Consider the following 113712-nt stretch of genomic DNA (forward strand, 5'->3'; position numbering starts at 1 on the left):
CGTGCAGATCGCCGACGACCCCGGCCGGGGGCGGCCCGGGAGCGGGCGGATGCCGTACCCGGAGATCCTCGCGCGGCTGGCGGAGGCCGGCTACCGGGGGCACGTCGGCCTGGAGTACCGGCACGAGGGGCCGGGAGCGTTCGCTTGGAGGCAGGGATGACGATCGCGTTCGTCGGCTTGGGGATCATGGGCAGCCCGATGGCCGCCAACCTGGTCGCCGCCGGGCACGCCGTGACCGGCTACGACGTCAGCGCGGAGCGGGTGGACGAGCTGGTCGCGCGGGGCGGCAAGGGCGCCTCCAGCGTGGCCGAGGCGGTGACCGGCGCGGCCGTGGTGATCACCATGCTGCCCGACTCGCCGCAGGTCGAACAGGTGGCGCCGGACATCGTCGAGCACGCCTCGCCCGGCCTGCTCTACCTCGACATGAGCACGATCCGGCCCGAGACCTCCCGCTGGGTCGCCGGGCTGGCGGCGGCCAGGGGCGTGCGGGCGCTGGACGCGCCGGTCAGCGGCGGCGAGCGCGGCGCGATCGACGGCACCCTGTCGATCATGGTGGGCGGCGCCGCAGAGGACGTGGAGGCGGCCCGGCCGGTGCTCGGCGCGCTCGGCACCACGATCGTGCACGTCGGCCCGGCCGGCGCGGGCCAGACCGTCAAGGCGGCCAACCAGCTCGTCGTCGGGGGGATCTACGGGCTGGTCGCCGAGGCGATCGTGCTGCTGGAGGCGTCCGGCGTCGACCCCGTCGCCGGGCTGGACGTGCTCGCCGGCGGCCTGGCCGGCTCGCGCGTCCTCGACCTCAAGCGGCACACGATGATCAGGCGGCAGTTCGCCCCGGGCTTCCGCATCGACCTGCACCACAAGGACATGGGCATCGCGGTCGCCGCGGCCCGCGAGGCCGGGGTCAGCCTGCCGCTCACCGGCCAGGTCGCCCAGCTCGTCGCGGCGGCCAGGGCGCAGGGCCACGGCTCGCTCGACCACTCCGCGCTGCTCAAAGTGATCGAAAGGCTCAATTCATGACACGAGTCCCCTGCATGGAGGCCGTGGTCGCGGTGCTGGAGTCGGAGGGCGTCGACACGGTCTTCGGCATCCCGGGCGCGGCCATCCTGCCGCTGTACGCGGCGCTCCAGCACAGCTCGATCCGGCACATCACGGTCCGCCACGAGGAGGGCGGCACGCACGCCGCCGACGGCTGGGCGCGCGTCACCGGGAACGTCGGCGTCTGCATCGGCACCTCCGGCCCCGCCGGCACCAACATGATCACCGGCCTCTACACCGCGATGGCCGACTCGATCCCGATGATCTGCGTCACCGGGCAGGCGGCCACCGCCAAGCTGCACCAGGAGGCGTTCCAGGCGGTCGACATCGTGGAGGTCGCCCGGCCCGTCACCAAATGGGCGGTGCAGCTCAAGGAGCCCGCCCAGGCGCCGTGGGTGTTCCGGGAGGCGTTCCGCATCGCCCGTTCCGGGCGGCCCGGGCCGGTGCTCATCGACCTGCCGATCGACGTGCAGCGCGGCACCTGCCTGTACGACAGGACGGTGGACGCGCCGCTGCCCGTCGAGGTGCCGCGGCCCTTACCCCGGGCGGTGCGCCGGGCGGTCGACCTCATCGGCGAGGCCAGGAGGCCGCTCATCCTGGCGGGCGGCGGCGTGATCATCGCCGACGCGGCGGAGGAGCTGCTGGCGCTGGCCGAGCACCTCCAGGTGCCGGTCCAGGTCACGCTCATGGGCAAGGGCGCCTTCCCGGAGGACCACCCGCTGTTCGCCGGGATGGCCGGCATCCAGACGCAGACCCGGTGGGGCAACGCGGCGTTCCTGGAGAGCGACCTCGTGCTGGCGGTCGGCGCGCGGTTCGGCGACCGGCACACCGGCGACCTGGACGTCTACCGGGGCCGGCGCACGTTCATCCACGTGGACATCGAGCCCACCCAGCTCGGCCGGGTCTTCGAGCCCGACCTCGGCATCGTGAGCCACGCCAGGCTGGCGCTGTCCGCGCTCCTCGACGAGGCGCGCGGCCGGGGCGAGGCGCGCGAGCCGGGCGCCTGGCCGCGCCGGGTCGGCGAGCTGCGCGCCACGATGGCCCGCCGCGACGACTTCGACGACGTGCCGATCAAGCCGCCCAGGGTGTTCAGGGAGCTCAACGAGTTCTACGGCCGCGACACCACGTTCGTCACCGCGATCGGGCTCTACCAGATCTGGTCCGGCCAGTTCCAGACGACCTACCTGCCGCGCCGCTACCTGGTCTGCGGCCAGGCCGGGCCGCTGGGCTGGGAGGTGCCGGCCGCGATGGGCGTCAAGTGCGCCCACCCCGAACGGCAGGTCGTGGTGGTGGTCGGCGACTACTCCTTCCAGTTCCTCATGGAGGAGGTCGCGGTCGCCGCCCAGTACCGCATCCCGTTCGTCATCGTGATGATCAACAACGAGTACCTGGGCCTCATCAGGCAGGCGGAGATCCCGTACGAGATGAACTTCGCCGTGGACCTGCACTACGGCGAGGGCGGGATCGACCACGTGAAGGCCATGGAGGCGTTCGGCTGCCCGGCGCGCCGGGTGGAGGAGCCGGGCGACATCCGCGACGCGCTGGCCTGGGCGAGCGCCGAGGCCGCCCGCGAACGGCTCCCGGTGCTGGTGGAGGTGATGGTCGAGCGCGAGGCCAACGCCGCCATGGGGCCGTCGCTGAAGGAGATCAAGGAGTTCGAGCCGCTGCCCGAGCTCATCGCCGTCGACTGGTCCGACTGAGGAGGCGCCATGCTGCTCAAACCGGGTACGGCCTGGCAGGACACCTACGCACGCGGTCACGCGGTGGCGCCCGAGGCGTTCCACGAGGACCGGGTGCTCAACCACTGGGGCGGGTTCTGGCAGCGTGACGGGCGGCCCGCGCCCGTCTTCTCGCCGCTGGACGGCACCGCCATCGCCGGGCCGCCCCGGCTGGACCGGGCGGGCGCGGGCCGGGCCGTGGCGGGCGCCGTCGACGAGCACCGGCAGTGGCGGCACCTGCCGCTCGCCGAGCGCAAGGTCCGGGTGGCGGCGGCCGTGGCGGCCATGGCCGAGCACCGCGACCTGCTGGCCCTGATGCTCGTGTGGGAGATCGGCAAGCCGTGGAAGACCGCCCGCGCCGACGTGGACCGGTGCCTGGACGGGGTGCGCTGGTATCTGGAGGAGATCGACCGCATGGTCGCCGGGCGGGCGCCGCTGCCCGGCCCGGTGAGCAACATCGCGAGCTGGAACTACCCGATGAGCGTGCTCATGCACGCGATGCTCGTGCAGGCGCTGGCCGGCAACGCGGTGATCGCCAAGACGCCCACCGACGGCGGGCTGTGCTGCCTCACGCTCGCCTGCGCGCTGGCCGTGCGGGAGGGGCTGCCCTTCACGCTGGTCAGCGGGGGAGGGGCGGAGCTGTCACCGGTGCTGGTGGCCGGGCGCTCGCTCGGCTGCGTGTCGTTCGTCGGCGGGCGCGACGCGGGCGCCAGCGTGGCGACCTCGCTGGCCGACCTGGAGCGGCGGCACGTGCTGGAGCAGGAGGGGCTCAACTGCTGGGGCGTGTGGGAGTTCTCCGGCTGGGACGCGCTCACCCGGCAGATCCGGGCCTCGTTCGACTACGGCAAGCAGCGGTGCACCGCCTATCCGAGGTTCGTGGTGCAGCGGTCGCTGTTCCCCGAGTTCCTGCGGGCGTACCTGGCGGCGGTCGGGTCGCTGCGGTTCGGGCATCCGCTGGCCGTGGCCGAGCCCGGCGATCCGCTGCCGGAGCTGGACTTCGGGCCGCTGATCAACGCCTCGAAGGCCAAGGAGCTGGCCGACCAGGTGGACGAGGCGGTGGCGCGGGGCGGGGTGCCGGTGCACCGGGCGTCGCTGGCTGACGGACATTTCCTGCCGGGGCAGGATATTTCGGCGTATTTCGCGCCCGTGGCGTTGCTCAGCCCACCCCGCTCCTCGCCCCTCTTCCACGCCGAGCCGTTCGGCCCCGTCGACACGATCGTGCTGGTGGACACCGAGGCCGAGCTGCTGGCCGCGATGAACGCCAGCAACGGGGCCCTGGTCGCCACCCTGTCCTGCGACGAGGAGGATACGTACGGCAGGCTCGCCCGCGACGTGCGGGCCTTCAAAGTGGGCCACAACCGGCCACGCTCCCGGGGCGATCGGGAGGAGCTGTTCGGCGGGCTCGGCGCCTCCTGGCGCGGCGCGTTCGTCGGCGGCGAGCTGCTCGTCCGGGCCGCCACCCAGGGCCCCGAGGGCGAGCGCCTGCCCGGCAACTTCCCGCACTACACGCTGCTGCCGTGAGGCCGTGACACCGGCGACCGGCTAGAACGCCCCGAACCTGGTCGCCGCCAGCAGCACCAGGAACGTCAGCATCGCCACCCGCAGCAGCTTCCCGCCCACCCCCAGGGACGGCCACGACAGGTAGGCCAGCCAGCCGATGAAGACGAGGACGGGCAGCACCGCCACGCCCCCCAGCCAGTTGGTGACCGCGAACCCGGCCAGCAGCAGGACCACCATCACCGCGGGTGCCACCCACCGGGGCACCTGCGTGAACAGGAACGCCATCGGCGTGGCGCTGCGCTCCTCCACCGACTTGCGCAGGCCCGTCGCCCCCGGCGTGAAGAACTGCTCGCCGGGCGGCAGCGGGCGCTTGGCCCCGGGACGCGGCTGGGCGAGCGGGTGTCTGCGGCGGTCGTCGTCTGTGCCCACGGTCCCGAGCCTAGCGCCGCGCGAATCGGCCCGGAGGCTCCGCGCCGTCTGACATCCTGGGGGCGTGCTCGCCGTGATCCGCTACACCGTTCCAGAGTCCCAGTCCCAAGACTTCGCCAAGCAGGGCCAAGCCATCCTCGACCTGCTCGCCGAACAGCCCGGCTACGTCCGGGGCCGGCTGGCGCGGTCCGTCGACGAGCCCAACCTGTGGGCCGTGATCAGCGAATGGGAGGGCGCCGGGTTCTACCGCCGGGCGCTGTCCGCCGCCCGGATGGCGATGTATCCCCTCATGACGCTCATGGTCAACGAACCCAGTGCCTTCGAGGACGTCTACCTCCTCGAAGGCGCGTAACGTCACTCGCGCACGGGGCCGCGGCCCCGTCCCCTAAGCTGGGACCTCACTGAGAGTCCACTGAGAATTCCCTCGCCGACCTCCAGCCGGAAAGAGAACCGACCAACATGGCACGACGCACCGACGTCATGGACACCATCGTCAGCCTCGCCAAGCGCCGCGGGCTCGTCTACCCGTCGAGCGAGATCTACGGCGGACTGCGCGCGTCATGGGACTACGGTCCGCTGGGCGTCGAGCTGAAGAACAACGTCAAGCGGCAGTGGTGGCTGTCGATGGTCCAGGCCCGCGAGGACGTCGTCGGCCTCGACTCCTGCGTCATCCTGGCCCCCGAGGTGTGGCAGGCCAGCGGTCACGTCGAGACCTTCACCGACCCGCTGACCGAGTGCCAGTCCTGCCACAAGCGCTTCCGCGCCGACCACCTGCTCGAGGCGTACGAGGAGAAGAACGGCAAGGAGCCCGCCGGGGGCCTGGCCGACATCACCTGCCCCAACTGCGGCAACAAGGGCTCCTTCACCGCGCCCCGGCAGTTCAGCGGCCTGCTCAAGACCTTCCTCGGCCCGGTCGAGGACGAGTCCGGCCTGGCCTACCTGCGGCCCGAGACCGCCCAGGGCATCTTCATCAACTACCAGAACGTGCAGCAGTCGGCCCGCCGCAAGATCCCGTTCGGCATCGGCCAGATCGGCAAGTCGTTCCGCAACGAGATCACGCCGGGCAACTTCATCTTCCGCACGCGCGAGTTCGAGCAGATGGAGATGGAGTTCTTCGTCAAGCCCGGCACCGACGAGGAATGGCACCAGTACTGGATCGACGAGCGCTTCCGCTGGTACTCCGACCTGGGCATCAACAAGGACAACCTCCGGCTCTACGAGCACCCCAAGGAGAAGCTGTCCCACTACTCCAAGCGGACCGTGGACGTCGAGTACCGCTTCAACTTCACCGGCTCGGAGTGGGGTGAGCTGGAGGGCATCGCCAACCGCACCGACTTCGACCTGACCGCCCACTCAAAGGCTTCGGGCGTCGACCTCAGCTTCTTCGAGCAGGACACCGGCGAGCGTTACGTCCCGTACGTGATCGAGCCGGCCGCCGGCGTCGACCGGGCCACGCTGACGTTCCTGCTCGACGCCTACACCGAGGACGAGGCGCCCAACGCCAAGGGCGTGATGGAGAAGCGCACGGTCATGCGCCTGGACCACCGCCTGGCCCCGGTCAAGGCCGCGGTGCTGCCGCTGTCGCGCAACGCCGACCTGTCGCCGAAGGCGCGTGACCTGGCCGCCCAGCTCCGCCGCCGGTGGAACGTCGAGTTCGACGACGCGGGGGCGATCGGCCGCCGCTACCGCCGCCAGGACGAGATCGGCACGCCGTTCTGCATCACGATCGACTTCGACACCCTGGACGACCAGGCGGTCACCGTGCGCGAGCGCGACTCCATGAGCCAGGAGCGCATCGCCCTCGACCAGGTCGACTCCTACCTGCGCCAGCACCTCAACGACTGACGCACCGCTCGTTCACCGAAAGGGCCGCACTCCGGTGCGGCCCTTTCGCGTTCCGTTCGCGCCGATCCTCGCATACCTGGACGTAACACCACATCTCCCGCTTGTAGCATTCATGGACTGCCCCTGTCCCGATCTGCTCCGGAGGTCACCGTTGACCGCTCACGCTGATGCCAGCAGGCAACGCATCCACGACCTGCTCACCACTGAGGAAGAGCGGGTGCTGCAGCGCTGGACAGCCCTGGCCAAGACGTCCGGCGAGGAGCTGCGGGACATCTACCAGGCGCTGCGCCTCGCCATCGGCGAGGGCCGTGACGACCTGACCGACGTCCGCGGCCTGCTCGCCGAACTGTCGCGCGAGCGCGCCCGGCAGGGCCACACCCCCTCCGACACCGCGCGCGCGGTCTACAGCCTCAAGGAAGCCGTCTACGAGGCCGTCGAGAGCGACGGCTCCGCCGACGCCCTGCGCGGCTTCATCTGGTTCTCGCGGCTGATCGACGACCTCGGCCTCTACACGTTCGAGGTGTACGCCACCGCCCGCGAGACGATCATCCTGGACCAGGCGGAACAGCTCCTGGAGCTGTCGACGCCTGTCGTCAAGCTGTGGGAGGGCATCGTCGCGGTGCCCCTGATCGGCACCCTGGACTCGGCCAGGACCCAGGTCGTGATGGAGAAGCTGCTGCAGACGCTGGTCGAGACCGGCTCCGAGCACGCCGTGATCGACATCACCGGCGTCCCCGCCGTCGACACCCAGGTCGCCCAGCACCTGCTCAAGACCGTCTTCGCCGCCCGCCTGATGGGCGCCGAATGCGTCATCTCCGGCATCCGCCCCCAGATCGCGCACACCATCGTCACGCTCGGCATCGAGTTCGGCGACATCGTCACCAAGGCCTCGCTCGCCGACGCCCTCGCCTACGCGCTCAGCCGCAGCGGCACCGAGATCAGCACCCCCCGCCGCACCCGCATCGCGGTGCGGACCGAGGAGGTCTGATGGAGCGCGTCCCCATTCTCAAGCTGGGCGACATCCTCATCATCTCCATCCAGGTGGACCTGGAGGACCAGAGCGTGCTGGCCCTCCAGGAGGACCTGGCCGACAGGGTGGTCTCCACCGGGGCGCGCGGCGTCATCATCGACATCACCGCCGTGGAGATCGTCGACTCGTTCATCGGCCGCATGCTGGCCACGATCGCCGCCATGTCGCGGATGCTCGACGCCGAGACCGTGGTCGTCGGCATGCGCCCGGCGGTGGCCATCACGCTGGTCGAGCTAGGACTGTCCCTGGGCGGCGTGCGCACCGCCCTCGACCTGGAGAAGGGCGTCGCGTTGCTGGAGCACACCCGGAGCACGTCACGATGACCGGAGGCGGTCACGAGCTGCCGATCACGAGCAACGCCGACGTCGTGGCCGTGCGCCAGCGGGTCCGGACCCTGGCCGTGGACGTCGGGCTCTCCCTCGTCGATCAGACGAAGATCGTCACAGCGGCCAGCGAGCTCGCCCGCAACGCGCTCGTGTACGCCGGGGGAGGCCGGGCCAGTGTCGAGATCGTCGACAACGGCCTGCGCCGGGGCCTCCGCCTGTCCTTCGTCGACGAGGGCCCCGGCATCCCGGACGTGGAGCAGGCGCTCACCGACGGCTGGACCACCGGCAGCGGCCTGGGCCTGGGCCTGGGCGGCTCCCGGCGGCTGGTCGACGAGTTCGAGCTGACATCGGCCCCCGGCAAGGGGACGACGGTGACCGTGACGAAGTGGGCCAGATAGGTGGCTGGATCAGTGGACGGCATCAGGCGGTTCGGCGACGACACCTGGATACGCGCCGAGGACCCCAGCGCGGTCGGCGCGGTGCGCCGGCTCGCCACCGGGCTCGCCCTGGCCGCCGGGTTCGGCGACGAGCGCACCGGCCAGATCGCGGTGGCGGCCACCGAGGCCGTCTCCAACCTGGTCAAGCACGCCGAACAGGGGATGGCGCTGGTCCGGCTCTGCCCGGGCGCCCCGGACGTCGTCGAGCTGATCACGCTGGACCGGGGGCCGGGCATGCCCGACGTGGCACGCGCCCTGCGTGACGGCTACTCCACGTCCGGCACGCTCGGCATCGGCCTGGGCGCGATCGCCCGCATCGCCTCCCGCTACGACGTCCACTCATTGCCGGGCAAGGGCACCGTGCTCGCCGTCCAGTTCGGCAAGGCGGAGCTGGACGCCCTCCCGCCGGCCAGCGGCCTGGTGCGGCCCATCGGCGAGGAGAGCGTGTCGGGCGACTCGTACGCGATCGTCACCGACGGGCCGGTGACGACCGTGCTGGTGTGCGACGGGCTGGGGCACGGCCCGGCCGCCGCGCAGGCCTCCCGCGAGGCGGTGGCGCTGTTCCTGCGCTCGCCCGGCGACGAGCCGCGCGAGATCCTCGCCCGCGTCCACCGCGGCCTGAACTCCACCCGTGGCGGCGCGGTCGCGGTGGCGCGTGTCATGTCCACCGCCGTCAGCTACGCCGGGCTCGGCAACGTCTCCGGCTGGATCTCCCGCGCCGACGGCCGCCAGGGCATGATCTCCGTGCCGGGCATCGCCGGTCATCAGGGCGGGACGCTGCGCCAGTACGAGTACGAGCTGGGCGAGCACGCCAGCGTGGTGCTGCACTCCGACGGGCTGACCGAGCGCTGGTCCGCCGGCGCGGTCCCCGGCCTGTTCACCTGCTCCCCGGCCGTGATCGCGGCCGGGCTGCTGCGCGAGGCGGGCAGCCGCCGCGACGACGCCTGCGTGGTGATCGTGAGGCCGCGGCCATGAGCGGGACCGAGGTGGCGCGGCTCCGGCTGACCGGCGACCAGGACGTCTTCTCGCTGCGCCGCCTCGGCCGCGCGGTGGCGCAGCTGTCCGGACTGGAGACGCAGGACCAGGTCCGCGTGGCGACCGCGCTCAGCGAGGTCGGCCGGGAGATGGCCGGCACCGGCGCCCTGGTCGTGTTCTCGCTGGAGAGCGACCGGCTGCTCATCACCGTCGAGCGCGCCCCCGACGCGCTGTGCTCATCGGAGGGCCTGGCGCTCGCCCGGCGCCTGGTGGACGAGGTCACCGCCACGCCCGGCGGGCCGGTCACGATCGTCAAGCGGCTGCCCTCGCGCCGCCCGGGCCCGCCCGCCGAGCGCATCCGCGACAGCCTGGCCGGCCTGACCCCGGTCAGCGCGCTGGAGGAGCTGCGGGCGCAGAACGAGGAGCTGGCCACGGCGCTGGAGGACGTGCGGCGGCTCAACACCGAGCTGCAGGAGACCAACACCGGCGTGCTGGCCCTTTACAACCAGCTCTCCAGCGAGCTGGAGGAGACCAACCGCGGCGTCGTCGCCCTCTACGCCGAGCTCGACGAGAAGTCCACGCAGCTCCGCGAGGCGTCGGAGGCCAGGAACCGGTTCTGGACCACGCTCAGCCACGAGCTGCGCACCCCGCTCAACTCGGTCATCGGCCTGGTCCGGCTGCTCGTCGGCCCCGGCGGCGAGCCGCTCACCGAGGAGCAGGCGCACCAGATCCGGCTCATCGGCGGCTCGGCCGAGACGCTGCTGGCGCTGGTGGGCGAGCTGCTCGACATGGCCAAGGCCGAATCGGGGCGGCTGCAGCCCGAGTTCGGCCTGTGCGACCTGGCCAGGCTCGTGGAGCAGCTCCGGGTCACGATGCAGCCGACCGGGGAGGTGGAGCTGCGCACCTCGGTCGCCCCCGAGGCGGCCGAGATCTACACCGACGCGGTCATGCTCACCCGGGTGCTGCGCAACCTGCTGTCGAACGCGCTGAAGTTCACCCGGAGCGGCGAGGTGCGGCTGCGGGCGGAGCTCGACGAGGCCGCCGACGAGGTGGTCGTCACCGTGGCCGACACCGGGATCGGCATCTCGCAGGAGGACCTGGAGCGCGTCTTCGAGGAGTTCTACCAGGTGCCGGGCCCCCTCCAGGCCACGGCCAGGGGCACCGGCATCGGGCTGCCGTACGCGCGCAGGTTGGTGGAGGCGCTGGACGGGAGCCTGGAGCTGGCGAGCGCGGCGGGCGAGGGGACGACGGTCACCGTCCGGCTGCCGCGCCACCACCTGGTGCCCGAGGTCGAGCGGCTGCTGATCGCCGACGACGACGAGGCGTTCCGCGCCCTGGCCCGCAGGATGCTGCACGGCTTCGCCGTCCACGTGGACGAGGCCGGCGACGGCGTCGAGGCGCTGAGCGTGATGAAGGAGCGGCGGCCCGGCGTCGTCGTGCTGGACATGCTGATGCCGCGCCTCGACGGAAACGCGCTGCTCCAGCGCATGGCGGAGGACGACGAACTGAGGGAGGTGCCGGTGGTGGTCGTGACCGTGGCGCCGGGCAGGGCCGTGGCGGGTCATCCGGTGCTGTCCAAGGACCGGCTGCGCCGCGAGGACCTGCTGCGCGCGGTGCGCGAGGCCACGGGGACGAGCCGTGGCTGAGCCGCCCGCGACGGTCCTCGTGGTGGACGACACGCCCACCAAGCGATACATCCTGTCGAGCTGGCTGCGCCGGGCCGGCCATCAGGTCGTCGAGGCCGGCACCGGGGAGGAGGCCCTGGAGGTGCTCGCCCGGGGCGGCGTCGACCTGGTGGTGCTGGACGTGCGGCTGCCCGGCCTCGACGGCTACGCGGTGTGCGAGCGCATCAAGGCCGACCCGGCGACCGCCTCGATCCCGGTCATCCAGGTGTCGGCCCACGCCGTCTCGGTGACCGACCGGGCCGAGGGGCTGGAGCGGGGCGCGGACGCGTACCTGTCGGAGCCCATCGAGCCGGACGAGTTCACCGCGACCGTCGTGGCCACGCTGCGCTACTCGCGGGCGCGGCGGCAGGCCGAGGTGATGGCCTGGCGCCTGGCCAGGCTGGCCGAGACGACGCTGCGCATCAACCGGGCCGACTCCTTCGAGCGGCTGCTGTCGGTGGCGGTGGCGGGCACCGCCGAGATCATGGGCCGCTTCTCCGGCGCGCTGGCGCTGCCCGCCGACGGGCGGCTGCGCCGCTACCGGGCACGCCCCGGCGAGGCGGCGGCCGGCAAGGGCGTCGCCCCAAGCCTGCTGGAGCGCCTGACCGCGATCGCGCTCGGCCCGGCGACGGGCGCCGAGGTGATCACCCTGCCGCCCGAGCGGTGGCGCGAGCTCGTGCCGGACTCCGAGATCGACATGCCGGTCACCGGGGTACTCTGCCGGACCAGGAAGGGCCGGCCGCCGATCTTCCTCGGCGTCGAGGCCGGCCCGGAGCTGGACGCCGACGAGGTCAACCTGCTGCGCCAGCTCGCCCAGGAGCTGGCCCTGGCCGTCGACGCGCGGCGCGCCTACACCGAGGAGCACGCGACCTCGATCATGCTGCAGCGCAGCCTGCTGCCCCCGTACGTCCCGGACGTGGCCGGGGTGACGCTGGGCCTGCGCTACGAGCCCGCCGGCGGCGGGCTCGAGGTGGGCGGCGACTTCTACGAGGTGCTGAGCCTGGGCGAGCGGATGCTCGTGGCGGTCGGCGACGTGATGGGCCACTCGCTGCACGCCGCGACCGTCATGGCCGAGCTGCGTCACGCGCTGCGCGCCTCCGTCATGGACGAGGTGAACCTGTCGGCGTCGATGGACCTGCTCAACAAGGTGCTGCGCCACTACCACCCGGGCATGACGGCGACCGTCTGCCTGATGCTGCTGACCCCGGCGACGGGCGAGATCGCGCTGGCCAACGCCGGGCACATCCCGCCGCTGATGGCCGGGCCCGACGCCCGCTACCACGACATGGGCAACCTCATGCTGGGCGTGGCCGACGAGGAGTACAAGGTCGACCACCTCGTGCTGCCGCCCGGCGGGACGGTCATGCTGTTCACCGACGGGCTGGTGGAGGACCGGCACACGCTGCTGGACGACTGCCTGGAGCGGGCCAGGGCGCTGGCCGAGACCGTCGGGGACGACCTGGAGGCGTTCTGCGACGGGATGCTGGCGGCCTTCGGGACGCGGGAGGACGACGTCGCGCTCGTGGTGCTGCGGCGCGACGCCTGACCACCCCACCGAAAAATCGTATAAAGGCCGCAGTTACCTACGTTTTCGCGCCCGCTTGATGACATGGCCCTGAACCCGATGAAAGGGACAGGGGATCCATGCCACGCATCACACGTATCGCCGCCCTTCTCCTGGCCGGCGGCGCGCTGCTCCTGACGGGCGGCGCCGCGTACGCCGGGCCGGAGCCGTCCGCACTGGAGCTCCGCCTCGTCGTGGACGACTGCCCCGAGGTCAGGCCATGACCGACGCCGAACTGCTGGAACGGGCGCTGTTCGAGGTCAAGAGGGTGATCGTCGGCCAGGACCACATGGTCGAGCGGCTGCTGGTCGCGGTCCTGGCCAGGGGGCACTGCCTGCTCGAAGGGGTGCCCGGCATCGCCAAGACGCTGGCGGGCCACACCCTGGCCACCGTGGTGGGCGGCACCTTCGCCCGCATCCAGTTCACGCCCGACCTGGTGCCGTCCGACATCGTCGGCACCCGCATCTACCGGCCGTCGACCGAGACGTTCGACATCGAGCTCGGCCCGGTCATGGCCAACCTGCTGCTCGCCGACGAGATCAACCGGGCGCCCGCCAAGGTCCAGTCGGCGCTCCTGGAGATCATGGCCGAGCGGCAGGTGAGCATCGGCGGCGTCACCCACCAGGTGCCGACGCCGTTCCTGGTGCTGGCCACGCAGAACCCGATCGAGTCCGAGGGCGTCTACCACCTGCCAGAGGCACAGCGTGACCGCTTCCTGCTCAAGGTGGACGTCGGCTACCCCAGCGAGTCGGAGGAGCTGGCGATCGCCTACCGGATGAGCGTCGACCCGCCCGTGCCCCAGCGCGTGCTCGACCCCGACCGGCTCACCGAGCTGCAACGCCGCGCCGACCAGGTGTTCGTCCACCACGCCGTCGCCGAGTACGCCGTCCGCCTCGTCCACGCCACCCGCGCCCCCGACCGCTACGGGCTGCCCGGCCTGGGCCGCCACCTCGCCTTCGGGGCCGGCCCGCGCGCCACGCTCGGCCTGCTGGCCGCCGGACGGGCGCTCGCGCTCATGCGCGGCCGCTCGTACGTGCTGCCCGACGACATCCGCGACCTCGCGCCCGACGTGATGGCGCACCGGCTGGTGCTGTCGTTCGACGCGCTGGCCGACGACGTGCCGCCGAGGTCGATCGTGGACCAGGTCCTGTCGGCGGTGCCGCTCCCGGTCATCGCCCCGCAGCAGGACGTGGCCGCATGACCGCCCACCTGGCGGCCGAGCCCGCGCTGCGCAGGCTGGAGCTGGTCATCACCAGGCGGCTGGACGGGCTGCTCCAGGGCGAGCACCTGGGCCTGTTCCCCGGGCCGGGCAGCGAGCTCGCCGAGGCCCGGCCGTACCGGCCCGGCGACGACGTGCGGCGGATGGACTGGAACGTCACCGCGCGCACCGCCGAGCCGCACGTGCGCGAGCAGGTCGCCGACCGCGAGCTGGAGGTGTGGACGCTGCTCGACGCCACGGCCAGCATGGACTTCGGCACCGCCACGATGGAGAAACGCGACCTCGCGCTGGCCGCCGTGGCGGCGATCGGCTTCCTCACCCAGCGGACCGGCAACCGGATGGGCGCCCACCTGCTGCACGGCGACGGCGTCCGCGTCCTGCCCGCCAGGACCGGGCGGGCCCACCTGATGGCGGTGCTGCGGGCCGTGTCCGCGCTGCCCCGCACCCCGCCGGGCGCCGCCCCGCCGCCGCTCGGCGCGGCGATCGGGCGATTCGGGAAGGCGGTGCGGCGGCGTGGCCTCGTCGTGGTGGTGTCGGACTTCCTGGACGAGCCGGCGGCCTGGGAGCCGGCGCTGCGCCGCCTCGCCGTCCGCCACCAGGCGCTCGCGGTGGAGGTGCTCGATCCGCGCGAGCTGACGCTCCCGGACGTCGGCGTCCTCACGCTCGTCGACCCCGAGACCGGGCGGCGGCGCGAGGTCTCCACGGCGGGCGCCCGGCTGCGGCTGCGCTACGCCGAGGCCGCCGCCGCCCAGCGCGCCGCCATCGCGGCCGCCCTGCGCCGCGCCGGCGCCGCCCACCTGCGGCTGCGCACCGACGGCGACTGGCTCCGCGACCTCGCCCGCCACATCCTCACCCACCGCCGCCTCGCCCACGCCCCCACCGCCGCCACCGCCTCCACCGCCGCCGCCTCCACCGCGCCCGCCGCCCCCACTGCGCCCGCCGCCCCCGGTGTCGCCGGGGCGTGGTCGTCGGGGGGTGGGGGCCGGTGACGCTGCTCTCGCCGATGTGGCTGCTGCTCCTGGCGCCCGTCGCCCTGCTCGCGGTCGCGTACGTGGTGACGCAGGCGAGGCGCAGCGCGTACGCCGTCCGGTTCACCAACCTGGACCTGCTCGACAAGGTGGCCCCGCGCGGGCCCGGATGGCGGCGGCACGTGCCGGCCGTGCTGCTGCTCGGCGTGTTCGCGCTGCTGGTCGTCGGGTTCGCCAGGCCGACGGCCGAGGTCCGGGTGCCCAGGGAACGCGCGACGATCATGGTGGCGTTCGACGTGTCCGCGTCCATGGAGGCCACCGACGTGTCGCCGGACCGGTTCACCGCCGCCCGGCAGGCGGCCCGGCAGTTCGTGGACGGGCTGCCGGAGCGGTTCAATCTGGGCCTGGTCGCGTTCTCGTCGGACGCGTCCGTGGCGGTCCCGCCCACCACCGACAGGCAGGCGGTGCTGACCGCGCTCGACCGGCTGTCCACGTCCGCCGGCACCGCCATCGGCGAGGCCGTCCTGTCGTCGCTGGAGGCGATCGCCGCCCTCGACAGCCAGGAGGAGGCGCCGCCCGCGCACATCGTGCTGCTGTCGGACGGCTCCAGCACCACCGGCAGGACGGTCGCCGAGGCCGCGCGGGAGGCGGCCGCGCGCGGCGTGCCCGTCACCACCATCGCCTACGGCACCCAGGGCGGCGTCATCGAGCTGCAGGGCCGCCAGGTGCCGGTCCCGGTGGACGGCCCCGCCCTGCGGGAGCTGGCCGAGACCGCCGGGGGCGGCTTCTACGAGGCGGCCAGCGGCGACGAGCTCCAGGCGGTCTACGAGGACATCGGCACGTCGGTCGGCTACCGGACCGAACGGCAGGAGATCTGGCAGTGGTTCGTGGCGGCGGCCCTGGTCCTGGGGCTGCTGGCCGCCGGGGCCTCGATGCTCTGGTTCGCGAGGCTGCCGTGATCGGGCTCGGCCGGCCCAGCGGGCCGGAGTTCGTCACCCCGCCCCTGACCCGCCCGGCCCCGGCGGTCACGCCGGGCGCGCGGGCGATGGCCGGGCCGGCCGCGCCGCCTCGGGGCGGTCGTCTGCTGCTCGCCGCCGTGCTCGTCGCGGCGGTCACCGGCGGCGCGGTCGGTCTGGCCGGCGCGGCGGTGTTCGCCGGGAGCGAGCCGCCCGCCGCGGCCGCGCTGCCCAGGGCCGCCCCGGCCCCGGCGGGCAGCCTGGCCGGGATGAGCGCCACCGCCGCCCGCGTGCTCCCCAGCGTCGTCTCGATCGAGCTGCGGCGCGGAGGCGGCTCCGGGTTCGTGGTGGACGGCCGGGGCCACGTCCTCACCAACGCGCACGTCGTACGCGGTGAGAGCGAGGTGATTGTGGTGCTCGGCGACGGCCGCAGGCTGGCGGCCCGGGTGCTCGGCGCCGCCGACGACGAGGACCTGGCCGTGCTGCGCGTCGACGGCGCCGCCGGGCTGCCGCCCGCGACGCTCGGCCGCTCCGCCGCCCTGGCCGTCGGCGAGCAGGTGCTCGCCATCGGCTCGCCGCTCGGCCTGTCCGGCACGGTCACCGCCGGCATCGTCAGTGCCCTGGACCGCGAGGTCAGGCTGGGCGGCTCGGCCCGCACCGCCGTGCAGACGGACGCCTCCATCAACCCCGGCAACTCCGGCGGCCCGCTCGTCAACGCCCGGGGCGAGGTCGTCGGCGTGAACACGGCCATCGCGGCGGACCGGGGCGGCGGCAACATCGGCATCGGCTTCGCCATCCCGATCGACCGCGCCGCGCCCATCGCGGAACGCATCATCCGAAATTAGGGTCCAGGCATGCGATTGCTGGTGGTCGAGGACGAGGAGGACCTGGTCGACGCGCTGCGCGTGGGCCTGGTCCGGGCCGGATACGCCGTGGACGTCGCCTTCGACGCCCCGGCGGCGCAGGAGAAGCTCCAGGTGAACGGCTACGACCTGGTGCTGCTCGACCTCAACCTGCCCGGCGGCGACGGCTTCCAGCTGTGCCGGGCGGCGCGGGCGGCGGGCAACGACGTGCGCATCATCATGGTCACCGCCCGCGACCGGCTGGACGACCGCGTGCGCGGGCTCGACGAGGGCGCCGACGACTACCTGGTCAAGCCGTTCGCCTTCCCCGAACTGCTGGCCAGGGTCCGGGCGCTGCTCCGCAGGGACACCGGCGGCACCTCCGTCCTCGAAGTCGGGCTGCTGCGGATCGACACGGCGAGGATGGAGGTGTCGCTGGGCGGCCGGGCGCTGGCGCTCACCCCCAAGGAGTACGGGGTGCTGCACTACCTGATGACGCGGCCCGGCCACGTCGTCTCCAGCGAGGAACTGCTCGAACACGTCTGGGACGAGCACGCCGACCCGTTCACCAACACCGTACGGGTGACCGTCGGCAACCTGCGCCGCAAGCTCCAGTCGGACGGGCTCATCGAGACGGTGATCAGCCGGGGGTACCGGCTCAGGGAGCCCACATGATCCACACCATCCGGTTCCGGCTCACCGTGCTCTACTCCGGGCTGCTGTTCCTGCTGGCGGCGCTGGTGCTCGGCGGCATCTACCTCGCCGTCTCGCGCACGACCGAGCAGCGGGGGTACGCGACCGAGGTCGCCAAGGCGTTCCGCGACGGCGAGTACATCGGCAAGCGGGAAGTGGTCCTCATGGAGGAGGTGGAGAACGCGATCAACGTGCGGACGATGGACACGCTGCGCGACTACTCCCTCTACACGCTCGGCGCGCTGTTCCTGGCCAGTCTCGGCATCGGCTGGATGCTGTCGGGGCGGGTGCTGCGGCCGGTCCGGTCCATCACCCGGACGACCGAGGAGATCCAGGCGACCGACCTGACCCGGCGGATCACGCTCGGCGGCCCGAACGACGAGCTGAAGGACCTCGCCGACACCATCGACACCATGCTCGACCGGCTGGAGGAGGCGTTCCGGGCGCAGCGGCAGCTCATCGACGACGCCTCCCACGAGCTGCGCAGCCCGTTGACGATCATCCGGGCGAACGTGGACGCCGTCCTGCTGTCGCCGGAGGCCAGCGACGAGGAGCGGGCCCGCGCGGTCGCCGTCGTGGACCGGGCGACGACCCGGATGACGCGGCTGGTGGAGGACCTGCTGGCCAGCGCCAGGCGGCAGGGTACCGCCTTCGCCGACACCGACCTGGACCTGGCGCGGGTGGCGGGGGAGGCGTGCGAGGAGTACGCGGCGCTGGCCTCGGCCCGCTCGCTCACCATCACCCGCGAGCTGACGCCGGGGCTGGAGATGACCGGCGACCAGGACGCGCTGCGGCGCGCGGTGGCCAACCTGCTGTCCAACGCGGTGCGCCTCTCCCCGCCGGGCGGCCGGGTCCGCGTCGCCGCCGGCCGCTGGGGCGCCCCGTGGACGGCCGCCGAAACCCTTTCCACCTCCGCTGGGACTCCGGCCCCGGCGCGGCTGCGGGCCGCCGCCCGCCGCACGCCGGGTCCGGACCCGGCGGCTCACGACTCCGCGGGCGGTCCGCCGGTGGCCCGGGGACGGGAGGCCGGCTCCGGGAGGGAGTGGCAGGGGAGGGAGCGGCGGGGCGCCGGGAGGGAGCGGAGAGGCTCCGGGGCGGACGGCGGGTGGCTGTGGGTGGCGGTGCGCGACGACGGGCCCGGGCTGGAGGCGGCCGATCAGGCCCGGGTGTTCGACCGGTTCTGGCGCGGCGAGGCGAGCCGCAGGGACCGCCACACCGGCCTGGGCCTGGCGATCGTCCGGCAGATCGTGGAGTCGCACGGCGGCAGGGTGGCGGTGTTCTCGCAGGTGGGCCGGGGGTCGACGTTCGTGCTGTGGCTGCCGGCGCGGGACGGCGCGCCGGGCCCGGCGCCGGAGGCGGATCCGCTCATTTGAGCACCCGCCCGACCAGCTCGCCCTTGCGCGGCACGGCGATGCAGTAGGCGGTGCGGTGGCGCGGCCACTCGTGCTCCAGCGGGAGCACGGCGGTGGCCTCCACGAGGTGCCGCTTGTCCGGGAGGACCCGCATCTTGTCGGCGCACCAGGCCCTGGACTTGCGCATCGCCTCGGTCTCGCCCGGCCACGGGCCTTCGGGGAGCACGTACATGGAGGAGAACTCGGCGGCGTGCGGCAGCCCGCACGGCACGAGCGTCGCCGTCAGGTCGCCGTAGATCTCGGCGATGCAGTCGCCGGGACGCAGCACGGTCATGTGGAAGAGCTCCCCGGACTGGGGGGTCGTGGCTGCGCAGGCGACCGCTCCCGCCAGGCAGACGGCGGCCGTCAGTCGGCGTGTCGTGGAAAGCACGGGGCCGAGGATCCCAGCCGCCGGTCACCGTGGGATCGCGGGGACGGGGCTGAACAGTCACGCTGCTCCAGTCAGGCCGGGTTGTAAAGGGCGTGGTTCCGCGCCCCCGATTCCGCCCGGGCACGCGGAAACCTCTTCGGAATTGGTTTGAACCATTGGTATAAACCAATTGTCGAAGCTTGCCGAATATTGAGTGGATTAAACCTCTGTTTCGGTGTTGACCAGGCAAAACAGTGGTTTATCCTAAGGGTGCAGTTTCATCATCTATTTCGCCGGTAGAGTCCCGGGCAGAAGCGTTGATTGGAGCTGTGGTGGCCAAGTACGTTTACGACTTCACCGAGGGCAACAGGAATCTCAAAGATCTCCTCGGCGGCAAGGGAGCCAACCTCGCCGAGATGACCAACCTGGGGCTGCCCGTCCCTCCGGGGTTCACGATCACCTCGGAGGCGTGCCGCCACTACCTCGCCGAGGGCGCCCTGCCCGACGGCCTGGAGGACGAGGTCGCCGCGCACCTGAGCGCGCTGGAGGCCGGTATGGGCCGCAAGCTCGGCCAGGCCGACGACCCGCTGCTGGTCAGCGTCCGCTCCGGGGCCAAGTTCTCGATGCCCGGCATGATGGAGACGGTGCTCAACATCGGGCTCAACGACGAGTCCGTGCACGGCCTGGCCAAGCAGTCGGGCGGCAACGAGCGCTTCGCCTGGGACTCCTACCGGCGGCTCATCCAGATGTTCGGCAAGACCGTGCTCGGCATCGACGGCGAGCTGTTCGAGGACGCCCTCGACGCGCTCAAGGGCGACCGCCAGGACACCGACCTGAACGCGGGCGAGCTCCAGGGCCTGGTGGAGACGTACAAGGGCATCGTGCGCGAGCGGACCGGCCGCGACTTCCCGGCCGACCCGCGCGAGCAGATGCGGCTGGCCGTCATGGCCGTCTTCGACTCCTGGAACGCGCCGCGCGCCATCCTCTACCGCCGCCAGGAGCGCATCCCGGCCGACCTCGGCACCGCCGTCAACATCGTGGCGATGGTGTTCGGCAACTGCGGCGACGACTCCGGCACGGGCGTCGCGTTCACCCGCGACCCGGGCACCGGCAGGCAGGGTATCTACGGCGACTACCTGCAGAACGCCCAGGGCGAGGACGTGGTCGCCGGCATCCGCAACACGATCCCGCTCCAGGACCTCGAACGCCTCGACAAGCGCTCGTACGACGAGCTGCTGGCGATCATGGAGAAGCTGGAGAACCACTACCGGGACCTGTGCGACATCGAGTTCACGATCGAGCGCGGCAAGCTGTGGATGCTGCAGACCCGGGTCGGCAAGCGCACCGCCGCCGCCGCGTTCTGCATCGCCACCCAGCTCGTCGACCAGGGCCTCATCACGATGGACGAGGCCGTCACGCGCGTCACCGGCGACCAGCTCGCCCAGCTCATGTTCCCGCGCTTCGACGGCGGCGCCGAGAAGAAGAAGATCGCCAAAGGCATGAACGCCTCGCCGGGCGCGGCCGTCGGCCAGGCCGTCTTCTCCTCCGCACGCGCCGTCGAGCTGGCCGCCCGGGGCGAGGACGTCATCCTGGTCCGCCGCGAGACCAACCCCGACGACCTGTCCGGCATGATCGCCGCCCGCGGCGTCCTGACCAGCCGCGGCGGCAAGACCTCCCACGCCGCCGTGGTGGCCCGCGGCATGGGCAAGACCTGCGTGTGCGGCGCGGAGGAGCTGGAGGTGTCCGTGGACGAGCGCCGCTTCACCGCCCCCGGCGGCGTCGTGGTGTCCGAGGGCGACGTGATCTCCATCGACGGCACCAGCGGCGAGGTCTACCTGGGCGAGGTGCCCGTCGTCGACTCGGCCGTGGTGGAGTACTTCGAGGGCTCGGCGGGCAGCGGGGACCGGTCCGACGACGACCTCGTCCGCGCCGTCGACCGGATCATGCGGCACGCCGACTCCGTGCGCCGCCTCGGCGTGCGGGCCAACGCCGACACCCCGGACGACTCGGCCCGCGCCCGCCGCTTCGGCGCCGAGGGCGTCGGGCTGTGCCGCACCGAGCACATGTTCCTGGGCGAGCGCAGGCAGCTCGTGGAGGACCTGGTGCTGGCCTCCGGCGACGAGGAGCGCAAGGCCGCGCTCGACGCGCTGGAGCCGCTCCAGAAGGCCGACTTCGCGGAGATCTTCCGGGCGATGGACGGCCTGCCGGTGACGATCCGGCTCATCGACCCGCCGCTGCACGAGTTCCTGCCCGACATGGTGGCGCTGTCGGTCAAGGACGCCACGGGCCAGGCCACGGACAAGGACCGCGCCCTGCTGGCCGCCGTCAAGAGGCTGCACGAGCAGAACCCGATGCTCGGCCTGCGCGGCGTACGGCTCGGCCTGGTCATCCCCGGGCTGTTCGCCATGCAGGTCCGGGCGATCGCCCAGGCGGCCCGCGAGGTGCCGGGGGCCAGGCCGGAGATCATGATCCCGCTGGTCGCCGCCGTACAGGAGCTGGAGGCCGTCCGTGAGGAGGCCGCCGCGATCCTCGCGGAGGCGGGCGTGGAGGCCCTGATCGGCACCATGGTCGAGACCCCGAGGGCCGCGCTCACCGCCGGGCAGGTGGCCGAGGCCGCCGAGTTCTTCTCCTTCGGCACCAACGACCTCACCCAGATGGCCTGGGGGTTCTCTCGCGACGACGTGGAGGCCGCGTTCTTCTCCCGCTACCTGGAGCTGGGCATCTTCGGCGTGTCGCCGTTCGAGACGCTCGACCGCGACGGCGTCGGCAGGCTGGTGGCGCTGGCGGTGCAGGAGGGGCGGGCGGCCCGGCCCGGGCTCAAGGTCGGCATCTGCGGCGAGCACGGGGGAGACCCGGACTCGGTGCACTTCTGCCACGACACCGGGCTCGACTACGTCTCCTGCTCGCCGTTCCGCATCCCGGTGGCCCGCCTGGAGGCGGGCCGCGCGGCGCTGAGCGGCAGCGACTCCGACTCGCGCTAGCGGGCTCTCATACCGCTGCCACGGGCGCCGGCTGCTCGGCGCCCGGCGGCACGTAGTCGTGGGGGACGCCCTGGTCGCCCAGCCAGGCGCGCAGCCCGGCGACGGCGGCCGGGCTGGCGGCGACCTGGGCCGCGTACTCGGCCAGCGCCGCCTCCTCGCCGTCGTCGTAGAGCAGCCGGGCGGGGCCCGCCCACGACAGCGACCAGCGGGCCTGGCCGTGCTGGATGAGCACCGCCTCCAGGGCCAGCCGCAGCACGGTGGCCAGCACCGGCCCCTCGGACTCCCAGCCGGAGGCGCGCAGCCGCTCCTCCAGCTCGGCCTGGCGGCCCCGGGCGATCGCCTCGAACGCCGCGTCCAGGTAGGGCCGGTTCGCGCCCATGACCTGCCCGCCGGCCGTCGCCAGGTCGTGCAGCGCGCCCGCGTTGCGGACCGCGTACATGCCCTCGGCGACGAGCTCGTCCCACGACGCCGGCCGCAGCTCCGCCAGCGCCTTCGGCGTCCACATCGACTCCTCGACGGCGTGCGCGGCCACGTTGGCGTCGCGCAGCAGCGTCAGCGCCGAACGCGGGTCCGGCACGTGCTCGGGCTCCGGCAGCAGCTCGATCGCCGCCAGCCGCTCGGCCAGGCTCGGATGGGAGTCGTACGGGGACGTCTCCTGAGGCTGCTCGCCCAGCCGCGCCAGCTCGGCCTGCCTGGCCGGATCGTTCAGCAGCGAGTAGAAGCCGCCGAACACCGCCGCGGGCCGGCACCCGCCCGCCCCCGTCAGCGCCAGGTAGCCCTCGGTGTAGAGGTCCCACGCGATCGCCGTGTGGTGGATCTTGCGCAGCGCCTGCGCCATCGCCTGCCGGCCGCCGATCGCGACCGCGTGCTGGTCGGCCTCCAGCTCCTGCCGGCGCGAGACCGCCTGGGAGATGCGCAGGTAGAGCTTGGCGTAGGCGGCGAACACCTTCTGGATGATCGGATGGCGGCCCAGGTGCCCCACGGTCGCGATGAGCGAGACGCGCCCCCGGTAGACCGGCGCGCCCAGCCGGGTGTGGGAGCCGCTGTAGTGGCCCAGCTCGTGCCCGAGCACCGCGCGCATCTCGTCGACCGTCAGCGTCTGCAGCAGCGGTAGCCCGACGTACATGCGCCGCCGCGTCGCCACCAGGCCGAGGAAGCGGGTGTCCTCCGCCACGGCCGCGTTCACCTCCGGCACCAGGCGGATCTCGTCGGGCGGCGCGGTGCGCACCCGCCGCGCCAGGTCCTCGACCGTCTGCCACAGCACCGGCTCGTGCTCGCGCGACACCGCCACGCCCGGCTCCTCACCGCCCGGCCGCCGGCTCACCATGACCAGCGCCTGCACGAGCGCGGCGGCGGCGAGCGTCAGCACGATCGCCGCGCGCAGCCCGTTGGCGTGGAAGTCGACGACGAGCAGCACGTCGAACACCAGCGCCGCCGTCACGACCGAGCCCACCAGCACGTAGAAGCCGGCGAGCAGGGTGAAGGCCAGCACGGCCCGGAACGCAGTCGTCATGAGGGGAGGGCTCCCGGGGAAGGGGGTTCTCGCGAGGCTTGACACTAGCGGAGTCCGGAATCTGGATAAAATCACTGCACTTATGGCCGCCTACGACACCCACGATCAGGCCCGATGGGTCCCGGAGCCGCCCGGCAACCCCGAGCGCAGCCCGTTCGAGCGCGACCGCGCCCGCATCCTGCACAGCTCCGCGCTCCGCAGGCTGGCCGCCAAGACCCAGGTCGTCGGGCCGGGCGAGACGCTCGGCGTCGGCCAGCACGTCCCGCGCACCCGGCTGACCCACTCGCTGGAGTGCGGCCAGGTCGGCAGGGAGATGGGCGCCACCCTCGGCGTCGACCCCGACCTGGTCGAGACCGCCTGCCTCGCGCACGACCTGGGCCACCCGCCGTTCGGCCACAACGGCGAGGTCGCGCTCAACGCCCTGGCCGAGGGCTGCGGCGGGTTCGAGGGCAACGCGCAGAGCCTGCGCCTGCTCACCCGCCTGGAGCCCAAGGTGATCGCCGCCGACGGCACCAGCGCCGGGCTCAACCTGACCAGGGCCGCCCTCGACGCCTCCGTCAAATACCCGTGGACCCGCGACCGGTCGGCCAAGTTCGGCGTCTACGACGACGACCTGCCCGTCTTCCGCTGGATCAGGGAAGGCGCCCCCGAGGGCCGCGTCAGCTTCGAGGCCCAGATCATGGACTGGGCCGACGACGTCGCCTACTCGGTGCACGACCTGGAGGACGCCCTGCACTCCGGCCACGTCACGCCCGAGGCGCTCCGCTCGCCCGCCGAGCGCAGGCAGGTGTGCGAGATCACCCGCACCTGGTACGCGCCCGGCGCCGACCTGGGCGAGCTGGAGGAGGTCTTCGCCGCCCTGGTGGCCGAGCCGCTGTGGCCGCGCCGCTTCGCGGCCACGTTCGCCGACCTGGCCGGGCTCAAGGCCCTCACCAGCGGCCTCATCGGCCGCTTCTGCCGCGCCGCGCAGAGCGCCACCATCGGCGCGTACGGGCCCCGCCACCGGGCCGACCTGCTCGTGCCGGAGACCACCCGGCTGGAGTGCGCCCTGCTCAAGGGCATCACCGCCCACTACGTGATGACCACCGACGACCACCACGCCACCCAGGCCAGGCAGCGCGACCTGATCACCGAGCTGGCCTCGCTGATCACGCTCGGCGCCCCCGGCACGCTGGAGCCCGCCTTCCGGCCCGCCTTCCTGGCGGCGCCCGACGACAAGGCCCGCGTCAGGGTCGTCATCGACCAGATCGCCTCGCTCACCGACACCTCCGCCGTCGGCTGGCACCGGCGGCTCAGCCGCTGACCCGCGTCACTGCATCGTGGCCGGGTTGCCCGTCGGGTTGAGCGTGAACGGGTCGTCGTCCGGCTTGGGCGACTTCGTGGTCTTCGGCGCCTTCTTCGACGTGCACAGGACCGTGCAGCGCGGCGACTCGCCCAGCCTGGCGCGCATCGCCAGCGTCTCCTGCCGGGGCGACAGCGTGCGGTTGCCCGACAGCCAGGCGTCCAGGTAGTCCCACGGCTCGACCATGCCCCGGCGCACCCACCACAGCGACGGCCCGGTCTTCCAGGAGATCGCGAAGTAGAGGTTCGGCCCGGTGGTGCGGGCGTTGCCCGAGTTGCCCACCGTGCCCAGCACCTGGCCGCCGGAGACGCGGACGCCCGGCCTGATCCCGTCGGCGACGCTGTCGAGATGGCCGCCCAGGTAGCGGACGCCGTCGTCGCCGATGATCGTGACGAAGCGGCCCTCCCGGTGCGCGCCCGCGTCGGTGGACGGCAGCCAGCGGTTGCGCGTGTTGACCTCGTCCACGACGCCGCCGACCGGCGCCACGAACGCGCACCCCTCGGCCGCCCAGATCGTCGTCTTGGGCAGCACCAGGAGCCTGCGCTGGTAGCTCACCCGGCAGCCCCTGACCGGGAACGTGTAGGTGTACTTCGACAGCTTGGGCGGCGGCACCCGTACCGGGTCGTCGCCCTCGGGGGCGCGCACCGACGCCTGCCGCTCGGGCGTCGGCGGCGGGATCGTCGTGGTCACGGCCGCCGAGCCGCCCGTGCCCGGCGAGCTCGGCGCGCCGGACGTGCCGGGTGAGGCCGGCGTCCGCGCGCTGACCCCGGCGACGCCGGTCGCCGGGCTGCACGCGGCGACCGCGAGCAGGGCAGCCGTCGCCGCCACCCACCGTGTGCTCCGCATGATCTCCACCCGCGTCACCGTATCCGACCCCAGCCTTTACCTTTGTAGCCGACGGGGGGCGTTCCCATAACAGCTTTTCCGCTATCGGATGCTGTCCCGTGTGACCGATGCTGTCCCCTCCCGGAGGAGGAGGGTGTGAACGCCCGCTGTGGGGTCGCCCGTCGGTGAGAGTCTGTCGGGGGAGCCGAATAGACTCACCGCGTGGCTGGCCGGATCCGTGATGTCGACATCGCGCTCGTACGCGAGCGCTCCCCCATCGCCGACGTGATCGGCGAGCACATCCAGTTGCGCAACGCCGGCGGGGGCAATCTCAAGGGCCTGTGCCCCTTCCACGACGAGAAGAGCCCGTCGTTCAACGTCACCCCCGAGCGCGGCATGTTCTTCTGCTTCGGCTGCTCCGAGGGCGGCGACGTGATCACGTTCGTCGAGAAGATCGAGCACCTGTCGTTCGGCGAGGCCGTCGAGCGGCTGGCGCAGCGCGCCGGCATCCAGTTGCAGTACGAGCAGGGCGGCTACGTGCCGCGGCGCGACCACGGGGAGCGGGCGCGGCTGATCGAGGCGCACAAGGTCGCCGCCGAGTTCTACGCCGACAAGCTGTTCGGCCCCGACGCGGCCGCGGGGCGGCGGTTCCTGTCCGAGCGGGGCTTCGAGCGGGCCGACGCCGAGCTGTTCGGCGTGGGCTACGCGCCCAACGAGTGGGAGGCGCTGGCCCGCCACCTGATGGCGCGCGGCTTCAGCGCCGACGAGATCGTCAAGGGCGGCCTGGCCAAGCAGGGCAGGCGCGGCCCGATCGACCGGTTCCGGGGGCGGCTGATCTGGCCGATCCGCGACGCCACCGGCGACGTGATCGGGTTCGGCGCGCGCAAGCTGATCGACGCCGACGACGGCCCCAAATACCTCAACACCCCCGATTCGCCGCTCTACAAGAAGAGCCAGGTGCTCTACGGTCTCGACCTGGCCAAGCGCGAGATCTCCAAGCGCGCCCAGGCGGTCATCGTCGAGGGCTACACCGACGTGATGGCCTGCCACCTGGCCGGGGTGCCGACGGCGGTGGCGACCTGCGGCACCTCGTTCGGCGAGGAGCACATCAAGATCCTGCGCCGGTTCCTGCTCGACCAGGCCGAGTTCCGCGGCGAGGTGGTGTTCACCTTCGACGGCGACGCGGCGGGCCAGAAGGCGGCGCTGCGCGCGTTCGCCGACGACCAGAAGTTCGTCACCCAGACGTACGTGGCGGTCCAGTCCGACGGGCTCGACCCGTGCGACCTGCGGATCAAGCAGGGCGACGCGGCGGTGCGCGACCTGATCGCCGGGCGCGAGCCGCTGTTCCAGTTCGCCATCCGCAGCACGATCTCCCGCTACGACCTGCGCAGCAACGAGGGCAAGATCGCGGCGCTCGACGCGGCGGCGCCCATCGTGGCCGGGATCAAGGACGCCGGGCTGCGCAAGCGCTACGCGATCGACCTCGACCGGTGGCTCGGCTTCATGGACGAGCGGTTCGTCATCCAGCGCATCGCCGAAGCCGCCCAGACGCAGCAGGGCCGCCCCCAGCGCGCCCCCAGGCCCGCGCCCGTCGACCCGCACGTGCGGGTGGAGGCCGAGCTGCTCAAGCTGGCGGTGCAGCGGCCCGCGCTGCTGGGGCCGCGTTTCGACGCGCTCGACCAGCAGGCGTTCACCGCCCCCGACCACCTGGCGCTGCACCAGGTCATCGTGGCGGCGGGCGGGCTGGCCGCGGCCGGGCCGGGCGGGCGCGCCTGGGTCGACCGGCTGGTGGAGCACGCCCACGCCGAGGGCGCCCGCGCGCTGGTCACCCGGTTCGCGGTGGAGGCGATCCAGGCCGACTCCCACGCCGAGGAGCGCTACGCCGCCGCCATGCTGGCCGCCATCGAGGCCACCGCGGTCGACCGCGCCATCGCCCAGGTGAAGTCGCGCATCCAGCGGCTCAATCCGGTCGACGAGCAGCAGGAGTACAACCGGCTGTTCGGCGAGCTGGTCGCCTTGGAGCAGCAGCGCCGCGTCCTGCGTGATCGCGCCGCCGGAAGTTGAAAGATCCTTTTACCACGATAAATCCGGGTGGTTGAGTGGGAATCGCCCGGAGGCGTCCGGGCAGGCAGACCACGGTGCCCGGCCTGGGGGGACACCGGGCACGCAATCCGTAACGCGTAATTGACTTTACTTTCCTGATCAAACTCCGGCTAAACATTGAAGGGATCTCAATTCCGTAAGGGTGACGGCCTTACCTTCAGTGCCAAAAATGGGTCTGCCATTTTATGGAACCAATACTGCAGACTGTCTCCCGTGGGTGCATCGGTGCTGTCAAGTGGACCGCCATCCGTAGACCAGGTGGCGGACCTCGTCGCGAAGGGAAGGGAGCGCGGAAGCGTAACCGTCGATGACGTCGCAGCCGCGCTCGACCGATCCGAGCTCCCGTCCGACGCGCTGGAACGCGTCGTGCGGATGCTCGCCGAGAACGGTGTGGAGGTCCTCGAGCCCCAGGGCGACGAGGAGACCACCCGCGCCGATGAGGAAGACGTAGGCAAGCGCGCGCCGACCAGCGATCTGGTCCGCATCTACCTGCGGGAGATCGGCCGCGTGCCCCTGCTGACGGCCGAAGAGGAGGTGGAGCTCGCCAAGTCGATCGAAGCCGGCCTGTTCGCCGAGGACAAGCTCGGCAACGGGGTCTCGCGTCTGGCCTTCCCGGAATTCAGGGAGCTCGTCTGGCAGGGCACCCGGGCCAAGCAGCGCCTCATCGAGGCGAACCTGCGGCTCGTGGTGTCGATAGCGAAAAGGTATGTCGGGCGCGGCATGCTCTTCCTGGACCTCATCCAGGAGGGCAATCTCGGCCTGATCCGCGCCGTGGAGAAGTTCGACTACACCAAGGGCTACAAGTTCTCCACCTACGCCACCTGGTGGATCCGCCAGGCGATCACCCGGGCGATCGCCGACCAGGCGCGGACCATCCGCATTCCCGTGCACATGGTGGAGACCATCAACAAGCTCGTCAGGGTGCAGCGCCAGCTCCACCAGGACCTCGGCCGCGAGCCGGTGCCCGAGGAGATCGCCGCGGAGATGGACCTGCCGGTCGACCGGGTCGTGGAGATCCAGCGGATCGCCCAGGAGCCGGTGTCGCTGCAGTCTCCCATCGGTGAGGAGGACTCCGACCTCGGCGACTTCATCGAGGACGCCGACGCGGTGGTGCCGATGGAGGCCGCGGCCTTCATCATGCTGCAGGACCAGCTCGACGACATCCTGGCGACGCTGTCCGACCGCGAGCAGCGCATCATCCAGCTCCGCTTCGGCCTGGCCGACGGGCATCCCCGCACGCTGGAGGAGGTGGGCAGGGAGTTCGGCGTCACGCGGGAGCGCATCCGGCAGATCGAGTCGAAGACCCTCGCCAAGCTCCGCCACCCGACCAGGGCGCAGATGCTGCGCGACTACCTCGACTGACAGGTGAGGCCGCTCGGGCCGGCGCCCCGCGGGGCGCCGGCCCGAGGCATGTCAGCAGCTGTTGGCGCCGTCGAAGGTCCGGATGCCGCGCGGCACCTGGGACGAGATCGTCTGGCCGGGGTCGACGGTGTAGCAGGAGCCGTCGGTGCCACGCGCCCAGACGATCTTCAGGCGCAGCCGCCTGTCGCAGTCGTTGCGCGCGTAGCCGGTCTTGGTGACGCGGCCGGTGGTCTCCCAGACGGCCACGCACTCGGGCGCGTTGCCCGCGGGCGCGGCCAGGGCCGGCGCGGCCGCGAGGACGGCCGGGGCCAGGGAGCCGCAGACGAGCGCGGCGGCGGTGAGGGAGGTTCGGGTGAACAGGTGCATGAAGCGGTGTTCCTTTCCGGGGACGACTCTCCGCTACAGATTGCCCACTCGCGGTGACCGATCTCGCGGAGACGCCCGGCTGGAGCACCAACGTTCTACGAGCACCCCTCGAACTGCGGCACGGCGACCCGGTCGACGACCAGCCCGGTGCCCCCGAACCACTTCTCCAGCAGCCGCGCGGCGGTCCCGTCCTGGTACATGTCGATGATCGCCCGGTTGACCTCCTCGCACCCGGCCACGTCGCCCTTGCGCAGCCCGACCCCGGTGCGCTGCTCGTTGAACTGGGTGCCGACCAGGCGCAGCCCGCCGCCGCCCTGCTTGGCCAGGCCCGCGAGGATGACGTCGTTGGTGGTGATGGCGTCGACCTGGCGGCCCTTCAGCGCCGTCATGCAGGCCGCGTAGTCCTTGAACGGCAGCACCCGTGCCGCCACGTTGCGCTCCTCCACCACGCGCCGCGCCGCGTTGGAGCCCGTCACCTCGCAGATGCGCCGGCCCCGCAGGTCGCGCACGTTGCGGATGCCGTTCTCGTCCGGCCGCACCAGGATGTCCTGGTAGGAGATGTGGTACGGGCCCGCGAACAGCACGGTGTCCTTGCGGTCCTGGCTGATCGTGAACGTGGCCACGACCAGGTCGGCCTTGCCGTCGACCAGCACGTCGTCCCGGTCGTCGGCCAGCACGCCGATGAGCTCGGCCTCCTTGCCGAGCTTCCCGGCGATGTAGCGGGCCACCTCGACGTCGAACCCCTCGAACGAGCCGTCGGCCTTGCGGAAGCCCACCAGCGGCAGGTCGGGGCGCACGCCGATGACCAGCCGGTCCTTGTCCAGGACGCTCTCCGCGCCGTCACCGGCCAGGCCGCACGAGGCGGCGAGCGTCGCGATCACGGCCAGCACCGCGGGCAGCAGCCGCTTCATCGGTACTCCTTCAGACGTGGCCACACCCCGGCGACGAGCAGCACGCCGATGCCGCCGATCGCGAACGGGAGCAGCCGCCACAGGTTGTCCAGCGCGGACTGGCCCGCGCCGACCGCCCGCTCGAAGACCGCCTGGTGCCGGGCCGCGAGCGTCACCAGCTCCTTGTCGTAGGCGTCGAACGCGTCGCGCACCGAGCCGAGGCGGGAGGCGACGGCCGCGCCCGGCCGGTCTTTGCTCGCCATCGCGCGCAGGGTCGCGTCGGCCCGCTGGAACCTGGCCCAGGCGTCGAGCGCGTCCCGGCCCCGGTCGCCGCCGAGCTGGCGGCCCAGCATGCCCCGGTAGTCCTCGTCGCGCCCGGCGACGGCCGCGTGGTAGCCGCCCAGGTTGCCCGCTTCGAGATAGAGCAGCCGCTGCGCCTTGTCCAGGTAGGTGTGCTCGTAGGTGTCGGCCCGCTCCTCGTCGAGCAGGAACCGGCTCTGGTCGCCCTGCATGCTGTTGCCGATCGCGCGGGCCTTGGCGAGCGTGACGATCGAGTCGAAGCCCTCCTCCTTGGCCGTGCGCAGGTGGTCGGCGTCCTGCTGGAGCGCCGACGCCCCGGCCACCGTCGCCGCCAGCGTCACCACGGTGGCGGCCAGCAGCGCCGGGCCGAGGATCCGGCGGAACCGCCGCGCCAGGAAGACCTGGAGCCACGCCAGGCAGCCGATGGCCAGCAGCCCGGCCGCCACCACCGCCACCCGCAGGAGCGGCAGCGTCACCGCCGTCTCGTCGTAGGTGCGCCGCACGATCGTGCCGCTCTCCAGCGTCAGGTTGTACGCCTGCGGGAGCAGCACCTGGCGCATCAGGTCCGTGGCCTCCCGGTAGACGGCCACCACCCCGGCGGGCGGCGGGCCGGCGGCGTGCCCGGACTGCTCGTCGAGCAGCAGCGCCCGCGCGGCCAGCCGCTCGTAGCGGGCCAGCCCGTCGAGCACCGACTCGATCGTGCGCCGTTCGGCGGGGTCGTCCCCGGCCAGCTCGAACGCCTTCAGCAGCGCCTGGTTCGCCATCGTGCGCTGCTGCTCGTACCGCTTGATGGCGGCCTGGCGGCGGGCGTCGTCGCCGCTGCCCATCACGAGCACGTCGGCGATCTGCGCGTCCATGTCGCTCAGCCCGAAGTAGAGCCCGGCGGTGGCGACGACCTGGGGACCGGCGTCGCGGCCGATCACCCGCAGGCCCTCGCCGGCGGTCGCGCCGCCGGCCGCGATCGCGGCGAACAGCAGCGCCAGCGCCGCGGCCGCGACGCCGGTCAGGAGCCTGATCCGGCCGGGCACGCCGCGCCGCGCGGGCGCGGGCGCGGCCTGCCGGGCGGGCGTGGCGGGCGCGACCGGCGGCGGCGCGGGCGGGGCGGGGGGCGCGGTGGGCGTCATCGTCAAGGCGTGCCCTCCCTGATCGTGATGACCGTCCACGCGCCGAGGTGGATGCGGTCGCCCAGGCCCACGGGTACGGGCACGTTCACGGTGACGGGCTTGCCGTTGACGTAGGTGCCGTTGGCGGAGCCGGGGTCGACGAGCGTCCAGGAGCCGTCCGGCTGGGCGAGCAGCACCGCGTGCAGGTGCGACACGCCCGGGTCGGACGGCGGGCCGGTCAGGTCGATCTCCGGCCGGATGCCGCGGGCCTTGCTCTCGCGGCCGATGCGCACCTGCTCACCGGCCATCCGGAAGGACCGTTCCGGGCAGTACGGCGGGAACGCGATGGAACCGGCGTCCGGGCCGCCCTGGGCGATCACCTGCTCGTAGTAGGCCCGGTCGGCCGCCGTGACGGCCTCCCAGCGGGTCCCGCCGCCGGTCACCGGCCCGCGCGCGGGGGCGGCGCCGCCGGCGAAGGAGTGGCCGCACAGCTCGCAGAACTGCCCGGCGCGCGGCGTCTGGCAGACCGGGCAGGGCTCGGCGGGCACGGCCCCACCGGCACCACCGGAAGAAGCGGCGGGGGAGGCGGACGGGGAGGCGGCCTCGGACGGGCGCCGGCCGGCGGCGGGGGTGGTGCCCGCGGCCTGGATCTGCAGGCCGCAGGTGTCGCAGTAGTCGTCGCTGTCCGACCGGTGGCCCTGCGGGCAGGTCACCATCAGCTGCCCTCCTCGCTCTTGCGCAGCCTGCTGGTGCGGACCGACACGGTGTCGAGCTCGATCTCGTCCGCCTTGTCCACGTTCCGGCGCAGCCTGGCCGTACCGCTGCCGGGGTCGACCTCGACCAGCCTGTTGAGCAGGCGGGCGGTGTCCTCGCGGCCGGACTCGGTGGCGAGCTTCATCGCCCGGCCCAGCCGGGCCGTGGCCCCGTCGACGTCGCCCGCGGCGCGGGCGCTGAGCCCGTCCTGGATGAGGTCGTTGAGCTCCGCCTGGCCGGTGTAGTGGGCGACCCGGTTGTTGATCCGCGTCGACAGCGCCAGGTCGTCGGTCCACTGGGCGAGCACGTTGCCCCGGGCGTACTCCTCCTGGGTGTCGGGGCGCACCAGCTTCACCCAGCCGGCCCGGATCTCCTGGCCCGGCTGTCCAGGCGGCACCTCGATGCAGACGTGGTACTCGCGCTCCTCGGCGCCCCACGCCCCGATCGGGTAGTCGCCGGTCAGCGGATTGACGTCGACCCGCTTGGCCGTCAGGTCGAACAGCTCGGGGACGACCTGCTTGACGAAGACGAGCCGGGCCCCCTGCGGCGCCCACAGGCGCAACGCCAGGTCGGGCACCGTCTTGCTCATCGAGGTCTGGATGATGCGGCGGAAGAAGTCCTCCAGCTCGTGCTGGTTCCTGACGAACTCCACGGTGCCGAGCAGCGCCTCGGCGACCTTGCGCAGCTCGCCGGTCTTCCAGTCGGTGCCGATGCCCAGGCAGTCGCAGGTGAACCTGCCGCTCCACGCCTTCAGCACCGACTCGAACACCGAGTCGCGCTCGTTGTTCTGGCCGTCGGTCATCAGGATGGCGTGCCGCACCGCGTTCGGGTGGGCCGACAGCAGGTTCCCGGCCAGCTTGAGCCATTCGCCGATCGCGGTGCCGCCGCTGGCGCTCAGCTTGCCGATCGCCCGGATCGCCTCCGCCCGGGTGGCCTGGTCGGCCTGGACGAGCCGGCCGCCGCCCGGGTACACGACCTTGGCGGTGCCGGTGCCCGAGATCACCGCGAAGTACGCGCCCTCGCGCAACGTCTCCACGGCGGTGGCGGCGGCCTGCCTGGCGTCACGGATCTTGCTGCCGCTCATCGAGCCCGACGTGTCCACAATGATCACTTCGGCGGCCTCGGTGGCCGACACGTCCGCCGGGGCGCCGCCCGACGACGTCACGGTGAGCACCGCGTGCACCTCGCGGCCGTCGGTCGGCAGGTACTTGTTCTGGTCGACATGGAGCGTGAAAGTGGGCTGGTCACCCATGCGTGCCTCCTAGGGGGATCAGGCAGATGGTCACGTTGTCCTGGCCGCCGGAGTCGAGCGCGTGGCGCAGCATCCGGCGGGCCCTGGCCAGCGGGGTCCCGGCGGCGGGGAAGTCGTAGCCGTTCAGGTAGCGCCACAGGCCGTCGCTGCACACGAGCAGCAGGCCGGGGCCGGGCGGGGTGAAGACGCGGGTCCTGGGCGTCACGTCGGGGTAGTCGGCGCCGAGCCAGGCGGTGATCTCGCCGCCGCGGGCGACGTCGTCCTCGGTCAGCATGACGCCGTCGGGCAGCCAGTAGGCGCGCGAGTCGCCCGCCCAGCAGATGCTCACCCGGTCGGGCCTGGCGACCGCCGCCACGTACGTGCAGGCGGGGGCGTCGTCGGGGGAGGTGGCGAGCTGGCCGACCGCCCGGCCGGCCAGCGCGAACGCCTCCTCGTGGGTCAGCCCCCTGGTCAGGGCGTCGGCGGCGGCCTCGCAGGCGGCGGCCGACGCCTCGTCGGCCCGCGGCGAGCTGCCGACGCCGTCGCAGACGACCGCGACCACCGCGGGCGTTCCGCCGTCGTGCGGCTCCGCCGGCACCGGGACGGTCCGCGCCGAGTCCGGTACGGGGACCGGCCCGCTCATGACGGCCAGGGCGAAGGCGTCCTCGTTGCGGGAGCGGCGCAGGCCGCGGTCGGTGATCCCGGCGGTGCCGCCGGGCAGTTCGAGCTCGGCGTGGTCGCGCCCGCTGGGCTGGCGCAGGCCGCAGCGCTCGCAGTAGCCCTCGGCGTCCACGGCCGCCGCGCCGCAGGACGTACAGGCGGGGGAGGTCAGCGGGTGGCCGCAGGTCTCGCAGAACGCGTCGCCGGCGACCACGGGCGCCTCGCAGAGCGGGCAGCTCATACCCACGTCCGGGGGCGTACGGCGTTGGCCAGGTCCACGAGGGCGTGCCGTTCCTGGCGGGAGGCGGCCCCGCCGGCCAGGCCGCGGTAGATCGCCTCCAGCCGCCGCCGGACGTCCCGTTCGGTGAGGGGCGCGCCCGCCAGTCGCAGGGCGGGGTCGGGCGTGCCGGTGCCGAGCCACGTCAGGGCGGCGCGCAGGACCTCGGCCGCCAGGAGGTCGCGGCGGCGTGGATCCAGGCCGGGCAGCCGGTCCAGGCGGGCGGCGGCGCCGGCCAGGGCACGCGCCTCGTCCGGGCCGGACGAGGCGGTCCTGGCGGCGGCGGCGACCAGCGCGAGCTGGGCCGGCACGTGGTGGCTGGAGGTGGCGGGCACCTCGTCGAGCACGTCCACCCGCGCCGTCCTGGCCAGCCCGAACGCGGCGCCGACATAGGAGTGGTCGGTGCGCCACACGCTCTCGTACCAGCGGGTCGCCTCGGGGCGGCCGGACAGCTCCAGCGCGTAGGCCAGCCCCAGCCGGGGCGCGATCTCGCCGGGCATCAGCGACACGCACGCGTCGAACATCGCCACCGCTCTCGGCAGGTCGCCGGTGCTGAGCCCCGCCACCGCCCGGTACCAGGTGACGCGCCAGTCGCCGGGCAGGTCGCCGGCCAGCTCGTCCAGCACGGCGAACGCCTGCGGCGAGCCGCTCTCGGCGTGCAGCCTGGCCAGCGTGAGCCGCGTCTCGGGCGTCGGCGCCATCGCCGACACCTGGGCCAGCAGCTCGTCCGGCAGCCGCCCGGCCAGGCCCGCGAGCGCGCCCGCCGCCGGGTCGGCCGGGTCCAGCAGCGGCACCGGCAGCGCCGCCGCGACCTCCTCCGGGTCCAGCGGGTCGAACACCCGCCCGCCGGACTCCGCCGGGCCCGCCCCCACCGCCTGCCGCTCCGGCCCGAACAGCGTGGACGAAGCCGGGTACGGCACGCCCTCTTCGACGGCGCTGATCTCCCGCAGCACGCCGACGAGCTGCTCCTCCATCTCCTCGGCGCTCTGGAACCGGTCCGCCGGGTCCGGCGCCGTGGCCCGGCGCAGCAGCCTGGTGAACGACTCGTGCCCGCAGTCGTCGGGCAGCGGCATCGCCACGCCGTTCTTGGCCGGGCTGAACCCGGGCACGGCCAGCACCGCCAGCGTCCGGGCCACCGTGTAGAGGTCGGAGGAGACCGACGACGGCTGCGTCCCCAGCTCGGGCGCGTGGTAGCCGACCGTCACCCACGAGGTGCCCGCCGGCGACCCCAGCCGCTGTACGGCGCCGAGGTCGATGAGCTTGAGCCGCTTGCCGACGCGGATCACGTTGGCCGGCTTGAGGTCGCAGTAGACCAGGCCCTGCTCGTGCAGGTAGGCGAACGCGCGCAGGATCTCCCGGCCGTAGATCAGCGTCTCGCGCAGCGGCAGCGACCCCTGCCGGCGCAGGTCCAGCAGCGACTGGCCGCCGACGTACTCCATGATGATGTAGCCGAGGCCGCCGGAGCGCTGGAAGTTGAAGACGTTGACGATGTTCGGGTGGTCGACCATCGTGAGGAACTTCTTCTCGGCCTCGGCCGACTCCAGCGCCTCGGCGTCGGCGGTGTTGAGCAGGCCCTTGAGCACCACCCACAGGCCGTCCAGGTTCTCGTCGGCGGCCAGGTAGATCCAGCCGAGCCCGCCGTGCGCCAGGCAGCCCAGCACCCGGTACTGCCCCGCCACCAGGTCGCCCTTGGCCAGCTTGGGGGTGAAGGAGAACCGGGTGCCGCAGTTGGGGCAGAAGCCGTCGGCCACGCCCGGCCTGCCGTCGCGCGTGCGGCCGACGGGCTGGCCGCAGTCGGGGTTGGCGCAGAAGCGGTTCTTCTCGGGCACCATCGGGTCGGCCATGACGGCGCTGGCCGGGTCGCGGTAGGGCGCCGAGGGCAGGTCGGCGATCCCGGCCACCACGCCCGCCCGCGACCTTCCGCTGCTCGCCGGCGAGGTCACGGCGCCGCTCATCGGGCCGCTCATCGGCCCGCTCATGGGGCTGCTGACGGCTCCCGGCGGGCCGGTCAGGGGCTGGGACAGGGCGGCCGGCGCGGCGGAGCCCGTGGCGGGCGACGCCGGGAACACGACAGGCCCCGCCGCCGTGGCGACCGCCGCCGGGTGACCGCACAGGTCGCAGTACCCGTCGTCGATCGTGCCCGTGCACCCGGGCTGAGCGCAGGACGTCATCGGCCACCTCCGTGGATCGCACGCTTGTACAGCTCGACGGCCTGGGCCGCCTCGGTCAGGTCACAGGGCGCGGTCCACAGCAGCAGCCGCGCCCGTTCGTACAGCCGCATGGCCTCGGGGTCCTCCACCGTGCCCTGCCGCGCCGCCTTCGCCTGGCTGGCGCCGAGCAGCCCGCGCAGCTCGTCCCGCCGGCCGATCAGCCCGGCCAGCGCCGCCGCCGTGGCCCTGGCCTGCGCGGCGGCCTGCCGGACGCGCTCCTCCAGCCCGGTCAGCCGCTCGGCCCGCTCCACCCAGGCGCCCGCCGACACGTCCAGCGCGTTCAGCTCGGCCACCAGCTCCGGCACCCGGGTGCGCGGCTGCGCCTGCGGCGGCAGCGCGATCTTCACCACCACCCGGCCGTGCGCCAGCCGGGCCTCGCTCTCGGCGGCGCGTACGTCGTCCAGGGCGGCCACGAGGTTCTCCCGGCGCGTCGCGTACTCGTCCTTGACGGCCACCGCCCGCTCCAGGCCGGCGCGGGTCTCGGCCAGCCGGCGGAGGAGGGGGTCCAGCTCCCGCTTGACCGGCCCGGCGTCCAGCGGGTCCGCCAGCACGGCGGCGCGCAGCCGGGAGAGGCCGGACTCGGCGGAGGTCAGGTCGGCGGGTTCGCCCAGGCGGCCGTGCAGCTCGCGCACGTCGCGCAGCGTGCGGTCGGCCTCGTCCAGTCGGGGCAGCAGCGCGGTCCACGCCGAGTCGATCTCGGTCAGCGCGTCCGTGGCGGTCCGGAACGCGGCGTCCATCCGCATGACGGTCTCGTCCAGCGTCAGCCGCTCGTCCGCCTGGGGTAACAGCGAGCGCTGCTCGACGGGCCTGGCCGGGGCCTTCAGCACCACCGACGGCCCCGACAGCAGCTCCGTCAGCCGTTCGAGCTGGTCGCCGCCCAGCCGGGAGCGCTCGGCCCGGACCTGTTCGGCGGTCCGCAGCACGGCCCGGTAGGCGTCGTTCAGCGACCACAGCGTGCCCAGCGCGTCCAGGGCCGCCGACCAGCGCGCCTGCGTGGCGCCGCGTAAGGAGGCTCCCTTGAGGAGCTGGTAGGTGGTGTGCGACTCCAGGTCGAGCAGGTCACCCGAGATGCGGTCGCGTTCGGCGGCCCGGGTTCGCAGCGCGTGCTCGGCGCCTTCCCTGCTCATCGGTGGTCCCAGGCTCATCACGCTCCCGTGGCAGCAGGTCCCCGCCGTCTACCGGCACAACGGGGGGCTCTGACCGGTTGGTTCCAGAAGTAAGGGTGGTCCCTGACTTGTCCCTGATTGAACCCCCTGACGCCTGCAATTCGCTTAAATGATCTCGTACCGTCATGGACATGGGACGAATTCTTCTGGTCATTCTGGCGGTCATCGCCGCACTCTTCCTCGTCGGCCCCCTGCTCGGCTTCGCGTTCGGGGTGCTCAAGTGGGTTCTCATCATCGGCGGTGTGGCCGTCGGCGTGATGCTCGCCTCGAAGTGGTTCAGCCGGGCGTAGCTTCGGCGGGCCTTCCGGCGCATAGTGGGTTGATGGAGGCGCGGCCGGCGGTCGACGACGCCGCCCTCGGGCGCGAGGCACTGTCCGTGCTCGAGGCGAACTGGACGGGCAGCGCCACCGTGCCCGCGCCCGGCCTCTACCCGCACCAATGGAGCTGGGACTCCGCGTTCGTGGTGATCGGCCTGGCCCGCCACCACCCCGGACGGGCCCGCGCCGAGCTCCTCAGCCTGTTACAGGGCCAGTGGTCGACGGGCATGCTGCCGCACATCGTCTTCCACACGCCCGAGGCGTACTTCCCCGGCCCGGCGGTGTGGCGCTCCCACGACCACGAGGCCGCGCCCCGCGTGCTCACCTCCGGGCTCACCGCGCCGCCGCTGCACGGGCTCGCCCTGCAGTGGCTCTACCGGCACACCGGCGACGCCGCGCTCGTCCGGCTGGCCTTCCCGGCGCTCGCCGCCCAGCACGCCTACCTCGCCGAGGCGCGCGACCTGGGCGGCGCCGGCCTGGCCGCGATCGTCCACCCGTGGGAGTCGGGCATGGACGACAGCCCGGCCTGGGACGAGCCGCTGGCCGCGCTCCCCGAGATCCGCTACGGCTACCGCAACCTCGACCTGGACGAGCGGCACCCCGACAGCGACCACGACCGCTACGTGTGGCTGGCGCTGCGCTACCGCGACAGCGGCTACCGGCCCGAATACCTGCGCGACGAGCACCCGTTCGCCATCGAGGACCCGATGTTCAACGGCATCTGGCTCGCCTCCTGCCACGCCATGACCGAGCTCGCGCGGGTGGCCGGCGCCGACCCCGCCCCGCACGCCGAACGCGCCGACCGCATCAGGCACGCGCTGCTCGAGCGCCTGTGGGACGGCTGCTTCTACGCCCGCGACCTGCGGGCCGACCGGCTGATCCGGGTTTGCACCGTCGGCGCGTTCGGGCCGCTGCTCGACCCCGGCCTGCCCGGCGAACAGCTCCGCGCCTGCGTCGAGATCCTCGAATCGGCCCGCTTCATGGGCGCCACCGGCTACCCGGTGCCGAGCTGCGAGATCCGCGCCGCCCAGTTCGACCGCACCCGCTACTGGCGGGGGCCGTCCTGGGTGAACACCAACTGGCTGCTGCGCCACGCCGCCGGCGTGCACGCGCTCGACGCGCTCGGCCGCCAGCTCACCAACGGCACGCTGCGCCTGGTCCGCCAGGCCGGCTTCCGCGAGTGCTTCGACCCGTTCGACGGCAGCGGGCGCGGCTGCCGCGACTTCTCCTGGAGCGCGGCGCTCACCCTCGACCTGCTGGCCGACGCCCTGGCCGATACCTTGGAAGGATGAAAGTCTTCCGCCGCCTGCCCGCCGACGCCCGCCGGTCCCTGGAGACCGAGCCGGGGGAGCGGGTGCTCACGTTCGCGCCGTCCGGCGACGGCTACCTGGTGGCCACCACGCTGGCGCTCCACCTGCCCGGCGGGGGACGGATCCCGTACGAGGACGTCGACCGGGCCTCATGGGACGAGAACGGCCTCAACCTGATCACCACCGGCGGCGAGCGTCACCGGGTGGGCACCACCGAGCCCGGGCTGCTGCCCGAGACCGTGCGCGAGCGCGTCAACGCCACCATCGTGGTCAACAAGCACGTCGACCTGCCCGGCCGGGGCGGCGTCCGGCTGGTGGCCAGACGCAGGCCGGGCGGGGAGGTGACGGGCTGGACACTCGTGTTCGACGACGGCCTCGACCCCGGCGACCCCGGGCTGCGCGCCCAGGCGGAGCAGGCCCTCGAAGGACTGCGGCGCAGCATGGGCGTGTGACCCGGACGATCCGGCCGCCACACGCCCACGCGGCGGCTAGTAGGGCATGCCGGTCTGTCCGGCTCCGGTCTTCGTCTGGTCGACCGTCTCGTCCGGCCAGCCGGTGCCCCGATCGCCGTCATGGTCATGCTTGTGCATGAACGGCATCTGGCGGTTGCTGATCTTCTCCTTGGCCATCCCGCCGACCTTCGACATCTGCGCGTTGAACACCCCCGCGGCCTCCTGCACCCGGGGGCTGTCGGCCACACGCTGGGCCGTGCGCTTGATCTGCTCGTAACGCTCGCGCCCCGCCCGGCTGCCCAGCACGTAGCCCAGCGCCAGACCGGCGACGAATGACATTCGATATCGCATGTTTCGCACCTCCGCTCCCACCGCCCTACCCCGATGACGATGCGACACGCACTCCCGGAGTGCGCTAATCTATTCCTGCGCACGACGGAGGGGCCAAGCCCCACCGGCAGGCGCACAAGCACGATCCCGCGTAGCTCAACGGCAGAGCAGCCGGCTGTTAACCGGCAGGTTATAGGTTCGAGTCCTATCGCGGGAGCTTGCCCACCTCAGGCCCCCTTCCGACACCGGAAGGGGGCCTGAGTCGTTCCCGGGACCTCCCGCCTGTCGCCGATCCGGTGAGAGGCCGGCGCGGCGGGAGGGAAACCGCCGCCACGTCCCGGATCAGGTGCTGAGCAGGGGTCGACAGCAGGGCGGCGAGCCGGTCCAATGGTTCATGCCGAGAAGGACGGCGGGCCGGGTGCCCGCGCGAGAGGTGCTCGCCGCCGCTACGGCGGCGCGGGCCAGACGGGCCGCGCACCGGCCGGAACCCCCGGGCACATCAGCGGGCACGACGGCGGACACGCCGATGGACAGGATGGTGGACCTGCCGGGGGCGGGCGGGGGCGCCGGGGGCCGGGGGTGGGGGAGGCTCTGGGGGCCGCTTCGGCTGCTGGGCGGGACCGTGGCGACGCTGGGCTGCCTCTACCTGGCGCTCCTGCTCGCCAGCCTGCCCGACACGGAGGTCCCGTGGTGGATCATCGCCATGCCGCTGGCCGTAGCCGCGACGCTGACGATGGCGGGAGTGCTGGGGCCGCTGGCCCGGCGCCTGGCCGGTGAGCGCCGTCCCTTCACGGCGCGGGAACGGGCGGCGCTGACCGTACGCGAACGCATCGACCTGGTCGACAACCACCGGGCCATGCTCATCCAGTCCGTGACGGGGCTCCTGCTCCTGGGCGGGCTGGTCTTCACCGCCCAAGGGGTGATCTACACCGCCCGGACGGTGGAGGTGGCGCAGCAGGGCCAGATCACCGACCGCTACACCAAGGCCGTCGAGCAGCTCGGCTCTGCCACGCTGCAGGTGCGCCTGGGCGGCGTCTACGCTCTGGAACGCCTCGCGGAGGACTCCGGGCGTGACGCCGAGAGCGTCCACGACGTCCTGGCCGCGTTCGTCCGCGACCGCGCGCCCGGGGCGGGCTCCGCGGACACGGCCGACAAGCCCGCGACCGATGTGCAGGCGGTGCTGACCGTCCTGGCGCGCCGCCCCACGCCGAACGAAACGGTCTTCAGGGACGGGGACGGGCGCGAGTACCTGGACGAGAGCGACGCCCAGGTCATCGACCTGAGCGGCACCCGGCTGCGCGGCGCGGAACTCGGCCTCGTCTCCGGCTACCTCAGCGCGAACCTCCTCCGGGCGAACCTCGCCGGGGCCGACCTGACCGGCGCGAACCTGACCGGAGCCCTCCTGAGAGGCGCCGACCTGAGCGGAGCTACTTTGACCGGCGCCGATCTGCGCGGTGCGGACCTGCGCGGGGTCGCGGGGATCACCGAGGCGCAGGTGCGGGCCGCCGCGAGGACCGACCGGGAGACCCGGTTCGGCGCTTGCCTGCCGGAGTTCACCTGCTGGTACCGGATCAGGTGACGCGGGGTGCAGGTAGCCCGGTGTAGTCGGCAGGTTACGCGGTTTCGTGTTTTGCCGGACACGGGAGGGATCGGCGGGTAAGGATGGGACCGTCGCGCCGGGGTCCGCCTCGGGGCGGCTGCCGCGGACAAGCCCGGGACGGTGGCGTGGAGAGGACGCCGCCGGCAGGAGGCGCCGCCGACCCGGAATCGGCGGGGCGCTCCGTGAACGGAAATGTGCTGGTTACTGCGTGCGTACCTGGATCAAGTCCCTGCGCCCCACCGAGCCCCGTACCGACGCCCGGGAAGCCGAGCGGTTCATCAGGCTCTTCCATGCCGAGAACCCGGGCGGCGGCCTGAACGCCCGGTTACGTGACGTCGCCCGGGAGATCGCCCGCCGGGGCACCTATACCCACACCGGTGAGGAGCTGCGGTTCGGCGCCCGGGTGGCCTGGCGCAACAGCAATCGTTGCATCGGCCGCCTCTACTGGAAGTCGCTGAGGGTGCGTGACCGGCGGCACGTCACCGGGGCCGAGGGGGTGGCCGTGGAGTGCGTGGCGCACCTGCGCGAGGCCACCGGCGACGGCCGGATCAGGCCGACGATCACGGTGTTCCCGCCCGACGCGCCCGGCCGTCCCGCGCCGAGGGTGCTGAACGAGCAGCTTGTCCGCTACGCGGGATACCGGCGGCCGGACGGCTCGGTCGCCGGGGACCCGCGCTACGTGGCGTTCACGGCGCTGGCCCGCGAGCTGGGGTGGCGGGGCGGCGGAGGCAGGTTCGACGTGCTGCCGCTGGTCGTCGACCCCGGCACGGGCGGCAGGCCGCTGCTGGCGAACCTGCCGGGGGACGCGGTGCTGGAGGTGCCGATCACGCATCCGGAGTTCGCCTGGTTCGCCGAGCTGGGGCTGCGCTGGCACGCGGTCCCGGCGATCTCCAATCTGTGCCTGGAGATCGGCGGCGTCTGCTACCCGTGCGCGCCGTTCAACGGCTGGTACATGGGCGCGGAGATCGGGGCGCGCAACCTGGCCGACGCCGACCGCTACGACCAGCTCCCGGCGGTCGCCGCCCGGCTCGGCCTGGACACCTCCACCGAGCGCTCGCTCTGGCGTGACCACGCGCTGGTGGAGCTGAACGTGGCGGTGCTGCACTCGTTCGCGGCGGCGGGGGTGACGATGACCGACCACCACACGGAGTCGAGCCGCTTCCTGACCCACCTGGCGCGCGAGGAGAAGGCCGGGCGCACCTGCCCCGCCGACTGGTCGTGGATCGTGCCGCCCATCTCCGGCGGCGTCACCCCGGTCTTCCACCGCTACTACGACAACCCGGCGCTCACGCCGAACTTCGTGCCCCGGCACTGAGCCGCCTTGCACCCCCGGCCTAGAACATGCTTCTGTTAAGCATGGCCGAACTCGTGCTCTCCGCCCTCGACCGGGGCGTGCTCACCCTCACCTTCAACCGTCCCGACCGGCTCAACGCCTGGACCGGCGACCTGGGCCGCCGCTACTTCGACCTGCTGGAGCAGGCGGAGAAGGACCCGGACGTGCGGGCGATCGTGGTGACCGGGGCGGGCCGGGGGTTCTGCTCGGGCGCCGACTTCCAGACGCTGGCGTCCATCCAGACCGGCAGCTACGACGAGGAGCCCGACCCCCGGCCCGTCACCTTCCCCACGACCGTCGCCAAGCCGGTCGTCGCGGCAGTCAACGGCGCCTGTGCCGGGCTCGGCATGGTCCACGCCCTGGTCTGCGACCTGGTCTTCACCGCCGAGGACGCCAAGTGGACCACCGCCTTCTCGCGGCGCGGCCTCATCGCCGAGTACGGGCTGTCGTGGGTGCTGCCCCGCGTCATGGGCCAGCAGCGGGCGATGGACGTGCTCCTGTCCGGCCGCACCTTCACCGGGCGGGAGGCGTACGAGCTGGGCCTGGCCAACCGCGCGCTGCCGGGCGGCGAGCTGCTGGAGCACGCCCAGCGGTACGCGGCCGACCTGGCCGCGAACGTGTCGCCCGCCTCGATGGCGGTGATCAAGCGGCAGGTGTGGGGCGACTGGACGGCGTCGCTGGAGGAGGCGACGCGGGCGGCAGCCCGGGAGATGGCCGCCTCGTTCGGGCGGCCCGACTTCGCCGAGGGCGTGGCGAGCTTCCTGGAGCGCCGCCCGCCGAACTTCCCTCCGCTGTGAGCGGGCCGCTCGGTCAGGAGGCGCGGTGGGCGCCCCGGGCTGGGGTGGCCGGCAGGAAGCGGGGCGCGGCCCAGGAGCGCTCGGCGTAGGCGGCCGAGACCGACGCCTTGACGCTGTCGAGGCGGTCCTCGGCGACCAGCGCGATCGCCGAGCCGCCGAAGCCGCCGCCGGTCATGCGGGCGCCCCGGGCGCCGCCTCGGATCGCGGCCTCCACGGCCACGTCCAGCTCCGGCGAGGACACCTCGTACTGGTCGCGCAGCGACAGGTGTGAGGCGTTGAGCAGCGCGCCGATCTCGGCGGGCTTGCCCGCGCGCAGCATCCCGACCAGCGCCTCCACCCGGTGGTTCTCGGTCACCACGTGCATGACGCGCTTGCGCTCGTCGCCCTGGAGCAGCTCCAGCGCCCCGGCCAGGTCGTCCACGTCGCGCAGCGCCTCGACGCCCAGCTTGCGGGCCGCGGACTCGCACTCGGCGCGCCGCTTGGCGTACTCGCCGCCCGCGTGCTCGTGGTGCACGCCGGTGTCGATGATCAGCGTGCTCAGCCCCTCGGCCGCCAGGTCGAGCGGGATGCCCCGGGAGCCGAGCGAGCGGCAGTCGAGGAACAGCGCCTGGCCTTCCTTGCACAGCGCGGAGGCGGCCTGGTCCATGATGCCGCAGGGCATGCCGACGAAGTCGTTCTCGGCGCGCTGGGAGAGCAGCGCGATCTCCATGGGCGTCAGGCCGAGGCCGTGCAGGTCGTCGAGCGCGGAGGCGACCGACACCTCCAGGGCGGCGCTGGAGCTCAGCCCGGCGCCCTGGGGCACGTCGCCGTCGACCGCGATGTCGGCGCCGGGCACCCGGTCGCCCAGCATGGCCAGGACGCCGACGACGTAGCGGGTCCAGCCGCGCGACTCCTCGTGGGCGGCGATCGTGACGGGCTCGGGGGAGCCGGACTGCAGCGAGAGCAGGCGGATCGTGCGGTCCGCGCGCGGCGTGACGGCGGCGGTGACGCCCCACGGCACCGCGAACGGCAGCACGAAGCCGTCGTTGTAGTCGGTGTGCTCGCCGATCAGGTTGACGCGGCCGGGCGCGTGCCAGACCGTCTCGGGGTCCGAGCCGTACGCGGCACGGAAAGCTTCAACAACCCGCATAATCCAACACTCCTCAACATTGGCCCGACCGTAGACTAGCGCCACGGGCACCACGGGGCGAAGGAGAGGCATGCAGGAGCTTCCGGCACCCGGTCCCGTGCGCGTCTTCCTCAAGCGCGACGACAACAAGGCGCGCAAACTCCGCCACAACCTCGGCCACGCCCGCGTGCTCACCTTCGGCGGCGCCTACTCCGGCCACATCCGGGCGGTCGCGGCGGCCGGGCGTCGCCACGGGTTCGAGACGATCGGCGTGATCCGCGGCGAGGAGCACCTGCCGCTCAACCCGTCGCTCGCCTACGCCGTCTCCTGCGGGATGCGGCTCGACTACCTCGACCGCGCCGCCTACCGGCGCAAGCACACGCCCGAGATCGAGGCGATGCTGCGGGAGCGGTGGGGCGAGGTGACGATCCTGCCCGAGGGAGGCAGCAACGCCGCCGCCGTCCGCGGCTGCGCCGAGCTCCCCGCGGAGATCACCGAGCCGTACGACGTGATCTGCTGCCCGGTGGGCACCGGCGGCACGCTGGCGGGCATCGCGGCCGGGCTGCCGGAGGGCCGCCGGGCGCTCGGGTTCGCGGTGCTCAAGGGGGCCGGGTTCCTGGCGGGCGAGGTGGCCAGGCTGCAACGCGAGGCGTACGGGCGCGTCCGGCCCAACTGGTCGGTCAACCTCGACTACCACTTCGGCGGCTACGCCCGCACCACCCCCGAGCTCGACCGGTTCGCCGCCGAGCACCGGGTCGAGAGGGTGTACGTCGCCAAGATGCTCTACGGCGTGCTCGACCTCGTACGGCGCGGCCACTTCGCGGCGGGCACCCGGATCGTCGCCGTCGTCACCGGCGAGCCGTGGCCGCCTCAGCCCTCCACGCCCGTCGCCGTGTGCGCCGCGCCGACCGGCTTGGACTCGGGCGAGCCGCGCTGGCGCAGGTAGATGGAGAGCACCACCATCGACAGCACGGCCAGCAGCTCCGACTGCCAGTTCTGCAGGCTGCGGTCCCAGAAGTCGGGCGAGGTCACGTAGCCGCCCCAGGTGACGGGATCGCGCAGGGCGCCGAGCCGCTCGGCGTTGTACGAGGCCAGCCCCGCCACCGACTGGGCCAGCCACGACAGCACGAAGATCGTCCCCATCGTGAGTCCCAGCGAGTTGCTGAACAGCCACAGCCGCAGCCCCTTGGCCCGCGCCCAGGCCGGCGAGTCGGCGTCCGCGTAGCGGCCGATCTGCTGCTCCTCGTCCGACTCGGCGCCCTCCTTGCCGGGCTCCTTCGACTCGGGCGACCCGCGCTGCACCATCCAGATGGTGAACAGGATGAACAGCAGGAACTGCAGGTACTCCGACTGCCAGTTCTCCGCCACGTTGACCGCGAAGGCCGAGGACGTGACGTAGTCCAGGTAGCCCACCGGCTGGCCGCCCTCGACGAGCTGCTGCTCGTTGTAGTCGAGCATGCCCGCGAGCCCCTGCCCGGCCAGGCACAGCAGGAACAGCGTCATGAACGCGATCGACAGTGCGTTGTCCCTGATGCGTCTCATAGGTGCGAAAGCCCCATCCCGAAGAAGAAGATCAGCCCCGACACGATGATGATCAGGGTCAGCGTGAACATCACCCGCATCAGTTCTCCACCTCGCAGTCGTAGGGGAGATCGGGCACCGGCTCGCAGCCGGCCGCCTTGACCCGCCACCCGTCGGTGTAGCGCTGCAGGAAGAGCGTGTCGCCCGCGAGCCGGACCAGCGCGGTGTCACCCCAGACGGTCACCTCGGTCACCCCGCCGGGATCGCCCAGGTTCAGCTCGCGCAGCGCCTCCGGGCAGCTCTGGCCGCGATCGGGCAGGTTCTCGGCCGTCTTCCTGGCCAGCATCGCGCAGGCCGTCTCCGCCTGCTGGGCGGCGAGCGCGGCGCGGAACCGCTCGGCCGCGCGGGCCGGCCCGGCCGTGTCGATGGCGCAGCCGGTGACCAGCGCCAGCGCCAGCACCCCGGGAACGATTCTCATGAGCCACTGCTACCCCGGCGATGATCGGGCATGCTTGGGCGATGCAGAGGACCGGCACTCCCGCGACGTGGGACGAGCGGCCAGGAAGGCGCCCCTGGCGGCCTCGCCCCTCATGGCCGTCGCCGGCGTGGTCAACCACCTGCGCTGGAGGCGCCAAGGGCGCCTGACCCGGGGCCGTCAGGTGACGGCGGCCAGCGCGTCCAGCAGGTGGCGGACGGCGGGGGCCGCCGGGCCGGGGGCGACGGCCAGCGAGGTGGTCAGCGTGAGCCCGGCGAGCGGGCGGATGACCACCCGGGGGATCTCCGGCAGGGTGCTGACCTCGTAGAAGACCGTCCATGACGGGGAGCCCGCGCCGATGCCTGCGAGCGTCTCCTGGAACGTCGTGAACGGCGGCCCGGGAGGAGGCGCGACCCCCGCCTCGCGGCAGGCGTCGGTGACCAGGTCGTGGAAGGGCGGGTTGTCCTCGCGCGGCGCGAGCCGGAGCGGGAGGTCCGCGAGGTCCTCCAGCCGGAGCTCCGCCGCGCCCGCCCTCCGGTGCCCGGCGGGCAGCGCCACGTAGAGCGGGTCCGTCCAGATCGGGAGCAGCTCCAGGCCGGGCGCGTCGCCGAGCGCGCGGACCAGGGCCGCATCGAGCTCGCCCGACCGCACGGCCGCCAGCCGGGCGGGCAGCGGCAGGCGGCGCGGGCGGACCTGGAGACGCGGCGCGCGGGCGGCCAGCTCGTTCAGCGTCCGGAAGATCCGGTCGCCGGGCCCCTGCACGATCCCCAGCCGCAGGACGCCGTCGGCGCCCGCGCGGATGTCGGCGGCCACCTGCCGGGTGCGCTCCGCGGCGGCCAGCACGGCCCGCGCCTCGGGCAGCAGCCGCTCGCCCGCGCCGGTCAGCCGCACGTGCCGGGTCGACCGGTCGAACAGCGGCACGCCCAGCTCGCGTTCGAGGCGGCGGATCTGCTGGCTCACCGCCGACTGCACGATGCTCAGCCGCTCGGCCGCGCGGCCGAACCCGCCCTCCTCGGCGACCGCTGCGAAGTACGCGAGCTGCCGCAGCTCCACCGGCGCCCCTCGATTCATCTCGATCGGTGATGACTGCGGGTCATAACCGCTTCTGGTTCACGGCTTGTTCCCGGGGTCGAATGAACGCCGAACCTGAAGGGAAACGGATATGACCACATCGCAGGCTCATGTCGTGCACGCCGGGGCGGCGGAGGTCGTCGGCCTCCCCGGGGGCGGGGCGTTCACGTTGCTCATCGACGCGAGCGCCACCGGGGGCGCGCTCGGCGCCAACCGGCTCACGCTGGCGCCGGGCCGCGACGGCGCCAGGCCGCATCACCACGCGCTCTCCACCGAGTTGTTCTACGTCCTGGACGGGGTGCTGGAGTTCCTGCTCGGCGAGGAGGCGGTGACCGTCGCGGCAGGCGGGCTGGTCGTCGTGCCGCCGGGGCTGGTCCACGCGTTCGGCGCGGCCCCGGGGACGGGCGCCGAGCTGCTGTCCGTCCTGACGCCGGGCGTCGAGCGGTTCGGGTACTTCCGGCAGCTCGCCAGGATCCAGCACGGCTCGGCGTCCTTCGGCAGCCTGCTGCCGGAGCAGGAGCGCTACGACGTGCACTTCGCGGACGCCGCCGCCTGGACGTCGCCGCGGAGCTCCCGATGACCGCCGCGCCCGTCACCGCGACCGGGACGGCGGCCATCGGGCCGGTCTCGGCGGCCGTGCGGCTCGGCGGCCTGTTCGGCCCGGCGATCTTCGGCGTCACGGCCGCCGCCGTGGCCCTGCCCGAGGTCGCCGCCGAGCTGCGCGCCGGGCCCGCCCAGGTCGCCTGGGTGCTGACCGCGCACGCGCTGGCGCTCGGCGTCGGCACCGCCGTGTCCGGGCGGCTGGCCGACTCTCGGGGAGCGCGCCTCACGCTGCTGATCGCCTCGCTGACGCTCGCCGCCGGCGCGCTCGTGTGCGTCCTGGCGCCGTCCCTCGGCGTCCTGGTCGCCGGGCGGCTGCTGCTGGCCGCCGGATCCGGCGGCGCGTCGGCGGTCGCCGTCGCGCTGCTCGCGGGCGTGGCCCCCGGGGAGCGCCCGCGCGTGCTCGCCGGGTACGGCGTCGTCCTGGCGCTCTTCGCCTCCGGCGCGACGCTGCTCGGCGGGCTGGTGACGACCGGGCTGAGCTGGCGCGCCGCCCTCGTGCTGCCGGTGCTGTCGGTCCTGGCCGTGCCGTTCTGCCTGCGCCTGGCCGTGCGCCCCGGCTCGCGTCGCCCGCTCGACGTCACCGGGGCCGCCGCGCTGACCGTGACCGTGAGCACGCTGATCGTGCTCATCCAGGCCAGGACGCTCAAGCTCGGCCTCCCCGTGATCCTGGCGCTCGCCGTGGTGCTCGTGCTCGCCGCCGCCGCGCTGGCCTGGTGGACCGCCCGGCGGCCGGACGGCTTCGTGCCGCGCCAGGTGATCGGCGACGGGGCCTACCGGATCGCCGCCGCGATCGGCGCCGGCGTCTTCGGCGCCCTGTTCGCCGCCATGTACGTGATCCCGCAGTTCCTGGCCGCCACGTACGGGTGGAGCGTCCTCACGGTCGGCGTGGCGCTGCTGCCCGGCGCCGTGGTCGGCGCGGTGCTGTCACGCCGCGCCGGACGCCTCGGCGCGCGCGGGGCCCGCCTGCTGCTGGGCGGCGCCGCGCTGGCGGCGGCGGTCGCCCTGGCCGTCACCGCGACAGGCTGGGGAGGCCCGTGGCCCGCCGTGACCGCGGCCTCGATGAGCCTCGCCGCGTTCGCCGTCACCCAGGTCGTGATCACCGGTGAGATGTCGGCGCGGCTGCCGCTCCCGCTGCGCGGGGCCGGGATGGGGCTGCTCAACCTGACGTTCTTCGTCGGCGGCGGCGTGGGCTCCGCCGTCGCCGGGGCGCTGTCGGACGCGATGCCGCTGCACCGCACGCTGGTGGTCGTCGCCCTCTTCCCGCTCGCCGCCGCCGTGGTCGCCGTGACCCGCGCGCCTAACCGAGCTGGTCCAGCACCGGCCCCACCACGTCGTTGAGCGTGCGGGCCAGCACCGACACGGCCCGCACGGCGCTCTCCTCGACCCTGTCGTGCGGGCCCTCGGGCTCGGGCGGCAGCCCGTCGAGCGGCACCGGCACCTCGATCAGCAGGCTCGCCCGCAGGAACGGGTGCCGGGCCAGGTCACGCTGGGTCGGCTCGACGTACTGGCCGAACGTCTCCTGCCAGCCCAGCCAGCCCCGGTCGCGCCACCACGCCCGCGTCCGCGTCAGCTCGGCCGGCAGCGGCGACACGACCCTGATCCGCGCGTTCAGCGTGCCGTCCCAGGTGTTGCGCACACAGGTCGCGTCGAGCACGCGGCGGTCCCAGCGCACGTAGCCCGGGGACAGCGATGGCGGAGTGGCCAGCCGCCAGGCCGCGCAGGCGAACCGCACCGGCGCGATGTCGCCCCAGTCGAACGCCTCCAGGCTCTTGCGCACGTGCGCCGCGTAGCGCCCGTCGCGCTCCCTGTCGAACTCCTGGTCGATCCAGAACGCCTTGGCCATGCCCTCCACCGTACGACCCGCTCAGTGTGCCGAATGCCCTGTGACGCGAGTGACACGTGTGTAGTTTTTTCACTTTATAGGTGACTAAGGAGTGACTACATGACGTCAGAACGGCTCGTGCCCGCCATGAGGAGCTGGGAAGCGGGGGACCTCGACCAGGCGGCCGTGCTGTTCCGGGAGATCGCCGCGACCGGCGACCCCGAGGCGTCACACCTGCTGGCCTCCCTGCTGGAGGAGGCCGGTGACCTCGACGGCGCCGAAGCCGCGCACCGGTCGGTGATCCAGTCGGGCGACCCGGTGTTCGGCCAGCGCTCGGCCATGGCCATGGGCCTCATGCTGGTCGCCGCCCGCGAATGGCCGGCCGCGCACCGCGTGCTGGGCATCGCCGCCGACGGCGCCGACTTCGAGGTCGCCGCGCTCGCCGAGACGGCGCTCGTCCTGGTCTGCACCGAACTGGGCGACCTCGCCGGCGCCGAAGCCGCCCTGGAACGGGCCCGCCGCTGCGACAGCCCCGCCGTCGTCGAACTCGCCGGCCGCCTCGAACTGCCCGACTTCACCCCGGCCGGCACCGCCACCCCCGCCGAACTGTACGAGGCCGCCGAGGACGAGGACGACTACCGGCGCCTCCTCACCTGCGGCGACCCCGAGACCGTGTCACGGGCCGCGTTCCGCCTCTACCAGCACTACGCCGACGAAGAGGACTTCGAGGCCGCCCGCGAAGTGTGCGAGCACGCCATCGCCGCCGGGTCCGCCGCCCACCTCGCCACCGCGTACAAGCTGCTCGGCGCCGTGCTCGTGGACCTCGGCGAGTACGCCGAGTCCGTCGCCGCCTACGCCAGGGCCGCCGAGGACCCCCGGCCCGGCATCCGCCTGCCCGCCCTCCTCGAACAGGCCAAGGTCATCGCCCAGCTCGGCGACGAGGACGCCACCAAGGCGATCTTCCACCGCGTGATCGCCAGCGGCCAGCGCGAGTACGCCGTCGAGGCCCACGCCTGCCTGGCCCAGATGCACACCGAGGCCGGCGAGGTCACCGAGGCGCTGACCCACCTGCGCACCGTGCTCGACGCCGGCGAGTCCCGCTGGTCGTCCGTCGGCGTCACCCTCCTGTCGATGCTGCTGGACGCCCACCCCGGCGCGTACGAGGAGCTCATGGAGCTGGTGCGCGCCGCCGCCGGGCACCCCGACCCCGACACCGCGTACAAGGCCGGGCTGCTGCTCGACCTCGACGCCCGCCGTCAGCCCCTCCCCGACCCCGCCGAGGAACAGGCCCTCCAGGACGCCGACGCCGGCCTCGCCCGGCTGCAGGCCGGCGACCTGCCCGAAGCCCGGCGGCTCCTCCGCCGCGCCGCCGACGCCGGCGGGCCCGAACAGCCGGTACGCGCCATGGTCATGCTCGCCGAGCTGGAACTCGGCGAAGGCGACCGCGAGCAGGCCGACGAACTGCTGTCGTACGTGGCCGAAGGCGAACACGTCATGCAGGGCTTCAGCGCCACCTTCCTGCTGCACCTGCTGCGCGCCTCCGGCGACCGCCTGCACCCCGTCCTGGAGGCGATCGTCGACCACCAGCGGCTCGGCCGCGAGGAGGGCCTGCTCCGCTACCGCGCCGCCGCCCGCCACCCCGACCCCGCCGTCGCCGCCATCGGCGCCGCCGTCCTCGCCCAGGTGCTCGCCTCCATCGGGTACGACCTGTCGGAGGCGGCCGGGCTCTTCCGCGAGGCCGCGGGCAGCGGCGACCCGTTCGCGCTCTCCTACACGGCGGCCGTCTTCAAGGAGATCCTCCTCGCCCACGACCAGCACGACGAGGCCGCCGGCCTGCTGCGCCGCGCCCGCGCCGACGGCCACCCCGCGCTCGCCCCCTGGGTCGCGTACGCGCTCGGCGGGCTCGCCGGGGACGACCTGGCCGAGGCGCGGGCCGCGTTCACCGAGGCCCTGGAGACCCGCCACGCCGGGCTGCGCCGCGAAGCCGCCACCCGGCTGGCCCAGGTGCTCGAACGCCAGGGCGACCTCCTGGCCGCCTGCCGCCTCTACGAGCGCGTCCCCGGGGCTCGCAACGCCGCACTCCTCGGGCTCACCCGGCTCCGCCTCGACGACCTCGACGGCGCCCGCGCCGCCTTCGACCAGCTCCCGGACCCCTCTGCCGACGCCTCCGAGGCCGCGGACGCCGGCGAGCTGGGGCGGTTCGGCCGGAGCCTGCTGGAGCGGGACTTCGCCGCCGCCGAACGGGCGATGACCGCGCTGCCCTCCGAGGGCGGCCTCTGGATGGCCACCCTGCTGGCCATGCAGGCCGCCCACGCCTGGCAGCGGACCGGCGACCCCGCCGCCGCCGGGGCCGCCCTCACGCTGGTGCTGACGGCCGGGCAGGAGGAGAGCCGCCAGGAGGCCGCCCTGTACCTCGCCGCCCTGTGCGACGACGCCGGTGACACGCGGGGCGCGATCGCCGCCTGGGAGCTCGCCGCCACCGGCGACGACCCCGCCCTCGCCGCCACAGCCCTCCGCGCCGCCGGCCACGCCCTGCTGACCCACCCCACCCTCACCGCTGCCACCCCCACTGGGGGGACACCAGAGGAGGAGACGACCACCCACTCCGGGGAGGCGGCCCCCTTTGGCGGGCCGGTGGCCACTGGGGGGACGCGCGGCGAGGGGGCGGCAACCCCCGCCCGGGAGGAGGCTGCGCCCTTCGGCGGTTCGGTGGCCTCCGACGCGCCCACCGGAGGGACGGCCCAAGGGCCACTGGCCTCCGGCCTTCCCGCCGTGGGGACGCCCGCGGAGGTGGCGGCCCCTTCCGGGGAGCCGGTGGCCCCCGCTGCACCCGCTGGGGGGACGGCCCAAGGGCCACTGGCCTCTGGTCTTCCCGCCGTGGGGACGGCCGGGGAGGTGGCGGCCGTCCCCTCCGGAGAGGCGGGTCCCTTCGGTGAAAGACAGGGGTGGGAGGAGGCGGTCAGGGCGTTTGAGCGGGCGTTGGAGGTGGAGCCGGGGGATCGGCGGGCCGTGCTGGGGCTGGGGGAGGCGCTGGTGGCGGCGGGGCGGACGGAGCGGGTCGGGGAGGTGCTGGCGGAGGCGTTCGGGAGCGGGGCGCCGCTGCATCTGGCCGCCTTCCTGCGGGCGTACGGGCGCCGGGACGAGGCGGTCGCCGTAGCCGGCGAGCTGGCGGTCCGGGAGCCGGGGGAGGCGCCGGTGGCCGAGGGGGCGAGGTTGCTGGGGGAGATGCTGGCCGAGGCGGGGGAGACGGCGGGGGCGCGGGAGGCGTTCGGGCGGGCGGTCGCGGCGGATCCTGAGGGGGCGGGGGCGACGCTGGTGTGCGCCGGGGTCAGCCTGGAGCGGGCGGGCGATGCCGAGGGGGCGCGGATGGCGTTCGAGGGGGCGGCGCGGGACGCCGACCCGTGGGCGGCGCGCGCGGGGCGGGCCCGGCTGGGCACGGCGAGCGCGGAGGAGCTGCCGTGGGGGCTGCTGGCGCTGGGGGACGAGGAGGGCGCGCTGGCCGCGCTGACCGGGACGGCCGGCAGCCGGGAGGCGGCGGAGCTGACGCTGGCGCTGCACCGGGAGGACGTCGCCACCGTGCGGCGGCTGCTGACCGCGCGCCCGTCGCAGGAGGCGTTCGCCGGGACGCTGCGGGCGGCGGCCGAGCGGGGGGAGGCGGCCGAGGAGCTGTACCGGCTGGTCGTCGAGCTGGCGGAGCCGGCCGTGGCGGCGGAGGCCAGGGTGGGGCTGGGCCGGCTGCTGTCGGACGACGGCCGGCACTGCCGGGCCGAGCTGTGCCTGCTGCCCGCGACGCGGGAGGCGGCCACGGCGGGGGCGGCGTGGCGCGCGGTCGGGACCGCCCGGCGGCGGCGCGGGGATCTGACGGGCGCGGTGGAAGCCGTGCGTGAGGCGATGCCGGACGCGGCCGTACAGCTCGCGGAGCTGCTGGAGGAGCTGGGGGACGCGGACGGCGCGCGGGCGGCGCTGGGCGAGGGCGCCGCGGCGGGTGACCTGGAGAGCCTGCGCCACCTGCTGGTGCACCTGCTGGAGCAGGGCGAGTACGACGCGATCCCGGCGCAGGCGGAGCGCGCCGTGGCGACGGGTGATCCGCAGACCGTGGCGATGGGCCACTGGGTGTGGGGTGACGCCTGCCGGTCCACGGGTGACCTGGTGGGGGCGGTGAAGCTGTACCGGCTGGCGATGGAGGCGGGGGACCCGGACGTGGTGCCGGGCGTGCGCGGCGACCTGGCGCGGGCGCTGCGGGCGCGGGGTGACGGCGGCGCGGCGGCTGAGCAGGCGTGGCTGGCCATCGAGACCGGCGACCCGGAGACCGCGGCGCGGGCGGGCGTCAACCTGGGCTGCTGGCTGCACGAGGACGGCGACCCGCTGGGCGCGGCCGACGCCTTCGCCGCCGCGCTCCAGGCGAGCGAGCAGCCGGGCGAGCCGCAGGGGGCGGCGGGGACCGCGCTCGGGAACCTCGCCGTGCTCGCGCGGCAGGCCGCCGGGCGGGGCGAGCACCAGCTCGCCGCGCAGGTGCTGTCGCGGATGGGACGGCACGCGGGCGAGACGGCGCGCGAGCTCGGGGCGGCGTGCGACGATCCGGCGGCCGTGCGGGGCTACTTCGAGCTGGCCGGGCACGGCCCGGTGACGGAGCTGGAGATCGCCGGGCGGCTGGCGGAGCTGGGGCGGACGGCGGAGGCGCGGGCCGTGTACGAGCGGCTGGGCGGTGACGAGGACCCGGACGTGCGGTTCGTGGCGGGCGGCAGGCTGCTGGAGCTGCTGGAGGAGCAGGGCGACGAGGACGCCTTCTACAGCCTGGCCGAGCGGCAGGCGGGTGACGCCGAGAGCCCGGCGCGGGCGATGTTCGGCAGCCTGCTCGGCATGCTGCAGGAGCGCCAGGGCGACACGGAGGCGTCGCTGCGGACGTTGCGGGCGGCGGCGGAGTCGGGCGCGCCGCCCGCGCTGACGGCGCTCGCGCAGGCGCTGGCCGGCGACGGTCAGGTGGCGGAGGCCAGGCGGGTGTACGAGCGCGTCGTCGCCGGGGAGGACGCGGAGCTGGCCGTGCGGGCGATGGTGGCGATCGGCCACACCTATCACGACGACGACCCGGGCCTGGCCCGGGAGTGGTACGTCCGGGCGGTCGAGTCGGGGGCGGGGCACGCGAGCGCGCTGGGCGCGATGTACCTGGGCGCGCTGGCCAAGCGGGAGCGCGACTTCCCCGAGGCGCTCGGCTGGTACCAGCGGGTGATCGACGCGGGCGACCCGGAGTCGGGCATGGCTGCGGCGCATCTGGGCGAGCTGTGTTACTGGCTGGGCGATCTCGACGGCGCGCTGCGCTACTACGAGCTGACGCTGGGCCTGACGGACCGGCCGGAGCTGGTCGCGGAGGCGGCCTGCCGGGCGGGCGAGATCCGCTACCGGCACGGTGACCTGGCCGCCGCGGGGGTGCTGCTGGCCCGGGCGGTGGAGACGGGGGACGAGACGTTCGCCGGGGAGGCGGAGGCGCTGCTCGGTAAACTTGCGGTTAATTAAATGACGTCATAGTCTCATCTAGTCAAATATTTATGGGGTGAGGCTGATGGGCAAGGCAGGACGACCGCCCCTGGACCCGGCGCGCCAGCTCGAACGGGCGCACCGGATCCTCGACGCGGCAGCCGAGCTGATCCTGCGCTGGGGCTACGACAAGACCACGATCGACGACGTGGCCGGGCAGGCCGGGGTCGCCAAGGGCACCATCTACCTGCACTGGCGCACGCGCGACGCGCTCTTCTCCGCGCTGCTGCGCCGCGAGCGGGTGCTGATGGTCCAAGAGGTGCGCGAGGCGGCCCCGGCCACGCTCCGGGAGCTGGTCGGCGCGCTCGCCGCCGCGCTGCTGCGGCGCCCGCTGATGAGGGCGCTGCTCGTCGGCGACCGCGAGGTGCTGGGCAAGCTCCGCGCGCTGAAGCAGGACAGCCCGGCGACGCCGCTGCTCAGCGACGCCTTCGAGGACTACCTCGGCAGGCTCGACCGGCAGGGCGTGCTGCGCCCCGGCCTGACCGGCCAGGAACGGCTCACGGTCCTCGGGTCGGTGCTCTACGGGTTCGTGATCTCGCAGCCGATGATGCCCGAGCCGCCGGCCGCCGACCGGCTCGCGGAGCTGATCGCCGACACCGCCGACCGGGCGCTGAGCGCCGACGGACCGCCCGGCGACGCCGCCGAGATCGCCCGCGCCACCCTGGACTACCTCGACTCCGTCGAGGCGATCGCCCGCGGCAAGCTGGCCGGCTCCCTCGGCCTTGAGGAGGTGTGACGTGCGGACCGTGCTCCCCCTCGGCGACGAAGCCGCCGACCTCGCCACGGCGGGCGGCAAGGGCGCGTCGCTGGCGAAGCTGACCAGGGCCGGGCTGCCCGTCCCCGGCGGCTTCCACATCACCACCGGCGCCTACCGCGCGTTCGTGTCGGCCTTCCGCGACGAGATCGACCCGGGCGACCCCGCCGCCGTCGCGGAGCTGTTCGCCCGGCACGAGATCCCCGGTGACCTGGCCGCGAGCATCCGGGCCGCCTACGAGGCGCTGGGCGACGGGCTGGGCGACGGGCTGGGCGACGGCGTGCCGGTGGCGGTGCGGTCGTCGGCGACGGCCGAGGACCTGCCGGGCATGTCGTTCGCCGGCCAGCAGGACACCTACCTCAACATCCGGGGCGACGGCCTGCTCGACGCCGTCAGGCGGTGCTGGGCCTCGCTGTGGAACGCCCGCGCGATCGCCTACCGCGAGCGGAACGGCGTCCCGCACGACGACGTGGCGCTGGCCGTCGTCGTCCAGGAGCTGGTGGACGCCGACGCCGCGGGCGTCATGTTCACCGCCAACCCCGTCACCGGGGCGCTCGGCGAGACCGTGATCAACGCGTCCTGGGGGCTCGGCGAGGCGGTCGTGGGCGGCCAGGTGACCCCCGACACGGTCGTGGTGACCTCGGGCGCCGTGACGGAGGCCCGTACCGGGGACAAGGCCGTGATGACCGTGCGGACCGAGGGCGGCACCGAGGAGCGGCCGGTCCCCGAGGAGCTGCGGCGGGCGGCGGTGCTCGACGAGGCGCAGGCCGTCGAGCTGGCCGCGCTCGGCGCGCGGGTGCAGGAGCTGTACGGCACGCCCATGGACGTGGAGTGGGTCCGGCGCGGCGGCGCGTTCGCGATCGTCCAGGCCCGCCCGGTCACCGGCGTCAAGCCGCGCACGGAGGAGTGGAACGACAGCCTCAGGGGCGACTACCTGTGGACCGGCGGCAACCTCGGCGAGGCCATCCCCGACGTGATGACGCCCGCGACCTGGTCGTTCGTGCGGATGTTCATCCACGAGGCGATGTCGGCCTCCACGCTGCCCGGCTTCGACCTGGTCGGCAACATCGGCGGCCGCTTCTACATGAACCTCAGCGTGACGTTCTCCGTCGCCCGCGCGCTCGGCATGTCGGGCCGGCTGAGCGCCGTGGAGCAGGTGTTCGGCAGGCTGCCGGCCGGGCTGGAGCCGCCCATGCTCGACGTCTCCCGGTGGCGGATCGTCAAGGCGGTCGTGCCGATGGCGCTGGCCATCCGCAAGCGGGTGCGCGAGCACCTGCGGGCCATGCCCGCCTTCCTGGCCGGGGCCGCCCGGCGCGGCGAGGAGCTGCGCGCACGGGTCGCCGCCACCGCCACGCCCGCCGAGCTGGCCGCGCTCTGGTCACGCGAGATCGAGCCGTACTTCGTCACCGCCTGCCGCATGCTGGAGGCCGCCGGGCGGCAGGGCGGCTCGACGCTCGTCTACACGCGTGACAACCTGCGCAGGCTGGTGGGCGAGGCCGACGCCGAGGCCATGCTGACCGGCGTCAACAGCGACGGCGAGCTGGCCAGCCTCGGCCTGCTCACCGGGCTCGGCCGGCTGGCCAGGGGCGAGATCACCAGGGACGAGTTCGCCCGCGCCTACGGGCACCGCGGGCCGCACGAGTTCGAGGTGTCGATGCCGCGCCCCGGCGAGGACCCCGGCTGGATCGACGCCCAGCTCGCCGGGCTGCGCGACCTGCGCGAGGACACCCGGGCGCTGCTCGCCCGCCAGGAGGAGGCCCGCGAGGCCGCCTGGGCGCGCTTCGCCGAGCGCCATCCGCGCAGGCTCGCCGGGATGCGGGCCAGGGTGCGCCGGTGGAACGCGGTGGTGCGCGACCGGGAGGCCACGCGGTCGGAGGTCATCCGGGCGTTCTGGGTGCTGCGCGCCTTCGTGGTGCGCGCCGGTGAGCTGACCGGGCACGGCGACGCGCTGTTCTTCCTGGCGGTGGAGGAGATCCTCGACGTGCTCGGCGGTGACGCCGCTGCCCTGGCGCACGTCCCCGTACGGCGTGCCACCTACGAGCGTTACGCGGCGCTGCCGCCGTACCCGGCGCTGATCGTCGGCCGGTTCGACCCGGTGCGCTGGGCGGCCGACCCGGACCGGCGCGCCGACCTGTACGACGCGCGCGGCGGCGGCACGCCGGTCAGCGACACGGTGACCGGCTTCCCCGGGGCTCCCGGCGTCGTCGAGGGCGTGGCCCGGGTGCTGTCGGGGCCGGAGGACGGCGACCGGCTCAAGCCGGGCGAGATCCTGGTGACCACGCTGACGAACGTCGGCTGGACGCCCATGTTCCCGCGCGCCGCCGCCGTGGTGACCGACATGGGCGCGCCTCTGTCGCACGCCTCGATCGTGGCCCGCGAGCTCGGCATCCCGGCCGTGGTCGGCACCGGCAACGCCACCATGCGGCTGCGCGACGGCGACCGGATCCGGGTGGACGGCGAGCGGGGCACGGTGGACCTGCTGGGGGGCTGACAGGAGTGGCTGAATGTCCGCATACGTATATGGAGGCGGCCGGCGAGGCCCGGGAGGGCACCACGCTCGCGCTGCGGATGTTCCCCGAAGGAGGCAGGCCGATGAGCTTCCGCCCCAAGGTCCTGCGCGCCGAGCCGGGGCGGGAGCTGCGCTGGCTGGGCAGCCTCATCGTGCCCGGCCTGTTCGACGGCGAGCACGCCTTCGAGCTGAGCGCGACCGGTGACGGCACGCGGATGGCGTAGAGCGAGCGGTTCAGCGGCCTCCTCGTGCCCCTCTTCGGCAAGGTCGTCTCGCGGGCGGAGGGCGACTTCGCCCGGCTGAACGAGGCCCTGCGCCGGCGGGCCGAGGAGACCTGACGGGCCGGGCCCCCGGCGTCCGGGGGCCCGGCGGGTCACAGGCCGTTGGCCGCGACCACGTCCCGATACCAGTGGGCGCTGTCCTTCCAGGTGCGCTCCATCGTGTCGCGGTCGACGCGGACGACGCCGAACCGCTTGGCGTAGCCGTGCGCCCACTCGAAGTTGTCCATCAGCGACCACAGGAAGTAGCCGCGCACGTCGGCCCCGCCCTTGATCGCCTCCAGCACGGCCGTCAGGTGCCGCCGCAGGTAGTCGACGCGGTCGGCGTCGTGCACCCGGCCGTCGGCGCCGACCGGGTCGGGGAACGCGGCGCCGTTCTCGGTGATCATGACGGGCAGCGCCGGGTAGTCGCGGCGCAGCCGCAGCAGCAGCTCCGTCAGGCCGGTCTCGTCGATGTTCCACCCCATCTCGGTGTACGGGCCGGGCTGGCGGACGAACTCGACGTCCTCGCAGCCGATCCACGGTGACGCCGTGCCGTCCGCGTGCCCGTCGGCCGTGTCGCGCGCGCCGCCCCTGTCCCACTGGCGTACCAGGATCGGGTTGTAGTAGTTGATCCCCAGCACGTCGAGCGGCGCGGCCGCGGTGGCCTCGTCGCCGTCGCGCACGAACGACCAGTCGGTCACCGAGGCGGTGTCGTCGATGAGGTCGCGCGGGTAGGCGCCGTCGAGCATCGGCCCGAGGAAGGCCCGGTTGGCCACCGCGTCGACGCGGCGGACGGCGTCGGCGTCACGCTCGGACACGCCGCGCGTGTGGTGCAGGTTGAGCGTCACCGACACCTGCGCCGTGGCCGGGATCACCTCGCGCAGCGCGCGGGCGGCCAGGCCGTGGCCGAGGTTGAGGTGGTGCAGCGCGGCCAGCGCGGCGGCCGGGTCGGTGCGGCCGGGGGCGTGCACGCCGGAGGCGTAGCCGAGGTAGGCCGAGCACCACGGCTCGTTCAGCGTGATCCAGGTGTGCACCCGGTCGCCCAGGGCCTCGCCCATGCGGCGCGCGTACTCGCCGAACCGGAGCGCGGTGTCGCGGGCCGGCCAGCCGCCGGCGTCCTCCAGCTCCTGGGGCAGGTCCCAGTGGTAGAGCGTGGCCACGGGGGCGATGCCGCGCTCGCGCAGGCCGTCGACCAGGCGGGAGTAGAAGCCGAGCCCGGCCTGGTTGAGCCGGTCGCCGCCGCCGGGCAGCACGCGCGGCCAGGAGATGGAGAACCTGTAGGCGCCCACGCCGAGCCCGGCCAGGATGTCGAGGTCCTCGTCGAGGCGGTGGTAGTGGTCGCAGGCGAGGTCGCCGGTGTCGCCGCCGGTCACCAGGCCGGGCGTGTGGGAGAAGGTGTCCCAGATCGAGGGGCCGCGGCCGTCCTCGTTCCAGGCGCCCTCGACCTGGTAGGCGGCCGTGGCCGTGCCCCACAGGAAGTCGTCGGGGAAGGTGGGCATGGGGGGTCACTCCTCGGTGGTCAGGACGATCTCGATCTGATCAGTGTCGCCGCCGGCGGTGACGCGCACACCCGGGTGCGTGACGCCGGCGACGGCCAGGTTCCAGGGGGCGGGCGCGCCCTCGGTGCGGCGGGCGCGCACCCGGTCGCCGGCGCGCGTCACCTCGAACACCGCGGCGGCCTCGCCGGTGAGCGCCGGCACGGTGACCGTGCGGCGGTCGCCGTCGGCCAGGCCGTAGGCGGTCAGCGTGACGCCGTCGGCGTAGTCGTAGTCGGGCCGGTCGTCGCGGGCGCCGGTGGCGATCACCGCGCCGGGCCGCACGAGCAGCGGCAGGCTGTCGAACCCGTGCCGCTCGGTGTGCCAGCCGGGCCCCTGGACGGCGCCGCCGCCGAGCAGCCGGGTCCAGCTCCCCTCCGGTACGTAGTACGAAATGTCGCCCGAAGCGCTGAACACCGGGGCCACCAGCAGATCCGGCCCCAGCATGTACTGCGCGTCCAGGTACGCGCACCCCCGGTCCCCCGGGAACTCCAGCTGCATGGCCCGCATGACCGGCATGCCCTCCCGGCTCGCCCGCACCGCCGCCTCGTACAGGTAGGGCATGAGCCGCGCCTTCAGCCGGGTGAACGCCCGCAGCACGTCCACCGACTCCTCGTCGAACAGCCACGGCACCCGGTACGACCCGCTGCCGTGCAGCCGGCTGTGCGACGACAGCAGCCCGAACGCCACCCACCGCTTGAACACCGCCGGATCGGGCCGCCCCTCGAACCCGCCGATGTCGTGGCTCCAGAAGCCGAACCCGGCCATGCCCAGCGACAGCCCGCCGCGCAGGCTCTCCAGCATCGCCTCGAACGTCGACTCGCAGTCGCCGCCCCAGTGCACCGGCAGCCGCTGCCCGCCGACGGTCGCCGACCGGGCGAACAGCACGGCCTCGGCCGCGCCGCGCCGCTCGGCCAGCACGTCGTGCACGGTCCGGTTGTAGAGCAGGCTGTAGTAGTTGTGCATGCGCTCCGGGTCGGCCCCGTCGGCGTACACGACGTCGGTCGGGACGCGCTCGCCGAAGTCGGTCTTGAACGCGTCCACGCCCTGGTCGAGCAGCGTGCGCAGCTTGCCCGCGTACCACTCGCGGGCCGCCGGTGAGGTGAAGTCGACCAGCGCCCGTCCCGCCTGCCAGTGGTCGTCCTGCCACACGCTCCCGTCGGGCCGCCGCAGCAGGTGACCGGCCGCCCGCCCCTCCTCGAACAGCTCCGACGCCTGCCCGATGTACGGGTTGATCCACAGGCAGATCCTCAGCCCGCGCTCCTTCAGCCGGGCCAGCATCCCGGCCGGGTCCGGGAACACCTCCGGGTCCCACCTGAAGTCGCACCAGCGGAACCGCCGCATCCAGAAGCAGTCGAAGTGGAACACGCTCAGCGGCAGGTCGCGCCCGGCCATCCCGTCCACGAACGAGGTCACGGTGGCCTCGTCGTAGTCGGTGGTGAACGAGGTCGACAGCCACAGCCCGAACGACCAGGCGGGAGGCAGCGCCGGGCGGCCCGTCAGCGCGGTGTAGCGGCGCAGCACGTCGGCCGGGGTGGGGCCGTGGACGACCAGGTACTCCAGGTCGTGCCCCTCGGCGCTGAACTGCACCCGCGACACCGTCTCCGACCCGACCTCGAACGACACCCGGCCCGGATGGTTGACGAACACCCCGTAACCCCGGTTGGTCAGGTAGAACGGGACGTTCTTGTAGGCCATCTCGCTGCTGGTGCCGCCGTCCTCGTTCCAGATGTCGACGCTCTGCCCGTTGCGCACCAGCGCGCCGAACCGCTCGCCGAGCCCGTACACCAGCTCGCCCGCGCCGAGGGAGAGCTGCTCGACCATGAAGTGCCGGTCGGCGGCGTCCTCCACCACGCCCAGGCACTTGGCGCCGCTGCGGGTCAGCTCCCGGCCGCCGGCGCTGAAGACCATCTCCCAGGGCGCCTCGCGGCTCACCGTGACCTTCAGCGAGCCGCTGGTCAGCGACGCCTCCCCGGCGTCGAGCAGGACCGGCGGGGCCTCGTCGGCCACGGCGAACGCGGGCGCGTCCGGCACCGAGCCGGCGAGGTGCACCACGCGCACGCGCATCACCTCCGGCATCGGCGAGGACACGTCCACGCGCAGCACCGGCCCGTCGACGGTGTCGCCGCGCCGGGTGATCGCCCTGGCCGGGGCCAGCACCCGGAGCGTCCCGCCGTCGGCGGTCACGTCGTGGGCCGCGTGGGCGTACGCGCCCCGCGTCCCCGGGCGCATCCGCCAGTAGCCGTCCTTGAACTTCATGTCGTCCGTCTCCGAGGGGGATCAGCAGGGCCGCAGCGCCACGACGTCCTGCGGGGCGAGCGTGACGTGGCCGGCCACGGCGGACCCGGTCAGCAGGTCCTCCGACGGCTCGGGAACGGGCACGCGCACGGCGCCGCCGCCGTGGTTGAGCAGGAACAGCACGGGGCCGCGCCGTACCGCCTCGACGCCGGGCGGCAGGCCGGGCAGCACGCCGGTGACGCCCGCGTCGGCGAGCAGCCGGCCGGTCAGCTCGCCCAGCGCGTCCTGATCGGGCAGCGTCGCCAGGTACCAGGCGGCGCCGTCGCCGGTCGCGTGCCGCAGCACGGCCGGGCCGCCGTCGTCGAAGGCCGCGACCGTCTCGGCGCCCTCCGCGCGCACGAGCTCCGTCCAGGTGTGCGCGGTGAACGCGCCGCCGTCGCTCCAGCGGCAGCCGACCGGCCCGTCGACGGGCCGCCACTCCTCGCCGGACGCGCCCAGCACCTCGCACAGCGGCGCCGGGAAGCGGCCGGTGCGGACGTGCGCCCGTGGATCGACGATCCCGGAGAACGGCCCGACCAGGAGCACGCCGCCGCCGCGCGCGTACGCGGTGAGCGAGGCGGCGTCGCGGTCGCTGATCAGGAAGAGGTTCGGCACCACGACCAGCGCGTATCGGGACAGGTCGGCGGACGGCGGGACCACGTCGGCGCTCACCCCGCGCTCCCACAGCGGCCGGTAGTGCGCCAGCAGCCGCTCGACCGGGTCGAGCCGGTCGCTGGGCAGGTCGCCCTCCTCCAGCGCCCACCAGCTCGGCCAGTCGTGCACGAGCGCCACCCGCGACTCCACCCGGGCGCCCGCCACGCCGGCCAGCCGGCGCAGTTCGGCGCCGTGCGCGCGGACCTCGGCGTGCAGCCGCGTGTCCGGCCCGGCGTGCGGCACCATCGCGGCGTGGAAGCGCTCCGCGCCGGACCGCGAGGCCCGCCACTGGAAGTAGCACGAGCCGTCGGCGCCGCGCGCCACCGCCTGCAGCGACTCCAGCCGCAGCCGGCCGGGCGGTTTGGGGAGGTTGTGCGGGCGCCAGTTGACCGCCGAGGTGGCCTGCTCCATCAGCATCCACGGCCGCCCGCCCGCCAGGCCGCGCATCAGGTCGTGGGTCAGCGCCGCGCGCACGGCGGCCAGCGGGTCGGCCGGGTCGGGGTAGTGGTCGTCGGAGACCACGTCCTCCTCGGACGCCCAGGTCCAGTAGTCGACGGGCTTGAAGAAGCCCATGAAGTTCGTGGTGACGGGGATGTGCGGGGTGCGGGCGCGCAGCACGTCGCGCTCGGCCCGGAAGTGCGCGAGCAGCGCGTCGGAGCCGAACCGCCGGTGGTCGAGCCGCTGCGACGGGTTGACCAGGTACGGCGTGCGGCGCGGGGTGAGGATCTCGTCCCAGTCGCTGTAGCGCTGGCTCCAGAACGCGGTGCCCCACGCCTCGTTGAGCGCGTCCAAGTCGCCGTAGCGCTCGCGCAGCCAGGCGCGGAAGGCCGCCGCCGCGTCGTCGCAGTGGCAGAACTGCCCGTACTCGTTGCCCACGTGCCACATCGCCAGCGCCGGATGCCCGGCGTAGCGGTCGGCCAGGTCGCTCACCAGGGCCAGCGCCCGCTCCCGGTAGACCGGCGAGGACACGCAGAACTGGTTGCGCGCCCCCCACCAGAGCCGGTGCCCCGACTCGTCCACCGGCAGGGTCTCCGGCCACCGGCGCCCCATCCACGGCGGCGGCGAGGCGGTCGGCGTGGCCAGGTCCACCGCGATCCCGGCCCCGGCCAGCAGGTCGAGCACCCGGTCCAGCCAGCCGAAGTCACGCGCGCCCGGCTCCGGCTCGATCCGCGCCCAGCTGAACACGCCGACGGTGACCAGGTTGACCCCGGCCGCCCGCATCAGCTCGGCGTCCTCCCGCCAGACCTCCTCCGGCCACTGCTCGGGGTTGTAGTCGCCGCCGAAGAGCAGGCCGCGGCCGTCCGTCAGGGAGTGCAGGCCGGGGCGGGTCACCGGGCGGCCGATCCGCGGGCGGCGGGCGCCGCGGAGCTGTCGCCGACGACCAGACGGCAGGGCACCAGCCGCTGCCGGGGCTCGCGGTCACCGTCCTCCAGCCGGTCGATGAGCATGTCGGCGCCGAGCCGGCCCAGCTCGGCGCTCGGCGGCTCCAGCGTGGTCAGCCGGGGGTGGAACATCTCGGCCACCCGCGACGACGACAGCACCAGCATCAGCGTCAGGTCGCGGGGGACGCGCCCGCCCCGCGCGGCCACGGCGGAGATCACCCCGACGGCGGCCTGGTCGCTCATCACGGCCAGCGCGGTCACCTCCGGGTGGGCGGCCACGAGCCGCCCGTACGCCTCGCGGCCCTCGTCGGCGGTGGAGGCCCGCAGGTCACCCACGTAGCCGAGCCCCGCCTCCGCTGCCGCGGCGGCGAACTCCCCGGCGGCGCGGATCGCCGGGCCGTACTGCTCCGCGTAGGCGCCGGGGGCGTGGCCGAAGAACGCCAGCGAGCGGTGCCCGAGCCCGGCCACGTGGGCGACGGCGTCGGCGGCCGTCCTGGCGAAGTCGATGTCGGCGTGGTCGACGCCGTCCGGCTCGCGGGTGCGGCCGATCATGGCGACCGGCACCCCGGCCCCGGCCAGCCACTCCACCCGCTCGTCGTCGAGCCTGACCTCCATCACGAGCACGCCGTCGACCAGGCCGAGCCCGGTCAGGTGGCGCAGCTCCTCGACCGGGTCGTCGCGCTCGGGGGAGAGCAGCAGGTGGTAGCCGCGTTCCTTGGCCGCCTCGGCCGCCGCGGTGGCGAACTGCATCTCGGTCAGGCCGAAGCCGTGGTGCGGGGCCGGGAACAGCAGCGCCAGGATGCGCGTGCGCTTGCTCACCAGGCCGCGGGCCAGCGCGTTCGGCCGGTAGCCGAGGTCGGCCGCCGCCTGCTCGATCCGCCTCCTGGTCTCCGCCGCCACCGGGCGGGTGCCGTTCAGCGCGGCCGAGGCCGTGCTGACCGCCACCCGCGCCCGCTCGGCCACCTCACGTAGCGAACTCATCACACTCCGGCCCGGATCAGCGTGTCGAAACGTTTCGCATGAACGTATTGGCCGGTTTGTGGTGATGTCAACGGCGGGTGAAGAGGCTCAGGGTTCGATGAGCCCCGCGCGGATCGCGTAACGGGTGAGCTCCAGCCGGTCGCGCATGCCGAGCTTGCCGAGCACGTTCGCGCGGTGCCGGTCGACGGTCTTGACGCTGATCACCAGCAGGTCCGCGATCTCCTTGGAGGAGTGCCCTTCGGCGATGAGCTTGACGATCTCCTCCTCGCGCGGCGTCAGGATGCTGGCCGGCAGGCTCTCGCGCTGGTCGTCACGGCGCAGGTAGTCGCGGATCAGCGCCGTGACCGCGCCCGGGTAGAGGAACGGCTCGCCGCGCATCGCCGCCCGGCACGCCTCCAGCAGGTCGCGGTCGGCCACCGACTTGAGCACGTAACCGCTGGCCCCGGCCCGGAGCGACTCGAACAGGTACTGCTCGTTGTCGTACATCGACAGCATGAGCAGCCGGACCTCCGGCGCCCGCCGGGAGATCTCCCTGGCCGCCTGGATGCCGGTCATGCGCGGCATCGCGATGTCCAGGATCGCCAGGTCGACGCCCTCGGTGGCCAGCTCGACCGCCTCGGCGCCGTTGCCCGCCTCGGCCACCACCGTCAGGTCGGGCTCGGCGTCCAGGATGAGCCGCAGGCCCTGGCGCACCAGGGCGTGGTCGTCGGCGAGCAGGATGCGGGTGGGTGCCACGATCGGTCAGTCTCCTTCCTCGACCGGTACGGCCAGGCGTACGGCGGTGCCGCCCTCGGGCGGATGCTCGATGGACAGCCGGGCGCCGATCAGCAGCGCGCGCTCGCGCATGCCGATGATGCCCGCGCCCTCGTGGATCGGGCCGCCGCGCCCGTCGTCCACGATCGACAGCAGCACCCCGCCGGGCCGCCTGACCAGCGACAGCTCCACCCGCGACGCGCCGGCGTGGCGGGCCACGTTGGTCAGCCCCTCCTGCGCGATGCGGTAGACGACCAGCTCGGCCTCGCCGCCCAGCGGCGGCAGCCGCGCGTCGAGGCGGCGGGTCACGGGCACGCCGGGGAAGTCGGCGGCCAGCGCGTTGAGCGCGCTGATCAGGCCCAGGTCCTCCAGCACGCCGGGTCGCAGCCGCCTGGCCACCTGCCGCACCTCGTCCAGGCTGGAGCGTACCGTCTCCTGGATCGTGCGCAGCTCCTCGCGCAGGTCGTCGGGGGCCCGGTCGGCGGTCCGCTTGAGCGCGAGGAGCACCACGGTCAGGCTCTGGCCGATCTCGTCGTGCAGCTCGCGGGCGATGCGCTGCCGCTCGCCCTCCTGCGCGGCCAGGGCGTGCGCGCTGGCCGCCGTCCGCTCGGCCTCCAGCCGGTCGAGCATCGCGTTGAACGTGCGCACCACGTCGGTGAGGTCGCCGTTGCCCCCGTCGGGCATCCGGTCGGTGGGCCGCAGCAGGTCGACCCGGCGCATCAGCGCGGTGAGCGCGCCGAGCGGCGCCAGGCTGCGGCGCAGCAGCAGCGCGTTGGCCGCCATGATCAGTGCCAGGCCGACGATCAGCACCGGGATCTCGGTCACCCGCACCAGCGGGGAGACGGTGGCGGGGGAGAGGGCCAGCACCAGTGTCCCGGCGGTGAACACCAGCCCGTTGATCGCGATCACCCGCCGGAACAGCGCCTGCACGGGGCTCCGCCGTTGGTCGCTCATGCCCCCCAGCCTCACCGTCGGACGGCCCGGCCGTCCATCCGGTCCAGCACTCATCCTTGCCCGCACGCGCCTACATGATGCCCACCGGCAGAGATGGGTGTCAGACCCGATGTCCGGATCGTCCCTGATTGTCGAGACTTGATGTTCCCGCCTTGATCTGGAGGACCGTCATGTCTCGCCTGTCACCATCATCACCCCGCACGTCCCCGGAGCGTACCGGCCCGCCGGGGCGTGTGCGATGACCGGTGCACTCGCCCTGACCGTCTTCGTGGTGGCGTTCTTCTTCATCGCCACCGAGAAGGTGAACAAGGTCAAGGTGGTGCTCGTCGCCGCCGGCCTCATGGCGGTACTCGGGCTGATCCCCGGAGCTCAGGTGTTCTTCTCCGAGCACGAGGGGATCGACTGGAACGTCATCTTCCTGCTCTTCGGCATGATGATCATCGTCGGGATCATCAAGCAGACGGGCGTCTTCGACTTCCTGGCCATCTGGGCCGCGAAGAAGTCGCAAGGCAGGCCGTACCGGCTCATGGTCATGCTGATGGCCATCACCGCGATCGCCTCGCCGTTCCTGGACAACGTCACCACGATCATGCTGGTCGCGCCCGTCACCGTCATGGTGTGCGACCGCCTGCACATCCCGGCCCAGCCGTACCTCATCGCCGAGGTCCTCGCCTCCAACATCGGCGGAGCCGCCACGCTCATCGGGGACCCGCCCAACATCATCATCGGCAGCCGGGCCGGCCTGACGTTCAACGACTTCCTCGCGCACATGGCCCCGGTCGTGGTCATCGTCTTCCTGGTGTTCCTGCTGCTCACGCGGGTGCTGTTCCGCAAGTCGTTCGTCTACAACCCCGACCGCGTGGCCGAGGTCATGGCGCTGCAGGAGCGGCGCGCGATCACCGACCCGCGCCTGCTCGTCCGCTGCCTGGTCGTGCTCGGGCTCGTCGTCGTCGGGTTCGGGCTGCACGCCGTCGTGCACGTCGAGCCGTCCATCGTGGCGCTCGTCGGCGCCGGCGTGATGATGCTCGTCGCCCGCGCCGACACCGGCGAGACGCTGCGCGAGGTCGAATGGCCCACGCTGGTGTTCTTCATGGGCCTGTTCGTCATGGTCGCCGGACTCGTCAACACCGGCGTCATCGCCACCGCGGGCGAGTGGGTGATCAGCGCCGTCGGCGACAACTACTTCGGCGCGGCCACGTCGCTGCTGTTCGGCTCGGCCGTGCTCGGCGCGTTCTTCGACAACATCCCGTACGTCGCCACCGTCGCGCCGATCGTCGAAGGGCTCGTCGCCCAGGCGCCCGACCCGGCCACCGGACAGGCGATCTGGTGGGCGTTCGCGCTCGGCGCCGACTTCGGCGGCAACGGCACCGCGGTCGCCGCCAGCGCCAACGTCGTCGCGCTCGGCATCGCCGCGCGCTCCGGGCACCGGATCTCCTTCTGGGAGTTCACCCGGTACGGGCTGCTCGTCACCGCGATCACCTCGGTGCTGGCATGGGTCTACGTCTGGCTGCGGTACTTCCTCTGATGACGCTGCCGGAGCTCTACGTCGTGCTGCTCGCCGGCGGGCTCGTGCTCCTGGCCGGCATCGCGGCGGTACGCACCGCCAGCCGGCTCGGCCTGCCCAGCCTGCTGCTGTTCCTCGGGCTGGGCATGGTCATCGGCGAGGACGTGCTCGGCGTCCGGTTCGACGACGCCCAGCTCGCCCAGACGCTCGGCACCTGCGCGCTGGCGCTCATCCTCGTCGAGGGCGGGCTCAGCACCCGCTGGACGGACCTGCGCACGCTGCTGGCCCCGTCGGCGATGCTGGCCACCCTCGGCGTCGCCGTCAGCGTGCTGGTCACCGCCACCGGCGCCCACCTGCTGCTCGGCCTCGACTGGCAGCTCGCGCTGCTGCTCGGCGCCATCGTCTCCTCCACCGACGCCGCCGCCGTGTTCGCCGTGCTGCGGACGCTGCCGCTGCCCCGGCGGCTGGCCGGGATGGTCGAGGCCGAGTCCGGGTTCAACGACGCGCCGACCGTCATCCTGGTGCTGGTCTTCAGCAGCGCCGCCGGGGTGCCCGACTTCGCCGTGATAGGCGGGCAGGTCGTCTACCAGATCGCCGCCGGGGCCGCCGTCGGGCTGCTCGCCGGCTGGGGCGGCGTCGCCGCGCTGCGCTACGTCGCGCTGCCCGCCACCGGGCTGTACCCGCTGGCCACGCTCGGGCTGGGCGTCATCGCCTTCGCCGCCGCGGGCGCGCTGAACGCCTCCGGGTTCATGGCCGCCTACCTGTCCGGGATCGTGCTCGGCAACGCCGTGCTGCCGCACCGGGCCGCCACCCGCTCCTTCGCCGAAGGCGCCGGCTGGCTGGCGCAGATCGGCCTGTTCGTCATGCTCGGACTGCTCGTCGACCCGAGCGAGCTGCCCGCCGCGCTGCTGCCCGCCCTCGTCGTCGGGCTGGTGCTCCTGCTGCTCGCCCGGCCCGTCTCGGTGCTCGCCGGGCTGCTGCCCTTCCGGGTGCCGTGGCGGCACCAGGTGTTCATCTCGTGGGCGGGGCTGCGCGGGGCGGTGCCGATCGTGCTGGCCACGTTCCCGATCGTCGCCGGGGTGCCCGGCAGCGGGCACCTGCTCAACATCGTGTTCGTGCTGGTCGTCGTCTTCACCCTGATCCAGGGGCCCGCGCTGCCCGCGCTCGCCCGGCTGCTCGGCGTGACCCAGCCGGGCCAGGCCAGGGAGGTGGACATCGAGTCGGCGCCGCTCGACGTGCTCGACGCCGAGCTGCTCACGCTGACCGTGCCCGCCGGGTCGCGGCTGCACGGGGTGGAGGTGGGCGAGCTGCGGCTGCCCGCGCCCGCGGCCATCAGCCTCGTCATCCGCGACCGGGCCACGTTCGTGCCCGCGCCGGAGACGCGGCTGCGGGAAGGCGACGAGCTGCTCATCGTCACCACCGCCGCCTGCCGCGAGGCCGCCGAACGCCGCCTGCGCGCCGTCGGCCGCCGCGGCCGGCTGGCCCGCTGGCACGGCGAGCACGGCGACCCCGCCGACCCGGCCGAAGCCTTAGCCCATCCACCCGGCCACCCTCGCGCCGGGGAGCGGCTGCGGGACCGGCCCGGCGCCGGGGATCGGGCGTGCGCCGGTGACCCCGGGCTGCGCCGGAGCCCTCCCTGGGCGCTCACCCGTACGGGCAGCTCACCCGTACGGGACCCGTCCGGGTGAGGAGGGCGGCCCGTCAGCGGGACGGACAGGCCGCCGGTCAGCGGGGCAGGTGGCAGGGGAGCGGGACGGACAGGTCAGCGGGGCGGGTGGCCGAGCGCGGTGGACAGGTCGCGGGCGGAGTCGGCGATCGCCCGGCCGATCTCCTCCAGCCGGGGCGCGGCCGGCACCCGGGAGAGGGAGACGCTGATCGCGGCGGTGATGAGGCCGCGGTGGTCGCGCACCGGGGCGGAGACCGCGGCGGCGCTGTCGTCGAGCTCGACGTCGCTGGCCACGTAGCCGAACGTGCGGGCGTGGTCGAGGTCGGCCATCCACTGCTCCTCGCCGCTGACCGCCGAGTCGAGCCCGGCGGGCAGCTTGGCGCGCAGCAGCTCGCGCACCCGCTCGGGGTCCCAGTCGGCCAGCAGCGAGCGGCCCGCCGCGGCCATGATCACGGGCACCGACACGCCTTCCCAGATGCGGTGGTAGGCGCGCGAGGACGGCATGGACACCAGCGTGAGCACCTGGTCGCCGCGCAGCACGCACAGGTGGGCGTCCTCGTCGAACGCGGTGGCCAGCCGGCGCAGGAACGGCGCCGACACCTGAACGAGCCGGGCCTGCTGGCTGCGCGCCGCGAGGGCGAACAGCCGCCAGCCGAGCCGGTAGCGGCGGGTCACCGGGTCGCGCTCGACCATGCCCTCGCCCTCCAGCGCCCGCAGCGCCCGTGACACCTGGCTCTTCTCGCGGCCGAGCCGCTGCGCGATCCAGCTCACGCCGAACCCGTCGGTGTCGCGCTCATCGCCGTGACCTGCGAGGACGTCGAGGATTTCGAGGTCTCGGCGAAGGCCTGCGGAAGACACGGGGAGCTTCTCGCTCATGCCCATCCGTTCATAACAACTGGGTTGCGCTCATCGCAACAGATTTTGCGATGAGCGCAACTAGCCATACGTTTACATTCCCATGCAACTGTAAGCGAAGGCGGTTACTTCATGACTTTCAGCGAGTACGTGGTCTCCCGATGGGACACCCTCTCGCTGGCTGCCGCCGAACACGCCCTGGTCGTGGCCATCGCGATCGGCATCGCCACGGCCGTGGGCGTCGGCATCGGGCTCCTGACGTACGAGACCCCGAAAGCGCGTGGCGCCTCCCTGGCGCTGTCCGCCGGCATTCTGACCATTCCCTCCCTGGCCCTGCTGACCCTGCTCATCCCGTTCACCGGCCTCGGCTGGGGCTCCACGCTGATCGCGCTGACCGGGTACGCGTTCCTGCCGATCATCAGGAACACCGTGACCGGCCTGCGCGGCGTGGACGCCGCCACCGTCGAGGCCGGGCGGGGGATGGGCCTGAGCAGCGCGCGCGTGCTGCTGCGGGTCCGGCTGCCGCTCGCCTGGCCGCTGATCCTGGCGGGGGTGCGCATCTCCACGCAGATGCTCATCGGCATCGCCGCCATCGCGGCCTACGTCGACGGCCCCGGACTGGGCAACCAGATCTTCGAAGGGCTGGCACGGCTGGGATCGGTCAACTCGCTCAACGCGACGCTCGCAGGCACGCTCGGCATCGTGGTGATCGCGGTGCTGTTCGACGCCGGCTTCTCCGCCGTCCGCCTTCTGACCACCCCGAGGGGGCTTCGTGTTCGACCGTGATCCCGCAGGCGTCCGCATCGAGCTGCGGGAGCTGACCAAGCACTACCCGGGGCAGCCCGCCCCAGCGGTCGACAACGTCAGCCTCGACATCCCGGCGGGCGAGCTCGTCGTCTTCGTCGGCCCGTCGGGCTGCGGCAAGACCACCACCATGAAGATGATCAACCGGCTGGTCGAGCCCACGTCCGGCCAGATCCGCATCGGCGGCCAGGACGTCCTCGGCCTGCACCCCGACGAGCTGCGCCGGCACATCGGCTACGCGATCCAGCAGGTCGGCCTGTTCCCGCACCTGACCGTCGGGCAGAACGTGGCGATGGTGCCCAAGCTGCTCGGCTGGCCGGCCGCCAAGGTGGCCGCCCGCGTGGAGGAGCTGCTGGAGCTGGTGAGCCTGGACCCCGGCACGTTCCGCGACCGCTACCCGCGCCAGCTCTCCGGCGGCCAGCAGCAGCGCGTCGGCGTCGCCCGCGCGCTGGCGGCGGACCCGCCGGTCATGCTCATGGACGAGCCGTTCGGCGCGACCGACCCGATCACCCGCGAGCACCTGCAGAACGAGTTCGCCAAGCTCCAGAAGCAGCTCCGCAAGACGATCATCTTCGTCACGCACGACTTCGAGGAGGCGATCCGGCTGGGCGACCGCATCGCGGTGCTGCGCGAGCGCTCGCACATCGCCCAGTACGACACGCCGGCCAACATCCTGGCGGCCCCGGCCGACGACTACGTGGCGGGGTTCATCGGCCAGGACGCCACGCTCAAGCGCCTGGCGCTGCTCAGGGTCGAGGACGTGCCGTACGAGAGCCCGCTGCCGGACCCGGCGCTGCCCGCGGTGGCGGCCGGCGCGACGCTGCGCGAGGCGCTGGACACGATGGTCGCGCACGCGGCGGACCGGTGCTCCACGCCGTCCGGCGTGATCACGTACGCCGCGCTGTGCGGCGCGGTGGGCACGGCCCATGAACAAGCCCCGGAGGAAGTGACGGCCGGTGACCGCTGAGACCCTCGCCGTCGGCACGGCCCGCACCCCCGCCCGCCCCTCCGGCCTGCGCCACCTGATCGCGCCCGCCGCCATCGCGGCGGCCCTGGTCACCCTGTACGCGTGGGTGAGCACGCTGGAGCTGGACTCGATCGAGCGGCGCAGCCTCAACCAGGCGGTGCTCGTCGACAAGACCGTCGAGCACCTGCAGATGACGGTCGCCGCCACCGCCCTGGTCGTGGTGATCGCGATCCCGCTCGGCATCGTCGCCTCGCGCTCCAGGAACCGGTTCGTCACCCCGCTCATCCTCACCGCGGGCAACCTCGGCCAGGCGGTGCCGTGCATCGGGCTGCTGGTGCTGGCCACGTTCGTGCTGGGCGTCGGCTTCCAGACCGCGCTGGTCGGGCTCGTCGTCTACGCGGTGCTGCCGGTGCTGCGCAACACCATGGTCGGGGTGCAGCAGATCGACCCGGCCCTCATCGAGGCGGCCCGCGGCATGGGCATGACCAAGGGGCAGATCCTGCGCCGGGTCGAGCTCAAGCTGGCCGTCCCCGCCATCCTCGCCGGGCTGCGCACCGCCCTGGTGCTCACGGTCGGCGTCGCCACGCTGGGCGCGTTCGTGGCCGCCGGCGGCCTGGGCGAGCTGATCATCAACGGGCTCAAGCTGAACCGCATGCCCGTGACCATCGTCGGCGCCGTGCTCACCGCGTGCATCGCGTTCTTCATCGACTGGCTCGGCGGGCTCGCCGAGAACCTGCTCAAGCCACGCGGCATCTGACCTGTCCGCCGATTTCGCCTGATTCACCAAGCAAGAGGTGTCTTTGCATGCTTTCCCGTCCCCTTCGCCAGACGTTCGCCCTGCTCGCCGCCGCAGCCCTGACCGTGACCGCCGCGGGCTGCGGCTCCACTGACGCCGTCGAGGCGTCCAGCGCGGGCGACGAACTGGAGGGCGCGACGTTCGTCGTCGGGTCCAAGGACTTCACCGAGAACATCATGCTCGGCAACATCGCCGTGCAACTGCTGAAGGCGCACGGCGCCGAGGTCGTCGACAAGGTCAACCTCGGCGGCACCGTCACCAACCGCAAGGCCCTCATGGCCGGCGAGATCGACCTGTACTGGGAGTACTCCGGCACCGGCTGGATCGAGCACCTGAAGAACACCACCCCGATCCAGGACCCGGCCGAGCAGTTCAAGGCCACCGCCAGTGCCGACCTGGAGAAGAACGGCGTCCGCTGGATCGGCCCCACCCCGCTGAACAACACCTACGCCCTGGCCATCCGCACCGAGAAGGCCCAGGAGCTCGGCGTCAAGACCGTCTCGGACGTGGCCGAGCTGGCCAGGACCAAGCCGGAGGAGGTCACGATCTGCATCGAGACCGAGTTCTCCACCCGCGACGACGGCCTGCCCGGCCTGTCCAAGGCGTACGACATGAAGATCCCCAAGGACCGGATCGCGCTGCTCGACACCGGCGTCGTCTACACCGAGACGGACAAGGGCGAGACCTGCAACTTCGGCGAGGTCTTCACCACCGACGGGCGCATCGCCGCGCTCGGCCTGACGGTGCTGGAGGACGACAAGAAGTTCTTCCCCGTCTACAACGCCGCCGTCACGATCAAGGACGACCTCTACAAGAAGCACCCGGCGCTGGAGAAGGTGCTGCAGCCGGTGATCGCCAAGCTGGACGACGCCACGATGCAGAAGCTCAACGCCCGTGTGGACGTCGACGGCGAGCAGCCGAAGAAGGTCTCGGCCGACTGGCTGGAGCAGAACGGCTTCCTCGGCGCGGCCTCCTGACCAGCGCTGATCGAAACATCGGTATACGTACGGAGGCACATACGTATTTCCCCGCCTCCGGGTAACGCCTAGCGTCACACGACAAGGCGACACGCTCGCTTTCACCCCCCACTTCCCGGCAGGGCGACCGCATGTGCCCACAAGGCGCGGCTCTGCCATGGGAAGAATCCGAAAGGAGCCTCCCATCGTGAGACGCAAAGCTTTAGTGGCGGCGGCCGTGGGCATCACCACGGCCGCCTCGCTGACTTTGTCGGCATTGCCGGCCGAGGCCAAGCCGCCCGGCGCCCAGAAGGGCCTGGCGGCGGCGGCCGTGGCCGACCCCGAGTCCCGCGCCGCCGCCGTCGCGGACCAGGCCGTGCAGAGCGGGCTGGACAACCTGGTCAAGAGCCCCGACGAGGCCTACCGCCGGGTGGGCGTCACCGCCGGCGCCAACGAGATGTTCTACGTCGCCTACGAGCGCACGTACAAGGGCCTGCCGATGGTCGGCGGCGACGCCGTCGTCGTCACCGACGGGGCGGGCCGCGTCCGCGACACGGTCGCGGCGTCCGGTCCCACCGGCGCCGACGTGCCGACCAAGGCGACCGTCAGCGCGGCCGAGGCGCTCAAGACCGCCAGGACCAAGCTCTCCCGCGTCGACGACACCCGGGCCCCGCGCCTGGTCGTCCTCGCCTGGGGCGACAAGCCCAGGCTGACCTGGGAAGCCGTCGTCTCCGGCATCGCCGGCGGCAAGCCGAGCATCCAGCACGTGTTCGTCGACGCCGTCACCGGCGAGGTCGCCGACTCCTACGACGTGGTCCGGGCCGGCACCGGCAACGGCTACTACTACGGCCAGGTCACGATCGCCACCAGCGGCTCCGGCAGCTCGTACTCGATGACCGACACGAGCAGGCCCGGCATCCGGTGCGGCGGCCAGAACGGCTCCGCCTACACCGGCACCGACGACAGCTGGGGCAACGGCTCCGGCACCAACCTGGAGACCGCCTGCGTCGACGCCCTGTACGGGGTGCAGCGCCAGTGGGACATGCTGCGCGACTGGCTCGGCCGCAACGGCATCAACGGCAACGGCGGCGGCTTCCCCGCCCGCGTCGGGCTCAACGACGTCAACGCCTACTGGAACGGCAGCTACACCAACTTCGGCCACAACCAGGCCAACACCCGGCAGGCCACGCCGATCGACGTGGTGGCGCACGAGTTCGGCCACGCCATCTTCCAGACCACGCCCGGCGGCGCCGGGTCCGGCAACGAGAACGGCGGCCTGAACGAGGCGACGGGCGACATCTTCGGCGCGCTCACCGAGCACTACGCCAACAACCCGAACGACCCGCCGGACTACCTGGTCGGCGAGGAGGTCGACCTGGTCGGCCAGGGCCCGATCCGCAACATGTACAACCCGGGCCTGCTCAACGACCCGAACTGCTACAGCAACCAGATCCCGAACACCGAGGTGCACGCGGCGGCCGGCCCGCTGAACCACTGGTTCTACCTGCTGGCCGAGGGCAGCAACCCGGGCGGCGGCAAGCCGTCGAGCCCGATCTGCTCCGGCGGCCCCTCGTCGGTGACAGGCATCGGCATCCAGGACGCCGGCAAGATCTTCATGAGCGCGCTGGGCCGCAAGACCTCCTCCTGGCGGTACGTGAACGTCCGCTCGGCGTCGGTCGCGGCGGCCGTCGAGCTGTTCGGCGCCAACAGCGCCGCCTGCAACACCACCAAGGCGGCGTGGAACGCGGTGAGCGTGCCGGCGCAGTCCGGCGAGCCCGCCTGCGGCACCCCGGGCAACGACTTCTCGATCGCGCTCAACCCCGCCAGCGGCAGCGCCGAGCCCGGCCAGCAGGCCACGACCGTGGTCAGCACGCAGACCACCTCGGGCAGCTCCCAGACGGTCAACCTGTCGGCCACCGGCCTGCCCAGCGGCACCACGGCCAGCTTCAACCCGGCGTCGGTGACCTCGGGCAACTCCTCCACCCTGACCCTGTCGGTCGGCTCCTCGACGGCGGAGGGCACGTACCCGATCACCGTGACCGGGAGCGGGTCGGCGACGCACACGGCGACGTTCACGCTGACGGTCGGCCCGGGCGGGCCCGTCGAGGTGCCGGACGTGAGCCTGGCCAACGTCAAGGCGCACATCACGCAGTTCCAGTCGATCGCGACCTCCAACGGCGGGAACCGCAGGTCGACCGGGCCCGGCTACACGGCGTCGGTGTCCTACGTCGAGGGCAAGCTGCGCGAGGCCGGCTACACCGTGGTCCGGCAGGCGTGCACCTCCGGCTGCACCAGCGGCTCCGGCCCCAACCTGATCGCCGACTGGCCGGGCGGTGACGACAACCAGGTCATCATGTCCGGCGCGCACCTCGACGGCGTGAGCGCGGGACCCGGCATCAACGACAACGCCTCGGGCTCCAGCGCCCTGCTGGAGGTCGCGCTGACGCTGGCCAGGGAGAACCCGCAGCTGGCCAAGCACGTCAGGTTCGGCTGGTGGACCGACGAGGAGCAGGGCCTGAACGGCTCGGAGTTCTACGTCTCGCGGCTCAGCGCGGCCGACCGGGCCAAGGTCCAGGTCTACTACAACTACGACATGGTCGGCTCGCCCAACGGCGGCTACTTCATCAACAACATCACCACCGCCGGCGCGGCCCCGCTCAAGGAGTTCTACGACGGCCTGAACCTGCGGCCGGAGGAGAACGTCGAGGGCGCCAACCGCTCCGACGACGCCTCCTTCCGCAACGCCGGCATCGCCAGCTCCGGGGTCGCGGCGGGCGCCAGCGCCATCAAGACGGCGACGCAGGCCTCGAAGTGGGGCGGCCAGTCGGGACGCGCGTACGACTCCTGCTACCACGCCGCCTGCGACACCAGCGCCAACATCAACGACACGATCCTCGACCGGGCCTCCGACGCCGCCATGTACGCCGTCTGGAAGCAGGCGGTCGGCGGCGGAACCCCTGACCGGGACTTCTCGGTCTCGGCCAGCCCCGCCTCCGGCACCGTCCAGGCGGGCTCGGCGGCCACCACCACCATCGGCACGACGACCACGGCCGGCACCCCGCAGACCGTGAACCTGTCCGCCTCCGGCCTGCCGCAGGGCGCCACGGCCGGCTTCAACCCGGCCTCGGTGACCTCTGGCGGCTCCTCCACCCTGACGATCACCACCTCGGCCACCACCCCGGCCGGCGACTACAGCATCACCGTCACCGGCACCGGCGAGACGGCCACCCGGACGGTCCGCTACGCGCTGACCGTCGAGGGCGGCTCGGGCGGCCGGACCTTCACCAACGGCACCGACTACCGGATCTACGACTACAGCTACGTGCAGAGTCCCGTCTCGTCCACGGCGAGCGGCACCGCCGCCTCGCCGGTCAGGCTCTCCATCACGATCAGTCACACGTGTGCCGAGGACCTGGACATCTACCTGCGCGGGCCCAACGGCACCTGGTACGCGGTCGACAGGTACGGCGGCACCTCCTGCACGCCGTACGGCACCCGGACGTTCTCCGTCCCGGTGAGTCAGCAGGCCGCGGGCACCTGGGTGCTCTGGGTCGAGGACGTCTACGCCGGTGACACCGGCTTCCTCGACTCCTGGAGCATCACCGTCTAGCGGTTCCGCCTTCGGGCCCCGGCCGGCACCCCCTCCCCGGCCGGGGCCTTCCCCTGTGCGCTCACGGGGGCGGGTCCACCTCGTTGCGGGTGCGCACGCCGAGTTTGTGCAGCACGCTGGCCACGTGCGTGTCGACGGTCCGGCGCGACAGGAACAGCACCTCGGCGATCTCCCGGTTGGTGCGGCCCGACGCGACCAGCCTGGCCACCTCCGCCTCCCGGGGCGACAGCACGCCGCCGCGCCCCCTGCGGCCCCGGCGCGGCGCGCTCGCGCCGATCTCCCGCAGCGCGTGCCGGCAGCGCGCCGCGTCGTGGGAGGCGCCGAGCACCGCGTAGCGCTCGGCCGCGTCGGCGATGATCTGCGCCGCCGCCTCCCGCGCCCCCAGCGCCAGCCGCGCCTCCGCCTCGGCCTCCGCCGCCCGCGCCGCCGCGTACGGGCGCGGCATCGTCTCGTACGCGGCCCGCGCCCCGGCGTGCAGCCTGGCCGCCTCCTCGAACAGGCCGCGCTCGCCGGCCAGCCGGGCCCGCGCCGAGCCGAGCGCCGCCTGCGCCGACGGCGCGTCGCGGCCCGCCACCCCGTCGGCGAACTCGGCCACCAGCGCCTCGGCGTCCGCCCGGCGGCCCGACCTGAGCAGCGCGGCCACCGCCGCCGGGACGAGCTGGTCGCCCCACACCCACACGCCCTTGCGGCGCAGCCTGGCCACCGCCCGGTCCGCCTCGCGCACCGCGCCCTCCAGCGCGTCGCGGGCCAGGTGCAGCTCCACCAGCCCGCCCGAGGCAGCCGCCGCCACCGGCAGGAACGCCGAGTCCACGTCCTGCAGCCCGGCCGCGCCCAGGTGGCAGGCGGCCTCCTCCCACTCGCCGGTCGCCATCGCCAGCATGCCGAGGGCCAGCCGGGCGTCGGCCGCCAGCATCGGCACCTCCGACGTCATCTCCACCACGGCCGCCGCCCGCTCGCGCAGCCCCTCCCAGCGGCCGGTCAGCCAGTCCAGCCGGATCGACGACACGTCCACCAGCCACACCGGGTAGAGGGCGCCGCTCTCCTCGGCGACCCGCCTGCTCTCGCGGGCGAACCTGGCCGCCTCGCCGTAGTGGCCGAGCGCCACCGCGGCGTCGCACAGGTTCGCGTAGCCGCGCGCCACCTGCCGCCGCGCCGCCGCCGACCGGGCGCCCTCCGGCAGCGTCTCCGCCAGCTCGAACGCGTCCGGCGCGCCGACCAGCATCGCCATCGACACCTTGTTGGCGTGCACCGCCGTGCGCAGCTCAGGGTCGTCGGCCGAGCACAGCAGGCTCTCGGCCTGCGCCATCCACTTCTCGTGGCAGGCCAGCGGCTCGCCGCCCCACGACGGCATCGCCAGCAGCGCCAGCCCGCGCGCCGCCACGCCCGGCCGGTCCTCCAGGTCGGCGAGCGCCGCCAGCACCTCCCGGCGGCCCTCGGCCACCGCGCCCGCCTGGTTCGACAGCAGCACGCCCAGGTTCAGCCTGGCCTCGCCGCGTACGTGCCGGGGCAGGAAGTCGTCCGACAGCAGGTGCCGCAGCAGCCGCACCGACCTGCGGTACGACAGGCCGATCGCGGCCACCCGGCTGAGCTGCAACGCCAGCGGGCCCCGCGCGTCGGGCGGCAGCGCCGGGTCGGCCAGCATGCCCTCCAGCACCTCGATGGCCAGCGGCACGTCGCCGACCGCCGCCGCGTGCTCCGAGGCGGCCCCGCCGTGCCGCCGCCAGGCCGCCAGTTCGCCCGCCCGCCGCGCGTGGTAGGCGAGCTGCACCAGCGGCGGCGGGTCCAGCCCGGCCAGCGCGGCCATCGCCCGGCCGTGGATCAGCCGCCGGTCCGGGCCCGGGATCGCGTCGTAGACCGCCTGCTGGGCCAGCGCGTGGCGGAACCCGTACAGCGCGTCGGGCCGCTCCAGCAGCACCCCGGCCCGCAGCGCCTCGCGCAGCCCGTGGGCGGCGGCGCCGGAGCCCGACACGGCGGCGATCAGCGACTCGTCGGCGGGCAGCCGCAGCACGGCGGCGGCCTGCACCGCGTGCAGGGCGGCGGGGGACAGGCCGGCCAGCCGCTCGGCCATCGCCTCCCGCAGCAGCACCGGCACCGCGATCCGGTCCAGCGCCTCCTCGTCGCCGGGCTCCTGGAGCGACCGCACGACCTCCTCGATCACGAACGGCACCCCGGCCGTCCGCTCGTGCAGCCGCGCCGCGAACCCGGCCGTCACGGGGGCGCCGCCCAGCAGCTCGCCGGCGAGCGCCCGTACGCCCGCCACGTCGAGCGACGTCAGCGAGATCACCTCGCTCGTCACGTCGGGCGGGTGCCGGTAGGCGTGCCCGAACGGCAGCCCCGGCACCGGCAGATCCTCCCGCCGGAACGTCACCACCAGCGCCAGCCCCTCGGGCGGCCGGCCGATGAGGAAGCGCAGCAGGTCACGGGTGCCGTCGTCGGCCCAGTGCAGGTCCTCCACGACCAGCACCACGGGCGCGGCCACGGCCAGCAGCGCGTGCACGCCGCGGAACAGCCGGTGCCGCTCGGCGCGCGGGTCGTCCAGCGGCGGCGGCGTCGGAGCCGGCGGCAGGTGCCCGGCCAGCTCGGGAAGGTAGCCGCCCACGGCCCCCGTCACCGGGTTGAGCCGGTCCCGGCCCGGCAGCGCGCCGCCGATCTGCCGCAGCGCGTCGAAGACCGGCCCGTACGGGAACGGCTCGCGGATCTGGTGACAGTGCCCGAGCAGCACGGTGTGGCGGTCCGGATCCAGCCGGTCGACGGCCGTCCGGACCAGCCGGGTCTTCCCGATGCCCGCCTCGCCCTGGACGAGGGCCACGGCGGGCGGACGGGTGATCGCGCCGATGAGCGCTCGCAGGTGCGCGTCGCGGCCCACCAGCGCGGGAGATGCCTCGCTCGTCATCGGCGTCTCCGAGCCAGTGCGGTTTTACTGCCTCTGCCGACACCTGTTATCCACCACTTGTTACCGAGTGGTCAACACTTGGTTGGGTTTCGGGGGTTATCGGTTACCTGCGGGAAGCCTTTACGGTGCCGCCTCGTGACCGGGCAGGCCCGGCGTGCGCCTGCGCTGCTTCATCTCCGCCTCGTGGACGTGGCGGCGGCCCCCGGCCAGCCGGTCGCGCACGTGCGCCTCCATCTCCTGGAAGGCCGCGTAGTACAGCGCGTCGTACTCCTCGACCACCTGGAACGTCCACCGGCCGTCGATCACGTTCAGCCCGATGAGCTCCCGCTCGACGCGGTCGGCCAGCTCCTGGTGCCCGGTCCGGCGCAGCAGCTCGACGGCCCGGTCGAGGCGGGCGTCGGCGCTGCCCGTGAGCTGGTGCCACGCGTACAGGTGGCCCCGCGCCCGGTGCGTCGTCTCCAGCGCCTCGCTCAGCGCGCCCAGTGCCTCGACCGTCTCGTCCGACATGCCCTCCGGGCGGAGGTGATCGGGATCCTGCTCTGTCGCCATGCCGTCCCGGCTACCCGTCAAAGGGCGTCGAGAACGTCGGGCCGGTTGGTGATGATGCCGTCCACGCCATGGGCGACCAGCCGGCGCATGGCGGCCGCGTCGTCCACCGTCCAGGCGAACACCCGCATCCCGTGCCGCTGCACGAGCCGCACGTAGTCGCGGGTCAGGCCGCCGTACGGCGGGTTGACCTGGTCGGCGAACTCCGACAGCGCATCCAGCTCGGCGGCCGGCGGGGCGCCGAGCAGCCCGATCGCGGCCTCCGGCATGACGTCGTGGAAGCGGCGCATCGAGCCGTGGTCGAACGACTGCACCACCAGCGGCCCGCGCCACGAGCGGCGCAGCTCCCCGGCCACCCGCGCCTCGATCCCCCGGTACAGGCGCGGCTCCTTGACCTCCACCAGCACGCCGAGCCCGCTGCCGCTCATCTCGCGCAGCGCCTCCCGCAGCGTGGGCACCGGCTCCCCGGCGAAGCGGCGCCCGGACCACGACCCGGCGTCCAGTTCGCGGATCTCCTCCAGGGTGAAGTCGCCCACCCGCCACGGCGCCCGGCCGGGGAAGACCCGCTCGGCGTCGGTGGTGCGGGCCAGCGTGGCGTCGTGCATGAGGACGGGCTGGCCGTCGCGGGTCAGCCGCACGTCCAGCTCGAACGCGTCGGCGCCCAGCTCGGCGGCCAGCCGGAAGGCCGACAGCGTGTTCTCCGGCGCGTAGGCGGACGCGCCGCGATGGGCGACGTTGGCCACCGGGGCCGCCGAGGCCGCCGTCGCGGGGGTGAGGAACAGGGCCAGTACGGTCATGACGATCAAGCCGGCGAGACGGAACATGGATCTCCTCGTACTCGGGAGCGGCCGATGTGCCGAATCTGACTGACCGTCATGACCAACTGTTGAGAGCCACGTGACTCCCAGGTGGCTAGGACGCGGCGGCGGCGCGCATCCTGTCGAAGTTCGCCACGAACTGGGCGTGAATCGCCTTGTTGTTGAGCCGCAGCAGGGTGTCGTCGTTGCGGCGCAGCGACGTCTGGTTGTAGTTGTGGCTGCCCGTGTAGACCCAGCCGTCGACCAGCAGGTACTTGGAGTGGATGCGGCCGGGCAGCGCGCTGCCGGAGCTCAGCGTGCGCAGCTCGATCCTCGGCTCGGCGCGCAGCGCCGCCTCCACCTCCGCGTCCAGCACGCCCGCGACGACCTGCACCGTGCACCCCTGGCGGGCCAGCTCGGCCAGCCGTTCGGCGATCGCGACCCGGTAGCCGTCCCACTCCGACATGCCGACGCGGATCGGGGCGCCGTCGCGGCAGGAGACCCCGTCCAGCGCCTCCACGATCGGGTCGCCCTCGGCGCTGGGGAAGAAGTGCGCCCGCACCGAGCCGCCCGCCGCCCCCGTCCGCACGACCCGGTCGTAGTCGAGGCTTTTCCGCTCGGCGGCCAGGTCGGCGAAGTAGGAGGCGTACGCCTCGTGCAGCCGCCGGTTGCCCGCCAGCACGACGGCGTTGTTCCAGTACGTGGTCGAGTTCAGGTTCGTCAGGTTGGCCGACGACTGCACGACCACGTCGGACGCGCCTCCCGTACGGGAGAACAGGTAGAACTTGTTGTGCTGCCCCTTGTCCCCGACGCAGGCGGCGGTGCCGCCCGACATCGGCCCGGAGCACACGTGCGCGAACGAGGCAGCCGAGGTGTCCGTGCCCAGGACGGCGGCGAGCCGCTCGGCCACCGCCTTGCCGCGCGCGTCGCCGTCCAGCACCACCTGCACCCGCACGCCCCGCTCGTGCGCCTTGAGCAGCTCGGCGGCGAACTCGCTGCCGGCCGTGCCCGACATGACGAAGTGCGCGATCCTGATGCCGGCCCCGGCGGGGGTCTGGCGGACCAGGTCGCAGAGCCTGCTCACGATGGCGACCGGGTCACCGCCCACCGGCTCGCTGAACACCGCCCCGGAGGTCACCGGCGTGCGCGGCGCGCCGGCGCACGACGACGACGTGCCGGCTGCGGCGGGGGCGGCGACGGCCCCGGAGCCCAGCAGGGCCCCGATCGCCAGGGTGGACAGGATCGCGCTACGCATGGTGCCACTACTTCCTTCGACGAACTGCTGCGCGGCGATCCTGGCCGGTCGCGGCGACGGCAGCCTGAAGGCGAGGTCAACGCCCGGCGAACGTCAAGGGCGCGACGGCGCCGCGCGAGCCGGTCCCGGGGGTCAGGCGCTCACCGCGATGTCGTCGGCGGTGACGGCCGCGCGCGGCGGACGCCCGGACAGGTAGCGTTCGAGCTCGTCGAGCGCGCTCTCGCTCATCCGCCGGGTCTCGGACCCGAGGGACCCGGCGACGTGCGGGGTGATCATGACGTTGGGCAGGTCGTACAGCGGCGAATCGGCCGGCAGCGGCTCCGGCTCGGTGACGTCGAGGATCGCGTGGAGCCGCCCGGAGCCGCACTCGCGCTCCAGGGCGGCGGTGTCGAGGACGGAGCCGCGCGCGGTGTTGATGACCGTCGCGCCGTCCCGGAGCAGGGCCAGCTCCGCCGCGCCGATCAGGTGGCGGGTGGCCGGCAGCGCGGGGACGTGCAGGGTGAGCACGTCGCAGGCGCGCAGCAGCTCGGGCAGCGGGACCAGCCGGCCGCCCGCGGCCGCCACCTCGCCGGCGTCCGCGTACGGGTCGGCCACCAGCACGTCGACCTCCAGGGCGCGCAGCCGCTCGGCGACCCGGCGGCCGGTGCGCGAGAAGCCGACGATGCCGACCGTGCGCTCGCGGTTGGACAGCTCGCCGCGCCGCTCCAGGTAGGACCAGTCGTCGCGGTGCCTGCGCGCGTCCTGGGCGAGGAACGGGGCCTTCTTGCCCGCGAAGATGACCGCCGCGAGCGTGAACTCGGCGACCGCGATCGCGTTCACGTCGGCGGCGTTGGTGACGAGGATGCCGCGCCGCCACACCTCGTCGGTGACGAACGGGCGCACCGTGCCCGCGCAGTGGAAGACCGCGCGCAGCTCGGGGGCGTCGGCCAGCACCTCGGCGGTCAGCGGCGGGCAGCCCCACGAGGTGATCAGCACCTCGGTCCGGCGCAGCAGTCCGCGCACCCGCTCGTCGCCGAAACCGGTGACCGGGAGCGGCTCGGCGACCTCGGCGAGGGCGCGCAACCGGCGTAACTGCGGCTCCTGGAACTGCACGCGGAAGTGCGCGGGGTCCATGACCAGCAGGGCCCGTGGCCGTCGTCCTGTCACTCGAGTCCCTTCGGCGTCCGTGGGCAAGCGCTTACCGGGGTGGTGTCCGATCATGTCCATCGGGAAGCCCACTCTTCCACATAACCAATCAAAGCGGTCAGCCCCTGATTACACTGCTGCACTCATGAACACATCCCGGACCCGCAGGGCGCTGGCGGTCGCCGTCGCGCTGCTGGTGCTCGTCGCCGTGAGCGGCTACCTGGTCATGAACGCGCGGACGTTCCAGCTGGCCGGACGCCTGGTGGACCGGGTCGAGACGGGCGAGAAGGTCGTGGCGCTGACGTTCGACGACGGGCCCGACGAGCACACCCAGGAGATCATCGACGTGCTCGCCGCCGAGAAGGCGCGCGCCACCTTCTTCGTCGTCGGGTCGCAGCTGCGCGCGTGGCCGCAGCACGGGAAGGCGCTCGTCGCGGCCGGGCACCAGCTCGGCAACCACACGTTCACGCACCGGCGGATGGTGTTCGTGCCGCCCTCGACGGTCGAGGCGGAGATCGAGCCGACCGACGCGCTCATCCGGCAGGCGGGGGAGCGGGGCGACATCCCGTTCCGGCCGCCGACCGGCAAGAAGCTGCTCACGCTGCCGCTCTACCTGGCCGGGCACGACCGCGTCACCGTCATGTGGGACGTGGAGCCCGACTCCGGCGCCACCCCTGCCGCCGCCGAGATCGTCACCCTGGTCCGCGAGCAGGTCAGGCCGGGCTCGATCATCCTGCTCCACCCCTGGTACGGGAGCGGGCGCGAGACCCGCGCGGCCATCGCCGGCGTGGTGAGAGGGCTGCGCGCCGACGGCTACCGGTTCGTCACGGTCGCCGAACTGCTCGCCGATACCCGGTGACGCGGCCGGTTTGACGCTTTCGGGCACCATGGAAGGGTGAGCGAGAGCGCGAAAAGGTCGCTGGCGGAGCTGGTCGGCGGCGGCGGGGTGGTGGTGCTCAGCGGGGCGGGCCTGTCCACCGAGTCCGGCATCCCCGACTACCGGGGCCCGACGGGCCGCGCCCGCAAGGCCGACCCGATGACCTACCAGCAGTTCGTCGGCAGCGAGGCGGCCCGCCGCCGCTACTGGGCGCGCAGCCACGTCGGCTGGCGGCAGATCGAGGCCGCCCGCCCCAACGACGGCCACCGGGCGGTCGCCGAGCTCGAACGGCGCGGCCTGGTCGCGGGCGTCGTCACCCAGAACGTCGACGGCCTGCACCAGGCCGCCGGCGCCCGCCGGGTGATCGAGCTGCACGGCGGCCTGGACCGGGTGGTCTGCCTGTCGTGCCGCGAACGCACCCCGCGCCTCGACCTCGACGCCCGCCTGCGCGCGGCCAACCCCGGCTGGGACGCCGAGGGCCGCATCAACCCCGACGGCGACGCCGAGCTGACCGCCGAGCAGGAGCAGAGCTTCCGCCTGGTGCCCTGCCTGACCTGCGGCGGCGTCCTCAAGCCCGACGTGATCTTCTTCGGCGAGAACGTGCCCCGGGTCCGCGTGGACGAGTGCTCGGCCCTCGTGGCCGCCGCCCGCGCCCTGCTCGTGCTCGGCTCGTCCCTGAAGGTGCGCTCGGGGCTGCGCTTCGTCACCAAGGCCGCGGAGCTCGGCATCCCCATCGCCATCGTCAACCAGGGCCCGACCGGCGGCGACGCCGACGCCCTGCTCACCCTCGACGCCCCGCTCGGCCCCACGCTCACCGACCTGACCGGCAGGCTCGTCCCGGCACAATAGGGGGATGGGATGTCACTGCGGGCTGGCCGCCCCCTACCGCGACTGCTGCGGACGCTTCCACCGGGGGGAGGGCGCGGCGCCCACGGCGGAGTCGCTGATGCGGTCGCGGTTCAGCGCGTTCGCCGTGGGTGACGAGGGCTACCTGCTGCGGACCTGGCATCCGGCGACCCGGCCGGCCGGCGTGGGGCTCGACCGGCGGGTGCGGTGGACCGGGCTGGAGATCCTGGAGACCACCGGCGGGAGCGTCGTGCACACCGAGGGCACCGTGCGGTTCCGGGCCCACTACCGGGAGCGGGGCCGGGCGGGCGCGATGGAGGAGCACAGCAGGTTCGTCCGGGTGGACGGCCTGTGGGTGTACGAGGGCGCGCTCGACAGCCGGTGACCGATCAGGCGAACAGCGCCTGGATCTGCGCCACGACCTCGACGATGGCCGTCACCTCGGCGGCCCGCGCCGAGAGCCGCCGCAGCGCGTCGAGGACGCGGCCCCGGTCCGGCTCGGCCTCCGCCAGCTCCTGCCGGACGTCGGCGGCGTCGCGGCGGGCCCGGGCGGGCTCGGCCAGCTCCGCCTCGTGCTCGGCCAGCAGCCGGTCGAGCCGGTCCAGCAGCAGGCTCGCCTCGCCCGAGCCGCCGTGGTTGACGGTGGCGCGGGCGTTCGGGCCCATCGCGATCGGGCCGTTGACCGTGCCGCCGTCGATGCGGATGCCGTACTGGTCTGCCATGGCCGCCTCTCAGCCCCGGGTGTGGTGGTGGGACGACGCCGACGCCCGCGTGCCCATCGCGATGGGGCCGTTGACGACGCTGTCGCGCACCGACATGTTCATCATGACGTTGGCCGCCTGCATCCGGTACGTGCCGGTCTCGATCTCCTTGTCCTCCAGGTAGTCGAGCACGGCCTCGGTGAGCCGGTGCTCGATCAGCTTGACGTACTTGGCGGTGTCGAGGAGCTGGACGTAGGTCTGCATCCCGTGGCTCGCGCCGAGCTCGCGCACGCTGAGCCGGGCCCCGTACGGGTAGACGACGTGGCGGGACGGATCGAGCGTGACGAACTGCTGGCGGACCGCCCGTACGGCGGTGCGCGTCAGCCGCACGGGCGCGGCCAGGACGTCGCGCAGCAGGAGCAGCTTCAGCGCCCGCACCGACTCCCACGCGATCCGCCAGCCCGGCATGTCCGGCAGCCGGTCGACCACGTGGTACGCCTCCTTGGCCGGCGGCAGCGCGGTCACCACGAACTGGGTGTAGAGCATGCGCCCCTCGACCGCCAGGTAGATGAACGCCGAGGTGACGGCCTCCTGGTCCTCCGCCGGGGCGACCAGGCGGCCCGCCGTGTCGCGGATCTCCTGGCCCTCGTGCGCGATCGTGACACGCTGGTAGTAGCGGACGCCGCCCTGCGGGTGGCGGCTGATGGCGGCGATCTCCTCGGGCGTGGCGTGGTGGCGGGGCCGCCCGTCCTGGCCGATCAGCGGGTGGGCGCCCGGCCAGTCGGTGACCCTGTAGACGCCGCGGGCCACCACGTGGTCGCCGATGTCAAGCCGCCGGATGCCCTCGTTGGGGCGCAGCACCTGGTCGCGCATCTCGGTGAGCCGGGTGCGGACGAAGGCGTGCAGCTCGGCCGGGTCGAGGTCGACGGGCCGCTCGCGCCGCTCGGTGCCCCGGCCGGTCTCGCCGACGGTGCGCACCCGGTCCAGCTCGACGGCGATGGACCAGCTCCGTTCGATGCCGCCGGCGCCCATGAACGCGTCCTCGTTGGCGTACATGGTGACGTTGCCCGTCTGGGCGCGGGCGACGTAGGCGAGGCGGTCGACGGTCCTGGGCTGGTCGGGGCCGGGCTCGGGCGGGGGAGCGCCGGGCTTGAGCGTGCCGGCGAGCGTCGTGTAGACGATGATCCGGTAGAGGATCGCGACGCCGAGCGTGGCCAGCGGCACCAGGAGCAGGCCGGCGTTCTGGAGCAACGCGTACACGAGCACCGCGCCCGCCGTCAGGAAGGTGCCGAAGCCCGCGGCGGCCAGCAGCAGCGCGTAGACGACGAACAGGATCACGTAGCCGCCGAAGGCCCAGAACCACAGCAGCCCGCGCACCAGCATCGGTCCGCGCCGCACCCGTTCCAGCGTGAGCAGCACGAGCGGCACCAGGAACGACAGCCAGCTGATGACGCTCATGGGCGTCAGCGCGAGCCCGAGGAGCAGGATGGCGGTGATCAGCCCGTCGCGGACGACGAGCAGGGAGCGGGAGCGGCGCGCGTGATGGATGATCGGCAGCAGGTCGCATCCCCCATAGGAGGGCGGAACCGCCCTGAAAGGGTCGTCAAGCAATTCGTCCAGCACTTTGTCCCGGAAATCGCTGTCCAGGTACGTGCCGCCGCACAGATAACGGGTGGTGTTGCTCATCCGGGGGGCGCTCATCGCCGTGGGGGGTGTGAGCTGGGGTTCCGCCGGGGAGTGGCTCAGGTCCATGGGGCTCTCCCTGTGAATGTACGAGCGTGAGGACCATATAGGCGGACGGCCCTTTCCCGGATGGGTTGTTATCGAATAGCCGCGCACCGAAACACCGAATCCCGCTTTATGGCGATAAATCCCCCTTAAGGGGTTAAGTTGCGTCACACGCTTATTCCAGGGTGAAACTTTCACGACCGGTTGACGCTAGGAAAGCGCTTACCTACATTGAGGCTGTCGCGCATACGTATGCCATTCAGATAGGTGAACGAGTACTCGCTGGGGGACAGGAGGGCGGGCCGGACCTGGCCCGCCCGAGGCCGGCAAGGAGCTCAGCATGCGACAGATCAGCAACGGCAGGACGGGCGCCGCCACGGCGGCGGCACTGGCGGCGGCGCTGGCGGTGGCCGGGACTGCGGTGGTGGCCATCGCCGCCACCTCGGCGGCAGCAGCGGCGCCCGCGCCCGGCGCGTACACCGTCGTCAACAACGGCAGCGGCCTGTGCCTGACCGTGCCCGGCGGCAGCTCGTCCGACGGCGTCCAGCTCACGCAGACCGGCTGCGGCGGTGCGGCGCAGACCTGGAACCTCGTCGCCGACGGCGGCGGCTTCCAGCTCAAATCCGCCCACAGCGGCAGGTGCGCCGGCGTCGAGGACGCCAGCACCTCCGCGGGCAAGGCCGTCCAGCAGGAGAGCTGCACGGGCGCGGCCTCCCAGCGGTGGAACGTCACCGAGGCCGGCGCCGCCTACCGGATCGTCAACGCCAACGGCGGCAAGTGCCTCAACATCAGGGACAACTCGACCGCCTCCGGCGCGCTCGTGCAGACCAACTCGTGCGACTCGGTGGCGACCAAGCAGTGGCGGCTCGTCCCCGCAGGCTCCACCCCGACGGACCCGCCCACCGACCCGCCGACGGACCCGCCCACCGACCCGCCCACCGACCCGCCGGGCAACGCGGACGGGCTGGTCGGCTGGGCCACCCAGGGCGGCGGCACCACGGGCGGCGGCGGCGCCTCGCCCGTCACCGTCTCCAGCGCCTCCGCGCTGGCCAGTGCCCTCTCGGGGACGAACGCGGCGGTGGTCCGGGTGTCCGGCACCATCTCCTGCTCCGGCATGATCCGCGTCGGCTCCAACAAGTCGCTGCTGGGCAACTCCGGCGCGACGATCAGCGGCTGCGGCCTCAACGTCTCCGAGGCGTCCAACGTCGTCATCCGCAACCTGAACTTCCGCGGCTGGGGCGATGACGCGATCAACGTCCAGTACTCGACCCGGGTGTGGATCGACCACAACTCCTTCAGCGACGGCTACGACGGCGCCGTGGACGTCAAACGGGCCAGCGACTACGTCACGATCTCCTGGAACCGCGTCTTCGACCACGACAAGTCGATGCTGCTCGGCCACAGCGACGGCAACGGCTCCGAGGACAGCGGGCGCCTGCGGGTGACGTACCACCACAACTGGTTCGACGGCAGCAACCAGCGGCACCCGCGCGTGCGCTTCGGCAACCCGGTGCACGTCTACAACAACCTGTACTCGAACGTCGGCGGCTACGGCGTGGCCTCCACCGAGGGCGCCGGAGTGCTGGTCGAGGGCAACTACTTCGAGAACACCGAGGACCCGTTCCACCTCGGTGAGGGCAGCTCCGACCCGGGCAGCCTGGTCGCCAGGAACAACCACTTCGTCAACTCCGGCACGGGCCAGACCGGCGGCAGCGTCCGTTCCATCCCGTACGCGTACACGCTCGACCCGGCCTCCAGCGTCAAGTCCATCGTGAGCGCGGGCGCCGGGGCGGGCAGGATCTCCGTCTGACCGGATCTTCCGCACCGGACACGTAGCGCGGCGCCCGCCACGGGCGCCGCGCTGCGGCTGTTCACGGGCCGCACGGCGCGGGGGCCAGCCCGATGCCGAACGTCATCACGAGCCGGCCGGGCGGCGCGTGCCCGCCGGGAAGCGCGAACAGCACGAGCACCATCCCCTCCGGCAGCCGCCCGCCGAGCCCGTCGCACAGCTCCCGGAGCTCGCGGATCGCCCCGCCCAGCATCGGACGGCCGCCGTCGGCGTCGAGGACGAGCCAGCCCAGCGGGAGGACAGGCCACGCGGGCCTGGCCCCGGCGCAGGCCGCGCCCTGGGCGGCCTCCAGGGTGTGGCCGCCCAGGCCGGGGAAGTAGCCGAGCCCCGCCGCGTCACTCCGGCACGGCCGGGGCGCCGGCGGCTCGGCGCGCTGCCGCAGCACGCCGAGCGTGGTGAGGACGAGCGAGAATCCGCCGATGATCCCGGCCGCCTCGGCGGCGGCGGTCAGGCCGCGCAGGGTGATCGTGGCGGTCAGGTAGACGAGCGCGCCGGCGGCCAGGAGCGTGGTGACGATCTTCCTCACGCGGGTGCTTCTCCCGTTGTCCGGCATGGGACGGTGCCTCGGCTTCTCTTGGTCGGGCCGCTCGTCAGAGCTCGTTGTTCTCCGTTCTGACGAACGTGTGCCGGAGTCCGCCGAGGCCGTCCAGTCACGATTGGGCAACGTTGAAAATTGAACGACCGGTATTTCCGCTATTTCGTTATTTATTGGCGGCAGAAATTCACCGTCCGCGTCAACCGGCCGCGCACGTCACGGACGGCGGCGTGTTCGCGCCCGTCCACGAGGCGACGAAACCGAACGTCGCCGACCCGCCGCGCGGGATCGCGCCGTTCCAGGACGCGTTCCGCACGGTCACGGCCGCGCCGTCGGCGCTCAGCTCGCCGTTCCAGAGCTGGCTGATGCGCTGCCCGTCGGCGAACGTCCAGCGCACCGTCCACCCGTTCAGCGCCGTGACGCCCGTGTTCGAGACGGTCACCTCGCCCTGGAAGCCGCCCTGCCACTGGCCCGCGTTCCGGAACACGGCCGAGCAGCCCGCGGGCGGGAACGTGGACGTCACCGTCGGGGTCGCGGTCGGGCTCACGGTGGGGCTTGCGGTCGGGCTCGCGGTCGGGGTGCCCGACAGCGCCTCCACCAGCGCCGGATACCACCGGTCGGCGATCTTGCGGTCGCCCGCCGCGTTCGGGTGCACCCCGTCGTAGGTGTCACCGGCGGTCCCGAAGCCCGTCCACTGGTCCACGACCACCACCGGCGACTGCGCCGTACTGGTCGCCGCCGCCCACGCCGGGATCGCGTCGTTGAGCGCCACCGCCCGCGCGCCGCACTCCGCGCAGGTCGCCGGCGCCATCGGGATGATCTGCGCGACGAGGATCCGCATGGCCGGATTGCTCGCCCGCATCTGCCCCACCAGCTTGGTGTAGGCGGCCAGGATCGTCGCCGTGGGCACGTTGCTCCACACGTCGTTGGTGCCGAAGTGCATGAGCACCACGTCCGGGGAGCTCGCGGCCAGCCAGCCCACGAGCTGGTTCTGGTTCGCCACCGTGGTCACCAGCGCGCCGCCGTGCCCCTCGTTGTCGCCGTCGTACGGGACCCCGCACCCCTGGGCGGGCAGCGTGCCGACGAAGTCCACGTTCGTGTGCCCGGCCTCCTGCAACCTGTTCCACAGCAGCGCCCGCCAGCAGCCCGGCGACCCCGTGATCGAGTCGCCCAGCGGCATGACCCGCACGGGCGCCGCGCTCGCCGGCGTGGCCATCGCGAACACCGCCCCCGCGGTCAGCACCAGCATCGCCGCCATGCTCGCCAGCCAAGCCCGGGTCCCCGCCATCCGACCGCTCCCGTCCATCGCCTGCGCAGATCGTAAGAAACCCCCCGTCCGTCCGGAACCCGCCCCATCCCGGCCCCACCCCCGACCTGCACCGCCGCCCCCGAACACCCTGTAACTTTCACCAGCCGCCGAAGCCCGCCCCCCCGAAGCCCGCCCCCCCGAAGCCCGCCCCCCCGAAGCCCGCCCCCCCGAAGCCCGCCCCCCCGAAGCCCGCCCCCCGAAGCCCGCCCCCCGAAGCCCGCCACTCCGAAGCTCGCCCTCTCCGGGAGGGGTCACCCTGGGCGAGGGACCGTCCGCCGGGGAAGTCGGTGACCCCTCCGGAAGGGGCAGCCCTGTGGGGCCCTGGCGTCTCCGGTGGGGGCAGCTCCCTCCGGAGGGGGCAGCCCTACGGGGTCAGCCCCCCAATGAGACAGCCCCGTCTGGGCCGGCCGCAGGGAGGGGCCTCCCGTTGCGGGTGGTTCCGTGGTGGGAAGCCCGGTCGCGGACGCTGCAGGGCCAGCCCCTGAGGGCATCAGCCCCCCTGAGAGCGGCAGACCGCTGAGGGCGGGCCTGTCGGCGTGGGTGGTTCCTCTGGAGGGCCCAGTGCCAGGTGGTGGGGGTGTTGAACGCCTCGCCGGGGACCGGAAGCCGTACGGGGAAAGGGCGGAAACTCAGGTCGTGAGCGGCGCCCCGTGGCGGAAGTCGCGGGGGGAGGCGCCGTACGCGCGCCGGAAGGCCCGGCTGAAGTCGGCGGCGTGCGAGAACCCCCACCGGGCGGCGATGCCGTGGATGGGGACGTGGCGCAGCGCCGGGTCGGCCAGGTCGCGGCGGGCGCGTTCGAGGCGCTGGGACCTGATCCAGGCGGCGACCGTGGTGCCCTGCTCCTGGAAGAGGCGGTGGAGGTAGCTGACGGAGATGTGGTGGGCGGCGGCCAGCGCGCCGGGGGAGAGGTCGGGCTCGCCGAGGCGCCGCAGGACGGACGCCTGGATGCGCAGGGTGAGCGCCTGGCGGCGTGCGTGCGGGGCGGGCCCGCCGTCGCCTTCGAGCGTGGAGGCGAGCAGCGCCGACACGAGGTCGAGCAGCGCCATCCCGATGCGCGGCCGGTCGGCGGGCGTGCAGGAGGCGGCGGTGTCGGCGACGTTCGTGACGAAGCCGGCCAGGAGGGCGCCGAGCCCGTCACGGGCCGGGATGCGGCGGCCGAGCACGCGGTCGACGTGCTCGTCCGGCAGCGGGATGAGCGCTTTGGGGATGGTGACGGCGGCGGTCTGGAAGGTGCCGGTCCCGGGAGCGGCCTCGAAGCGGGCCGTGGTGATGCGGGTGACGTCGTGCACGAGCAGGTCGCCGGCGCCGGTGGTGAGCCGCCGGTCGTCCCAGGCGGCGTGCATCGTGCCGCGTAACGGGAGCAGGAGCTGGTAGGCGCCGTGGGCGGAGGAGTCGGCGACCCGCGTCAGCCGCAGGGGCGTGAACGCCTTCTTCTCCACCCGCAGCGCGCCCAGCTCGACCTCGCTGCCCACGGCCTCGAAGCCGGGGTCGCCGTCGGGCCTCCTGGTCAGCATTCCGTCGAGCACGTCGCCCCCCGATCAGGTCGCCTGCCGCTGTACTCCGTACGGTAGCCAATCGATCTTGACGTCGCGCTCGCCGCCGCCCACGCCGGGTGGGGGAGCGGGGTCGCGTTCGCCGCCACCCCTCCGGGCAGGGGGGCGCGTTCGCCGCCGCTCGCGCCGGGTAGGGGAGCGGCGAGACGAAGGGGGAGGCTTTCATGAGCGGCATCGGAGACTGGGTCAGGAAGGCCGAGAACCTGGCCAGGAAGCACTCCAAGCACGTCGACAAGGCGGTCGACAAGGCCGAGGAGATGGCCAAGAAGCGCACCGGGCACAAGTACGACGAGCAGATCGGCAGGGGCGTGGACGAGGTCCAGCGCCGCTACGGCGGGGGCGGGACGGCCGAGCCGCAGCGGCCGGCCAGGCCGGAGGATCGGCCCTAGACCTGCCCGGGGGCGTTCGAGGGGCGGCCCGGTGTGGTGACAGTCGCCGGCCCGATGCCGGCGACCTGCCGCGCCACCTCGCCCAGCAGCGCCAGCCCGGCCTCGTCGGCGGCGTCCGGCAGGGCGGCGATCACGTGCTCGATGCCCTGCTCGGCCAGCTCGCCGCACCGCTGCACGGTCTCGTCCACGCTCGCGTCGCCGGGCACGCGCAGGTGGAGGGTCTTCTCGATCTCCTCGTACGGCCTGCCCGCGCGTTCGCAGTGGGCGCGCAGCACGGCCAGCTTGTGCGGCACGTCCGCGCCGTACAGGAAGTTGCAGGCGTCGGCGTACTCGGCGACGAGCCGCAGAGTCTTGCGCTCGCCGCTGCCCCCGATGAGGATGCGCGGCCGCGCCGCCGGGGCGTTGACCGGCCGCTCCAGCCGGTAGTGGCGCCCCTCGAACGGCTCCTGGTCACCGGCGAACATCCGGAGCGCGATCCGCAGCGTCTCCTCCAGCCGCTCGAACCGCTCGGCCACCGGCGGGAACGGCAGCCCGAGCCCGCGCGCCTCCTCCTCGAACCAGCCCGCGCCGATGCCGAGCACCGCCCGCCCGCCGGACAGCGCGTCCAGCGTGCTGACCTGCTTCACCAGGAATCCCGGCGCCCGGTACGGCGCCCCGGTGACGAGCGCGCCCAGCGTGACGTGGCGGGTCAGCGCGGCGGCGTAGGAGAGCGCGCCGTACGCCTCCAGCATCGGCTCGCCGACGCCGCCGAAGTTGGGGATCTGGAACAGGTGGTCCATCACCCACAGGCTGTGCAGCCCCGCCTCGTCCGCGCCGCGCGCCACGTCGGCGAACCGGCCGGCGATCGCGGCGTCACCGCCAGGCCAGGTGAAACGAGGGCAGGTCAGACCGAGTCTCATCGCGGGGTTCCTCCGATTCCGGGCATGAAAAAACCCTCTCGCCTGGGTCCTGGACCCGAGGCCGAGAGGGCGTCGTCCTCTTATTCTCTCATGCCCCGCGTCGCACCTGGCCGGAGCCCGAATCCACGGTCGCGGGATACACATCGCACATGGTTCAATGTGTCGCACCAATGGACATATGCCGCATAGCGGTCGTCCCATCACTTGAGGAACGCCTTGCACAAGATCGTCCCTGCCCTGGTCAGCCTCGTGCTGATCTCCGGGGCCGGCGCCTGCGGCGCCGCCGGACCGGCCCCGGCCGCCGCGCCCGAGAACACTCCCCCCGCGGTCAGCGCCACGCCGGTCGTGATCGACGAGATGCCCGACGAGGAGCCCATCGCCACGGCGACCCCGGCCCGCGTCGGCAGCCCCGTCACGGTGAAGGGCAAGGGCAACAAGAACACCAAGAAGTTCGAGCTGTACGGCGACTACGAGGTCAAGGTCACCTACTCCGGCAACTCCTCGCAGTACGGCCCGACGAACTTCATCATGTCCGTCGAGGCCGTCGGCGGCGCGCAGCCGGTGGACGGCTCGATCGCCAACGTCATCAAGAGCAAGGGCCGGATCGACACGAACATCTACGGCTTCGCCGGGGAGTACTACCTGGACGTCGACGCCGAGGGCGTGTGGCAGGCCGAGTTCACTCCGCAGTAGCGGCTCCCGCCTAGCCCGCGCCGCACCGCCTCCCGGTGCCCTCCCGGGGCCAGGAGGCGGCCCGTTTCAGCTGGGACTCGTCGGCGACCACGTCCGTGACGTCCGCGTTCGTGGCGTCCGCGCCGCGTAGGTCCACCCGGCGCAGCTCGGCGCCGTACAGGCAGGCCTCGCGCAGGTCGGCGCCACGCAGGTCGGCGTCGTTCAGGCGCGCCCGGTCGAGGTTCGCCCCCCGGAAGGACGCCCCCGGGGCGCGCACCCCGCTGAGGTCCACGCCGTGCAGGTCCAGGCCGTCCAGGACGGCGCCGGCGAGCTGGGCGCCGCGCAGGTTGACGCCTTCGAGATCGCCCGCGGTCAGCGTGCGGCCCCGCAGGTCCGGCGGGGACGACCCGGCCGTGGAGTCGGCGGTCACGCCGGGCCCCGACGAAGCAGGCGAGAAGAACGGGACGCCGCGCTGGTAGCCGAGCCAGGCGAGCGCGATGAGGACCACCGCCAGCCCGGTCACCGCCAGGCGATGGCCGGGTTGCAGCACCTCGTCGCCCACGTACAGCACGAGGACCGCCACGACCACCACCCCGCTGAGGAAGGTCCCGAGGGACCCCCACAGCATCCCGACGGCGACCATGATCCCCAGCGTGACGAGCGGCCACACCCACAGCCACCGGTCGCGCGCGCGTAACTCCCGCCCGGCCGGCACGGGGGCGACCGGAACGGGGCCCGCCGGCGCCGCGTAGTCGGCGACGGTCACCGGCGCGGCCACGGGAAGCTGGCCGTCGCCGGGCGGGTGGGGCGTCGTCGGGTCGCTCATCGGGGCACCTTGGTCGTTCACTCTTCGTCCGCGGGGGAGGGCGCCGCCGCCTGCGGCGGGAGCTGCTCCTGCGGCTGCTGCGCGGGCGGCACGTACGCCAGGAACGGCGGCCGCCCATCGGCGGGCGGGGCCGCCTGGAGCACCTGCATGAGGATCTCGTTGCGGGCGCTCTCCTGCGCGATGTCCTCGGGATGGGCCAGGCGCAGCCGGTCGTAGAAGGCGAACCGGTTCATGTCGATGAGCGTGGCGATGGCCGTGCCGTACTCGGCCGCCAGCGCCACCGCGCCACGATAGGACGCGTACGCGATGCCGTACGGGACCAGCGCCAGCAGGAGCCAGGCGCCCTCCCGCCACATGAACGGGACCGTGACGACGGCGGCGAGCAGCCCGAGGACGGCCGTCCGCACGGCCAGCTCCATCTGGGTCCGCTGGTTGTTGAGGTAGGTGAGCTCCTCGGGCTGCGCGGTCATGGCCATGCGGGGAAGGGCCACCAGCGGGTCGATGCCGTACATCGAGCCCGCCCGCCGTTCGTGGCGGCGCAGCATGTTGCCGAGCCGGGTCGGCAGGATCTCCTCCGGCCGGTCCGGGTAGCCGGCCCTCAGGCGGCGCATCTCCGCGTTGAGCGCGTCGGCGCGCAGGGCCTCGACGGTCGTGTCAGGCGCGGACGGCTTGAGCTCGTCGTCCAGCCGGGCCAGGTACCAGGCGCTGGCGCCCATCCGGTCCTGGATCGTCAGGCAGCGGCGGCGGTGGTGCAGGGTGCGGGACAGGGCCAGCGGTCGCAGGAGCGGGCCGTTCCAGTAGCCCTCCATGAACTGGACGAGCATGAACTGCAGCGGGTTGGCCGCCAGCGCGCCCGCCACCGTGAAGATCGTCAGCAGGGCGGCGTCCGTCAGCTTGAGGCCGTCGAACACCTTCGACCAGTCGAGGCGGCCGTCCCAGGCGCCGCTTCGCATCAGCAGGTAGAGGTAGGTGGCGAACAGCGCGGACGGGATCACGCTGACCACCGTGAAGTAGCGGCCGATCCGCGTGATGCCACCGGACGCGCCCGTGATCAGGTTCGCCATCACCGACCCTCAGGAGGTTCTGAATTTCCCGTCGCAGTACACACATGTCATGACATCGCCGGTGGGCACGTTGAGCAAGCCGCATCCCGGCCAGGGGCACCTTAGCAGGGAGAAGTCGTGCCGGTTCGGGCAGTGCCACAGCCCGTCGTCCCCCAGCCTGCTGCCACCGGAGCAGCGCGGGCACGCGTGCCCCAGGATCCGGCCGTCCACGTCGCAGCGCCAGCCGTCGGGCCCGCCGTTGACCATGTAGTGGGTGTTGCGGGAGCTGAGCCGGCAGCGCGCCACCAGGAAGCGCCTGCCGCACGAGACGCAGGTGTGCCTCGGCGGCCGGGCCTGCTGCGGCGCGCCGCAGCGCCGGTGCGGGCAGCGCACGCCGCCGCCGGCCGATCCGCCCTGGCCCGGGGGCGTGATGGGCGGATGCGATTGGGTCAGCGACAGCATCACCCACAGGCGTACCGGCAGCCGCATAGGCCGATGATGAGGGATGGACCGGCTCCCGCCAAGACCGGCGCCCGGATCTTCCCTGCCGTCCTGTCAGCGGGCCCGGCTCCTGGTCCGGACCGCGGCGTCGAGGTCGGCGGCCAGGCGGGGCCGGCCCGTGGCGCGCAGGGCGGCCGAGAGCGTGGCCGCGGCGCGTTCGAGGTGCCGGGGGAGCGTGACGTGGTTCTCCAGCACCGGCAGGATGCGGCTGACCCGGTCCGCCAGCCGGTCGGCGTGGCGCGGCTCGACGTGCGGCAGGACGTCGGCGACGGCCAGCATGACCTCACCGGCGGGCTGGGAGTGGATGCTGTCGGCGGAGACGAACGCGATCTCCGTCAGGTGGTCGATCACCTCGGGCACGATGACGTCCGGGTACACCACGGGCAGCCGGTTCACGGCCGGCTCGTCCTGCGGCGACGGCGCCGTCACCCAGCGCTCGAACAGGTCGACGAGCATGCGCAGCGCGAGCAGCCCGAGGATCGGGTTGTGCTGGGCGCTGGAGTAGGCGTTCCAGGCCACGCCGGCGATCTGCTCCATCGCGTACGTGGGATCGGTCCGTACGTCGCGATGCTGGTCGAGGACGACGGCCCGGCTGACGGCGGCGGCCGTCCGCTCACGGGCGGCGGCCTCGCGCCCGCGCACGTGGCCGAGCACGTCGCCCGCCGACACGTAGGTGCCGACCGGGCCCTGCAGCACGATCTCCACCTCGCCGCCGAGCTCGCGCAGCACCGGCTCCAGCTCGGTCATCCTGATGTCGGCGACGAAGCCGAACGCGTCGGCGCGCACCTCGGTGGCGGGCTCGGCGGGTAGTGTCGGCGCGGCCCGGGTCCTGGCGACGAGGGCGCGGCGCTGGTAGCGGGCGTGCAGGGCGGCGTCGCGGATGTAGGGCAGCACGCTGGTGGGCCGCATCTGGTCGATGGTGCCGTAGATCAGCGTCACCAGCATGACGAGCGCGACCATGGTGAACACCAGCAGGAACACCGCCCCGAACGCCAGCGGGTTGTCCGGCCGGGCCGCGGCCAGCAGCAGGAACGCGTACAGCGACAGCCCGAGGAAGAAGCCGAACGGGACCTGGTTGCCGCGCCGCCGCAGGAACTGGTCGAAGACGATCGGCGTGTAGACGGAGGCGTTCTGCTGGACGGCCACCAGCAGCACCGAGAACGTCAGCGAGGCGATGCTGAGCACCGCCGGGGCCACCTGGGTGAGCAGCTCGACCGCCGCGTCCGTGGGAATGGCGGACTCCAGGCGGCGCCGGACGGCGCCGGACGGCGGCGAGCGTCGGCAACGTGGAGAGGTCGAGCCATATCGTCACGGCGGCGAACAGCGCGAACGCGGCGAGCATCGCCAGCGGCACCCTGAGGAACTCGGCGAAGGCCCGGCCGAGCCGCCGCCGCCGGCTGGGCCCGCCGCGCACCTCCACCTGGAGCGGATGGTGGCGCGGGTGCCGAGGGTCGTACGCCGGCGGCTCCGTCACCCTCCCACATCCATGATCGCCCCATACCCGCCCAGGTCAGAGCGCTAACAGCGGCGGTTCAGCGCCGCTTCTCGACGGCCGCCACGACGTAGGCGGCGGCCCGGTCGAGGTCGGCGAACCCGGGCCGGGCGCCGGTGAGCTTGATGCCGACGGCGACGTTCGTCATGCGGAAGGAGACCTCCGAGGTGTACTGCTTGCGCATGAAGGAGAACGGGCTGCGCTGGGTGAAGCTGAACGCCTCGTCGCCGATGTCCGGGCCGGCGCGGACCTTGGTGCCGGGGGTGCGCCTCGGCTCCTGCTTCATGTTCTTGACCTGCAGGTCGTGGAAGTTCTCCGCGCCCCAGACGCTCGGCGTCAGGTACGCCATCACGACCATGGTGGCGTTGTCCGGGCCGGTCCAGCGGCAGTGATACTCGCTGAAGAACTGCTCCTTGGCCGGTCCGCCGAACACCTTGCGCGCCTGGGCGGCGGTCAGCAGGTCGCACGCCTCGAAGGCGTTCGTGAACAGCTTCGCCGTGCCGGAGGCGGACGGCAGCGCCGTCACGGGCGAGAACGGCCGGATCACGGGAGCGGTGTACGGGAACACCTTCGGCAGCACGACGGCCACCGCCGCGGCCGTCAGCCCGACGGCCAGCAGCGCGCCCAGCACGATCGGCGCACGACGGCGGCGCAGCCGGCCGGGCGCGGTGCGGTCGTCGTCCAGGGCGCCGGCCTCGCGGGCGACCCCTTCCATCGCGGCCGCCGCCTGGGCGGGGGAACAGCGGCGGGCCGGGTCCTTGTCCAGGAGGGCGCCGAGCACGGGCGCCATCGGGCCGGCCCGCCGGGCCGGGGCGGGCTCCTGCGTCAGCGCCGCCGCGATCGCGGCCGCCGGGCTGGCCCGGGCGAACGGGGCGACGCCTTCCACGGCGGTGAACAGCGTCGCGCCCAGCGACCACAGGTCGGAGTGCGGGCCGCCGGGCTCGCCGCGCAGCCGCTCGGGCGCGATGTAGCCGGGCGAGCCGGACAGCATGCCGCCCTGGGTGATCGCCTCGTTCCCGGCGACGGTGGCGATGCCGAAGTCGGTCAGCAGCACCCGGCCGTCGTCGGTGAGCAGCACGTTGGCGGGCTTGACGTCGCGGTGCAGCACGCCCGAGGCGTGCGCGGCGCCGAGCGCGTCGAGCATCCGCAGCCCGATCGCGGCGACCCGGCCGGGCGGCAGCGGCCCGCGCTCGCGGACCACCTGTTCCAGGGAGCGGCCCCGGACGAACTCCATGACGATCCACGGCAGCCCGCCGTCGAGGACGACGTCGTGGACGGTGACGATCGACGGGTGGGAGCGCAGCCGGGCGGCGGCCCGCGCCTCGCGCAGCGTGCGCTCGGTCAGCTCGGCCCGCTCGCTCTCGCCGAGGCCGGGCGGCAGCCGGATCTCCTTGACGGCGACCTCCTGCTGGAGGAGCTCGTCCTCGGCCCGCCAGACGGTGCCCATGCCGCCCTGCCCGATCGGGGCCAGCAGCCGATAGCGGCCGGCGAGCGGCGTCACCACGGCCGACGCGGCCGGCCCCGGACTCCTGCGCTCGCGCTCGCCCCTGCCATCCGTGCCTCCAGCCGATCTCTGGCTCCTGCGGACAGGCACGATATTAGGGGCGAGCGGGACAGATGCGCGGGCTTTCGATCAATCGGACCCGACACCCGGTCAGACGGGGTTGTCAGTCGGTGCCGAACTCCATCGCGGCGTTGTCGAGCAGCTCGTCGTCGGGCACCTCGCCCCGGGAGGCGATCACTTCGGCGCCGCCCTCGGGCATCTCGCCGATCAGCTCGGTCGGGGCCGGCTGCGCGGCGCCGATCAGCGCCTGCTGCGGGCTGCCGACCATGCCGAGCCCGGCGTACTGCTCCAGCTTGGCGCGGGAGTCGGCGATGTCGAGGTTGCGCATGGTGAGCTGGCCGATGCGGTCGGACGGGCCGAACGCGGAGTCCTCGGTGCGCTCCATCGACAGCTTGTCGGGGTGGTAGCTGAACGCCGGGCCGGACGTGTCGAGGATCGAGTAGTCCTCGCCGCGCCGCAGCCTCAGCGTCACCTCGCCGGTGACGGCCGTGCCGACCCACCGCTGCAGCGACTCGCGCAGCATCAGCGCCTGCGGGTCGAGCCAGCGGCCCTCGTACAGGAGCCTGCCCAGGCGGCGGCCCTCGTTGTGGTAGCTGGCGAGGGTGTCCTCGTTGTGGATGGCGTTGACCAGGCGCTCGTAGCAGATGTGCAGCAGCGCCATGCCCGGCGCCTCGTAGACGCCGCGGCTCTTGGCCTCGATGATCCGGTTCTCGATCTGGTCGGACATGCCGATGCCGTGGCGGCCGCCGATGGCGTTGGCCTCCAGCACCAGGTCGACGGCGGTGGGGAACTCCTTGCCGTTGATCGTCACCGGGCGGCCGCGGTCGAAGCCGATCGTGACGTCCTCGGTGGCGATCTCGACGTCCGGGTCCCAGAAGCGCACGCCCATGATCGGGTCGACCAGCTCGATGCCGGCGTCGAGGTGCTCCAGCGCCTTGGCCTCGTGGGTGGCGCCCCAGATGTTGGCGTCGGTGGAGTAGGCCTTCTCGGAGCTGTCACGGTAGGGCAGGCCGTGCGCGAGCAGCCACTCCGACATCTCCTTGCGGCCGCCGAGCTCGCTGACGAAGTCGGCGTCGAGCCACGGCTTGTAGATGCGCAGGGCCGGGTTGGCGAGCAGGCCGTAGCGGTAGAACCGCTCGATGTCGTTGCCCTTGAAGGTGGAGCCGTCTCCCCAGATCTGCACGCCGTCCTCCAGCATGGCGCGCACCAGCAGGGTGCCGGTGACGGCCCGCCCGAGCGGGGTGGTGTTGAAGTAGGCGCGCCCGCCGGAGCGGATGTGGAACGCGCCGCAGGTCAGCGCGGCGAGCCCCTCTTCCACGAGGGCGGCGCGGCCGTCGACGAGCCGGGTGACCTCCGCGCCGTAGGCCGTCGCGCGGCCGGGCACCGAGGCGATGTCGGGCTCGTCGTACTGGCCGATGTCGGCGGTGTAGGTGCAGGGGACGGCGCCCTTCTCGCGCATCCACGCGACCGCTACGGACGTGTCGAGGCCGCCGGAGAAGGCGATCCCGACACGTTCACCGACAGGCAGGGAGGTGAGTACCTTGGACACGAGGTGAAGTATATACATACTTCTGCATGACCATGCAATGCGCCTCCCCTATGTGGCCGGCTCCAGCCCCGTGAGCAGGTTGAACGTGCCCGTGAGCTGGTTGAGCGCGACCAGGGCCGGCAGCTCGGCGATGATCCGGTCGCTCCAGCCGTGCGCCCGCAGCCCGGCCACGTCGGCGTCGGTGATCGACGAGGGCTCGGCCAGCAGGCGGACCGCGAGCTCGATCAGCGCCGTCTCGCGGGCGTCGGTGGAGGCGCCCTGGCGGGCCAGCGCGATGTCGCTCTCGCTCAGCCCGGCCGCCCGCGCCGCCTCCGCGTGCGCCTGGAGGCAGTACGCGCAGCCGATCCACTCCTGGACGGCCAGTGAGACCTTCTCGCTGAGCGCGCGGGGCAGCTTGACGCGCTTCATGGCCCGCGAGAAGTCCAGGTAGCCCTGGAGCGTGGCGGGGGAGTGGGCCATGGTGGCGACCATGTCGCCCACGCCGCCTCTCCTGCTGACGATGTCCTCGAGCAGTTCCCGGGACTTGCCGGGGGCCTCGGCGGGCTCCAGGGGGGTCAGGCGTCGCATGCGTCCTCCTCGATCTCGATACCGTACCCCCCTAAGGTATATGACGGGCCGGAAAATTCCCGCCGGGCGGGCCCGGCGGGAAAGGGCCGGTCAGGGCAGCGGCTCGCTCATCGGGTCGGTGTAGGGCGAGCGGGGCTCGAAGGCGGCCGACGCCAGCGGGTCGCGCAGCGACTCGCCCGCCCGGTCGCCGACCTGATCCATCAGCTCGCGCACCCGCGCCTGCGCGGTCGCCGCCGCGTCCGCGTCGACGACCTTGCTCAGCATGAGCAGCGTGCGCGCCTCCAGCAGCGGCGTGCGCATCTGGCGGAACAGCGCCGCCGCCCGTTGCAGGCAGCCGGCCGCGTCGGCCTGGTCGCCCGCCGCCAGCGCCAGCTCGCCGAGGCCGCCCAGCGCGTGCGCCTCCGCGAGGCGGTGGCGGGAGCTGCTGGCCACCGTGAGCGCCTTGCGCAGCAGCGGCTCGGCCTCCTGCAGCTTGCCCTGCCGCAGCCGGGCCACGCCCAGCCCGTGCAGGGCGAACGCCTCCCCGATGGTGTCGCCGATCTCCTGCACGACCGCCAGCGACTCCTCGAACGCCCCCGCCGCGATGGCCACCTCGCGCGCCCGCAGGTGCACGTGGCCCATCCGGTGCAGCACCTGGGCGGTCACCCGCCGGTTGCCGCCGCCCTTGCTGCGCACCAGGGCCTCGGCCAGCAGCATCTTGGCCCCGTCGATGTCGTCGCAGTCGGCCTTGATCTGCGCCAGGTTGTGCAGCGTGTGCGCGGCGCCGATCTGGTCGCCGATGGCCGAGAACATCCGCAGGGCGTGCTGGAGGTGGCCCATCGCCGCCTCCATGCGGCCGTTCATCCGCTCCAGCACGGCGATGTTGCGGGTCGTCTTGGCGATCTGCAGCTCCGCCCCGACCTCCTCGAACAGCGTCAGCGCCGCCTCGAAGTCGCGCGCGGCGTCGTCGAAGCGCTGTTCGGTCAGCGACAGCGAGCCCCTGGCGTACAGCATCTCGGCCTGGCCGCGCCGGTCGCCTCCCGCACGGGCCGCCTCCAGGGCGATCTCGTGCGTCTCGCGCCAGTCGTCCAGGTAGACGCGCAGCTCGAAGAAGGTCTCGGCGTTCATCGCCAGCCGCCAGCACAGCTCCACCAGCCCGGCCTGGGCCGCCTGCCTGATGCCGGCGAGCAGCACGTGACGTTCGCGCTCGAACCAGGCGATCGGCTTGGCGACCAGCCGCTCGATCAGCTCCTCCGGCAGCGGCGAGGGGATCTCGTGCGCCGGGTGCGGGCCGGGCGAGGGGCCGTACTCGCGGCGGCGGGCCGCCTGCGTCAGGTGGAGCAGCGCGCTGAGCACCCGGGCCAGTGCCTCCGAGCGCATGTCCGGCGTCTCCTCGGCGGCCAGCCGCTCGCGCGCGTAGACGCGGATGAGGTCGTGGAAGCGGTACTGCACGCCGACGTGCCGCCCGGTGCCCAGCACCTCGACGAGCTGGGCGTCGGCCAGGTCGTCGAGCAGGTCCTGCACGTCGGCGAGCGGCTGGTCGAGCAGCGCGGCCCCGGTCCAGGCGGAGAAGACGTGCGCGTCGAGGATCGCCAGCCGCCGGAACAGGCGGCGCGCCTGCTCGCTGATGCCCTCGTAGGTCAGCGACAGGCTGGCCCGGATGCCCATGTCGCCGTGCATGAGCTCGTCCAGCCTGCGGGCCTCGTCCCGCAGCCGCTCCACCAGCTGCTCGACACCCCAGTACGGGCGCGCGGCCATGCGGGCGCCGGCGATGCGCAGCGCGAGCGGCAGGTAGCCGCACAGCTCGGCCAGCGCGGCGGCGGCCTCGGGCTCGGCCCACACCCGGTCGGCCCCGGCGATCCTGGACAGCATGTCGACCGACTGGGCGGCGTCGAACAGGCTGACGTCCACCTGGGTCGCCCCGGCCAGCGCGCCGAGCCGGCTGCGGCTGGTGACGATGACGGCCGAGGCGGGATTGCCCGGCAGCAGCGGCAGCACCTGGCTCTCGGAGGCGGCGTCGTCGAGCACGATGAGCATGCGCCGGTCGGCCAGGAGCATGCGGTACATCTCGGCCCGCTCCTCCAGCGTCTCCGGCAGCGCGGTGCCCGACACGCCGAGCGCGCGCAGGAAGCGTTCGAGCACCTGCATCGGGCTGGCCGGGCGGGAGACGCCGCCGTGCAGGTCGGCGTAGAGCTGGCCGTCGGGGAAGTGCTCGGCCACGCTGTGCGCGGTGTGCACCGCGACCGTGGTCTTGCCGATCCCGGCCCGGCCGGCGATGGCGACGATGGGCACGGCGAAGCGGGCCGCGCCGTCGGGCGGCTCCGTCAGCCTCTTCTTGATCTCGTCGAGCTGGCTCTGGCGCCCGATGAAGTCCGCGATGCCGGCGGGCAGCATGCCCGGCACGGAGGAGGGGCCGGGACGCGGCTCGACGGTGACGAGCGTGGGCGGCGCGGGCGCTTCGAGGCTCTCGTCGGCCGTGAGGATGGCCGATTCGAGCTGTTGTAATCGCTCGTTGGGCTCGATCCCCAGCTCCTCGATCATCATGCGGCGGGCGTCGCGGTAGACCTGGAGCGACTCGGCCTGCCGGCCCGACCGGTAGAGGGCGGTCATGAGCTGGGCGATGAAGCGCTCGCGCAACGGGTGGATGCTGACCAGGCCGGTGAGCTCGCCGACCAGCTCGTGGTGGCGGCCGAGCTCCAGCTCCAGCTGGATGCAGTCCTCGTTGGCGGTGATGCGCTGCTCAGTGAGCTGACCGGCGATGGCCTGCAAAAGCCGGCTCTCGATGCCGTCGAGCGCGGGGCCGCGCCACAGCCCGAGCGCCTCGCGGTAGTGGCGGATGGCCTCTTCGGGGTTGCGGTCGTCGCGGAGCTTGCGCGCCCTGGCCACCAGGGTCTCGAAGACGCGGGCGTCGATCTCGCCGGGCTCGGCCAGGAGCGCGTATCCCTGCGGCTTGGTCACGATCATGTCGGGCCGGCCGTGCGCGGCGAACACGCGGCGCAGGGCCGAGATGCAGATCTGCACCTGGGCGCGGGAGGTCGCGGGCGGTTCGTCGTCGTAGATGGCTTCCATCAGCCGGGTCATGGCGACAGGCCGATCTGCGTTCAGAAGCAGCGCGGCCAGGATGATTTGCTGGCGCGTGCCACCCAGTTCGAGATTTCTCCCGTCGGCGGTGGCTTCGAGTGCCCCCAGTAGTCGAAACTCCACGCACATCTCCTTGATGAAGCCGCCGCCCTCTTCGGCAACCGTCCAGGCCCCCCGGCCGGACAAGATGCGGGGCGGAATTTGGCTGACACCATATTTGAGATTATGGCCCCAAGGTTGCCTGGTGGGGTGCTGGCTATATTACAAGATCGGCAGGCATTTATCGCGATGGTCGCGTCTGTGAAGTTCGGCCGATTTGTGCGTTACACTACAGTGTTGGGCCACTTGTGGCCACAGGGTAATCCCCATTAAACCGCGAAACGGCCGAGACCCTGAGGTCGTCGGCCGCTCGCTCGGGATGCTCAGCCCCAGGGGTCGCCAGGGCCGTTGAACGCGCTGCCCCAGGGGTCGCCGGGGCCGGCCGGGGCGCTGCCCCACGGGTCGCCGGGGCCCTGCTCGGTGGCGGACGCGGTCGCCGCGTATGCCGGCACGGTCGAACCCAGGGCCAGGAAAGCGGCTGCGGCCGCCGCGAGAACGATGATCGACATGCGGATCCTGGCGGCGCTTGTGGCGATGGTCCGGCCCATGGTGCGTACCTCCGTCTGGATGTCGCGGCGCTCTCCCCGCCGCTCGGCCCAAACGCTCGCACCGGCCACCATCGACCCCATATCGGCGCGCTTCCGGCGCGCCATTCGAGCAGGTCGGCGGCCATTCCCCGGCACGCTTCCCGGGAAAACCCCGCAATCGGCGATAAGGCGTCCGCCGGCCCGCCGCGGGCCCCGATAAGTGCCCGATAGCGCGGCGGCAATCCGGCGATAGCGCGACGAAGGCGCGGCGATAGCGGCCGCCGCAACCCTTGTCGCGAGCCCGGGTGGCGCGAGCACGCGGCGGGTCACTCGGGTGGCCAACAGGCCCGGGGGGCGACCACCTGGGCGCGGACGAAACCGCGGCAGAGGGAACTCCTGAACAGGTGGCGTTTGATGGGGATTGACGTGCAGGCGCTGGACAGTGTCTACGGGCGGCCGGCCGCCAGCGTGGACGTGCGTCTGGACCGCGCCGACAACGGTCACTGGGTGATCGACGCCCAGTCGGTGACCGATCACGAAGGGCGCGTCAAGGAGTGGCGGGAGCACCGGCTCGACCGCGGCCTGTACAGAATTGTCTTCGGAAGTGATCGCTACTTCGTGAGCCTCGGGCTCACAGCCGCTTATCCGGAGATCGTCGTCGTGTTCCGCATGACGGACGAGGCGTGCACCTATCAAATTAACGTTCTGCTCTCGCCGCACTCTTATTCCGCCTATTTCGGCTCGTTCAACTGAGTAGGGCGCGCGATGAACACCAATCGGTATGACGCATTTCCGCTGATCCCGCTCCACGACCGGACGTGGCCCACGGCCGCGATCACCGCCGCGCCGCGCTGGCTGTCGACAGACCTGCGCGACGGCAACCAGGCGCTCGCCAGGCCGATGGGCCCCGAGCGCAAGCTGGCCATGTTCGAGCTCCTGGTGAGCATGGGCTACCGGGAGATCGAGGTCGGCTTCCCGTCGGCCAGCCAGGACGACCACGACTTCGTCCGCCTCCTCGTCGAGGAGGACCGCATCCCCGACGACGTGCGCATCACCGCGTTCGTGCCCGCCCGCGAGGACCTGGTGGAGCGGACCGTGGAGAGCCTGCGCGGGGCCGCCAGGGCGACCCTGCACCTCTACAACGCCACCTCGCCGGCCATCCGCAGCCTGGTGTTCGGCATGGACCGCGAGCAGTGCCGCGAGCTGGCCGTGCACGGCACCCGCCTGGTCATGGCCTACGCCGACAAGCTCATCCCCGGCTGCGACCTGGCCTTCCAGTACTCGCCCGAGCACTTCAACGACACCGAGCCGGACTTCTCCCTGGAGGTCTGCGAGGCGGTCATGGACGTGTGGGAGCCCGGCCCGGACCGGCCGATCATCCTCAACTTCCCCACGACCGTCGAGCGCTCGACCCCGAACGTCTTCGCCGACCAGATCGAGTGGATGCACCGCAACCTGTCCAGGCGCGAGCACATCTGCCTGTCGGTGCACACCCACAACGACCGCGGCACCGGCGTGGCGGCGGCCGAGCTGGCCCTGATGGCCGGGGCCGAGCGGATCGAGGGCTGCCTGTTCGGCAACGGCGAGCGGGCCGGCAACGTGTGCCTGGTGACGCTCGGCATGAACCTCTACACCCAGGGCATCGACCCCGGCATCGACTTCTCCGACCTGGACCGGGTCCGCCGGGTCGTGGAGAGCTGCACCGGCATCCCGGTGCCCGCGCGGCACCCGTACGGCGGTGACCTGGTCTACACGGCGTTCTCCGGCGCCCACCAGGACGCGATCAAGAAGGGGTTCGACGCGCTGGAACGGGAGTCGGCGCGGACCGGGCTCGCGCCGTCGGAGCTGCCGTGGAGCATGCCGTACCTGCCGGTCGACCCCAGGGACGTGGGCCGGACGTACGAGGCCGTCGTGCGCATCAACAGCCAGTCGGGCAAGGGCGGGCTGGCCTACGTGATGAGCGCCAGGCACGGGCTCACGCTGCCCCGGCCGCTGCAGATCGACTTCGCGCAGGTCGTGCAGGCGCTGGCGGAGGCCGAGGGCGGCGAGATCCCGCCGGAGCGCGTCCGGGAGGTCTTCGAGGCCACGTATGCGGTCGCGCAGGCGCCTCCGGCGGTGGAGGGCGCCACGGTCGAGCTCTACCTCGACGGCCCCGCGTACGGCGGGGCGGCCTGGGCCGGGACGCTCCGCACGCTGCGCGCGGCCCTGGCCGACAAGGGCTTCGACGTGCGCGCCGTCCACCACATGGGCGGCCCGGCGGGCGAGCGCGAGGAGGTGGCCGTCTACGCGCGGTTCGGCGACGGCGACCGGGCGGTGTGGGGCGCCGGCATCCGCGGCGACGTCGAGGCGGCCGTGCTCGCCGCCGTCGGGTCGGCCGTGGCGCGGTCCTGGCCCGCCGTGCCCGCGCCGGCCGTGCCCGCGCCGCCCGCCCCGCGCCCCCCGGCGGACCCCGAATGCCGACGTCAGCGGCCCGTTCCGGCCCGGGCACGGCGGTTGATAGCCGGACGATAAGGAAGCGATGGGCCCCCGGCATAGCGTTCGGACCAGGCAGCGAATCCGAGGTGAGGATCATGAGACGCACCCAGGTGCGGAAGCGCAGGCCGCGAACGCGTGACGGCGGCCACCGCTACTGGCTCGACCTGCGGACACCGTCAGGACGGGTCCTGCCGATCTGACCGCGGCGATTCGAGGGGAGACGGCCATGGGACTGATCGAACGACACGAGGAGCTGGCTGCTCTGGAGTCGCTCCTCGCCAACGCGGTGCTGAGCCGGGGCCGGATCGCCCTGGTCAGCGGCCCCGTCGCGACGGGCAAGAGCACGCTGCTGCGCTCCCTGGCCGAGCAGGCCATCGAGCTCGGCGCGCTGGCCGTCTCGGCGACCGGCTCGCTCATGGAGCGCGACCTGCCGCTCGGCGTGCTGCGCCAGCTCATCCAGGACGCCCCCCTCCCCGAGGCCGACCACGCCCGCGCGATGGCCCTCATCGAGGAGGGCAGCCGGGCCGCGACCATGGCCGGGCCCGAGGCCGACCAGCTCGTCGACGCCCAGGTGGTGCACGCGCTCTGCACGGTCCTGCTGGACCTGTCGGAGCGGTGCCCGCTGGTGATCGCCGTCGACGACGTGCACCACGCCGACCGCACCTCGCTGCTCTGCCTGGCCTACCTCGCCAGGCGGGCCAGGAGCGCCAGGATCGTGGCCGTGTTCGCGCACTCGGACCGGATGCGCTGCGCCGACGCGTACTTCGAGACCGACCTGCTGCGCCAGCCGCATTGCCGCAGGCTCCAGCTCTCGCCGCTGTCGCGCGAGGGCGTCGAGGAGCTGATGGCGGCCGAGCTCGGCACGGAGGCGACCGAGCGCTTCGCCAAGGAGTGGTACACGCTCAGCGGCGGCAACCCGTTGCTGGCCGGCGCGCTGGCCGAGGACTACCGCGAGTACCTGCGCTCGGTGGGCGAGCCGCCGCCGGAGCCGGTCGTCGGCGACCAGTTCGGCCAGGCGGTGCTGTCGTGCCTGCAGCGCGGGCACCCGCAGACGATGCGGGTGGCGCGCGGGCTCGCCGTGCTGGGCGAGACCGACGGGCTCGACCGGCTGCTCGGCATCGCGCCGATCGACATCAGCAGGGAGCTGCTCTCGCTCGGCGCGGCCGGGCTGGTCTCCGGCCGCGACTTCCGCCACCAGTCGGTCTGCCGCGCCGTCCTGGCGGGCATCGACCAGCAGGAGCGCATGGACCTGCACCGCCGGGCCGCCGAGGTGGCGCACGACGCGGGCATGACGCCCTGCGTGGTCGCCGACCACCTGCTGCAGGCGGCCCGGGTGGAGGCGCCCTGGGTGCTGCCCACGCTGGAGGAGGCCGCCAGGAACGCGCTGCGCGCCGGCCAGGTCGAGTCGGCCGTGGCCTACCTGCGGCTGGCCTGGCGCGAGTGCGACGACGAGCAGCGCCGGTTGAAGATCATGACGATGCTGGTGCGGGCCGAGTGGCGGATCAACCCGGCCGCGCCCGCCGGTCACCTGGCCGAGCTGGCCGAGGCGGTGAACCGGGGCAGCCTGCGCGGCGGCGACGTGGTCGTGCTGGCCCGCGCGCTGCTGTGGCACGGCCGCTTCGACGACGCCCGCGACGTGCTGGAGCAGCTCGGCGAGGAGGGCGAGGCCGCCGACCACGAGACGATGGCGGAGATGGTCGTCGCCCAGCTGTGGCTGCGCGTCACCCACCCGCCGCTGCTGACGGGCCTGCCGCGCCCGGCGGGCCGCCGCGCGCTGGCGGGCCTGGTGTCGGTGGCCGTCAACCGGCGGGTGGAGGCCACGCTGGCGCTCGCGGAGGTGCTCACGCGGGGCCCGCGCGAGGAGAGCATGAACGCGGTGGAGCGCATCCTGGAGGACTCCCACCTTGACGAGATGTCGATGGACACCGTGGAGAACGCGTTGCTCGCCCTCACCTACGCGGGCCGCTGCGACCGCGCGGTGCCGTGGTGCGAGCGGTTCAGCGCCGAGGCGATGTCCAGGCAGGCGCCCAGCCGGCAGGCCAGGCTCGCGGCGATCCGCGCCGAGATCGCGATCCGGCAGGGCGACATGCCCGCCGCCGCGCACCACGCCCGCATCGCGCTCGACACCATCCCGATGAGCAGCTGGGGCGTCGCCATCGGCGGGCCGCTGAGCAGCCTGATCATCGCGCTGACGGCGATGGGCAGGTACGACGCGGTCCGCGAGTACCTGGACCGGCCGGTGCCCGAGACGATGTTCCAGACGCGCTACGGCCTGCACTACCTGTACGCGCGCGGGCGCTACAGCCTGGCCAACGAGTACTTCGCGCTGGCGCTGCGCGACTTCCAGCGCTGCGGGGAGCTCATGGTCACCTGGAACCTGGACACGCCCGGCCTGATCCCGTGGCGTGCCGACGCGGGGGAGGCGTGCCTGCGGATGGGGCACGTCGGGGAGGCCAGGGAGCTCATCGAGACCCAGCTGAGCATGTGCGGCGCCGAGCTGCGC

97 protein-coding genes and 1 tRNA gene (2 of these 98 running past the window's edge) are annotated in these 113712 nt (G+C 73.3%); 53 read left to right on the forward strand and 45 right to left on the reverse strand.

Features of this window, described 5'->3' with window-relative positions:
• The 4 genes in view from ACWDXC_RS16835 to ACWDXC_RS16850 are tightly spaced (at most 9 nt apart) and all read left to right on the forward strand, a layout consistent with a single transcriptional unit that may run on beyond the window.
• On the forward strand, nucleotides 1-160 hold the final stretch of the coding sequence (locus ACWDXC_RS16835; RefSeq protein WP_449982467.1) for a hydroxypyruvate isomerase family protein. Its footprint begins 605 nt before the window's first position; only the last 160 of its 765 coding nucleotides appear in the window; its start codon lies beyond the left edge, outside the window; its stop codon occupies nucleotides 158-160.
• Nucleotides 157-1017 carry an NAD(P)-dependent oxidoreductase gene (locus ACWDXC_RS16840; RefSeq protein WP_449982470.1) on the forward strand — a complete coding sequence of 287 codons (861 nt, stop codon included), beginning with the start codon at nucleotides 157-159 and terminating at the stop codon, nucleotides 1015-1017. Before ACWDXC_RS16835 ends, ACWDXC_RS16840 begins: the two co-directional genes overlap by 4 nt.
• Nucleotides 1014-2735: a glyoxylate carboligase gene (gcl, locus tag ACWDXC_RS16845; RefSeq protein ID WP_449982473.1), complete on the forward strand. Its 1722-nt coding sequence runs from the start codon at nucleotides 1014-1016 to the stop codon at nucleotides 2733-2735. The genes ACWDXC_RS16840 and gcl overlap by 4 nt, the downstream gene beginning before the upstream one ends.
• A gap of 9 nt (nucleotides 2736-2744) precedes the next feature.
• Nucleotides 2745-4274, forward strand: a complete 1530-nt coding sequence (locus ACWDXC_RS16850) for an aldehyde dehydrogenase family protein (protein WP_449982476.1) — start codon at nucleotides 2745-2747, stop codon at nucleotides 4272-4274.
• Between the two features lie 21 nt (nucleotides 4275-4295).
• Here ACWDXC_RS16850 and ACWDXC_RS16855 read toward each other — a convergent pair whose 3' ends face one another.
• On the reverse strand, nucleotides 4296-4682 hold the full coding sequence (locus ACWDXC_RS16855) for a DUF6703 family protein (protein ID WP_449982479.1): 387 nt from the start codon (nucleotides 4680-4682) through the stop codon (nucleotides 4296-4298).
• A 64-nt stretch (nucleotides 4683-4746) separates the two neighbouring features.
• Between ACWDXC_RS16855 and ACWDXC_RS16860 the strand changes: the two genes are divergently transcribed.
• The 15 genes from ACWDXC_RS16860 (at nucleotide 4747) to ACWDXC_RS16930 (ending at nucleotide 18574) form a co-directional block, all read left to right on the forward strand.
• Nucleotides 4747-5034 carry an antibiotic biosynthesis monooxygenase family protein gene (locus tag ACWDXC_RS16860; protein ID WP_219509528.1) on the forward strand — a complete coding sequence of 96 codons (288 nt, stop codon included), beginning with the start codon at nucleotides 4747-4749 and terminating at the stop codon, nucleotides 5032-5034.
• Between the two features lie 107 nt (nucleotides 5035-5141).
• Nucleotides 5142-6527: a glycine--tRNA ligase gene (locus ACWDXC_RS16865; protein WP_219509529.1), complete on the forward strand. Its 1386-nt coding sequence runs from the start codon at nucleotides 5142-5144 to the stop codon at nucleotides 6525-6527.
• Between the two features lie 151 nt (nucleotides 6528-6678).
• Nucleotides 6679-7515, forward strand: coding sequence for an STAS domain-containing protein (locus ACWDXC_RS16870; RefSeq protein ID WP_449982483.1), 837 nt, complete (start codon nucleotides 6679-6681; stop codon nucleotides 7513-7515).
• The gene (locus tag ACWDXC_RS16875) at nucleotides 7515-7880 is read left to right on the forward strand and encodes an STAS domain-containing protein (protein WP_219509531.1); all 366 of its coding nucleotides are present in this window, start codon (nucleotides 7515-7517) and stop codon (nucleotides 7878-7880) included. Before ACWDXC_RS16870 ends, ACWDXC_RS16875 begins: the two co-directional genes overlap by 1 nt.
• Nucleotides 7877-8281 carry an anti-sigma regulatory factor gene (locus ACWDXC_RS16880; RefSeq protein WP_449982487.1) on the forward strand — a complete coding sequence of 135 codons (405 nt, stop codon included), beginning with the start codon at nucleotides 7877-7879 and terminating at the stop codon, nucleotides 8279-8281. Before ACWDXC_RS16875 ends, ACWDXC_RS16880 begins: the two co-directional genes overlap by 4 nt.
• Before the next feature lie 12 nt (nucleotides 8282-8293).
• Nucleotides 8294-9295 carry an ATP-binding SpoIIE family protein phosphatase gene (locus ACWDXC_RS16885; protein ID WP_449982490.1) on the forward strand — a complete coding sequence of 334 codons (1002 nt, stop codon included), beginning with the start codon at nucleotides 8294-8296 and terminating at the stop codon, nucleotides 9293-9295.
• A complete protein-coding gene (locus ACWDXC_RS16890; protein ID WP_449982493.1) occupies nucleotides 9292-10941 on the forward strand; it encodes an ATP-binding protein in 1650 nt (549 codons plus the stop codon). The genes ACWDXC_RS16885 and ACWDXC_RS16890 overlap by 4 nt, the downstream gene beginning before the upstream one ends.
• Complete coding sequence (locus ACWDXC_RS16895) at nucleotides 10934-12505, forward strand: SpoIIE family protein phosphatase (protein WP_449982496.1); 1572 nt, start codon at nucleotides 10934-10936, stop codon at nucleotides 12503-12505. The genes ACWDXC_RS16890 and ACWDXC_RS16895 overlap by 8 nt, the downstream gene beginning before the upstream one ends.
• A gap of 98 nt (nucleotides 12506-12603) precedes the next feature.
• Complete coding sequence (locus tag ACWDXC_RS16900) at nucleotides 12604-12747, forward strand: hypothetical protein (protein ID WP_449982499.1); 144 nt, start codon at nucleotides 12604-12606, stop codon at nucleotides 12745-12747.
• Nucleotides 12744-13724: an AAA family ATPase gene (locus tag ACWDXC_RS16905; RefSeq protein WP_449982502.1), complete on the forward strand. Its 981-nt coding sequence runs from the start codon at nucleotides 12744-12746 to the stop codon at nucleotides 13722-13724. Before ACWDXC_RS16900 ends, ACWDXC_RS16905 begins: the two co-directional genes overlap by 4 nt.
• The gene (locus ACWDXC_RS16910) at nucleotides 13721-14731 is read left to right on the forward strand and encodes a DUF58 domain-containing protein (RefSeq protein WP_449982504.1); all 1011 of its coding nucleotides are present in this window, start codon (nucleotides 13721-13723) and stop codon (nucleotides 14729-14731) included. Before ACWDXC_RS16905 ends, ACWDXC_RS16910 begins: the two co-directional genes overlap by 4 nt.
• Nucleotides 14728-15669, forward strand: coding sequence for a VWA domain-containing protein (locus tag ACWDXC_RS16915; protein ID WP_449982507.1), 942 nt, complete (start codon nucleotides 14728-14730; stop codon nucleotides 15667-15669). Before ACWDXC_RS16910 ends, ACWDXC_RS16915 begins: the two co-directional genes overlap by 4 nt.
• On the forward strand, nucleotides 15666-16511 hold the full coding sequence (locus tag ACWDXC_RS16920; RefSeq protein ID WP_449982509.1) for a S1C family serine protease: 846 nt from the start codon (nucleotides 15666-15668) through the stop codon (nucleotides 16509-16511). Before ACWDXC_RS16915 ends, ACWDXC_RS16920 begins: the two co-directional genes overlap by 4 nt.
• Before the next feature lie 9 nt (nucleotides 16512-16520).
• Nucleotides 16521-17183 (forward strand): response regulator transcription factor, encoded by a 663-nt coding sequence (locus ACWDXC_RS16925; protein WP_449982511.1) that lies wholly within the window; start codon nucleotides 16521-16523, stop codon nucleotides 17181-17183.
• Nucleotides 17180-18574: a sensor histidine kinase gene (locus ACWDXC_RS16930; protein WP_449982514.1), complete on the forward strand. Its 1395-nt coding sequence runs from the start codon at nucleotides 17180-17182 to the stop codon at nucleotides 18572-18574. The genes ACWDXC_RS16925 and ACWDXC_RS16930 overlap by 4 nt, the downstream gene beginning before the upstream one ends.
• Here ACWDXC_RS16930 and ACWDXC_RS16935 read toward each other — a convergent pair.
• A complete protein-coding gene (locus tag ACWDXC_RS16935; RefSeq protein WP_357585070.1) occupies nucleotides 18567-18983 on the reverse strand; it encodes a hypothetical protein in 417 nt (138 codons plus the stop codon). The two genes, ACWDXC_RS16930 and ACWDXC_RS16935, sit on opposite strands and share 8 nt — an antisense overlap.
• A gap of 311 nt (nucleotides 18984-19294) precedes the next feature.
• Between ACWDXC_RS16935 and ppdK the strand changes: the two genes are divergently transcribed.
• Nucleotides 19295-21943, forward strand: coding sequence for a pyruvate, phosphate dikinase (gene ppdK, locus ACWDXC_RS16940; protein WP_449982517.1), 2649 nt, complete (start codon nucleotides 19295-19297; stop codon nucleotides 21941-21943).
• 7 nt (nucleotides 21944-21950) lie between these two features.
• On the opposite strand, the gene ACWDXC_RS16945 is transcribed toward ppdK, so the two are convergent.
• Nucleotides 21951-23456 (reverse strand): M48 family metalloprotease, encoded by a 1506-nt coding sequence (locus ACWDXC_RS16945; protein ID WP_449982520.1) that lies wholly within the window; start codon nucleotides 23454-23456, stop codon nucleotides 21951-21953.
• A gap of 82 nt (nucleotides 23457-23538) precedes the next feature.
• On the opposite strand from ACWDXC_RS16945, the gene ACWDXC_RS16950 reads away from it, so the two are divergent.
• A complete protein-coding gene (locus ACWDXC_RS16950) occupies nucleotides 23539-24759 on the forward strand; it encodes a deoxyguanosinetriphosphate triphosphohydrolase (RefSeq protein ID WP_219509546.1) in 1221 nt (406 codons plus the stop codon).
• A 6-nt stretch (nucleotides 24760-24765) separates the two neighbouring features.
• Here ACWDXC_RS16950 and ACWDXC_RS16955 read toward each other — a convergent pair whose 3' ends face one another.
• Complete coding sequence (locus ACWDXC_RS16955) at nucleotides 24766-25644, reverse strand: M23 family metallopeptidase (protein ID WP_449982524.1); 879 nt, start codon at nucleotides 25642-25644, stop codon at nucleotides 24766-24768.
• A 201-nt stretch (nucleotides 25645-25845) separates the two neighbouring features.
• Here ACWDXC_RS16955 and dnaG point away from each other — a divergent pair, with 201 nt between their 5' ends.
• Nucleotides 25846-27687 carry a DNA primase gene (gene dnaG / locus ACWDXC_RS16960; RefSeq protein WP_449982527.1) on the forward strand — a complete coding sequence of 614 codons (1842 nt, stop codon included), beginning with the start codon at nucleotides 25846-25848 and terminating at the stop codon, nucleotides 27685-27687.
• Between the two features lie 297 nt (nucleotides 27688-27984).
• A complete protein-coding gene (gene rpoD / locus ACWDXC_RS16965; protein WP_364175026.1) occupies nucleotides 27985-29088 on the forward strand; it encodes an RNA polymerase sigma factor RpoD in 1104 nt (367 codons plus the stop codon).
• 51 nt (nucleotides 29089-29139) lie between these two features.
• Here the strand turns inward: rpoD and ACWDXC_RS16970 are convergent, their stop codons facing one another.
• The 8 genes from ACWDXC_RS16970 to ACWDXC_RS17005 form a co-directional block, all read right to left on the reverse strand.
• Nucleotides 29140-29454 carry a hypothetical protein gene (locus ACWDXC_RS16970; RefSeq protein ID WP_219509550.1) on the reverse strand — a complete coding sequence of 105 codons (315 nt, stop codon included), beginning with the start codon at nucleotides 29452-29454 and terminating at the stop codon, nucleotides 29140-29142.
• A gap of 95 nt (nucleotides 29455-29549) precedes the next feature.
• Nucleotides 29550-30365 carry a transporter substrate-binding domain-containing protein gene (locus ACWDXC_RS16975; protein ID WP_449982531.1) on the reverse strand — a complete coding sequence of 272 codons (816 nt, stop codon included), beginning with the start codon at nucleotides 30363-30365 and terminating at the stop codon, nucleotides 29550-29552.
• The gene (locus ACWDXC_RS16980; RefSeq protein ID WP_449983442.1) at nucleotides 30362-31768 is read right to left on the reverse strand and encodes a hypothetical protein; all 1407 of its coding nucleotides are present in this window, start codon (nucleotides 31766-31768) and stop codon (nucleotides 30362-30364) included. Before ACWDXC_RS16980 ends, ACWDXC_RS16975 begins: the two co-directional genes overlap by 4 nt.
• A gap of 2 nt (nucleotides 31769-31770) precedes the next feature.
• Nucleotides 31771-32463 (reverse strand): FHA domain-containing protein, encoded by a 693-nt coding sequence (locus tag ACWDXC_RS16985; protein ID WP_449982534.1) that lies wholly within the window; start codon nucleotides 32461-32463, stop codon nucleotides 31771-31773.
• A complete protein-coding gene (locus ACWDXC_RS16990; RefSeq protein ID WP_449982536.1) occupies nucleotides 32463-33752 on the reverse strand; it encodes a vWA domain-containing protein in 1290 nt (429 codons plus the stop codon). The genes ACWDXC_RS16985 and ACWDXC_RS16990 overlap by 1 nt, the downstream gene beginning before the upstream one ends.
• Nucleotides 33745-34632: a PP2C family serine/threonine-protein phosphatase gene (locus ACWDXC_RS16995; protein ID WP_449982538.1), complete on the reverse strand. Its 888-nt coding sequence runs from the start codon at nucleotides 34630-34632 to the stop codon at nucleotides 33745-33747. The genes ACWDXC_RS16990 and ACWDXC_RS16995 overlap by 8 nt, the downstream gene beginning before the upstream one ends.
• Nucleotides 34629-36839, reverse strand: coding sequence for a tetratricopeptide repeat protein (locus ACWDXC_RS17000; RefSeq protein ID WP_449982541.1), 2211 nt, complete (start codon nucleotides 36837-36839; stop codon nucleotides 34629-34631). The genes ACWDXC_RS16995 and ACWDXC_RS17000 overlap by 4 nt, the downstream gene beginning before the upstream one ends.
• Nucleotides 36836-38005, reverse strand: coding sequence for a hypothetical protein (locus tag ACWDXC_RS17005; RefSeq protein WP_449982543.1), 1170 nt, complete (start codon nucleotides 38003-38005; stop codon nucleotides 36836-36838). Before ACWDXC_RS17005 ends, ACWDXC_RS17000 begins: the two co-directional genes overlap by 4 nt.
• 170 nt (nucleotides 38006-38175) lie before the next feature.
• Here ACWDXC_RS17005 and ACWDXC_RS17010 point away from each other — a divergent pair, with 170 nt between their 5' ends.
• Genes ACWDXC_RS17010 through ACWDXC_RS17020 form a run of 3 tightly spaced genes read left to right on the forward strand, consistent with a single transcriptional unit; the run spans nucleotide 38176 to nucleotide 40123 of the window.
• The gene (locus tag ACWDXC_RS17010) at nucleotides 38176-38334 is read left to right on the forward strand and encodes a hypothetical protein (RefSeq protein WP_449982545.1); all 159 of its coding nucleotides are present in this window, start codon (nucleotides 38176-38178) and stop codon (nucleotides 38332-38334) included.
• Between the two features lie 32 nt (nucleotides 38335-38366).
• Entirely contained in the window at nucleotides 38367-39653 is a 1287-nt protein-coding gene (locus ACWDXC_RS17015) for an amylo-alpha-1,6-glucosidase (protein ID WP_449982547.1), read from the forward strand.
• Nucleotides 39650-40123, forward strand: coding sequence for a hypothetical protein (locus ACWDXC_RS17020; protein ID WP_449982550.1), 474 nt, complete (start codon nucleotides 39650-39652; stop codon nucleotides 40121-40123). The genes ACWDXC_RS17015 and ACWDXC_RS17020 overlap by 4 nt, the downstream gene beginning before the upstream one ends.
• 36 nt (nucleotides 40124-40159) lie before the next feature.
• Here ACWDXC_RS17020 and ACWDXC_RS17025 read toward each other — a convergent pair whose 3' ends face one another.
• On the reverse strand, nucleotides 40160-40474 hold the full coding sequence (locus ACWDXC_RS17025) for a YtxH domain-containing protein (RefSeq protein WP_219518294.1): 315 nt from the start codon (nucleotides 40472-40474) through the stop codon (nucleotides 40160-40162).
• A 124-nt stretch (nucleotides 40475-40598) separates the two neighbouring features.
• On the opposite strand from ACWDXC_RS17025, the gene ACWDXC_RS17030 reads away from it, so the two are divergent.
• The 4 genes from ACWDXC_RS17030 to ACWDXC_RS17045 all read left to right on the forward strand — a co-directional run bounded on the left by ACWDXC_RS17030 (nucleotide 40599) and on the right by ACWDXC_RS17045 (nucleotide 44183).
• Nucleotides 40599-40670, forward strand: a tRNA-Asn gene (locus ACWDXC_RS17030).
• 177 nt (nucleotides 40671-40847) lie between these two features.
• The gene (locus ACWDXC_RS17035) at nucleotides 40848-42032 is read left to right on the forward strand and encodes a pentapeptide repeat-containing protein (protein WP_449982552.1); all 1185 of its coding nucleotides are present in this window, start codon (nucleotides 40848-40850) and stop codon (nucleotides 42030-42032) included.
• 229 nt (nucleotides 42033-42261) lie between these two features.
• A complete protein-coding gene (locus ACWDXC_RS17040; protein WP_449982555.1) occupies nucleotides 42262-43368 on the forward strand; it encodes a nitric oxide synthase oxygenase in 1107 nt (368 codons plus the stop codon).
• 41 nt (nucleotides 43369-43409) lie between these two features.
• Nucleotides 43410-44183 carry an enoyl-CoA hydratase-related protein gene (locus tag ACWDXC_RS17045; protein WP_449982557.1) on the forward strand — a complete coding sequence of 258 codons (774 nt, stop codon included), beginning with the start codon at nucleotides 43410-43412 and terminating at the stop codon, nucleotides 44181-44183.
• 13 nt (nucleotides 44184-44196) lie between these two features.
• On the opposite strand, the gene galK is transcribed toward ACWDXC_RS17045, so the two are convergent.
• On the reverse strand, nucleotides 44197-45312 hold the full coding sequence (galK, locus tag ACWDXC_RS17050; RefSeq protein WP_449982560.1) for a galactokinase: 1116 nt from the start codon (nucleotides 45310-45312) through the stop codon (nucleotides 44197-44199).
• 70 nt (nucleotides 45313-45382) lie between these two features.
• On the opposite strand from galK, the gene ACWDXC_RS17055 reads away from it, so the two are divergent.
• Entirely contained in the window at nucleotides 45383-46237 is an 855-nt protein-coding gene (locus tag ACWDXC_RS17055) for a 1-aminocyclopropane-1-carboxylate deaminase/D-cysteine desulfhydrase (RefSeq protein ID WP_449982562.1), read from the forward strand.
• Here the strand turns inward: ACWDXC_RS17055 and ACWDXC_RS17060 are convergent.
• From ACWDXC_RS17060 to ACWDXC_RS17070, 3 genes are all read right to left on the reverse strand, one after another.
• Entirely contained in the window at nucleotides 46162-46833 is a 672-nt protein-coding gene (locus tag ACWDXC_RS17060) for a DUF6766 family protein (protein WP_449982565.1), read from the reverse strand. The genes ACWDXC_RS17055 and ACWDXC_RS17060 overlap by 76 nt on opposite strands.
• Nucleotides 46834-46912: 79 nt before the next feature.
• Nucleotides 46913-47290, reverse strand: a complete 378-nt coding sequence (locus ACWDXC_RS17065; RefSeq protein ID WP_449982568.1) for a hypothetical protein — start codon at nucleotides 47288-47290, stop codon at nucleotides 46913-46915.
• Nucleotides 47291-47467: 177 nt separating this feature from the next.
• Complete coding sequence (locus tag ACWDXC_RS17070) at nucleotides 47468-48358, reverse strand: LysR family transcriptional regulator (protein WP_449982571.1); 891 nt, start codon at nucleotides 48356-48358, stop codon at nucleotides 47468-47470.
• Nucleotides 48359-48449: 91 nt separating this feature from the next.
• On the opposite strand from ACWDXC_RS17070, the gene ACWDXC_RS17075 reads away from it, so the two are divergent.
• Entirely contained in the window at nucleotides 48450-48938 is a 489-nt protein-coding gene (locus ACWDXC_RS17075; protein ID WP_449982573.1) for a cupin domain-containing protein, read from the forward strand.
• A complete protein-coding gene (locus tag ACWDXC_RS17080) occupies nucleotides 48935-50299 on the forward strand; it encodes an MFS transporter (RefSeq protein ID WP_449982575.1) in 1365 nt (454 codons plus the stop codon). Before ACWDXC_RS17075 ends, ACWDXC_RS17080 begins: the two co-directional genes overlap by 4 nt.
• On the opposite strand, the gene ACWDXC_RS17085 is transcribed toward ACWDXC_RS17080, so the two are convergent.
• A complete protein-coding gene (locus ACWDXC_RS17085) occupies nucleotides 50259-50804 on the reverse strand; it encodes a hypothetical protein (protein WP_246647159.1) in 546 nt (181 codons plus the stop codon). The two genes, ACWDXC_RS17080 and ACWDXC_RS17085, sit on opposite strands and share 41 nt — an antisense overlap.
• A gap of 99 nt (nucleotides 50805-50903) precedes the next feature.
• Here ACWDXC_RS17085 and ACWDXC_RS17090 point away from each other — a divergent pair, with 99 nt between their 5' ends.
• The 4 genes from ACWDXC_RS17090 to ACWDXC_RS17105 are packed head-to-tail and all read left to right on the forward strand — an operon-like array spanning nucleotide 50904 to nucleotide 59802.
• The gene (locus ACWDXC_RS17090) at nucleotides 50904-56294 is read left to right on the forward strand and encodes a tetratricopeptide repeat protein (RefSeq protein ID WP_449982579.1); all 5391 of its coding nucleotides are present in this window, start codon (nucleotides 50904-50906) and stop codon (nucleotides 56292-56294) included.
• A 46-nt stretch (nucleotides 56295-56340) separates the two neighbouring features.
• Nucleotides 56341-57051: a TetR/AcrR family transcriptional regulator gene (locus tag ACWDXC_RS17095; protein WP_449982582.1), complete on the forward strand. Its 711-nt coding sequence runs from the start codon at nucleotides 56341-56343 to the stop codon at nucleotides 57049-57051.
• Between the two features lies 1 nt (nucleotide 57052).
• Complete coding sequence (locus ACWDXC_RS17100) at nucleotides 57053-59560, forward strand: PEP/pyruvate-binding domain-containing protein (RefSeq protein WP_449982585.1); 2508 nt, start codon at nucleotides 57053-57055, stop codon at nucleotides 59558-59560.
• A gap of 29 nt (nucleotides 59561-59589) precedes the next feature.
• Nucleotides 59590-59802, forward strand: coding sequence for a hypothetical protein (locus tag ACWDXC_RS17105; protein WP_449982588.1), 213 nt, complete (start codon nucleotides 59590-59592; stop codon nucleotides 59800-59802).
• Between the two features lie 149 nt (nucleotides 59803-59951).
• Here ACWDXC_RS17105 and ACWDXC_RS17110 read toward each other — a convergent pair whose 3' ends face one another.
• From ACWDXC_RS17110 to ACWDXC_RS17135, 6 genes are all read right to left on the reverse strand, one after another.
• Nucleotides 59952-61337, reverse strand: coding sequence for a GH1 family beta-glucosidase (locus tag ACWDXC_RS17110; RefSeq protein WP_219508040.1), 1386 nt, complete (start codon nucleotides 61335-61337; stop codon nucleotides 59952-59954).
• A gap of 6 nt (nucleotides 61338-61343) precedes the next feature.
• Nucleotides 61344-63632 (reverse strand): alpha-xylosidase, encoded by a 2289-nt coding sequence (gene yicI / locus ACWDXC_RS17115; protein WP_449982590.1) that lies wholly within the window; start codon nucleotides 63630-63632, stop codon nucleotides 61344-61346.
• Nucleotides 63633-63653: 21 nt separating this feature from the next.
• Nucleotides 63654-65636: a beta-galactosidase gene (locus tag ACWDXC_RS17120; RefSeq protein ID WP_449982593.1), complete on the reverse strand. Its 1983-nt coding sequence runs from the start codon at nucleotides 65634-65636 to the stop codon at nucleotides 63654-63656.
• A complete protein-coding gene (locus ACWDXC_RS17125; RefSeq protein WP_449982596.1) occupies nucleotides 65633-66667 on the reverse strand; it encodes a LacI family DNA-binding transcriptional regulator in 1035 nt (344 codons plus the stop codon). Before ACWDXC_RS17125 ends, ACWDXC_RS17120 begins: the two co-directional genes overlap by 4 nt.
• Nucleotides 66668-66754: 87 nt before the next feature.
• The gene (locus tag ACWDXC_RS17130) at nucleotides 66755-67402 is read right to left on the reverse strand and encodes a response regulator (RefSeq protein ID WP_372455378.1); all 648 of its coding nucleotides are present in this window, start codon (nucleotides 67400-67402) and stop codon (nucleotides 66755-66757) included.
• A gap of 6 nt (nucleotides 67403-67408) precedes the next feature.
• Nucleotides 67409-68374 (reverse strand): HAMP domain-containing sensor histidine kinase, encoded by a 966-nt coding sequence (locus ACWDXC_RS17135; RefSeq protein ID WP_219508035.1) that lies wholly within the window; start codon nucleotides 68372-68374, stop codon nucleotides 67409-67411.
• A 238-nt stretch (nucleotides 68375-68612) separates the two neighbouring features.
• Here ACWDXC_RS17135 and ACWDXC_RS17140 point away from each other — a divergent pair, with 238 nt between their 5' ends.
• Together ACWDXC_RS17140 and ACWDXC_RS17145 are read left to right on the forward strand one after the other, a co-directional pair.
• A complete protein-coding gene (locus tag ACWDXC_RS17140) occupies nucleotides 68613-69899 on the forward strand; it encodes an ArsB/NhaD family transporter (protein WP_219508034.1) in 1287 nt (428 codons plus the stop codon).
• Entirely contained in the window at nucleotides 69899-71566 is a 1668-nt protein-coding gene (locus ACWDXC_RS17145; RefSeq protein ID WP_449982601.1) for a potassium/proton antiporter, read from the forward strand. The genes ACWDXC_RS17140 and ACWDXC_RS17145 overlap by 1 nt, the downstream gene beginning before the upstream one ends.
• A gap of 74 nt (nucleotides 71567-71640) precedes the next feature.
• On the opposite strand, the gene ACWDXC_RS17150 is transcribed toward ACWDXC_RS17145, so the two are convergent.
• On the reverse strand, nucleotides 71641-72402 hold the full coding sequence (locus ACWDXC_RS17150) for an IclR family transcriptional regulator (RefSeq protein WP_449982604.1): 762 nt from the start codon (nucleotides 72400-72402) through the stop codon (nucleotides 71641-71643).
• Between the two features lie 129 nt (nucleotides 72403-72531).
• Between ACWDXC_RS17150 and ACWDXC_RS17155 the strand changes: the two genes are divergently transcribed.
• The 5 genes from ACWDXC_RS17155 (at nucleotide 72532) to ACWDXC_RS17175 (ending at nucleotide 79532) form a co-directional block, all read left to right on the forward strand.
• A complete protein-coding gene (locus ACWDXC_RS17155) occupies nucleotides 72532-73185 on the forward strand; it encodes an ABC transporter permease (RefSeq protein WP_449982607.1) in 654 nt (217 codons plus the stop codon).
• Complete coding sequence (locus ACWDXC_RS17160) at nucleotides 73172-74170, forward strand: ABC transporter ATP-binding protein (RefSeq protein ID WP_308125883.1); 999 nt, start codon at nucleotides 73172-73174, stop codon at nucleotides 74168-74170. Before ACWDXC_RS17155 ends, ACWDXC_RS17160 begins: the two co-directional genes overlap by 14 nt.
• Complete coding sequence (locus tag ACWDXC_RS17165) at nucleotides 74160-74927, forward strand: ABC transporter permease (protein WP_219508026.1); 768 nt, start codon at nucleotides 74160-74162, stop codon at nucleotides 74925-74927. Before ACWDXC_RS17160 ends, ACWDXC_RS17165 begins: the two co-directional genes overlap by 11 nt.
• 47 nt (nucleotides 74928-74974) lie before the next feature.
• Nucleotides 74975-75943 carry a glycine betaine ABC transporter substrate-binding protein gene (locus ACWDXC_RS17170; RefSeq protein ID WP_449982611.1) on the forward strand — a complete coding sequence of 323 codons (969 nt, stop codon included), beginning with the start codon at nucleotides 74975-74977 and terminating at the stop codon, nucleotides 75941-75943.
• Nucleotides 75944-76130: 187 nt separating this feature from the next.
• Nucleotides 76131-79532: a M28 family peptidase gene (locus ACWDXC_RS17175; RefSeq protein WP_449982613.1), complete on the forward strand. Its 3402-nt coding sequence runs from the start codon at nucleotides 76131-76133 to the stop codon at nucleotides 79530-79532.
• Nucleotides 79533-79593: 61 nt separating this feature from the next.
• Here ACWDXC_RS17175 and ACWDXC_RS17180 read toward each other — a convergent pair whose 3' ends face one another.
• From ACWDXC_RS17180 to ACWDXC_RS17200, 5 genes are all read right to left on the reverse strand, one after another.
• On the reverse strand, nucleotides 79594-82425 hold the full coding sequence (locus tag ACWDXC_RS17180; protein ID WP_364174934.1) for an ATP-binding protein: 2832 nt from the start codon (nucleotides 82423-82425) through the stop codon (nucleotides 79594-79596).
• Between the two features lie 120 nt (nucleotides 82426-82545).
• Nucleotides 82546-82974: a hypothetical protein gene (locus tag ACWDXC_RS17185; protein WP_219508019.1), complete on the reverse strand. Its 429-nt coding sequence runs from the start codon at nucleotides 82972-82974 to the stop codon at nucleotides 82546-82548.
• A 17-nt stretch (nucleotides 82975-82991) separates the two neighbouring features.
• Nucleotides 82992-83795 (reverse strand): glycerophosphodiester phosphodiesterase, encoded by an 804-nt coding sequence (locus ACWDXC_RS17190; RefSeq protein ID WP_449982618.1) that lies wholly within the window; start codon nucleotides 83793-83795, stop codon nucleotides 82992-82994.
• 88 nt (nucleotides 83796-83883) lie between these two features.
• Nucleotides 83884-85023, reverse strand: coding sequence for a phospholipase D-like domain-containing protein (locus ACWDXC_RS17195; RefSeq protein WP_449982621.1), 1140 nt, complete (start codon nucleotides 85021-85023; stop codon nucleotides 83884-83886).
• Between the two features lie 132 nt (nucleotides 85024-85155).
• Nucleotides 85156-86169 (reverse strand): hydroxyacid dehydrogenase, encoded by a 1014-nt coding sequence (locus ACWDXC_RS17200; protein WP_449982624.1) that lies wholly within the window; start codon nucleotides 86167-86169, stop codon nucleotides 85156-85158.
• Nucleotides 86170-86293: 124 nt separating this feature from the next.
• On the opposite strand from ACWDXC_RS17200, the gene ACWDXC_RS17205 reads away from it, so the two are divergent.
• From ACWDXC_RS17205 to ACWDXC_RS17215, 3 genes are read left to right on the forward strand one after another with little or no spacing between them, the layout of a single operon-like run.
• Nucleotides 86294-87007 (forward strand): polysaccharide deacetylase family protein, encoded by a 714-nt coding sequence (locus ACWDXC_RS17205; protein ID WP_449982627.1) that lies wholly within the window; start codon nucleotides 86294-86296, stop codon nucleotides 87005-87007.
• 36 nt (nucleotides 87008-87043) lie between these two features.
• Nucleotides 87044-87874: an NAD-dependent protein deacetylase gene (locus tag ACWDXC_RS17210; protein ID WP_449982630.1), complete on the forward strand. Its 831-nt coding sequence runs from the start codon at nucleotides 87044-87046 to the stop codon at nucleotides 87872-87874.
• A 4-nt stretch (nucleotides 87875-87878) separates the two neighbouring features.
• Nucleotides 87879-88256, forward strand: a complete 378-nt coding sequence (locus tag ACWDXC_RS17215; RefSeq protein WP_449982633.1) for a YchJ family protein — start codon at nucleotides 87879-87881, stop codon at nucleotides 88254-88256.
• 4 nt (nucleotides 88257-88260) lie between these two features.
• Here the strand turns inward: ACWDXC_RS17215 and ACWDXC_RS17220 are convergent, their stop codons facing one another.
• Nucleotides 88261-88593 carry a hypothetical protein gene (locus ACWDXC_RS17220; RefSeq protein WP_449982635.1) on the reverse strand — a complete coding sequence of 111 codons (333 nt, stop codon included), beginning with the start codon at nucleotides 88591-88593 and terminating at the stop codon, nucleotides 88261-88263.
• A 9-nt stretch (nucleotides 88594-88602) separates the two neighbouring features.
• Nucleotides 88603-90324: a hypothetical protein gene (locus tag ACWDXC_RS17225; protein ID WP_449982638.1), complete on the reverse strand. Its 1722-nt coding sequence runs from the start codon at nucleotides 90322-90324 to the stop codon at nucleotides 88603-88605.
• Between the two features lie 316 nt (nucleotides 90325-90640).
• Here ACWDXC_RS17225 and ACWDXC_RS17230 point away from each other — a divergent pair, with 316 nt between their 5' ends.
• Nucleotides 90641-92110: an RICIN domain-containing protein gene (locus ACWDXC_RS17230; protein ID WP_449982641.1), complete on the forward strand. Its 1470-nt coding sequence runs from the start codon at nucleotides 90641-90643 to the stop codon at nucleotides 92108-92110.
• Between the two features lie 61 nt (nucleotides 92111-92171).
• Here the strand turns inward: ACWDXC_RS17230 and ACWDXC_RS17235 are convergent, their stop codons facing one another.
• The 3 genes from ACWDXC_RS17235 to ACWDXC_RS17245 form a co-directional block, all read right to left on the reverse strand.
• Nucleotides 92172-92675, reverse strand: coding sequence for a hypothetical protein (locus ACWDXC_RS17235; protein WP_449982644.1), 504 nt, complete (start codon nucleotides 92673-92675; stop codon nucleotides 92172-92174).
• A gap of 208 nt (nucleotides 92676-92883) precedes the next feature.
• Nucleotides 92884-93972, reverse strand: a complete 1089-nt coding sequence (locus ACWDXC_RS17240; RefSeq protein WP_449982647.1) for a cellulose binding domain-containing protein — start codon at nucleotides 93970-93972, stop codon at nucleotides 92884-92886.
• Nucleotides 93973-94622: 650 nt separating this feature from the next.
• A complete protein-coding gene (locus ACWDXC_RS17245) occupies nucleotides 94623-95519 on the reverse strand; it encodes a helix-turn-helix domain-containing protein (RefSeq protein ID WP_449982650.1) in 897 nt (298 codons plus the stop codon).
• Nucleotides 95520-95710: 191 nt separating this feature from the next.
• On the opposite strand from ACWDXC_RS17245, the gene ACWDXC_RS17250 reads away from it, so the two are divergent.
• A complete protein-coding gene (locus tag ACWDXC_RS17250) occupies nucleotides 95711-95935 on the forward strand; it encodes an antitoxin (protein WP_219507999.1) in 225 nt (74 codons plus the stop codon).
• Here the strand turns inward: ACWDXC_RS17250 and ACWDXC_RS17255 are convergent.
• On the reverse strand, nucleotides 95932-96834 hold the full coding sequence (locus ACWDXC_RS17255) for an LLM class F420-dependent oxidoreductase (RefSeq protein ID WP_449982653.1): 903 nt from the start codon (nucleotides 96832-96834) through the stop codon (nucleotides 95932-95934). The genes ACWDXC_RS17250 and ACWDXC_RS17255 overlap by 4 nt on opposite strands.
• 216 nt (nucleotides 96835-97050) lie before the next feature.
• Here ACWDXC_RS17255 and ACWDXC_RS17260 point away from each other — a divergent pair, with 216 nt between their 5' ends.
• Nucleotides 97051-97527 (forward strand): hypothetical protein, encoded by a 477-nt coding sequence (locus tag ACWDXC_RS17260; protein WP_449982655.1) that lies wholly within the window; start codon nucleotides 97051-97053, stop codon nucleotides 97525-97527.
• A gap of 10 nt (nucleotides 97528-97537) precedes the next feature.
• On the opposite strand, the gene ACWDXC_RS17265 is transcribed toward ACWDXC_RS17260, so the two are convergent.
• The 9 genes from ACWDXC_RS17265 to ACWDXC_RS17305 form a co-directional block, all read right to left on the reverse strand.
• Nucleotides 97538-98332 carry a pentapeptide repeat-containing protein gene (locus ACWDXC_RS17265; protein ID WP_449982657.1) on the reverse strand — a complete coding sequence of 265 codons (795 nt, stop codon included), beginning with the start codon at nucleotides 98330-98332 and terminating at the stop codon, nucleotides 97538-97540.
• Between the two features lie 17 nt (nucleotides 98333-98349).
• Nucleotides 98350-99396 carry a hypothetical protein gene (locus tag ACWDXC_RS17270; RefSeq protein ID WP_449982660.1) on the reverse strand — a complete coding sequence of 349 codons (1047 nt, stop codon included), beginning with the start codon at nucleotides 99394-99396 and terminating at the stop codon, nucleotides 98350-98352.
• A 9-nt stretch (nucleotides 99397-99405) separates the two neighbouring features.
• Nucleotides 99406-99864 carry a hypothetical protein gene (locus tag ACWDXC_RS17275; protein WP_449982663.1) on the reverse strand — a complete coding sequence of 153 codons (459 nt, stop codon included), beginning with the start codon at nucleotides 99862-99864 and terminating at the stop codon, nucleotides 99406-99408.
• Nucleotides 99865-99930: 66 nt separating this feature from the next.
• Nucleotides 99931-101121: a DUF2254 family protein gene (locus ACWDXC_RS17280; RefSeq protein ID WP_449983445.1), complete on the reverse strand. Its 1191-nt coding sequence runs from the start codon at nucleotides 101119-101121 to the stop codon at nucleotides 99931-99933.
• 287 nt (nucleotides 101122-101408) lie between these two features.
• Complete coding sequence (locus ACWDXC_RS17285) at nucleotides 101409-102869, reverse strand: serine/threonine-protein kinase (protein ID WP_449982665.1); 1461 nt, start codon at nucleotides 102867-102869, stop codon at nucleotides 101409-101411.
• Between the two features lie 166 nt (nucleotides 102870-103035).
• Nucleotides 103036-104481 carry an argininosuccinate synthase gene (gene argG, locus ACWDXC_RS17290; protein ID WP_219507992.1) on the reverse strand — a complete coding sequence of 482 codons (1446 nt, stop codon included), beginning with the start codon at nucleotides 104479-104481 and terminating at the stop codon, nucleotides 103036-103038.
• Between the two features lie 48 nt (nucleotides 104482-104529).
• A complete protein-coding gene (locus tag ACWDXC_RS17295; protein WP_449982668.1) occupies nucleotides 104530-105048 on the reverse strand; it encodes a carboxymuconolactone decarboxylase family protein in 519 nt (172 codons plus the stop codon).
• 90 nt (nucleotides 105049-105138) lie between these two features.
• On the reverse strand, nucleotides 105139-108237 hold the full coding sequence (locus tag ACWDXC_RS17300; RefSeq protein WP_449982671.1) for a BTAD domain-containing putative transcriptional regulator: 3099 nt from the start codon (nucleotides 108235-108237) through the stop codon (nucleotides 105139-105141).
• 293 nt (nucleotides 108238-108530) lie between these two features.
• Nucleotides 108531-108716 (reverse strand): hypothetical protein, encoded by a 186-nt coding sequence (locus tag ACWDXC_RS17305; RefSeq protein ID WP_449982677.1) that lies wholly within the window; start codon nucleotides 108714-108716, stop codon nucleotides 108531-108533.
• Nucleotides 108717-109148: 432 nt separating this feature from the next.
• Between ACWDXC_RS17305 and ACWDXC_RS17310 the strand changes: the two genes are divergently transcribed.
• The 3 genes from ACWDXC_RS17310 to ACWDXC_RS17320 all read left to right on the forward strand — a co-directional run.
• Complete coding sequence (locus ACWDXC_RS17310) at nucleotides 109149-109487, forward strand: hydroxyisourate hydrolase (RefSeq protein ID WP_219507983.1); 339 nt, start codon at nucleotides 109149-109151, stop codon at nucleotides 109485-109487.
• A 12-nt stretch (nucleotides 109488-109499) separates the two neighbouring features.
• Nucleotides 109500-111245 carry a 2-isopropylmalate synthase gene (locus ACWDXC_RS17315; RefSeq protein WP_449982680.1) on the forward strand — a complete coding sequence of 582 codons (1746 nt, stop codon included), beginning with the start codon at nucleotides 109500-109502 and terminating at the stop codon, nucleotides 111243-111245.
• A gap of 190 nt (nucleotides 111246-111435) precedes the next feature.
• On the forward strand, nucleotides 111436-113712 hold the 5' portion of the coding sequence (locus ACWDXC_RS17320; protein ID WP_449982683.1) for an AAA family ATPase. 498 nt of this gene lie beyond the right edge of the window; the window shows 2277 of its 2775 coding nt (coding positions 1-2277); the start codon lies at nucleotides 111436-111438; its stop codon lies off the right edge, out of view.

This window comes from Nonomuraea sp. NPDC003214, from assembly GCF_053590035.1.

What these genes read in the sequence shown, in the direction of transcription:
- ACWDXC_RS16840 (WP_449982470.1), top strand. Translation starts at nt 157, where the DNA reads ATGACGATCGCGTTCGTCGGCTTGGGGATCATGGGCAGCCCGATGGCC.
- gcl (WP_449982473.1), top strand. Translation starts at nt 1,014, where the DNA reads ATGACACGAGTCCCCTGCATGGAGGCCGTGGTCGCGGTGCTGGAGTCG.
- ACWDXC_RS16850 (WP_449982476.1), top strand. Translation starts at nt 2,745, where the DNA reads ATGCTGCTCAAACCGGGTACGGCCTGGCAGGACACCTACGCACGCGGT.
- ACWDXC_RS16865 (WP_219509529.1), top strand. Translation starts at nt 5,142, where the DNA reads ATGGCACGACGCACCGACGTCATGGACACCATCGTCAGCCTCGCCAAG.
- ACWDXC_RS16875 (WP_219509531.1), top strand. Translation starts at nt 7,515, where the DNA reads ATGGAGCGCGTCCCCATTCTCAAGCTGGGCGACATCCTCATCATCTCC.
- ACWDXC_RS16880 (WP_449982487.1), top strand. Translation starts at nt 7,877, where the DNA reads ATGACCGGAGGCGGTCACGAGCTGCCGATCACGAGCAACGCCGACGTC.
- ACWDXC_RS16890 (WP_449982493.1), top strand. Translation starts at nt 9,292, where the DNA reads ATGAGCGGGACCGAGGTGGCGCGGCTCCGGCTGACCGGCGACCAGGAC.
- ACWDXC_RS16900 (WP_449982499.1), top strand. Translation starts at nt 12,604, where the DNA reads ATGCCACGCATCACACGTATCGCCGCCCTTCTCCTGGCCGGCGGCGCG.
- ACWDXC_RS16905 (WP_449982502.1), top strand. Translation starts at nt 12,744, where the DNA reads ATGACCGACGCCGAACTGCTGGAACGGGCGCTGTTCGAGGTCAAGAGG.
- ACWDXC_RS16910 (WP_449982504.1), top strand. Translation starts at nt 13,721, where the DNA reads ATGACCGCCCACCTGGCGGCCGAGCCCGCGCTGCGCAGGCTGGAGCTG.
- ACWDXC_RS16925 (WP_449982511.1), top strand. Translation starts at nt 16,521, where the DNA reads ATGCGATTGCTGGTGGTCGAGGACGAGGAGGACCTGGTCGACGCGCTG.
- ACWDXC_RS16930 (WP_449982514.1), top strand. Translation starts at nt 17,180, where the DNA reads ATGATCCACACCATCCGGTTCCGGCTCACCGTGCTCTACTCCGGGCTG.
- ACWDXC_RS16945 (WP_449982520.1), bottom strand. Translation starts at nt 23,456, where the DNA reads ATGACGACTGCGTTCCGGGCCGTGCTGGCCTTCACCCTGCTCGCCGGC.
- ACWDXC_RS16950 (WP_219509546.1), top strand. Translation starts at nt 23,539, where the DNA reads ATGGCCGCCTACGACACCCACGATCAGGCCCGATGGGTCCCGGAGCCG.
- ACWDXC_RS16955 (WP_449982524.1), bottom strand. Translation starts at nt 25,644, where the DNA reads ATGCGGAGCACACGGTGGGTGGCGGCGACGGCTGCCCTGCTCGCGGTC.
- ACWDXC_RS16970 (WP_219509550.1), bottom strand. Translation starts at nt 29,454, where the DNA reads ATGCACCTGTTCACCCGAACCTCCCTCACCGCCGCCGCGCTCGTCTGC.
- ACWDXC_RS16975 (WP_449982531.1), bottom strand. Translation starts at nt 30,365, where the DNA reads ATGAAGCGGCTGCTGCCCGCGGTGCTGGCCGTGATCGCGACGCTCGCC.
- ACWDXC_RS16980 (WP_449983442.1), bottom strand. Translation starts at nt 31,768, where the DNA reads ATGACGCCCACCGCGCCCCCCGCCCCGCCCGCGCCGCCGCCGGTCGCG.
- ACWDXC_RS16985 (WP_449982534.1), bottom strand. Translation starts at nt 32,463, where the DNA reads ATGGTGACCTGCCCGCAGGGCCACCGGTCGGACAGCGACGACTACTGC.
- ACWDXC_RS16990 (WP_449982536.1), bottom strand. Translation starts at nt 33,752, where the DNA reads ATGGGTGACCAGCCCACTTTCACGCTCCATGTCGACCAGAACAAGTAC.
- ACWDXC_RS16995 (WP_449982538.1), bottom strand. Translation starts at nt 34,632, where the DNA reads ATGAGCTGCCCGCTCTGCGAGGCGCCCGTGGTCGCCGGCGACGCGTTC.
- ACWDXC_RS17000 (WP_449982541.1), bottom strand. Translation starts at nt 36,839, where the DNA reads ATGACGTCCTGCGCTCAGCCCGGGTGCACGGGCACGATCGACGACGGG.
- ACWDXC_RS17005 (WP_449982543.1), bottom strand. Translation starts at nt 38,005, where the DNA reads ATGAGCAGGGAAGGCGCCGAGCACGCGCTGCGAACCCGGGCCGCCGAA.
- ACWDXC_RS17010 (WP_449982545.1), top strand. Translation starts at nt 38,176, where the DNA reads ATGGGACGAATTCTTCTGGTCATTCTGGCGGTCATCGCCGCACTCTTC.
- ACWDXC_RS17015 (WP_449982547.1), top strand. Translation starts at nt 38,367, where the DNA reads ATGGAGGCGCGGCCGGCGGTCGACGACGCCGCCCTCGGGCGCGAGGCA.
- ACWDXC_RS17020 (WP_449982550.1), top strand. Translation starts at nt 39,650, where the DNA reads ATGAAAGTCTTCCGCCGCCTGCCCGCCGACGCCCGCCGGTCCCTGGAG.
- ACWDXC_RS17025 (WP_219518294.1), bottom strand. Translation starts at nt 40,474, where the DNA reads ATGCGATATCGAATGTCATTCGTCGCCGGTCTGGCGCTGGGCTACGTG.
- ACWDXC_RS17035 (WP_449982552.1), top strand. Translation starts at nt 40,848, where the DNA reads ATGCCGAGAAGGACGGCGGGCCGGGTGCCCGCGCGAGAGGTGCTCGCC.
- ACWDXC_RS17045 (WP_449982557.1), top strand. Translation starts at nt 43,410, where the DNA reads ATGGCCGAACTCGTGCTCTCCGCCCTCGACCGGGGCGTGCTCACCCTC.
- galK (WP_449982560.1), bottom strand. Translation starts at nt 45,312, where the DNA reads ATGCGGGTTGTTGAAGCTTTCCGTGCCGCGTACGGCTCGGACCCCGAG.
- ACWDXC_RS17055 (WP_449982562.1), top strand. Translation starts at nt 45,383, where the DNA reads ATGCAGGAGCTTCCGGCACCCGGTCCCGTGCGCGTCTTCCTCAAGCGC.
- ACWDXC_RS17060 (WP_449982565.1), bottom strand. Translation starts at nt 46,833, where the DNA reads ATGAGACGCATCAGGGACAACGCACTGTCGATCGCGTTCATGACGCTG.
- ACWDXC_RS17065 (WP_449982568.1), bottom strand. Translation starts at nt 47,290, where the DNA reads ATGAGAATCGTTCCCGGGGTGCTGGCGCTGGCGCTGGTCACCGGCTGC.
- ACWDXC_RS17070 (WP_449982571.1), bottom strand. Translation starts at nt 48,358, where the DNA reads ATGAATCGAGGGGCGCCGGTGGAGCTGCGGCAGCTCGCGTACTTCGCA.
- ACWDXC_RS17075 (WP_449982573.1), top strand. Translation starts at nt 48,450, where the DNA reads ATGACCACATCGCAGGCTCATGTCGTGCACGCCGGGGCGGCGGAGGTC.
- ACWDXC_RS17080 (WP_449982575.1), top strand. Translation starts at nt 48,935, where the DNA reads ATGACCGCCGCGCCCGTCACCGCGACCGGGACGGCGGCCATCGGGCCG.
- ACWDXC_RS17085 (WP_246647159.1), bottom strand. Translation starts at nt 50,804, where the DNA reads ATGGCCAAGGCGTTCTGGATCGACCAGGAGTTCGACAGGGAGCGCGAC.
- ACWDXC_RS17090 (WP_449982579.1), top strand. Translation starts at nt 50,904, where the DNA reads ATGACGTCAGAACGGCTCGTGCCCGCCATGAGGAGCTGGGAAGCGGGG.
- ACWDXC_RS17095 (WP_449982582.1), top strand. Translation starts at nt 56,341, where the DNA reads ATGGGCAAGGCAGGACGACCGCCCCTGGACCCGGCGCGCCAGCTCGAA.
- ACWDXC_RS17105 (WP_449982588.1), top strand. Translation starts at nt 59,590, where the DNA reads ATGGAGGCGGCCGGCGAGGCCCGGGAGGGCACCACGCTCGCGCTGCGG.
- ACWDXC_RS17110 (WP_219508040.1), bottom strand. Translation starts at nt 61,337, where the DNA reads ATGCCCACCTTCCCCGACGACTTCCTGTGGGGCACGGCCACGGCCGCC.
- yicI (WP_449982590.1), bottom strand. Translation starts at nt 63,632, where the DNA reads ATGAAGTTCAAGGACGGCTACTGGCGGATGCGCCCGGGGACGCGGGGC.
- ACWDXC_RS17125 (WP_449982596.1), bottom strand. Translation starts at nt 66,667, where the DNA reads ATGAGTTCGCTACGTGAGGTGGCCGAGCGGGCGCGGGTGGCGGTCAGC.
- ACWDXC_RS17135 (WP_219508035.1), bottom strand. Translation starts at nt 68,374, where the DNA reads ATGAGCGACCAACGGCGGAGCCCCGTGCAGGCGCTGTTCCGGCGGGTG.
- ACWDXC_RS17140 (WP_219508034.1), top strand. Translation starts at nt 68,613, where the DNA reads ATGACCGGTGCACTCGCCCTGACCGTCTTCGTGGTGGCGTTCTTCTTC.
- ACWDXC_RS17145 (WP_449982601.1), top strand. Translation starts at nt 69,899, where the DNA reads ATGACGCTGCCGGAGCTCTACGTCGTGCTGCTCGCCGGCGGGCTCGTG.
- ACWDXC_RS17155 (WP_449982607.1), top strand. Translation starts at nt 72,532, where the DNA reads ATGACTTTCAGCGAGTACGTGGTCTCCCGATGGGACACCCTCTCGCTG.
- ACWDXC_RS17170 (WP_449982611.1), top strand. Translation starts at nt 74,975, where the DNA reads ATGCTTTCCCGTCCCCTTCGCCAGACGTTCGCCCTGCTCGCCGCCGCA.
- ACWDXC_RS17180 (WP_364174934.1), bottom strand. Translation starts at nt 82,425, where the DNA reads ATGACGAGCGAGGCATCTCCCGCGCTGGTGGGCCGCGACGCGCACCTG.
- ACWDXC_RS17185 (WP_219508019.1), bottom strand. Translation starts at nt 82,974, where the DNA reads ATGGCGACAGAGCAGGATCCCGATCACCTCCGCCCGGAGGGCATGTCG.
- ACWDXC_RS17190 (WP_449982618.1), bottom strand. Translation starts at nt 83,795, where the DNA reads ATGTTCCGTCTCGCCGGCTTGATCGTCATGACCGTACTGGCCCTGTTC.
- ACWDXC_RS17195 (WP_449982621.1), bottom strand. Translation starts at nt 85,023, where the DNA reads ATGCGTAGCGCGATCCTGTCCACCCTGGCGATCGGGGCCCTGCTGGGC.
- ACWDXC_RS17205 (WP_449982627.1), top strand. Translation starts at nt 86,294, where the DNA reads ATGAACACATCCCGGACCCGCAGGGCGCTGGCGGTCGCCGTCGCGCTG.
- ACWDXC_RS17215 (WP_449982633.1), top strand. Translation starts at nt 87,879, where the DNA reads ATGGGATGTCACTGCGGGCTGGCCGCCCCCTACCGCGACTGCTGCGGA.
- ACWDXC_RS17220 (WP_449982635.1), bottom strand. Translation starts at nt 88,593, where the DNA reads ATGGCAGACCAGTACGGCATCCGCATCGACGGCGGCACGGTCAACGGC.
- ACWDXC_RS17225 (WP_449982638.1), bottom strand. Translation starts at nt 90,324, where the DNA reads ATGGACCTGAGCCACTCCCCGGCGGAACCCCAGCTCACACCCCCCACG.
- ACWDXC_RS17230 (WP_449982641.1), top strand. Translation starts at nt 90,641, where the DNA reads ATGCGACAGATCAGCAACGGCAGGACGGGCGCCGCCACGGCGGCGGCA.
- ACWDXC_RS17240 (WP_449982647.1), bottom strand. Translation starts at nt 93,972, where the DNA reads ATGGCGGGGACCCGGGCTTGGCTGGCGAGCATGGCGGCGATGCTGGTG.
- ACWDXC_RS17250 (WP_219507999.1), top strand. Translation starts at nt 95,711, where the DNA reads ATGAGCGGCATCGGAGACTGGGTCAGGAAGGCCGAGAACCTGGCCAGG.
- ACWDXC_RS17255 (WP_449982653.1), bottom strand. Translation starts at nt 96,834, where the DNA reads ATGAGACTCGGTCTGACCTGCCCTCGTTTCACCTGGCCTGGCGGTGAC.
- ACWDXC_RS17265 (WP_449982657.1), bottom strand. Translation starts at nt 98,332, where the DNA reads ATGAGCGACCCGACGACGCCCCACCCGCCCGGCGACGGCCAGCTTCCC.
- ACWDXC_RS17270 (WP_449982660.1), bottom strand. Translation starts at nt 99,396, where the DNA reads ATGGCGAACCTGATCACGGGCGCGTCCGGTGGCATCACGCGGATCGGC.
- ACWDXC_RS17275 (WP_449982663.1), bottom strand. Translation starts at nt 99,864, where the DNA reads ATGCGGCTGCCGGTACGCCTGTGGGTGATGCTGTCGCTGACCCAATCG.
- ACWDXC_RS17295 (WP_449982668.1), bottom strand. Translation starts at nt 105,048, where the DNA reads ATGCGACGCCTGACCCCCCTGGAGCCCGCCGAGGCCCCCGGCAAGTCC.
- ACWDXC_RS17300 (WP_449982671.1), bottom strand. Translation starts at nt 108,237, where the DNA reads ATGTGCGTGGAGTTTCGACTACTGGGGGCACTCGAAGCCACCGCCGAC.
- ACWDXC_RS17305 (WP_449982677.1), bottom strand. Translation starts at nt 108,716, where the DNA reads ATGTCGATCATCGTTCTCGCGGCGGCCGCAGCCGCTTTCCTGGCCCTG.
- ACWDXC_RS17310 (WP_219507983.1), top strand. Translation starts at nt 109,149, where the DNA reads ATGGGGATTGACGTGCAGGCGCTGGACAGTGTCTACGGGCGGCCGGCC.
- ACWDXC_RS17315 (WP_449982680.1), top strand. Translation starts at nt 109,500, where the DNA reads ATGAACACCAATCGGTATGACGCATTTCCGCTGATCCCGCTCCACGAC.